Here is a 115,343-nt window from a genome sequence, read left to right as displayed (position 1 = left end):
AGAGAAACGAGGACAATATTTCGTTATCGAACTTGTGAAAAATGTACCAGCTGTTTCTTTTTGGAAGAAAGTATATAGGGAGCTAAACATCGAATTTGATGAGAAGACACAGTTAATTGATGATGAAGAATGTCTCGTTCAAACGTTTAAAATATAATGAAATCGATGCTCCTAGTATATTACTTTGAAATTTAACTTTATCCCGCATTAACGGGCAGTAAGACCCCCACCTCAAAATTCAGCGAAAGCAAAGAAGTTAGGTGGGGGGCGGGCTGCCCGTAAAAGCCCGATTGGTTCAACTAATAATCAGTGGGGGATGAAGAAAACCCCCACTAATTAAAGTTTCACTTTATTTCGAATATACCGTTCGCCCTTGAAAACATAGTGCTTATCGCTTATATTTTCATATAGTATTTATTTTTTAATAAAGCATTGAACGAACCAGGGGGCACAGTATGGCAATTAATATGAAAACAATCGAAGAATGGATTGCGGAATCAAACGCAAGACAAGAAGAAGACTTTGGACACGTTGTGGAAGAGATGAAAGAAGTATGCGTCGGACTTGATAATGCGACATTAATTTATACGAAAAATGTATTTTGTTTCGGTAAGAAAGTAGAAGTATTGTTCTTCTTCCAAGATCATGTCGTGATTGGGCAAGAAAAAGATGAATATGTTGAAATCGAAAAATTAAAGTATGAAGCAATTACACATAGCAACTTAAAAACAAATGACAAAAATACAACGTTAGAATTAAAGTTTGCTAACGGACAATCTATTAATTTAGATAGTTTAAATGATAACTACGGTACGAAAAATTGGTTATTTGCAAGACAAATTAAGAGTATCTTTAAATTAATCTAATAAAAAGCAGGCCTCAAAGGGTCTGCTTTTTACTTAATTCCTATTACACAAAGGCATCCTCTTTCTTCATAACATTTCACATTTGTAAATCCTGTCTTATAAAATAGGTTTATTAATTCTTCATTCGTTTTACATTTCTTCATATGATATTGAACTTTGAAAGTTTCAGCCACTAATAAAAAAGATCCGTTCGGTTGTAGGACGCGAAATCCTTCTTTTATATCTTGTTCCACATCAGGCCAAAAGTAGTGTGTTTGAAAAGCAGTAATGAGATCGAAGAAGTTTGTATGATAGGGAATAGAAGAAACGCTTGCTTGTTGAACAATGACTTTTTGTTTTTGAACATTTTTTATATTCGTCTGTATAGAATTTTTTACAGCTTGATTGGAGTAATCAATACCATATATTTTCCCAAGTGGAGTTCGTTTTGAAAGAGTGTGTATCGTTTTACCGCCGCCACAACCGATATCTAATATGATTGCATCTGTCTTTATATGTACTTTCTGTAATGCCCAATTTGTTAGTCTTGTATGTGCACTGTTCATAATACAAAGCATGGAAGAACCAATTGTCCCGCGAGGATTTTTTGCTTGCTGAATTAATCGTTGTAAAATGCTCAAGTCAAACTCTCCTTTTATGTAAGAATATATACTCATTTCGCTTTTTATAAATTAAGTCCTTTAAAAAAAGCACGCCGTCTACCGGCGTACTTCTAATTACGCAACTCTCCTTTTAACCAATTCCGCGCCCGATACGCCCCAACAGGAATTTGAATAAGTGATGTTTCATTTCCAGCATCTATCCCGTACAATTGGTCACATGAATTTGTATCAAAACTAAGTAAAGGATGCCCGCCCATCCCCATCGCGGTCGCAGCAAAAACAAGTTTATGAACGAGGATACCTGCTTCCATTTGGTGAATACGGTATCCTCTATAGCCTAATGCACTTGTATAGTAATTTTTCTTTCCGACTACATGTAGGCAAAGCGGTACTTGAAAAAGATTCACGTTATCCATCGTCATACTAGATTGAAGGGGATAACGAAGGTCTCCATATCGAAGTGGTTGTATGGAATGCGTTTTACTGTTATAAGAATAAGCGCCGTTCTCTATATCTTTTACGTTATAAAAACATCCATATAAGGAGACACGCGCATTTTCATTTACATACTGACCGTCAAGGTCGTTGTAATAAGGAAAGGCGAGGCTCGCTTCTTGTAGTAAAGTAGCGAGCTCGGCTGCATCCCATTTCGTTAAAGTAAAGTCAGCATCAGGAGAATACCGTTCTTTACAAAGTTGTAAGAAATCATACGATAACCGTTCTACTTTCGGTAGCTGTACAGCATGCGCATGATGTTGATAGTGCTCTTCATGATGTAGTGTTTGGAAGTGTGCTGTCGATTCAATCATAGAAGATTCATTTATTTTGGTTATCATAGGATGTTTATCTACTTGCTTTGATTGAACGAAATGCTCATGTGCTAATGGCGGAATTTGCTGCAATAACTCATGAGAAGTTACTGTTTTATTTTCACGGTGATCAGTGTGAAACCAATTAGTTTGCGGTTCTGTACTTAAAGGAACAACAGCATACACACTTTCTTCGCTTTCTGATAGTCCGAGTAAATGATTGATTGCACGGTCTAGAAACTGAAAATATACGCCATTTGTGTAACCGAATTGTTTGGCACATTCAAGTAATTGACCGATGAGAACACCACTATCTAATCCTTGAAGACGATACGAAAAGTTATTGTATTTAAAGAAGTTTTTCCAAAACATAGTAGATACGAATGCAGCACCAAAACAAGACTGTATGTTACAACGATTGCCAAGTGCTTCCGAAAGATAAGAATCGAAATTACCGTCGCGAAGTAAAACAAGCCGGTGATGCGCGGCATCGTAATGGTAAATGCCGTCTGGATAATCGTCAATCTTTAAATATATATACAATTCATTTGGATATAAAGCGCCGCCTGAAGGGATAGATCTTCGGAATAAAATTTTCTCGCTATTTAGCCGACATAATTGGGTTAAACCAAATGAGCACCAAAGGTAATGACCAATTTCCTTCAAAGTAAGTTTAGTAGAAGCATTAGGTAAAGATAATGGGATTTCTAAAGAGAGAGGAATGATAGGTACATTTCGATATAATTTATAAGGAAGCGGTGCATCTTCCCAGTCCACTTCATGATTCGGCATAATTTCATCGATAGAAAAATGGAGATGATGTAAAAAAGTATCCAGCTGCATAAAATCCCCTCCTTTACTATGGAAACGGATGCGGATGTGGATTTAATTGTTCATTCGTTAAGGGCTCAGCGCTATATCCAAGCGTCATCGGTACGGTATACACTCTATCCAGCCCTGTAATCCGAGTGAGATGGTGACCGAACGTCATCGGTAGCATACCTGGAATAATGACTTTTACACAATGTAATCCGTTTTTTTCTATAAGAGGTACTGTTTGATCTACAACGATTACGTCAAGTCCAGATTGCTGCAGACGGTTTAAAAGTTGATGAAGATCGGATGTTAAATCAAGGTTAAATGATTGTAACCCGTTCATTTCTTGGAACGATTGCATCGGTGCATCGTCACGTAAAAGAAAATGAAGACGTTCTTCTGCTTCTTTCAATCCGTACAGCATACTATGGTCTTCCATTTTATTAACGAGATAAGGATCGTGTAAGCAGTTTTCGTAATGCTCTCTTTTTTGTTCGAGTTCATCGTCTGCTATTAGTAACATGCCTGCTATTTCATGGATGGCACTCTTTAAAGCGCGGACAGGGTCTAAATGAGAGCCTCCCGCACAAACAACGTTCATTCCATTTTCACGCGTATTTTTCGCAATTACCCATAAGCTTGGGGTACCGTGTTCCATCGTTGCGTTAAAAGCATGTAACTCATACCCAGTAATCGTGTACAGCCGCTGAATCATTAATTGTAATTCTGTATCATTTGCTGAACTAAGATCAAGGCGGGGGAGAGGTAATTCGGCATACCAAGTGAGCAAAAAGGCGTCACGCTCTACAATTTCTAAAATGCCATGAAAAATTGCTTCTTCTAAACTACCACCAATTGCACATCCATTTGATGTTTCATACACGAAAGCATCTCGATGACCGAGGCTATAATAAGCAATTGATTCAGGAACTAAAATCGGCCGGTTTTGTAATAAAGAATATCCCCATACCCAGTTTTGTTCGTAGTCAGGATCAAATGGCTTAAACGGAAAACTATCACGATTATAATGTTCATTTGTATGTACACCGAGAGAGAGGGGATTCAGTGCATGATCCTCTAACTCACGAAAACTGCCGTGTACATTCGTCTTTTTTCCTCGAGGTGACATACCACAATATCGTTCTAAACCTTCTAAAATAGCAGTTGCTTCACTCATTGCAAATGAATGAGTTCGGCCTGCAACACCTTCATTTCCAAACATTAATGGCATGTTTATAATAACGTCAGCAAATGGTAATAAAGAATGCTGCATTTTTCCGTTCAACATACCGACCCGATAATCTAAATAATCTCTCGTTAAAAATGTGTTTAGTTCATGAATGGAACGACAGCGATACGTTGCATCACTTGTTTTTAAGCTCGGTTGTAATGAAATCGTTGCTGCATCTGCCGTATCATCAGGCAAATTGCTACATACAGGGCAGAGCGGATCTGGAAGAAAAGAATGCCGCGTACATTGCAGTGTTTGTAAGTTTAGTAAAATGAGTTCATTTTCTAAAGAGGAATGGTTATGAGTTAATATTTTCTCTGTTTCTGCACGAATAAGATGGCACATTTGTAACATGCCATTTTGGGTGGCACGTACATCACGCCTCGTTACATTATCTGTCTTTAATGCATATTTCCGCTGTAGTTCCCACATTTCTTGTTGATCAAAGCCAGCGATAAACCGGCGCCCATCAGAGCAGTGGGAACAACCAGTTGCAGGGGGATGAATGTAAGGACCGATAACACCTTCACCAAATGAAGTAAACCCGCGTAACCATGGAATATGATTCGACCGATAAATTAGCTCGGCATCATGATGAATAGCAGAAGGAGAGCCATCATGTAATACGAGAGCGAGATGAATATTTTCAGGGAGTTCTTCTGTAAGGCTATGTTGGCGAATGATAGAATATTGATTGCATAGTTGATCATGTACATAGTTTGCCAGAAGGCCATCTCCTATAAGCAATATATTTTGAGTCATAGACTGTCCTCCTTTGCAATTAATACACCGTACACACCATCTAAGTTTTCTTTCAAAAATGATTCAATGGCTAAATCAAACACGAATGGATAAAAATTATGTTCTTCTAAATGTTGCAAGGCAAGCTGCACAGATTGCACACCTGGAACTTCTTCTTCCGCTTGTATTTCCACTCTAAAAGAATCCGTGTCATATAAAATAATAGAGGATTCAGGCAAGATATTAGCTCTGTAAGGAGTCTCTTCATTTTGAATATGAAGAAGTGATAGTTGTAGTGCGTTTCGTAAGGCTAACGTCATATTAATATTAGATGCACCGTACCAGCGATCATTTATACCGACCCAAACGACAGGGAAGCTGAGAATCTCTTCGCTTACTGCTATTTTAGGTGTTTCATGAATTGTAGAGAGAGCATCGTAATAAAATCTACAATGTTTATCATGAATTTCAGTTAAATCAATCGTCGTAATTTCTTCCAGCATATGTGACTGCCGCTCATACAATTTATTATTTAAATGTTGTTGTAGCGCCCGGTATACACCTTCTGTCATCGTTTCTCCAGCGCCAATACCGATATCATTATGTTCAGGAATAAGGCGGTGCATAATTTCCGCTACATATGTTTCAATTCCTGTTAAACCAGCTTCTCGGCGCGCTTCATTATGAGTTAAACCACCACAAGTCATAAGAGGCAGGAGGGAAGCAGGACCATCTGATAGTGGAGTAGCTACTTGAATATGGCATTGTGATAACGGTAATTGATATGAATCTTGTTCATCCCATACATGGAATAAACCAGCTTCTTTAGAAGTTAATGAGTCGAAAAAGCGGAATAAATCAGTTGAGGTATGTTGGTTGGATCGATGCTCAAGTTGTTCAGAAAGATTTTCTATCGTATCAATTGTAAAACTTTCATCAGTTACGAGAGGATGTTTTATAAAAGGATGCCATGCTCCTTCGAGTGTTTCGTAATTTAATAAAAAGAATTGTGGTTCTTTTTCTCGGTAAGAATCATCAGCGACATACTTAAGTAATTCAAATACGATTATATTTGCTAACATTGCAGATGGAAGTGGTGAAAATGATGCTGATGAATGTTCATTTTGTAAAGTTGTTTCATGTAGCCGATGCCATACGGATTCCCAGCATTCTTCACGATTAGCTGTTACGATAGGGCCGGCTATACCAAGTGCTGATAAACAGACGGCAGGTATGAAGTTCTTTCCTACTTCTCTACAAATCGTGTGAACTGCTCTTAGGCCTTCAATATCTCCATTTTGAGAAACATACAAAATCCAGTCGAAAGGCTCGAAAACTTCATGCAGGGGACGATCAATTGTCGTATCTATTTCCTGAACAAGGACATGATCATCCACTTCATGTGCAAGTTCTATTAGCTCATGAATGCGATCGTAATTTGTTTCCTCATAATCTGTAACAAGGTAATGAAAGGTAGGTAATCCTGATTCTAATAAAGAAGAAACTAAGGAAGTAAGCATATCTCCAGAACCAATTATAAGGACGTTTGCCGCGCGATACGTTTCGAATTTTAGAGCGCCTGAATGAGAATCAGCTTCTAAAAATTCAATTTGTGAAGCGTATCTATCAAGTAATGCGCTATTTAATTCATGAGGTGCATCCTGACTTACATCCCGAACGAAACCATTTTCATATAAAATCTCTCCAATTTCAAATACACGATTTTGATAGGGGAGAGGGAGACCATCGGTTATTTCTGCTAAAGAATAATTCCCGTTAAACATTGGCATTAATTTTTCAATCCAGTTGTAAATTCCATCACCGTCCATACGAAATGAACTGGCATTATTTCGAAAATAGACACCCCCGTTTGAGTCGGGGAGGAAAAAAGTATCCTTATTTGCTTTAAGTTTTGCATCAATTGGAAGGTTATTCATTTTAATCCTCCTTACGTTTTAGGCATACATTATTAGCTTATGTTATGAAATTTGTCCCGTATGAATGCAATAAAAAAAGGCTGTAGAATAATTTATTCTACAGCCTTTAATAGATTATTAATCTATCAACCTTCTAATAATAATGATTTTGGATCTTCAAGCATATCTTTAACAGCAACAAGGAAGCTAACTGCTTCTTTACCATCAACAATACGGTGATCGTAAGATAAAGCGATGTACATCATTGGACGGTTTTCCATACGTTCTGCATCAATTGCAACTGGACGTACTTGGATTTTGTGCATTCCTAAAATACCAACTTGTGGGCTGTTTAGGATCGGTGTTGACATTAGAGAACCGAACACACCCCCGTTTGTAATTGTGAATGTACCACCTTGTAGTTCTTTTAATGAAAGTTTGTTGTCACGTGCTTTCATACCTAAATTACGAATTTCACTTTCGATTTCAGCGAAGTTTAATTGGTTAGCATCGCGTACAACTGGAACAACTAATCCATCTGGAGCTGCTACTGCAATACCGATATCATAGAATTTTTTAATGATAAGCTCGTCGCCTTGAATTTCAGCATTTAATAATGGGAATTGTTTTAATGCTGCAACAACTGCTTTTGTGAAGAATGACATGAAACCAAGACGTACATCATGTTTTTTCTCGAAAGCATCTTTACGCTCTTTACGTAATTCCATGATTGCAGTCATATCAACTTCGTTAAATGTTGTTAACATTGCAGATGTTTGTTGAACTTCTACAAGGCGTTTTGCAATTGTTTGACGGCGGCGGGACATTTTCACGCGCTCAACTGGTTTTTCGAATTCCGTTTTTGCAACTGGAGCAGGAGCTGGACTTTTTGGAGCAGCTGGTGCTTCTTTTGGTGCGGCAGCATGAGCTTGTACATCGTGTGGTCTCACACGTCCAAGTGGATCTGTGCTACGTACGTCGTTTAAGTCGATACCTAATTCACGAGCCATTTTTCTAGCAGCTGGTGATGCGATAGGACGGTTCGTATTCGGTAAACCTTGTAAAGTTGTAGTTTGCTCAGCATTTGGTGCCGCAGCTTTCGGTGCTTCAGTTGTTTCTTGTTTTGGCTGTTCAGCAGCCGGTGCAGGTGTACTTACTGCAACTGGTGCTCCGTTTGCATCTAAAATTGCGATAGTTGCACCAACTTCAACTGTATCCCCAGGTTCGCCTAGTAACTTCGATACAATACCTGAATCTTCTGCAATGATTTCTACATTGACTTTATCAGTTTCAAGCTCAACAACGCTGCCACCTTTCTCAACTTTGTCGCCTACGTTGATAAGCCATTGTGAGATAGTTCCTTCAGTAATAGATTCTGCAAGCTCAGGTACTTTAATTTCGATCATTTTAAATGTCCTCCCCTTATTTGCCTAACGGTGTGTTTTTTCTTCTTTTGTCTTCGGTAATCTCCATTTGTTAGCCTGCCCCCGGGCAAAATATCTGTCCGGGGAGCAAGCTAGAAACCTTCATTGTTACTTTCAGTTGCTGAAAACTTCAATTTCTTGTTTATCTTGACGGAAGTTATACTTTACATCTAAAGCGTGTGCAACAATTAGTTCTTGCTCAGCTTTGTGAGCGAATGGATCGCCACCAGATGGGCTAGAGCGATCTGGGCGTCCAATGTAACCTGTTTTCACTTTATCTCCAGCAAGTTCGAACAGAATTGGAGCCATGTAATGCCATGCACCCATATTACGAGGTTCTTCTTGAACCCAAATAATTTCTTCTAAGTTTTTAAAGCGTTTAATAATAGATTGAACTTTCTCAGCAGGGAATGGGTACAGCTGCTCAATACGAACGACATGAACTTCATCTAAGTTATACTCATGTTTACCAGACTCAATTTCTGCTGCTAAGTCAATCGCCATTTTACCTGTGCTTAAAACAAGACGTTTTACTTTAGTTGGTTTTGTACCAAGGTTTTCTTGTTCTAGAGCAGGTTGGAAACGTCCTTCGCTTAACTGACTAGCAGTTGAAAGCGTAAGTGGGTGACGTAATAAACTCTTTGGCGTCATCAATACTAATGGTCGAACAGCTTCTGTTCCTAAGATAGATGCTTGACGACGTAAAATATGGAAGTATTGTGCCGCGCTCGTTAAGTTTGCAACTGTCCAGTTATTCTCAGCAGCTAACTGTAAGAATCGCTCTGGACGTGCACTAGAATGCTCTGGTCCTTGACCTTCATAACCGTGCGGTAATAGAAGAACTAAACCAGATTTTTGACCCCATTTTGCTCTTCCTGCTGAAACATATTGATCAAATAATGCTTGCGCAGTATTTGAGAAGTCACCATATTGCGCTTCCCACATAACAAGAGTTTCTGGAGCGAATACGTTATAACCATACTCGTAACCAACAACAGCAGCTTCTGATAACGGACTGTTATGAACAGAGAAGGATGCATTAATGTTTGGTAAGCGATGTAATGGTGAATATGTTTCATTTGTATCAGTATCGTGTAATACGATATGACGGTGCGCGAATGTACCACGCTGTGAATCTTGACCAGTTAAACGAATTGGCGTACCTTCTTGTAAAATAGAAGCGAATGCTAATGACTCAGCAAGTGCCCATTCAATTTTACCGTTCTCTTCAAGAGCGTCTTTACGGCGTTCAAGAATTTTCTTCACTTTCGGATATACGTTAAAGCCTTCTGGCCAAGATAGTAGACCTTCATTAATTGCACGAAGTGAGTCAATCTCAACACCAGTATCAATTGGCTGAATGCCTTTTGCAACAACATCTGGCACTTTAACGTGAATTGTTGCAGCGCTCGTATCAGCTGGCGGTACTTGTGCATAGTCAGATTTTAATTGCTCTTGTATAAACTGAGTCATTGTTTCAACCTCATCTGCATTTAGAACACCAGCAGCTTGTAATTGATCTGCATAAATCGCTCTTACAGTTGGGTGATTTTTAATCTTTTTGTACACTTGTGGTTGCGTAACTGCTGGGTCATCCATTTCGTTATGACCGTAGCGGCGGTAACCAATTAAATCGATTAAGAAGTCTTTTTTGAACAATGTACGATATTGAATCGCAAGGTTAGCAGCAGCAAGACAAGCTTCTGGATCATCAGCGTTCACGTGAACAATCGGAATATCGAAACCTTTTGCAAGGTCACTTGAATATTTCGTAGAACGAGAATCATAGCTATCAGTCGTAAAACCAACTGCATTGTTTGCGATAACATGAATTGTTCCGCCTGTTTGGTACGCGTTCAATCTGCTTAAGTTCAACGTTTCAGATACAATACCTTGACCAGGGAATGCAGCATCACCATGAACTAAAATTACGAATGATTTTGAAGTATCTTGTTCTGGAAGACCAGATTTTTTACGATTCTCTTGAGCCGCACGTGCAAAACCTTCTACAACAGGGTTAACGAACTCAAGGTGACTTGGGTTATTTGCTAATGTAACGCGAGTGCTAACTTCTTCGTTACTAACGACTTGTTCTCTACCTAAATGGTATTTCACGTCGCCAGTCCAGCCAGAATTTGCCACTGCGCCTTCTATTTTTGCATGTTTGAACTCAGCAAACATGTGACTATATGGTTTTTCTAATACGTGTGCAAGTACGCTTAGACGACCGCGGTGAGCCATACCAATCATGACATCTTCTACGCCGCCCTTTGCACCTTCTAGAACAATTTCATCTAGAACAGGTACAAGCATATCAACGCCCTCGATAGAGAAACGCTTTTGCCCAACGAATGTTTTATGCAAGAATTGCTCGAAACCTTCAACAGCTGTTAAACGTTTTAAAAGAGCAGTTCGTTTTTTATTTGATAGTGGTTGACGCAATGAATTTGATTCCACCATTTGATGCAACCACGCGCGTTCTTCACTATCTTGTATATGAGAAAATTCATAAGCTAAAGATTTTGTATAAACGTCTTTTAATCTATGAATTACATCAAGTGCAGTGTGAATACCTTCTGGTGCATCTTGCCATACTGTTTTTGCTGGAATCGCTTTCAAGTCAGCATCGCTCAGTTCGTTCATTGCTTTCTCAAGAAGAGATTGTCCATTAGCAGCATCTTCCATCGGATTGATGTGAGCCAACGTATGCCCGAATGAACGAATTTGTTCAACAAGCTGAACGACTTTAAGAATTTTTTCAATGTTCCCTGTGTTTTGAGGAGAAAAATGTGTTGCTGTGTTGTCCCCTGTTACGACATCATCTTGAAACGAAGGAGCTCCAAAAATTTCAAAAAGCTCTTGTAATTCCGGATCAACAGAACCTGCTCCAGTTACGTAAAGATCATACTGCTCAATAACATAACCAAGGTTCGGACCATGGAACTTGGTCCAAGGGTTTGTCGTTGTATTCTTCCTCGTCATTTGTTTAAACCTCCCAATGCATATAATCCTTTTCCTTACAAAAGGTGCATTTTGCTCTTTTCAATAATTGATGAATCAATAATCAATGTAAATGTTTTCTTTACTCTTATGTTATTACAATAATTTACATAATACCAAACACTATTACTTATCTGTTTTGTAAAAAAACATTCACAATAACTTATCACCCAAGTTAATCTTTCATGTTATAAAGTAATTTTACAGAAAAATGGGGTGGATATATTTGGTATACCTACACGAATAACTAAAATTGTTGCATGTAAATATAAGTATAATAATTAGAATGTTTTGATAAAAATGAGTTCGAATTATGTATATTGAAATAATAAGCGCTTTCATTGATATTATACAACAATATAACGGAATATAGTATAAAAAATAAAAAATTATGAATTTATCGTAAACTTTATTTAGATAGTGTTAAATATTGAAAGGAAAGTGAAGGATTTCTACAAAAAAAGTTGCTAAACATAAAAAATGCTTCATAAACAGTTAGTTTCTATAAATATGACGAAAAACACCGTAAAACCAATAACGCATTTCGTGGAATAAAGAGATGAATGAAATATTTTAAAAGGATAAAACAAATAGGGAGATATTAAATTTTAAAAATAGAGAGGAGGAGATATAGTAACGGTTCATTACAGTGTTCCATGTTTCATTTCAAAATAGACGTGCTGAAAATGAAAAAGTTTCTTCTATATAAATAGAACGAAAAATAAACAAAATAAATGTAAAGGAAACTTGACGTAAAGTTTGCTTTACATTTATACTCGATATAAGGGAGGAGGGAGAAATTTCCTTGGAAAATAAAATGGTCGAATACCGAAAAAATTTTGGACTATCTCAAGAAAAATTGGCTGAGAAACTTGGAGTTTCCAGACAAACCATCATTTCAATTGAAAAGGGAAAATACGATCCATCACTTCCGTTAGCATTTGAAATAGCAAAAACATTTCAGACAACGATAGAACATGTATTTATTTATGAAGGAAAAGAAGAGGGGGAATAGGGATGAATTATTCACAAAAGTACTTTGTAATCATGGGAATTATTTTTCTATTCATGAGTGGATTTATGATATTAACAGGTATAATGACGCATTCTGCACCACCAGAAATAACTTATCCATTGCTTGGGATGATGATTATGAGTTTCTGCCTAAGTTACTTACATCCGCAATTTAAAGAAAAAGATGAGCGAATGAAACTCATTCGTTATAAAGGAATGTTCTTCAGCTTTTTTGCGCTAACGGCATATTACCTTCTTTTTTCTATCGGTTTAAACTTAAAAATACTTACACTATCTGCTACTGAATTATTGAATATACTAATGGCACTTACGATGAGTACAGTTTTTATCTCATTTGTTGTTTTATCGAAAAGATATTAAGATGGAAGAGAGAAAGGAAGATTAACATATGCAAATGATGTATGCTTTTGGCATTGGACTTGTATTATTTTTAGCCGTATTCTTATTTATTCGGAAAGACGTTCAAGGTGGGACGTTAACGAAAAGAGGCTTTTATAAAATGATCGGCTGTTTAGTCGTTATGTTTATAGCGATCATCGTAATGATCGTTTTAATAAATCAGTCACTATAGAATGAACCTTACTTGAGTAAGGTTTTTCTTTTTGGTATAAAATCAGAAAATTCCCAAGATATCCATTTACTACATATAATGGATATTATATAATTTAATAAAATGATAGATAGGGAGCATACTATATGAACAAAAAAACTATCTTCTTTTTATTAACATGCCTACTACTTATAGCTAGTATTACTTATATAATATGTAACAAACGAGAACCAGTGCCACCTATGTTAGTATGGGAGGGCCAGGAATACTACGTTACGAATGAACCTGCTAAAGCTGAAGAAGTCGGGCAAAGGCTCGGAGAAGTAACGAAGAAAATCGAAATAAGTAAAAAACCTACTAAAAACAGTGAATCCAACACATTACAAGAAAAAACAGAAGTATTCACAATGATAGAAGAAGAAAAAAATCCTCACTCACCTTTAATCATAAAGGAGCATGATAGTGACGAATATAGAGTAGTAAGACCGATGTTACATGTACTATAAAGTGAAAAGGAGACTCATATGCAGACAGTAACTTCATATCCATGGTCGTTAAGAAAAATGTTTGTTTTTTTCCTTTGCTACATCCTTCCGCCAATCGGTGCAATTTATATTTTGATGAATAGAGAGGCGCTACAAAAGAGAGACGTCATTTTATATGTATTATTTGCTGCTATTAATATATCGCTTTGGTTATCGCTTATGATCTTTGATCGGAGTATGTGGATGGTAGCAGGGCATTATGTACTTGGAGCAATTGTTATTGTTTTTTCGAATATGAATAATAGATAAGCCAGCAACCTTAGAGTTGCTGGTTTTTATTTTGCTATTTATAATGAAGAAACAAATTTTTAATAGAGAGTAGTGAGCGTTATGAGATGGAAAGAGGGGACGTTTGAAAAAATAGAAACGAATGACTCATCTGTTGAGCAACTTATAAACACGTTTAAGGAACAAAACGTAATTGGTGGAGCGGTTATAAGCTGTTTTAAAGTACATAACGAAAATTTTTTCAAAGAAATACCACATTCGAAAGAGGGACATGAACACTTCTTTAGAAGAATCGTTAACTCTTTAGATATAATACATAGCTTAGAAGAGTTAAAAATACATACGTCAGAAAAATATAAGTTTTATTTTAAAGAGCAGCTGGCAGTCATGCTTGATGGTAGCATTGCCGCTCAAATTTTGTGGGGCGGCGCATATGAAGGGTTTAAGGAGCGACCAGTTAGCGCAAAGCAATTAGCAGTCAATGTATGTCAATATATGTTCCAAGATCGATACGAAGATATTAAAGTGTTCGAAAGCTATCGCCCTTGGACAGATTGGTTTTACGATGTTGCGTGGGATTTTACTTGGATGGTGTTAGATAGTAAGGAGCAGAAAATGTGGTTAGTTTGTGCTACGGATACGGATTGATAGAAGAGGGCCTTGTAGGAATGCTGCAAGGCTCTTTATCTTTTGGGAATGAATAGAAAATGAATCATATAAATGCTATACTCAAAAATGTTTGTAATGTCAGTTTCATACTATTATATAGTGATGACTTACTAGAAAAGATAAGAGGAGAATGAACGTGAAAAAGATACAAAAATTATTGCTGTTAATGATGGTAATAGGATTAACAGTAGGAGTTTTAGCAGGATGTGCAAATCCGAAAGATACGACAGAAGAATTTTTAACAGCGATACAAAAAGGTGATGTTGAAAAGGCTCGTACATTTGTTGAGAGTGACAAGGAATTTAATAAACTAAATGAAAAAACAGATGATGCTGAGGCAAAAGCAATGCTGAGTGCAATTACGAAAAACTTTAAATTTGAAAAGCCAGAAGAAGTATCGAAAAAAGATGACAAAGCAGAAGTGAAAGTGAAAATTACATCTGCAGATCTATCCGTTGCTGTAACAAAAGCAGTGGGAGAAGTTATGCCAATGGCCTTCGCTAGCGCTTTTAGCGAAGACAAAGAGCAATCTGAAAAAGCAATCGAAAAAACAATGACATCAACTATCGTCAAAAACTTAGCAGATAAAGATGCAGCAATGGTAACTCGCGAAGTTACATTGAACTTAAAGAAAAACAAAGATGGCGACTATAAAATCGTTGCAGATGATAACTTGAAAGAAGTATTGTTTGCTAATGCGAAGTCTTTGGAGAAGATGTTTGGCGGGAAGTGATTAGCTTAGATAAAAAAGAGAAACCATATCACGTAGAAGGTTGATATGGTTTCTCTTTTTGTTATGACCCCGGAGAGGCTCGAACTCACGACCTCCACCCTGTCAAGGTGGCGCTCTCCCTGCTGAGCTACGGGACCTTCAAAAATGCGTATGTAATAGCATCTTTAATCGTTATGCTAAAGCAATTATATATAATTAACTGAAATTTTTCAATATTTTTATATTATATTTTTGAAGGGAAAGTAGTTGGAATGGCGCTAGTCGTGTATTAAGGAATACATAAGAAGATAATGTAATGAAAAGTGAGTTCGAATAAAGTGGTTATATTATTTTTTTCGATACCAATCTAAAGGACCTTCATCACTTAAATCAACAAGAAAAGGGAATAAGAAGTGTAAAGGTAAGCTAATAAGTTCTGGCATAGCGTTCAATGTTTTCTTTGATAGATACTGCTTCCCAAAACAATACGGACAATCTTTTTCAAATGTCACGAGTATCGACCATACATCTTTTATTGTCCACTTCGTTTTACAATATGTACAACGCGCCATAGAGTTCCTCCTCATGTTAAGGTTTCTTCTAGTATATACCATTCTATTGTACGAAAGTCATTTGTATTTGGTGTCATAAAATGTAAGTTGTTTTGTTTTTATGTGGATTTATTTAGTCATTTATGATCAATTACATATCGTTTCATGTTTTTGCAGGATGATAGATTTTCAGCTTCAATATGCAAATTGGCCAATATATCCTTTTTACAATTTACTTAAAATCATGTATAACAGAGATACAAGATTATTTTATAATTATTCAAGAGTAGAGGGAGAATTATTGTAATGGTAAGGAAAACGTTCAAGATGCGTGTATCTAGAAATAGAACGATTTCGATTAATGGCTCAATTCTTGATGTGGATGTTACACATGATGAGTTTTTACAAGAGTTTGTTGAGTGGGTCGATTCTAAAGGCTGGTCGTTTATGGGGATGACAGATGAGATTACACCCGAGGAAGCTAGTCAAAATTTAATAGATTCATTGATTGATGAGAAGGATAAGAAAGAGTAATTCCTTCTTATTTTTTATTGTATATTTATGTTCTTTATCGTAAAAGTATGATATAGTAAAAAACAGTGAATATTCTTCCAATTTAATACAATTTACATATAGATTGGTAGATTCAGTTTTTAAGCTGTGAGAGTATAGTGAAAAGGGAGAGTCATATGGTAAACTTTAAGAAAATTTTGGCTTTTGTTACCGTTATTTGTTTATTTTTTTTGACACCTATGACGTTACGTGCTGAGACGAATGTTGGAGTGAATCCAGAACAAGTGGCACCACCACCTGCGGAAGGACCAAATGTTTTTAGTCAGTTTGCAGCTACGATTGATGGGAAAACTGGAGATGTTTTGTATAACAAAAACGCACATCATCGTGCATTTCCGGCTAGTATGACGAAAGTGTTAACAGCGATTTTACTTATGGAGCATACGAAGCCAGAGGATCAATTTACGTTTTCACAATTAGCATTAGATCAAGAGAAGAGTAATTATCAAATTGAATTTCAACCTGGTGAGACGATTAATAGAAATACTGCGCTTATGATTTTAATGGTGCTGAGTGCAAATGATGTGTCTTACGCGATTGCGGAGCGTATTGGCGGAAATGTTGAGAATTTCGCTCATATGATGAATGAGAAAGCAAAGCAATTAGGGGCTACAGATAGTCACTTTGTAACGCCAAATGGATTGCATGATCCAAACCATTATACGACGCCGTATGATATGGCTATGATTACGAGAGGTGTGCAAAAATATCCTGAAATTTTGCAAGCGATGAATACGAAAAGAACGACAGTTACGACATCTAGACAGACGGTGTCTATTTTTAATAAGTCTACTTATTTTGAAAATCCATATAGCATTGGCGGGAAGACGGGTTTTACAAATGAAGCGCGTAATACACTCGTTCTATTAAATGAGAAGGATGGCAATCGCATTATAAATGTAGTAATGGCTTCCCAAAGACCTGAAATTTATGAAGATTTGAAGCAGATGGCGGACTATTCTTTCGGTCAATTTGTGAAGCAAACTGTATTAGATAAACATAGCTGGCATCAAAAGGCAACGTATTTAAATAAAGATATTGATAGCGAGCTTGAAAAAAGTGCAGAGCTTATGCTTAAGAAAGATGAAGGTAAAAATGTGAGGACGATTTTCCGTGCGGCTTCATTAGATAAAGATTCTTTGTACCATAAAGGAATTCATCGTGGTGAGGTAGTTGGTGCAGTTGACATCACGAAAAATAATCAAACAATTGCGACGATAAATGTTCTTTCAAAAGAAGATGTTACTTTTGCGATGCCTAAAAAAGATACGGATACGCCTGAAGTAAATGAATCAAATGTGAAAATAATAAGCATTGGGATAGGTGCCGCTGTACTATTTGGAGCCATTTTATTTGTAGTGCTACGCCGAAATACAACAGGAATGAAATCAGAAGAAAAATAAATTACTAGTAAAAAGACTGTGAAGAGACTTTGTCACAGTCTTTTTTGTATATATAAAATAACTAATAATTGTAAATTTTCTTATTGCATTTATTTATCGTTCGTTATATTATTTAGTTGTGTTCTTGTTAGAGAACAAGTTGAGTATTATATACTCCAAATAATATAAAACAACGGAGAGGGAGAGAGACGATGAAATTAATTTGGAAAGCGATTAGCAACGTTATCTCATTTGTTTTATTTGCATTAATGGTTTTTTTAGCTTTTGTAGTTATTTCGTCAAAAGCGAGTGGCGGAGATCCAACAGTGATGGGATATCAATTTAAATCAGTGCTATCAGGATCAATGGAACCGACATTTTTAACAGGATCAATCATTGCGATAGAACCGACGAAAGATGGTTCTAAATATCAAAAAGGTGATGTTATTACCTTTAAAGAGAAAGATGAAAAAATTATCACTCACCGTATTATCGGTGTGAAAGATACAAATGGAAAAGTAATGTATGAAACAAAAGGTGATAACAACAACGGTCCTGATTTAGAACCAGTACGTGCGGAGAATGTAATTGGGAAATATGCAGATATTACAGTTCCTTATGCAGGATATGCATTAAATTATGCTAGTTCAAAGGCTGGAGCTGCATTGCTTCTTATTATTCCAGGAGTCTTTTTATTAGGCTATTCCGCGATTTCTATTTTTGGTGCGATTCGTAGCATTGACGGAGAAAAGAAAGAGAAAAAAGTAGAACAATCCGTCTAGTTCGTTTGGTTATACTTTCCGTTTAGGAAGTTAACAAATATATAGATTAAGGGGATATGGACATGACTTTAAAGAAAAAATTAGGAATGGGTATCGCATCAGCTGTATTAGGAGCTGCATTAGTTGGCGGAGGAACATTTGCATTTTTCAGTGATAAAGAAGTGTCAAACAATACATTTGCGGCTGGTACACTGGATTTAGCATTAAATCCATCAACAGTTGTTAATGTATCGAATTTAAAGCCTGGCGATACAATTAAAAGAGATTTTAAACTAGAAAATAAAGGATCTTTAGATATTAAAAAGGTTCTATTGAAAACAGATTATAAGGTAGAAGATACGAAGGGCGACAATAAAGATGATTTTGGTAAACATATTAAAGTAACATTCTTAAAAAATGTAGACAAGCATGAAACAATCGTAAAAGAAACAACGCTAGATAAATTGAAGGGTGACACACTTACAGCGGTAGATAATGATTTAGCTGCTTGGTTCTGGGATGAAAAAGGTATTTCTGCAGGTAAGTCTGATAAATTCACAGTGAAATTCGAGTTTGTTGATAATAAAAAAGACCAAAATGAATTCCAAGGCGATAAACTAAATTTAACTTGGACGTTTGATGCACAACAAACAGAAGGTGAAGCAAAATAATATTAAAAAGGGCTATCAAATGGATAGTCCTTTTTCTATTTTTCTAGTATATAGCTATCATTTTGTATCGTTCTTTATTATAATAAAGTTAATGTTCTGTATAGAGAACATTTTGTTCGATGGGAGAGATTAAGATGCTGAAAAAACCTTGCAAATTAAAAAAGATGCTTATATTGCCTTGTATATGCTCCATTACGTTTTATTTAGGCTCTCAAATAATGACGTATACAGAAGCTGCATTTATTCATGAAACGAAAGTGGAAGCCGCTCTTTCTACAGCAATTATATTTCCAAAAACAGTTGATACGTTAAAAGAGGAAGCTGAGCAACATAAACAGTTTATTGAGCATCAGTATGGAGAAATGAAGGGGAAGTTGGCAGTAACTTCTATAGAAGAAATTGAACAGGCAATTGTAGTGTGGCAACAAGGACGTGAGAAAATTGCTTCTGAGGAGGAAGCGTTGCAAAATGTATATACTGCAATAGAAGCTCCTTATAATCAAATACAAGAAGAATTAAAAGTGAATAAAAGTGAATCGATTCAACAAGTGGCCGTATATGTGAATGAAGGTTTTCATAGTATAAAAGAGAAGCACGATTATATTGCGAAAGAAGTTAGTTTGCAAGCGATTGATGAACAAATTCAGATTCTTCACCAACAATTAAATGATGCGATAGAGGCGGAAGTTCAAATGAAGGCAGAAGAGGAGAAGAAAGTAGAAGAGCAGAAGAAAGTAGAAGAGCAGAAGAAAGTAGAAGAGCAGAAGAAAGTAGAAGAGGAGAAGAAAGTAGAAGAGCAGAAGAAAGTAGAAGAACAGAAGAAGGTAGAAGAGCAGAAGAAAGTAGAAGAGCAGAAACAAGTAGAGACAGCTAAAAAACTTGAGCAAGGAACTCATGAAAAGGCTACTACCACAGATCATAATGAGAAATCATCAGAATAAACTGACGACCGATATAAAAAATGATGTATATGAGTGTGAGGGAGTATTTGCCCTCGCACTTATTGTATTTCTTAAAGTATAAACATAAAAATTCAGAAAAAACAAAATAATATTGAGAAATAAAAATAATTGAAAATACTAATAAATATTTGTTGTATTTATAGAGTGATGTTCGTTATAATGAACATAAGGTTTTTAAAAGAGAACGAACATTAGCTAAGCTAATATAGTTTTCTTTATATCTCTTATTAAAAAATAAGAGACAAAAATATAAAAAACAGCTAGGGGGAATTGATTGTGAGTCTGAAAAAGAAATTAGGTATGGGAGTTGCATCAGCAGCATTGGGGTTATCTTTAATTGGTGGAGGAACGTTTGCATTCTTTAGCGATAAAGAAGTATCAAATAATACATTTGCAGCTGGGACGTTAGATCTTACATTAGACCCTAAAACGCTTGTAGATATTAAAGATTTAAAACCAGGGGATTCTGTTAAGAAAGAATTCTTATTAAAGAATAGCGGTTCATTAACAATTAAAGACGTTAAACTAGCAACAAAGTATACTGTGAAAGATGCAAAAGGCGATAATGCTGGTGAAGACTTTGGTAAGCACGTTAAAGTGAAATTCCTTTGGAACTGGGATAAACAAAGTGAGCCTGTATATGAAACAACTTTAGCAGACTTACAAAAAACTGATCCAGATCTTTTAGCTAAAGACATCTTTGCTCCTGAGTGGGGAGAAAAGGGTGGATTAGAAGCTGGTACAGAGGATTATTTATGGGTACAGTTTGAATTCGTAGATAATGGACAAGACCAAAATATTTTCCAAGGTGATTCATTGAATTTAGAATGGACATTCAATGCTAACCAAGAAGAAGGCACTGAAAGATAATAAAAAAGCGGGGACTCCCCGCTTTTTTTTATAAAGAAAAAAGAAGTGCTGGTTGTAAGCACTTCTTTCTATTTATTATTTTTGATCGTGCTTCCATTTGGTAAATTCAAGAAATTCACGAAATTGTTCTTTGGAGACGCCGGAGCTCATCGCATCTTTAACGAGTTGTGTCCATTCGGAGTCTAAGTGATTTTCCTTTGCTGTTTCATCATGAAGTAGAGTATCAACTGGAATTTGTAGAACTGCTGCGATTTTTTCAAGAAATTGAATGGAAGGGTTTTTTTGTAAATTACGTTCTATAGAACTAATGTAAGATTTAGCAACACCAGCTTTTTCGGCAAGTTCAGTTAATGAAATACCTTTTTGTAAGCGAAGGCGTTTTATACGTTCTCCAATCATATTTGCGCACCTTTCTATCAATATGTAGTCGTCTTATGATGTCATTATTATAACATAAACTTCGTTAAAAAGAACAAGCCTATTGAGCCTGACTGGATGGCTTCATACGTTGGAAAAAATGTTCGATATCTTGCAGGGCGATACCAGCGTCTAGAGCTTCAAGTATTAAATCAATCCATTCTTGGTCCAGTGCGTCAGTCTTATCTTTGTACAAATGTAATTCCTCCCTAATTATCGGTCATAACTGCTGCTACAGAATATATGATAATGCAATCGCATTTTGTGTTTTATATAGTGAATTATCAAATATTTTGTAGATAAAACAAAGATAAAATCCCCATTAAATTCCCTCTATGGCGATTATAAAGTTTCTGACAAATATTTTCAATATTTTCAGAAAACATTGTTGAATTGTGATATATTCGTATGCTAACTATGGAATTTTTACAAATATGTTAAAAAAATTACATAATATAACTAAATATTGAAAAAATATTGAATTTTTAATAAAATTCAATTTGTAATACATATTTTTTATTAGGGGAGGAAATAAGGGATGAACAAGAAACCGTTCAAAGTTTTGTCATCAATCGCTTTGACAGCTGTGTTAGGTCTTTCATTCGGAGCGGGTGGCCAGTCTGCATATGCTGAAACACCTGTGAATAAGACAGCTACGAGCCCAGTCGATGATCATTTAATTCCAGAAGAACGTTTAGCAAATGCGCTAAAAAACCGTGGGGTAATTGATTCGAAGGCTTCAGAGACAGAAACAAAGAAAGCCGTCGAAAAATACGTAGAGAACAAAAAGGGTGAAAATCCTGGGAAAGAAGTATCAAATGGGGACCCACTTACGAAAGAAGCATCTGACTTTTTAAAGAAAGTGAAAGATGCGAAAGCTGATACGAAAGAAAAGTTAGACAAACCAGCAACAGGAACACCTGCAGCGACAGGCCCAGTTAAGGGTGGTCTAAATGGTAAAGTACCAACTTCTCCAGCAAAGGGAAAAGAATATAACGGTGAAGTTCGTAAAGATAAAGTACTCGTTTTACTTGTAGAGTACGCTGACTTTAAACATAACAATATTGATAAAGAACCTGGTTATATGTATACTGACGATTTTAACAAAGAACATTATGAAAAAATGTTATTCGGTAATGAGCCATTCGCATTAGAGGATGGTAGCAAAATCGAAACGTTTAAACAATATTACGAAGAGCAATCTGGCGGTAGTTATACAGTAGACGGAACAGTTACAAAATGGTTAACAGTTCCTGGTAAAGCTGCTGATTACGGTGCAGATGGTGCGACAGGTCATGATAATAAAGGACCAAAAGGACCACGTGATTTAGTAAAAGATGCATTAAAAGCAGCTGTAGATAGCGGTATTGATTTATCAGAGTTTGACCAATTCGATCAATATGATGTAAATGGCGATGGAAATCAAAAACAACCGGACGGTTTAATCGATCACTTAATGATTATCCATGCGGGTGTTGGACAAGAAGCAGGCGGCGGTAAATTAGGTGACGATGCAATTTGGTCACATCGCTGGACTGTTGGACCAAAACCATTCCCAATTGAAGGCACACAAGCGAAAGTTCCATATTGGGGCGGAAAGATCGCAGCATTCGACTACACAATTGAACCAGAAGATGGCGCAGTTGGTGTATTCGCACATGAATATGGTCATGATTTAGGTCTTCCAGATGAGTATGATACAGACTATACTGGTGACGGTGAACCAATTCAAGCTTGGTCTGTTATGAGTGGCGGAAGCTGGGCTGGTAACATTGCAGGAACAACGCCAACGAGTTTCTCACCACAAAATAAAGAGTTTTTCCAAAAAACAATCGGTGGTAACTGGGCAAATATCGTAGAAGTAGATTACGAGAAATTAAATAAAGGTATCGGTCTAGCAACATATTTAGACCAAAGTGTTACGAAATCTAACCGCCCAGGTATGATTCGTGTTAACTTGCCAGATAAAGATATAAAAACAATTGCTCCAGCATTTGGTAAGCAGTATTACTACAGCACAAAAGGTGACAATCTTCACACAAAAATGGAGACGCCACTGTTCGATTTAACAAATGCAACGACTGCGAAATTTGATTTCAAGTCATTGTATGAAATTGAAGCAGAGTATGATTTCCTTGAAGTACATGCTGTAACAGAAGATGGTCAGCAAACATTAATCGAAAAACTTGGTGAGAAAGCAAATAGTGGAAATGCACATTCAACAAATGGAAAATGGATTGACAAATCATACGATTTAAGCCAATTCAAAGGTAAGAAAGTAAAATTAACATTTGAGTACATTACAGATGGTGGTTTAGCATTAAACGGTTTCCTACTTGATAATGCATCACTAAATGTAGACGGTAAAGTAGTATTCTCTGATGATGCAGAAGGTACACCGCAGTTCAAATTAGATGGATTCGCTGTATCTAATGGAACAGAGAAGAAAAAACATAACTATTATGTAGAGTGGAGAAACTATGCTGGTTCAGATAACGCATTGAAATATGCTCGCGGTCCAGAATACAACACAGGTATGGTTGTATGGTATGCAGACTCAGCTTATACAGATAACTGGGTTGGTTTACATCCAGGACATGGTTTCCTTGGCGTAGTTGATTCTCATCCAGAAGCAATTGTTGGAACTTTAAATGGTAAACCAACAGTAGCAAGTAGTACACGATTCCAAATCGCTGATGCGGCGTTCTCATTTGATAAAACGCCAGCTTGGAAAGTTGTATCTCCAACGCGCGGAACGTATACGTATAATGGCTTAGCAGGCGTACCGAAGTTTGATGATTCGAAAACGTATATTAATAAACAGATTCCAGATGCAGGACGTATTTTACCGAATCTTGGCCTGAAGTTTGAAGTAGTAGGACAAGCTGATGATAATTCTGCAGGTGCTGTTCGTTTATATCGTTAATACAGTAAAACTACCGAAAGATTTTCTTTCGGTAGTTTTTTTGTGAGCAATGAATTTTATATGCAAGAAGAAATTATATATAATGTAACTTTACGAATAGAAATTTATTATATATGAAGTCTATATAAATAATGAAAGAATTGGATAAAAATAGTGGGAGAAGGTGAATGAATGAGTGTTTCTTCTATTGTAAATAAACAAAAGGCATATTTTTATAATGGTCATACGAGAAGTATAGAAGTGAGAAAGAATAATTTGAAGAAGCTTTATAAAGGCATTCAGCGCTTTGAAGAAGAGATATTTCAGGCATTGAAATTAGATTTAAATAAGTCAGTTCATGAGTCGTTTACAACGGAAGTTGGATATGTATTAAAAGAAATTTCCTTTCAATTGAAGCATATTTCATCGTGGAGTAAACCGAAGCGGGTTCGAACAGCACTCACTCACTTTGGATCAAAGGGGAAAGTAGTGCCTGAACCGTACGGTGTGACACTTATTATTGCACCGTGGAACTATCCGTTTCAATTAGCAATTGCACCACTAGTAGGAGCGTTGGCGGCTGGAAATACAATTGTTTTAAAGCCGTCAGAGCTAACGCCAAACGTTTCCGAAGTGCTTACGAGGATGTTAGAGGAATTATTCCAAGAAGAGCTTGTAGCGGTAGTAGAAGGCGGTGTAGAAAAGAGTACGGAATTGTTAAAGGAGCCGTTTGATTATATTTTCTTTACAGGTAGTGTCGGTGTTGGAAAAGTTGTGATGGAAGCAGCAGCGAAACGGTTGACGCCACTCACGTTAGAGCTTGGGGGAAAAAGCCCATGTATTGTACATAAAGATGCAAAAATAGATGTAACAGCAAGACGAATTGTTTGGGGTAAGTTTTTAAATGCGGGGCAAACGTGTGTAGCGCCTGATTATATGTATGTGCATACTTCGGTGAAAGAACAGTTAATCGAGGCATTAAGACACGAAATTGCGGAGCAGTATGGAAAAGATCCACTAAACAATGACAATTATGTACGAATTGTGACTGAACGTCATTTTGAACGTTTATGTGCATTTTTGAAAGATGGTAAAACGGTAATCGGTGGGAACTATAAAAAAGAAACTTTACATATAGAACCAACAGTGTTAACGAATGTTACATGGCAAAGTACTGTTATGGAAGATGAAATTTTTGGTCCGATTTTACCAATTGTAGAATACGACAACATAGAAGAGGTAATTGGCACAATTCAGCAACATCCGAAGCCGTTAGCGTTATATGTATTTTCTGAAGATAAAGAAATACAAAAGAAAGTGACAAGTAATATTTCATATGGCGGAGGCTGTATTAATGATGTTGTCTATCATCTTGCAACGCCATATTTACCTTTTGGTGGTGTTGGAAGTAGTGGATTAGGTAGTTATCATGGGGAAGAAAGTTTTCGGACTTTTTCACATTATAAAAGCATTTTAGCCCAATCTACGGCATTCGATATGAAAATTCGTTACTCTTCTACAAAAAGTGCTTTAAAATTCATACGAAAGTTGTTAAAATGATGATGGTGTTTATCAGTAGGCGTAGCCGTATGATAATAGCCCCTTCGCAATGGAAGGGGTTTTTCTGTTCGACATATGTATCATGCAAAAATGAATCAAACATACTACATAAAGAATAGAAGAGAACGCTGCTAAACAACCATTTTTGTTTGGATCGAAACAAAAAATAGTCTATAGAACATAAATATTTATTCATGAATATAAAAATTAAAATTTAAGGTAGATAGGACGGGAAAATGAAAAAGATTATTAAAGTTGAAGCAGTAGAAAAACATTTTGGAAATCAAGTGATTATCCCACCTCTTTCTTTAGACATTAAAGAAGGGGAATTTTTAACGATTTTAGGGCCGAGTGGTTGCGGGAAAACAACGTTACTTCGCATGATCGCAGGTTTTGAAACGCCAACTAAAGGGAATCTTTTATTAGATGATGAAAAGATTAACGACTTGCCACCATATAAGCGTCATATGAACTTAGTGTTCCAACATTATGCGCTATTCCCACATATGAATGTGGAGAAAAATATTTGTTTCGGTATGAAAATGCAGAAAGTACCGGCAGCAGAGCAGAAAGAGCGTGCTGAAGAGGCAATGCGTTTAACGCAGTTACTTGAGTTCCGTAATCGTAAACCTGCAAAGCTTTCTGGTGGACAGCAGCAGCGTGTAGCAATTGCGAGAGCGATTGTAAATAACCCGCGTGTATTATTACTAGATGAGCCACTTGGGGCATTAGACTTTAAGTTAAGAAAAGATTTGCAACGTGAATTGAAAAACTTACAACGTAATTTAGGAATTACATTCATATACGTAACGCACGATCAAGAAGAAGCGATGAGCATGAGTGATCGTATTGTCGTTATGAATAAAGGACATATTGAGCAAATTGGAACGCCGAAAGAAATTTACAATAAGCCGAAAACAATGTTCGTTGCGACATTTATCGGTGAAAATAATATTGTGAAAAATGGGGAAGGCTATGTAGCAATTCGCCCTGAAAACGTAAAGGTACGTTCGGTTGAAGAGCCGATTTTAAAAGAATACCATCTTGGACATATTGAAGACGTTGAGTTTGTTGGAAATATGGAAAAGCTGTATGTACGTGACGAGAAAACATCAGAATTACTAATGGCATATCAAACTGCTGAAGAAGCAGCGCAGTGGAGCATTGGAGATAATGTATACGTAGGCTGGGAGCAAGAGGACGAGGTGACCTTAAATTGAAAAAAGGGAAATTACTCGCACTACCGACAGTCGCGTGGCTGTTAATCTTCTTCCTAATTCCCCTTCTGTTTGTATTGGCATTTGCCTTTATGCAGCGCGGGGCATATGGGACAGTGGAAATGCAATTTACGTTAGAGAATATAGCTCGTGTGTTTGATCCACTATACATGGGAACGTTATGGGAAACTGTTAAGATTGCAGTTATTACAACAGTAATCTGTTTAGTAATTGGTTATCCATTTGCTTATACAATTACAATTGTTGATCGCAAATACCGTTCAATTCTTTTATTATTGGCAACGATCCCGTTTTGGATTAACTTCCTTGTTCGTTCATACGCATGGATTGTTATTTTACGTTCACAAGGTCTTGTAAACACATTGCTATTGAAACTAGGTATTATAAGTGAACCTTTAAATTTACTATATAACACACCTTCTGTAATACTCGGAATGGTCTATTCTTTATTACCATTTATGATTTTACCGGTGTATGCAGCGATTGAGCAGCTTGATAAGCGTAAGCTAGAAGCAGCTTATGATTTAGGAGCAACACCAGCAAAGGCATTTTGGAATGTAACAGTACCAATGACGATGTCAGGGATTGCTACTGGTTCTATTTTAGTGTTTGTTTCTTCTATCGGAATGTTTGTTGTATCAGACGTTATGGGTGGATCGAAAGTAGCATTAATCGGAAACGTAATTCAAAATCAATTCTTAGGAGCGCGTGACTGGCCGTTTGGATCTGCGTTATCTATGATTGTTGTTCTATTCTCTGTTCTGTTAATTTACTTATATTATCGTGCAACGAAAGTATATAAATATGATGGAAACGGAGGGGAATAGGCAAAGATGAAGAAGTTTTTAGTTTCTTATTCTTGGTTAATTTTATTGTTCTTGTATTTTCCAATGATGGTTTTAATGGTATATTCCTTCAATGATTCTCGCATTAATGCGGAATGGGAAGGTTTTACATTCCATTGGTATACAGATTTATTTCAAAAGCAAGATGTTATTGATGCGTTTGTAAATAGTATGACGATTGCGATCGTAACGACGGTTGTAACGACAGTTCTTGGTGTGATTTTCGCGATTGCATTACATCGTTATAAATATCGTTATGAAGGGGCTATTAACGGTCTTGTGTATTTACCAATTTTAATTCCTGATATTTTAATGGGATTATCTTTACTTATCTTATTTAGTCAATTAGGTATGGAACTTGGCAAAACAACAATTATTATTGCGCACATTACATTTAGTATTTCATTTGTTGTCGTTATTTTAGCAGCACGTCTTTCTGGTATGGGACGTGATTTAGAAGAGGCTGCGAATGATTTAGGAGCAACGCCGTGGCAAACGTTTCGTTATGTAACGTTCCCAGCAATTGCACCAGGAGTTATTTCAGCCGCATTATTAACATTCACATTATCAATTGATGATTTTGTAATTAGTTTCTTCGTATCAGGACCAGGATCAACAACATTGCCATTATACATTTACAGTATGGTTAAGCGCGGAGTATCACCAGAAATTAATGCACTTTCTACAATTTTAATTGTGGCTATCGTAGGATTAATGGTTCTATCTGAAATCTTCCGTAACAAAGGTGCAGATGGTGAAGAAAACTCTGGAGGACACCTTCCTTTATAATACGAACGATATAGAAAGTACGAGGAGGTAATAAACCGATGAAATTAATGAAAAGATTAGCCGGCGCAGCAATTAGCTTTAGCCTTGTTGCTGGTGTACTTGCTGGTTGTGGTGAAAAGAAAGAAGAGTTAAACATTTATAGCTGGGCTGACAATTTTGATGAGCAAGTGCTAAGAGATTTTGAAAAGAAATATAACGTGAAAATTAACTATGATAAGTATGCAAGTAATGAAGAAATGCTTGCGAAATTACAAGCAGGTGGCGCGAAGTATGATTTAATTCAGCCGTCTGATTACATGGTTAAAACAATGGCGAAAATGGATTTATTAGCGCCGTTAGACAAAAAGAATATCCCGAATATCGAAAATATGGTTTCTAACTTCAAAACACCGGCGTTTGATCCAGAGAATAAATATTCTTTAGTATATACTTGGGGCGTAACAGGTATTGCATACAATAAAAAGTATGTGAAAGAAGCTCCTACAAGCTGGGCTGACCTATGGAATGAAAAATATAAAGGGCATGTAACTTTATTAAATGATTCTCGTGAAGTGTTAGGAATGGGTCTTAAAAAGCATGGATTCTCAAACAGCACGAAAGACGATACACAGTTAAAGACAGCAGCAGATGATTTAAAGAAGCTGCTTCCAAACTTATTAGCATTTGATACAGATAATATTAAACAAAAATTCATTACAGAAGATGCTTGGATCGGAACAGTTTGGTCTGGAGATGCAGCGTTTATCGCAAAAGATAATAAAGATGTAGAGTACGTTGTACCAAAAGAAGGCGGCACAATTTGGGCTGATACGTTAGCAATTCCAAAAGGTGCGAAAAACAAAGAGCTTGCAGAGAAGTTTATGAACTACTTATTAGATGAAAAAGTAAGTGTGAAAAACTACGAGTCAATTGGATACAGTAATCCTAATGAAAAAGCTCATCCTCTTCATAGTAAAGAATATCGTGATAATCATATGATCTTCTTAACGAAAGAAGAATTAGATCGTACAGAATGGCTTGTTGATGTAGACGATAAGCTAAAAGACTATGATCGTTACTGGACAGAGTTAAAAACAAAAGGTAAATAAGTAAGGAAATGCGGTTTCTAAAGTAGAAATCGCATTTTTTCATAGTAGGAGGAAATCGTTTGAACAAGAAGTTACATCAATATGAGGTAGTATGTATCGTTTTATTACTTGCTGTATTTGGCATTGTTGCTTGGCGCGTACATGCGGGTGGCGTTACAGTGATGGATACATATGTCCGAGCATTAGTAAAAGGATTACAAACAGAAGGTTCGCTTACATTTTTTTCACACTATACAAAATTAGGTTCTGCTATCGGGATCGTAACTACGCTGGCTATAAGTTTACTTGTTTTTTGGAGAAAACGTTATTATGCTGCGATGATCGTGTATCCAATGGGCATTTTAATAACACATCTTGTTAATAAAGGGATAAAAGAAATTGTGAAAAGGGAGCGCCCATCGTTAAATGAAGCGTTGGATGCGCTTGGGTATAGCTTCCCTAGTGGACATGCAATGTTATCTATTATGACATTCGGATTTCTTGCTTATATCATTGGGGCAAATTTGAAGAGTGTAACGGGGAAATATGTTATAACGATTTTAATGGGAATAGTAATTGTATTGATTGGATTAAGTAGAGTTATTTTAAATGTACATTATCCAACTGATATTTTAGCTGGTTATTGCGTAGGTGGTATTTTGTTAATTATGGCGATTTACTGCCATCGTTTACTTACGGAGAGATTGGGACTTAATAAAGAGAGATAAAAAAACGTCTGGAAAAACTATTAATATAGTGTTTCCAGACGTTTTTTGTTTGTACGAAGATGTGATACAGTATAAATGACAATTGAATTATTTAAAGTAGGTGAAAATGTGTGAAAACAAATGTAAATAAAGTAGATAAGTGGGGGAAATTAGGAGCTTTTTTGTATCAGTTTCGTTATACAGTAATTGTAGCATTACTATTGGTTGCGATCGCACTCGGTATTTTCGCTCCAAAGCTGCCGGGAGTATTAGGTGGTGATGGTTTCCAAACGGAAGGGGACTATCAAAAAACGAAAGAAATTTTAGATAAAGATTTTAAGAGGTCTCAAGACACACTTTTACTCGTTTTTGAAAAAAACAAGGGGGCTTCACATGAGGAATTTCAAAAGCAAGTAGAGGGAATTGTAAAGAATGTACAAGAGAAAGAGACATATGAATCTTTCCATCCCCCAGTGCAAAATAAAGAAATGTTACAAGATGATATCGGCTATGCGACAATTTTATTTTCCGGGAAAACAAATAAAGAACGAATGGAAAAGACATTGCAATTTGCTGATAAAATCGAAAAGGAAAGTAATGCAGCATTAAAAGTAACGCCTACAGGGTTTCCAAAAATTAATCAAGAGATTAATGAAAGAACGCAAAATGATTTAAAAGTAGCAGAGATGATTGGATTACCAATTGCATTTCTCGTATTACTATTTTCATTTGGTAGTCTTTTGGCATCTATTTTACCAATTGTAAATGGGGCACTTAGTGTTATTAGTACGATGGGCATATTATACTTTATAGGTAGCGATAAGGAACTATCTATCTTTGTGTTAAATGTTGCACCCATGATTGGACTTGCGCTATCTATTGATTTTGCACTATTATTTGTAAATCGCTTTCGAGAGGAAGTTGCAAAGCGAACGGTAAAAGAAGCGATCGCAATTACATATCAAACAGCAGGGCGCGCTATCGTATTTTCAGGATTATGTGTATTTGTTGGATTATCCGGCTTATTTTTCTTTAAAATCGATTATATTCAGTCTGTCGCAATTAGCGGAATGATTGTTGTGATTATGAGTATTTTATTCTCACTCACACTTCTTCCAGCGCTATTATCATTAATTGGGAAACGAATATTAAAAAAGAATCAAGTAGCGCATACGCCGGCAAAGGCGTGGCGTAAGTTTGCACAATTTGTAATGAAACATCCAATCGCAATGATTATTGTTGTTACAACATTTATTGTGATTTGCTTATTACCGTTACGTACAGCTAATTTGCAGTTCCCTGACGTAGAAGCTCTACCTAAACAAAGTGATACAAGAATTGCATATGAGAAGTACGAAGAGGCATTTAATAAAACTGCAAAAAAACATGCTGATGTTACGTTAGTAGTAGAGACGAAAAAAGATATGAAAGAAAAAGAAAGTTTACAAAAGATAGAAGAAGTCCTTCAAAAGTTAAAAGATGATAAGAAAGTATATGAAGTGAGAAGCTTATACGACGAGTTAACTGGTATGAAAGCAGATCAAGTTGCTGGAATGTTAGAGTCGCCAGAAGCAGCGAAACTAGCTCCTATATTTGAAGCATATACGAAAGGAAATAAGACGACGATAGAAATCTTTTTGAAAACAAAACCACGTACTGAAACTGCTAAACAGTGGGTTCGTGATTTTAAACAAAATTATAAAGAAACAGATGTTACGTATTATTTAGGCGGGATGACGACGTTCCAACAAGAGTTAGAAGATGAAATTAAAGATAAAGTTGCAATTGGTATGTCTGTTATATTTGGATCGACCTTTGTTATATTATTATTTGCATTCCGATCTATACTCATTCCGATTAAGGCGATTATTATGAATATACTTAGTTTAAGTGCAACAATCGGAATTGTTGTTTGGTTATTTGAAGGTGGGCATTTTGGTTTAGAAGCGAGTCCTGTTCTATTTGTCTTACCCATCTTCATTTTCGGTCTCGTATTTGGGCTTAGCATGGATTATGAAGTCTTTCTTATTTCACGTATTCATGAACTGTATGAAGAAACAGGAGATAACGATCAAGCGACGTTAGAAGGACTTGTGTCAACAAGTAGAATCATTACATCGGCTGCGTTAATTATGATTGTTGTAACTGGTGCGTTCGCCTTTACTGATATTTTACCAGTACGGCAAATGGGGCTTGGTGTTGCATTAGCGATATTCCTTGATGCAACAATTATTCGTCTTATGCTTGTACCAAGTTTAATGAAACTGTTTGGAGATTGGAACTGGTGGTTACCATTTCGAAAGAAAAGAGAAAAATCATCGTAAAAAATACTCATCTTATAGATGAGTATTTTTTTATGAATAGCAAGACCTACATTTTGCAAATAGTATGTGATAAGAACATTACATATAAGTAGGTGAAGGCAATGTTTCGTTATTTTAAGTTTAAGCTAAATGATACAGTACAGTTTGCAGAAAACGATGGGCATATGTATCGCATTGTCGGTTATCGGTTAGAAAAAGGATATTATCCAAAAGATGAATGGACTCATATCATTTATGAATTGCTTAGAGATTTTGATGGGTATACGATGGATGCGGAAGAGGAGGAACTTGTAAAGGTCATTCAAGTAGAGAATGAGTATTACAAAATACAAGAAGTATCAGGCTATCGTTATCCAGTAAAAATGAAGCAAAAACAACAAGTGATGAAAGTAGAAAAAATTGATGACTTATTAGATACGTATAATGATTATAAAAGATTGGCGGATTTCTTTAAAGATTTATCGTATGAGCAAAAAGCGGAAGAAGTATTGCAGGAAATGAAACGGCGTAGAGCGTGAGGGGGACAGTCTACTATAAGACTGTCCTCTATTTTTGACGGTGCATCAAATTGTGTTTTCCGTTACAATGAGAGAATCAATAGAAATAAGGTGATACAGTATGGAAACGAAGAAGAAGGGCGAATGGTGCGAAATTACTGTTCCAGCGAAATGGAATGGCATAAGTATTGATTCGTTATTAAAAATAGAATGGGAAATACCGAAAAAGTTGTTACATCAGCTTCGTATGGAAAAAGGTATTACCGTTAACGGAGAACAGAGAAGATGGAATGAGCTTTTAAAAGAAGGCGATAAGTTACAAGTGCATATGTTTATGGAAGAAGAATACGATGTAGAGCCTGAATATGGTGAATTAGATGTAGTATATGAAGACGATCACGTACTCATCGTAAATAAGCCTGAGAAGATGGATACGCATCCTGCGGAAAAAGGTGGAACGGGAACACTTGCAAACCTTGTTGCTTTTCATTTTCAAATGCAAGGTTTAGAGACGAAGGTTCGTCATATTCATCGGTTAGATAAAGATACGACAGGTGGTGTCGTGTTTGCTAAGCATAGAATTGCTGGTGCAATTATGGATCATTTATTAATGGAACGAAAAATTAAAAGAACATATGCGGCGCTTGTGGAAGGGAAAGTAAAAGGTAAGCAAGGAACAATTGACGCAGCTATTGGAAGAGATCGCCATCATGCGACGAGACGACGTGTTTCTCCAAAGGGGGACCAAGCAATCACATATTATAAAGTAGAGAAGTATTTTAAAAAACAAAATGCTACGTTCGTAACGTTACAATTAGAAACAGGTAGAACACATCAAATTCGTGTTCATATGAGCTATCATGGTAATCCATTAGTTGGAGATGTATTATACGGTGGACAAACGAAATATATGTCCAGGCAAGCATTACATGCGATGAAGATTCATTTCTTGCATCCAATTACGAAAGAAGAGATCGAAGTGGATGTACCATTTCCAATAAAATTAAATAATACAATGAAAGAATTTCAAAGAATGAATGCATAAAGTGTAAGTTTAAATCTGAGAAAAGTAGATTCTTGCAGGAATTTCTCTAAAAGAAGCGAAGCCGTTAAGAGAAAAGAGAGGTGAGAATTACTTGGTCAAATATAAATATATACTAGGAATATTTTTCGCTTGTCTTTTAGTTACTCTATGCCTCTATCCATACTTACCAAACCTTATGGCAGTACATTGGAATGAAAAGGGTGAGCCAAACGAGTTTATGAGTAAACAAGTTGTTATAGCATTTATTCCTTGTCTTATTATTTTTTTACATGGATTCGTGTATATTATTTCACATTATGTATATAAGCTTAATGAAGGCGAGCATGTCATTATAAGTGGATTTCTAAAGACGATTACTTTATTTATGTTGTTTATCCATATGCTCATTCTCTTTATTAATTTTGGAAGCATGATATCCTTTCAGACAGGACTAACAATTGGAATTAGTATGTTTCTTTTTATGCTTAGTAAAGGATTTAAAAAAGTTAAGAGTACGGAAAAGGACCCAGTCAAATTACAAAAAATTCGTTTAGTGAGTAGGCGGATTTTTCAAGTGATGGCATGTAGTATATTGTTTTCCTTGTTTTTGAACTTGAAATGGGGATTTTATGTGTTACTTAGTGTAATAAGTTGTGGCTCTATTTTGTTTATGTTCTACATATTGTACTCATACATAATAGAAAGTTATGAAACGTAAAAAAGAGTCTTCTCATTATGAGAAGACTCTTTTAATCTATTTACTTCGTAATAAATTGTTGTGTCCAGTAGTTGCCGCTTTCTACATAGCCAACACCGATGTGAGTGAAGCCGTTATTTAAGATGTTTGCACGGTGTCCAGCACTGTTCATCCAAGCTTGTACTACTTCTTCAGGTGTACGTTGGCCTTGAGCGATGTTTTCACCTGCAGATGTATAAGAAATACCAAATTTCTTCATCATGTCAAATGGAGACCCATATGTAGGGCTGTTATGATCAAAGTAGTTATTCTTCTGCATATCTTCAGATTTAACACGTGCTACTTTGCTTAATTCAGTATCGATTTTTAGTGCTGGTAAGCCTTGTTTTGCACGTTCAGCGTTTGTTAATTCAACAACACGTTGTTCGAATTCGCTTAAAGATTTTGCTTCTTCAGCAGGCTTTTGCTCAGCAGGTTTTTGTTCAGCAGGTTTTTGAGTATTGTTGTTTTCAGCTGGTTTTTGAGCTTCTGGTTTTTGAACTTCTTCAGCAGGCTTTTGCTCAACTGGTTTTTGCTCAGCAGGCTTTTGAGTTTCTGGCTTAGCTGTTGGTTGCTCAGTTACAACATTTTCAGTTGGTTGTTGACCAGGAATGAAGCAGTTTGGTTGGAAATTTCCTTGTTGCCATTGTGCTAATGACTCAACGCCCATAGATTGTAAGAATGCTTGTAATTCTTGTTGGCTCATTTGCTTCATCATCACTTTTGAATGCTGAATATTTTGAACATTTATGTTAGATGGTTGTACAGTTGCAGCTTGTGCATCTAAAGATGATACTCCTAAAGTAAGAGCTGTTGCAGCAGCTACAGATAATAAAACACGCTTTTTCATGATGTGTGTCCCCCTATATAAAGTTTTAATTTGTTTTCACACGATTTGTTTTGACAGCCTGTCTGACTGACAAATTCATCGTAGCATACAATTTGCGAGAAAAAAGATGGAAAAAAATTCATAGACTTTAAAATTACCTAATTTATCCTAAGTGAAGAAAAGGGAAAAAATAAGAGAAACATAGAGTATAAAAGGAATTTTTAGCATTTTTATACTTCGTTTTAAGAGGGGGTTTTTGGATAAATGTACCTATATTGAAAATGAAGAATCCTATTGTATCAATGATTTGAGCGTTTTTTTGAGGAATATACTGGATTGATTTTTACAAAACTGTAATGTTTCTGTTGTTCTTTTTTATAATAAAGTAACATATTCTTAATCTTGTAGCGGACAAAAAAGCGGCTATCTCTTTACATAGACGAAGGAGATAGCCGTTTTCCTATTATTACGTATGTTACGAGTTATTACGAGTTGGTTTCAATTGCTTCTAATAATAAATCTACAATGTGAATTCCTCTCATTTTATGAGAAAGTCCTTCTCGTTCGATGCCTAATTTCATTTGTAGTAGACAACCTGGATTTGCAGTAACAATAGTTGCTGCTTCTGTTTCATGTACACGGTCCATTTTATAATCTAGAAATTCCATGGATAGTTCTGAATGAACAATATTGTAAATACCAGCAGAACCACAGCAGCGATCCGCATCTTTCATTTCACGGTATGTTGCGCCTTGAATTGCTTCTAGTAACATACGAGGTTCTGAAGATGTTCGCATAACATTGCGTAAATGACAAGAGTCTTGATACGTAATAATTTGCGGTGTGAGTCGTAAGTCATTTCGTTTATGGAAATCTAGTTCTACTAGAATAGCGGTAATATCTTTAATTTTAGAAACAAACTGCTTTGCACGTTCTGCCCACTGTGGATCATCTTTTAAAAGATAATCGTAGTCTACGAGGTAAGCTCCGCAACCACCTGCATTCGTAATAATATAGTCGAGGTTTAAATCTTCGAATGCTTTTATATTTCGTTTCGCTAATTCCTTCGCTCCGCTCTTTTCACCAGCATGCCCATGTAATGCACCGCAGCAACTTTGTGTTTTCGGAATAACGATATCACAACCAGCTAACTGAAGAAGTTTCATCGTTGCGTTATTTGTTTCTAAAAACATCGTATCCATTAAACAGCCTGTGAAGAATGCAACTTGTTTCTTTTTTGTACTTTCAGCAGGTAAAAATTCAGGACGATCTTTCATTGCTTTCATTTTAGGGACTTTTGGTAAAACGAGATCCATCGTTGCAAGTGTTTCAGGTAATAACTTCATAATCCCTGTTTTATGTGTTAGCGTTTGTAATCCAGAACGCTGATAAAATCCGATTAGTCCTGTTAATGTTCTCATTCGATTTTGATGGGGGAATAGTCCTTCAAAAACGACTTTACGAACGGCTCTCACTGGCACCGAGAACTTTTTGTTTTGATTGATAATATCACGAGCTTCTTCTAATAAATGTCCGTAATTTACACCTGATGGACAAACAGGTTCACAAGCACGGCAGCCAAGGCAAACATTCAATGTATTTTCAACATCTTCATCTGGTTCAATTAAACCGTCAACGACCGCTTTCATTAATGCAATACGTCCTCGTGGTGAATGTGATTCTTTATATCCAGATTGAATGTAAGTAGGACAAGTAGGTAAACAGAAACCGCATCGCATACAGTTTAGTAGTTCATCTTCACTTAATCTTTCTTTAAATTCTTTTTGAATGTTTTCTTTATTTAATGTTGTCATCGTTCAACCACCACTCTTTTGCGAGTGTCTTTCGCGAACATCTTGCCAGGGTTCATAATGTTATTTGGATCGAAGGCTTGTTTAATTCCTTGCATGGCAGCAATACCTTCTTTACCTAATTTCATTTCTAAATAAGGAGCTTTCATCGCACCAACACCATGTTCACCAGTAATTGTGCCACCAAGTTCAATTGCTTTCGCAAATATTTCAGCAAAAGCTTGTTCAGCTCGGTGCATTTCTTCTTCATTACGAGCATCTGTCATACAAGTTGGGTGTAGGTTGCCGTCGCCAGCATGCCCAAATGTACAAATAGGAATATTATATTTTTTTGCAATGGCATTAATAGCTTCAACCATCGGAGCTATTTGTGAGCGTGGTACCGTTGCATCTTCTAATATTGTAGTAGGTTTTAATCTTGCAAGTGCTGATAGTGCACTACGGCGAGCTGTCCGAAGCGCATCTGCTTCCGCTTCATCTTTTGCAATGCGAACATCGACTGCATTCATAGAGCGGCAAACGTTAGCCATTTTTTCAATATCTCGATTGACAACTTCAGGCGGACCGTCTTGTTCGATTAATAAAATTGCTTTTACATCAGTTGGTAAACCGATTTGTGCAAACTCTTCTACTACTTCAATTGTCGGCTGGTCTAAAAACTCAAGTGTCGCTGGAATGATTTTATTTGCAATAATAGAAGAAACAGCACGTGCAGCTTCATTAATATCTTCATATAGTGCAAGCATCGTTTTCTTCGTTTCAGGCATAGGAACAAGTTTTAATATAGCTTCTGTTACGACGCCAAGTGTGCCTTCAGAACCGATAAATAACCGAGTTAAATCGTAACCAGCTACATCTTTTGCTAATTTACCGCCAGTACGAATAATATCGCCATTTGGTAAGACAAGTTCAAGACCCATCACATAATCACGTGTTACGCCATATTTTAATCCGCGTAATCCACCTGAGTTTTCATTAATGTTACCGCCGATTGTAGAAATTTTCATCGAGCTTGGATCTGGTGGATAAAATAAACCTTTTTCTTCTACCGCTTTAATAATATCAAGCGTAATTACACCAGCTTGTACAGTAATTGTTAAATTCTCTTCATCAATTTCTAAAATGTTATTCATATGGCGGAAGATAAGGACGATACCGCCTTCAAGTGGACATGTCCCCGCGCAAAGGTTTGTTCCAGAACCACGGACATATACAGGGATTTTGTGAGTGTTACATATTTTTAACACTTCAGCTACTTCATTTGTATTACGAGGAGCAATGACTGCATCAGGCATTGCTTGGAAGTTTGGAGTGGCATCATAACTATACGTTAAACGCCCCATATTGGATGTATCTACATTATCTTCGCCAACAATGGATACGAATGAATGAATAATTTGCTTTTCTAACATTGGAAATCCCCCTCAAACTGTTAACGTATTTAGTCATCATAAAAAACGTTGTAACAGTGCTTTCATTATAATGATAAAAAAGTTGGGGGATTCTTTCTATGTATAATCATCTAAAGATTAATCTTTTTTATCATTCTTTTTTGTATGATTATCTAATAAGAGGAGCGAGAAGTATAAAATGTTTAAGTCTTTGAATTGTTTCGGGTCAAGCCCTGTATGCTCCTCAATCTTTTTAAGTCTGTAATGCAATGTGTTAATGTGTATATGTAATTGTTCAGCTGTTTGTTTATAGGATTGGTTATAATCAATAAATAAGCGTAAAGTGTGCATAAGCTCAGGAGATGATAGTAAGTTTTCGATGGTGCGCCTTAGAAACTGTTCCCGCGTTTCAGCAGAAATATCTTGTAAGCACATTTCTAAACGTAAATCTTCATTAAATACAATTTTTTTCGTTTCAAGTGATACGGAAAGAGCTTGTAATGCTTGTTCGTACGATAAGTTCATATTGCTTGGTGTAACGGATTGTCCAATCCCAATATATAAAGCAATAGAAAACAAAGTTTCACAGTCTTGTTTTAATCTTTTTAAAAATTGATACGTTTGCTCTTTGGAGTTTGTGGCTGTAAATAAAATGAATCGATCATTTCCCCAACGAACAAATAGATGCTCCTTTGTTAATAGATTGCGTACGTGTTGCCAAATCTTACGCTGAAGCATCGTGTCATTTTGATCGATAGAGAACAAAATAAGTTGTTTCTTCTTATATAAATCAATACCAAGTGTTTTTGCGCGATCGAGAAAGCTTGGAGACCAGTCTGTATTTTGAAGCCAATCAAAGACAAATGCTTCATAAGAACGGTGTTCAAGTTCTAGTTGTTCTAAAAAGTAGTTTTCGTGAATGAGTAGTTCGGTCATTTTACGTAATATTTCTCCGTATTGTGAAATGTTTTCAGGTTCGCCTGTAATTCCAATGACACCAATTACTTCGTCATGAAATAGTAAGGGGAGGTTCATACCCGCCTTTACGCCTTGCAAACGTCGTTCATCTTCTTTTGTAATAATGACAGTTTTCTTTTGTTTTGCACAACGGAGTGCGCCTTCATGAAATTGACCGATTCTTTCTACATCTGTACTTGCGATAATAACGCCTTGTATATTAATGATAATAATATTTTCTTTAATTAATCTGCGTACTTCTCGTACAATTTTATTCGCTAAATCAGGAAAAAGCATAATTTGCACACCTCAAATTCTATTTGTTGTACATTATATATGTAAATGAAGTAAGAAAGGGAGATTTCACACTTTCCACACATTTATTTGTTATTTTACAATTATAACGAAATCATCCGAAGATGGAGGGAATCTTTTGAGAAAGTATGTTTTTCTTCTCTGTTTTTTATTTCTATTAGTAGGGTGTCAAGGAAGTTCATATACACCGATTGCTAAAGATAAAAGTGTTATTATAACAACGAATATAAAAGAAGGTAGTATCAGTTTTGTTGATGAAAAAACTAAAAAGTTAATTACGACATGGGAACTTAATGAACCAGTGGCAGGAGTTGCACTACTTCCAAACGGTGAGGACATACTTGTATATGGCAAGCAGTTAGAGTACATGTATGTATATTCACTAGCAGAAGGAAGGCAAGTGGACAAATATAAAACTGGAAAAGGCATTGTAAATGTGATTGTATCCGAGGATAAAAAACAATTATTTGCTGCCGATCAAACTGCTCAAAAGGTAAGGTTCTTTACGATAAAAGGGAGAGAGACAGGGAGTGTGTCAACCGGAAAAGGACCAATAACGATGGTAGAGCACGATAACCAGTTATCGGTATTAAATTTTTATGATACGAAGCTAACGACCATTGATACAAAGAAAAAAGAAGTGATACAATCCTTTATGATTCCCCCAGCATCAACGGGAGCGACAATTAGCCCAGATGGGAAAGAAATATGGATTGGCGGACATGGTGATGGAAATCAAGTCAATGAGAAAGTATTAGTGTATTCATTGCAGAGCGGAGAAATGGTACGTTCTTTACATGCTCCTTTTATGCCTGTGAATATAACGAAGGATAATAAGTATGTATATGCATTAAGTCACGGTTCGAATACGCTTAGAAAGTTTGATGTTAGCACGTATAAAGAGGTGGCTTCTGTAGAAGTAGGATCGAATCCATTTGCATTTTTGAAGAGCGGAGCAGAAGGATACGTAGCAAGCTATGATAGTGATGAATTGTGCATCATGGATATGAAGAGTTTGAAAATAAAACAAACAATTAAAGTCGGAAAAGGGCCGTTTCAACTCATAGAGAGGGAAGGGAAGGACAATGAGTAAATATAGGGTGCTAGTTGTAGATGATGAAAGTGATATGAGGCAGCTTGTTGGAATGTACTTAGATAATTTCGGATACGAGTGGGGAGAAGCTGAAAATGGAAAAGAGGCACTAAAAAAATTAGAGACGGATCATTATGATTTCGTTGTATTAGATATTATGATGCCAGAGATGGATGGACTTTCAGTTTGTAAAGAAATTAGAAAAACGTCGGATGTACCAATTATATTTTTAACAGCAAAAGGTGAAGAGTGGAATAGGGTGAACGGCTTACGTATGGGAGCAGATGATTATATTGTAAAGCCATTTAGTCCTGGAGAATTAATTGCTCGTATGGAAGCTGTGTTAAGACGTTATACAAAGCAAGAGCAACAAGAGGAGATTCAGTTTGGACCGATCCTTATTAATGAAAAAAGTAGGAAGATTGAGGCTGATGGTGAGCCAATTTCTCTTACAGTAAAAGAGTTTGATTTACTCTATTTTCTTTGCCAACATACGGGACAAGTATTTAGCCGGGAACAATTGCTGGAAAAGGTATGGGGATATGATTATGCCGGAAGTACAAGAACAGTGGATACGCACGTGAAAACGATGCGTTTGAAGCTTGGAGAAAGTGGAAACTACATTCAAACGGTTTGGGGTGTAGGCTATAAATTTGAGGTGTAACGTATGTTTACGATGGTACAGAAGCTTTGGCTTACAGTAGTATGTGCAGTATGTGTAACAGTTTCCTTTCTTTATTTTGTATCTTTATACTCGTATGAAAAACTATACGTTGATAATTTAAAAGATTCATTAGTAATGGAAGGGAAGCGTCTTGCTGCGCAATATGATAAGCGTGAAGGAATAGCAACTTTTGAAGAGAAAGTAAGAGCATTTGATCAAATATCTAGTTCAGATGTTCTTTTCGTATCTAATCCGCGTGATTTAAGCGCGTGTTTACCTTTTGATGTGCATCATCATTCTTTTATAAGTGAAGGGGACAGACAAGCATTATTAGATGGAAAAACTGTGACAAAGATAGGGTATGAGGAACATTTTGACCGAAATATTATGGGGGTTGTCATCCCTGTTTTAGAAAATAAAAAGTTAGTTGGCATTGTATATTCTTATATTCCTTTAAAAAGTATAAAAGACTTAATATATGATATGGGCCTTATTTTAGCACCGTTAGCACTTGCTATGACTTTACTGACAATATGGATTGGTAGAAAGATTATTATTGCTATTACGAGACCGCTTTCGCAAATGGAACGAGTTGCCAATCATTTGGCTACGGGAGATTTCTCAGAACGGATTACAATTTCTTCCGAAGATGAAATTGGACGATTAGGAAAAGCATTCAATAAAATGGCAAATTCTTTAGAGACAGAAGACGTAAAGCGTAAGGAATTTTTAGCTAACGTTTCGCATGAACTAAGAACACCGCTTAGTTATATAAAAGGATATAGTGAAGCTATTTTAGATGGTGTAGCGAAGGGACCACAGCAGGAAAAAGTAACACAGCTCATTCATAAAGAAGCGGGTCGTATGCAGCGTCTCGTTCATGATTTATTAGATTTAGCACAATTAGAAGGTGAACATTTTCCGTTAAAGAAACAACCTATTGTTTTTTCACAACTGATTGAAGATGTGTTAGATACGTATGAGATTAAGTTTATAGAAAAGAAAATTCGTATTTCAACAAATTTAAATCCAGAAATCATTGTAATGATTGATGAGGATCGTATGCAACAAGTGCTTCATAACGTGTTAGATAATGCGATACGGTATACAAATCAAAATGGGGATATTGTGATAACACTCAGGCAGATAGATGATTACTGTGAATTAAACATAAAAGATACAGGAATCGGTATTGAAACAGAGCATTTAGAAAATCTTGGTGAACGTTTTTACCGCGTTGATAAAGCGAGAAGTCGTCAACATGGTGGAACAGGTTTAGGCCTTGCCATTGTTAGACAAATTGTTCATATACATGATGGACAGTGGCGAATTGAAAGTGAAAAAGGGCATGGAACGACGGTTAGTATTAAATTGAAAATACAAGTTGAAGAAAGCATGTTCTAACGTGAAGGACATGCTTTTCTTCATGAGTGCAAACGAATAGAGGAATACATATAAATTAATATCGAATAAATATTAAAAATTTGACGATTTTATGAACAAAACATTTGTACTTCTTACCAATTCGTTCTAAAATAGTTATGATGCAAAGTTCTTATAAATCGTTTCAATTGTTGTTTGGAAGATACTGAGGTGATTTAACTGGAGTACAAATCTATTAAACCGAAAAAGATTTACGAAGAAGTATCTGAAGCTATTTTAACAATGATTAAAAATGGTACGTTAAAACCTGGTGACAAACTACTTCCTGTACATCAATTAGCTGAGCAGTTTCAAGTTGGTAGATCTGCTGTTCGTGAAGCGCTAAGTGCGCTAAGAGCAATGGGCTTAATTGAGATGAAACAAGGAGAAGGTACATATGTGAAGAATTTCGATTCTTCTTCATTAACAAAATCATTAAACAATAAATTATTAATGAAGAAAGAAGATATTTTGAACTTATTAGAAGTACGAAAGGTGCTTGAAGTGGGGGCAGTTCGAGCAGCTGCGGCAAAACGTACGGAAGATAATTTGCAAAATATGAAGCATTGGTTAGATGAAATGGCAAAGAGCATTGGAGATGAAAAGGCTGGCGAAAAAGCAGATTTTCAGTTCCATATGGGAATTGCAGAGTCTTCGCATAACAACATTTTGCTTGAACTCATGAATCACGTTTCAGAGATGATTGCTGAAACGATTGGTGAATCAAGACGCATTATTTTATATGGTGAACAAACAACATCAGAACGACTTATAGAAGAGCATCAAGTTATATATGATGCAGTGTTAAAGCAAGATGTAGAATTAGCGCAGCAAGCAATGCTAGATCATTTAACAAATGTAGAACATATTGTCACAGGTAAAAACGATATAAATTCGTAATTTAATCTTTTAAAAATCAAATTTTTTGATAAAATAGAGAAAGATTAAGTAAGCGTTTTCTTTAGAAGAGGGAGAGGATAGGCCATGGTTGAGCCTACTTCTTCTTTTCTTAGTCATCTGATGACCATATGTTTGTTGGTGGAGTTGTAAAAAGGGGGAGTAATAATTATGAAAGTTACTTTATTTGTTACTTGTTTAGTCGATATGTTTGAAACAAACGTCGGCAAAGCAACAGTTGAAGTGTTGGAGCGTTTAGGTTGTGAAATTGAATTTCCAGAAGCACAAGTTTGTTGTGGTCAGCCTGCTTATAATAGCGGCCATGTAGAAGCAGCAAAAGAAGCGATGAAACATATGATTGAAACTTTTGAAGATGCAGAATATATCGTTACACCATCTGGTTCTTGTGCGACAATGTTTCATGAGTATCCGCATGTTTTTAAAGATGATCCGAAGTGGGCTAAACGTGCACAAAAGGTTGCTGATAAAACATATGAATTTACACAATTTATTGTAGATGTTTTAAAAGTGACAGATGTTGGTGCAAGCTTACCAGGAATAGCTACTATTCATAAATCTTGTCATATGACACGGCTGCTTGGAGTAAAAGAGGCACCAGGAATTTTATTATCAAACGTAAAAGGATTAACTGTGAGAGAACTGCCAAACGAACAAAATTGTTGTGGGTTTGGGGGAACGTTTTCAGTGAAGATGACTCCAATTTCTGAGCAAATGGTAGATGAAAAGGTAGATAGTGCAATGGAAACAGGTGCTGATTATTTAATCGGTGCAGATTGTGGGTGTTTGTTAAACATTGGCGGACGTATTGAGCGTTTAGGAAAAGAAATAAAAGTAATGCATATTGCTGAGGTACTAAATAGTCGCTCATGAAGGGGGAACATAAGCTATGTCTATGAAAATCAGTGAGAAAAAATTTAATGATCGCGTTGGCGATGGAATTCAAGACTCTTTTATGCGCGGAGCAGTATCTTCTGCGCAAACGCGCTTATATACGAATCGCTTAAAAGCAGCGGACGAATTAGGAAACTGGGAAGAGTGGCGTGAACTAGGTGAACAAATTCGCCAACATACGTTAGAAAATCTTGATTATTACTTAATGCAGTTAAGTGAAAATGTATCAAAAAGAGGCGGACATGTGTACTTTGCGAAAACGAAAGAGGAAGCAGCAAAGTATATTCAAGACGTTGCAAAAAAGAAACAAGCGAAGAAAGTTGTAAAATCAAAATCAATGGTAACTGAAGAAATTAGTATGAATCATGCCCTTCAAGAGATTGGTTGTGAAGTGTTAGAAAGTGACTTAGGAGAGTATATCTTGCAAGTAGATAATGATCCACCTTCACATATTATTGCGCCCGCACTTCATAAAAACAGAACGCAAATTCGTGATGTATTTAAAGAAAAGCTTGGCTATGAAAATTCTGATGATCCATATGAAATGACAAAGTTTGTTCGTAAACAACTTCGTGAGAAATTTATGGATGCAGAAATTGGTGTGACAGGTTGTAACTTTGCAGTTGCAAATACTGGCTCTCTTTGTTTAGTAACGAACGAAGGTAATGCCGATCTTGTTATGTCGATTCCGAAAACTCAAATTGCAGTAATGGGTATGGAACGTATGGTTCCGACAATGGAAGAATTAGATGTTTTAGTTGGTTTACTATGTCGTAGTGCAGTAGGGCAAAAATTAACAAGTTATGTAACTGTAGCGGGACCAATTCAAGAAGAGGAAGTAGATGGACCAGAAGAATTTCACTTAGTTGTTGTTGATAATGGCCGCTCTCAAATTCTTGGATCTGAATTCCGCTCAGTATTGCAATGTATTCGTTGTGCTGCTTGTGTTAACGTATGTCCTGTATATCGTCACGTTGGTGGACATTCGTATGGTTCTATATACTCAGGACCAATCGGTGCGGTATTAACACCACTTTTAGGCGGATATGATGATTACAAAGAGCTTCCATATGCCTCTAGTTTATGCGGAGCGTGTACAGAAGCTTGTCCAGTAAAAATACCATTGCATGATTTATTATTAAAACATCGTCAAGTAATTGTTGAGCAAGAAGGACGTGCACCACTTGCAGAAAAATTAGCAATGAAAATGTTTAGTATGGGTGCATCTTCAGCAGCTTTATATAAAATGGGATCAAAAATGGCGCCAGCAGCAATGAGTCCATTTACATCTGGCAACCGTGTATCAAAAGGTGTTGGGCCACTTAAAAACTGGACAGATATTCGTGAATTCCCGGCTCCAAGTAAAGAACGATTCCGTGATTGGTATAAAGATCATAAGAAAGGCGGGGACAAATAATGACAGGATTAATTCAAAACCGTGAGTCCTTTCTAGATAATATTGCAAAAGAACTTGGACGTGAGCGGAAAACGGAAGGCGTAAAGCGCCCAGCATGGAAAAGTAATGTGAATGTAGAAACGCTAAAAGATTATTCACAAGAAGAATTGTTAGAAGTATTTAAAAATCAATGTACAAACATTCATACAACTGTAGTGGAAACGACAAACGACCGTTTACGTGAAGATATTCAAAAAGTAATCGTGGAAAACGGCGGGGGACCTATTATGTTATCGGCAGATGAACGTTTTGATTCTTATGGATTGACTTCTTTATTTAAAGAAGAGCTTCCAAAGCAAAATGTTGAAGTGAATGTATGGGATCCTGAGAAAAAAGAAGAGAATATGCGTATCGCAGAAAGAGCGAATATTGGAATCGCATTTAGTGATTATACTTTAGCTGAATCTGGTACGATTGTTGTACAAAGTCATAAAGGTCAAGGTCGTTCTTTACACTTTTTACCAACTGTTTACTTTGCTATTATTCCACGTGAAACACTTGTGCCTCGTATTACACAAGCAGTTCAGGATATGAACACACGTGTAGAAAATGGCGAGGCAGTAGCATCTTGTATTAACTTTATTACAGGACCTAGTAACTCGGCAGATATTGAAATGAATCTTGTTGTCGGAGTACACGGACCATTAAAAGCAGTATATTTCATCGTATAAAAGAGGGGAAAGCAGGCCAGAAAATGGCCTGCTTTTTTAATAGAATAGAAATAATATGAAGTAGAATTTCTCTCCTTTTTTTGCTATGTTCTTCTGGAAAGGAGAGGAAGGGATGTTCACTTATTTATATGCATTGTTAGTGGGGATGGTGTTTGGTTCTTTTTTTATGTTAATTGCGATGAGAGTGCCGCTAGGTGAGTCTATCATTACCCCTCGTTCACATTGTCATTATTGTAAGTATGTGCTAAAGCCAAAAGAATTGATCCCAATCATTTCATTTTGTATACAACGGGGACGTTGTACGAATTGTAAGAGGAAAATTTCAATTTTGTACGTAGTATTTGAACTTGTAACCGGAATGATATTTTTTCTTACTGTATATATGATTGGGGTGGAACGAGAGCTTATCATCATTTTATCGCTATTTTCGCTACTTCTTATTATTTCAGTTACAGATTACATATATATGTTAATCCCAAATCGTATTTTAGCTTGGTTTGCCTGTTTACTCATTTTAGAATGTATTTTTGTACCGTTAGTGACTTGGACAGATAGTATAGTTGGTAGTGGCGTTATATTCATTTTGTTATATTGCATGCAAAAGATATATCCAGAAGGGCTTGGTGGAGGGGATATAAAATTACTTTCGTTACTTGGATTTATAGTGGGACTGAAAGGGATTTTTATGATTTTATTTTTAGCATCTTGCTTTAGTCTTTGTTTCTTTGGAGTTGGTATAGTATTAAAACGTATGAAAATGAGGAGCCAAATTCCGTTCGGTCCTTTTATTAGTCTTGGAGCAATATGTTACATGTTGGTCACGTATATAAAATAGAGAGGGGATAGAAAATGAATGTATATATGGATGATCAAAGAAGTTGTCCGTACGGGTATGTGCCCGCCACTACAGTAGAATGTGCTTTGCACATGGTTCGGGATTATGATGTGAATATTCTTTCCCTTAATTTTAATATGGGATGGGGGGAAAGAAATGGATTAGATTTTCTAGAGGCTTTTTGTAAAGAGGGTTTATATGTAAATGAAAATCACCTTCATACGAATGATGTCATCGGTATGCACAAGATGAAACAGAGAATTAATAAGGGAAAGGAAGAAGGAGAAATTAATCCGCACCTTGTTGTTAAATATGTGGGGAGCTAAAAACTCCAAAGTAAAACTTTGGAGTTTTTAATGTTTCATATGTGCTTGTAACGGAATGATTTCTTCTTGTTGAGCTGCTACTAATTCAGTTTCTTCTTGTTTCACGTCAGGTACTTTCTTTGTTAAGTAATGGTATACCATACCGACAAAGACGGACCCGCCAATAATGTTACCGATTGTAACTGGAATTAAGTTATGAATAGCACCTGCAAAAGAAATTGTCTCCGGATGCGGTGAAACTAAAGATAGAGCAAACAGTGATAAGTTTGCAATGCTATGCTCGTAACCAGATAAGAAGAATGTGAAAACGAGTAGCATCATCATCATAATTTTTGCTGTATCACCTTTAACTTGAGAAGGTAAGAAACACGCAAGACATACAAGCCAGTTACATAAAATTGCTTTAAAGAATAATTGCATTGTAGGTGTATTCATTTTTCCTTCTACTACTTTATTCATGAAATGGCCGTGATCAATTGCTTCGAAAATTCCAGTTGCATAAAATAGTAAGGCAAAGAATAAAGCTCCAGCTAAATTCCCTGCATAACAAGCGAACCAGTTACGAAGTGTATCAGAAATCGTTGTTTCTTTTCTTAAAGTTGCTACAGTGAAGTACATTGTGTTTCCAGTAAACAATTCAGCACCGCCATATATAATAAGAACGAGAGCAATTCCGAAAAACATAGAAGCAGCTAAATAAGTTGCTGGTGAATCTGCAATGTGAAAAAAGTTGCCTAATTTAAAACATAGTACAATAATAAAACCGATATAAATACCCGCAAGTGCGGCACGAATGAAATATTGCATCGGGTTTGTATCTAGCATTTGTTTTTTGCTCTTAGCCAGTTTGACAACATAATCTAATCCTTGTTCTAGCATGAGTAATACGCTCCTTTAGTACATCATCTATAAATACTCCTTATATGAATAAAGTACATGGAATTATTCTTAGTTTCAATAAGTTTGTGCAATGTTTCACAAAAAGGACATACATACATTAAGAAAACGTTTACAAAAGATAGTATAATGGAAATTTTTCTGGACATTGAGAGGGGGAAGGAAAAAAGAAAAAGCGCTGTAATTACAGCGCTTTTTCGTCTAAATTCTTTTCTACTTTTACTTCTACTTCTTTCGAGAAGAACCAGCCACCAACTGCGATTCCAACTAATACAATCCAGAATGTAAGTTTCCATGGTGTAGATTCTGGGAATGAATGCGGAATTACATTTAATGCAGGGTGTGCTAATGTATAAACTGCTAACTTCACACCAACCCAACCTACAATTAAAAATGCTGCAGTTTCAAGTCCTGGTTTACGTTTTAATATTTGTACGAAAGCAGTTGCTGCAAATCGCATAATGATTAATCCGATAAGTCCACCTACAAAGATAACAACGAATTGTCCAGTATCAAGACTACCAATTGTACCTAAGCCTGTTTTTGGTAAAGTCATTGCTAATGCAACAGCAGCTAAAATTGAATCAACTGCAAAGGCGATATCAGCAACCTCAACTTTAAATACAGTCCACCAAAAGTTCTCTTGTTTTTTCTTTGCTTCTTTTTCTTCTGTGTCTTCATCCGAATTCTTTTTAACATACGTTTTAAATAAGTGATTACCAGCGATAAACATAAGATAAATTGCACCGATTGCTTGCACTTGCCATACGTCGACTAGGAACGAAATCATAAATAACGATCCGAAACGGAAAACAAATGCCCCCGCTAATCCGTAAAATAGTGCTTTCTTTCGTTTTTCTTCTGGTAAATGTTTTACCATAATTGCAAGAACGAGAGCGTTATCAGCCGCTAAAATCCCCTCTAGTGCAATTAGGATGAGTAATACCCAACCATACTCCAATAATAATGATACATCCATGTACATTCTCCTCTCATTTCTATAAGTACTAAATAAGTGAAGAATTTCCCCACTATTTAGTTTCCCCATACTCCTGCCTATTAACTTTGGAAGAATTTGGAAATTAATACAAAAAAGACCTCTGCCGTTAATAGGCAAAGGTCTTGCTAGACATATGTAATGAAAATGCCAACAAAGCCGGAAGAACTAAGTTCTACGTAATGACGACTTTGTTTCCAAGAAATATTCTTGGACGCTACTCCCCTTTGGAGATATGCTATTGTACTCTCATTATATGGATAATTTATACGGTTGTCAACCTGTTAAAATATCTTCATTCGGATATTTTATTTTTCGGTTCTTTTTACGTGCAAATGAAAAAGCCAATGTTAAAGGTCCCATTTTCCCAAAAAACATCATAAAGATGATAATAGCTTTTCCGATCATAGTTAAGTGTGGTGTGAAATTCATACTGAGACCCACAGTCCCAAATGCTGAAAATACTTCGAAAGCACTCATCAATAGAGGAACTCGCTCAGTAATACTTAAAATTAAAATAGCAAAAAAGATAAATGAAATGGAAATAATAGTGATGGTCAATGCTTTGACAATGAGAGTATCTTTAATAGATTTTTTAAAAACGACAATATCATCTTGTTCTTGTAAAAATTTAAATACCCCAAAAAACATGATTAAAAATGTTGTTAACTTAATTCCACCACCGGTTGAAGCACTACCAGCGCCAATAAACATAAGGAGCATCATTAATAGTAGGGAAGGCTTTGATAATGCAGAAATATCAACTGTATTAAACCCGGCAGTACGAGTTGAAACTGCCTGGAAATAAGCGGCCATTCCTTCTTCAAATGGGGTAAATCCTCTCATAGAAAGGGAATTGTGGAACTCGAATATAAAAATAAAAACAGTCGCAATAATATTGACGATTAGAGTAGAAGAGAGCATAAGTTTTGAGTGTAATGTAAGGTTTTTAAAATTTTTCTTTCTTTTTATATCTACGATTACTGTAAAACCAATTCCACCTAAAATAATGAGGGAGGAAATAACGAGATTGACAAGAATACTATGAGAATGGGACATTAAATTATCGCTCCACACAGAAAAACCAGCATTGTTAAAAGCAGAGATCGAATGAAAAAAGCTATAATAGATCCCTTTAGCAATCCCGTATTTTGGTACCCATTCAAAAGAAAGAATTAAAGTAGCGATACATTCGACTGTAAAAGAGAATAAAAATAATGCTTTGGCAAGATGAATGACGCCACCAATGTTCGTTTGATTTAACGCTTGTTGTAACAAAATTCGGTTTTGAAGACCAATTTTTCTGCCGAGCATAATCGCAATTAAAACGGCAAAGCTCATAATGCCAAGTCCGCCCACTTGTATAAGCGTTAAAATGACACATTGGCCAAATAAGGTAAATACTTTTCCTGTGTCTACAACACCAAGCCCTGTAACCGTACAAGCAGAAACGGTTGTAAATAAAGCATCGAGCCATGAAATAGACGTTGTTGTAGCAATTGGTAGCTTTAATAAGCATGTACCGATAATTGATAACATAATAAAAGACAAAGTAAGAACACGGGGAGGACTCATGCTAATATTAATCCGTTTCATGTTACATATCGTTCCTTTCAGTTTGCTCTTACTAGTATGTGAAAAAGCACGATTATGTATGTTAAAAATAGAAAGAGGCAGAGAAATCTGCCTCTAAGCCATATGGTATAGTATTATCCACGTAATTGTTGTTGAGCTAAAGCAACAAGTCGTTTCGTTACTTCACCGCCAACTGAACCGTTAGAACGAGATGCTGTATTAGAACCTAAGCTAACACCGAATTCTTGTGCGATTTCATATTTAAATTGTTCAAGCGCTTGTTCTGCACCTGGAACTAGTAATTTGTTTGTTTTTACCATGTTGATACACATCCTTATAAGTAGTCCAGTTCAGCTAAGTACCTATCTAAACTGGTAACGTTATTTTATGTGGAAACGACGTACTCATACGCGGAAGTAATCGGTGTGATTAGAAGTTATTGGATAGAAAAAAGAGTAGCAAATTTGCTACTCTTTTTTCAGTATTGTCGCTGTACCTTCCACGACAATATCACCGGATTGATTATATATGTTTGTTTGCAACGTAATGATTTTTTTATCGTCTCGTTTTTTAATGACTTCTGCCACAACGCGAAGTGTATCACCAATTTTGACAGGAGCACGGAATGAAACGTTTTGAGATAAATAAATCGTGTTTTTGCCAGGGAGTTTCGTTCCAAGAATCGTCGAAATGAAACTGGAAACGAGCATGCCATGAGCAATACGTTCTTTAAACATTGTCGTTTTTGCAAAAGAATCTAAAATATGAATAGGATTCACATCTCCAGTCAATTTTGCAAAATTAATAACGTCCTCATCCGTAATAGTTTTTGTAAGGGATGCTTGATCACCGACTTGAATCTCATCATAACGAAGCTCCGGAACAGTTTGTGCTTCTTGAAATGGATTCATTTTGGCCTCCTTCTTTTCCATATCGAAAAATGCCAGCCATCTTGATGTAGTAGGAGGAAGAAAGAGTTTTGTTTGTGCTGCAGTTAGCTCCCACATCTTTCTTACTTGATGGAAGTAAATAAATTTTTTGAGTTTTCCTCGAACTGCTTTGCGAGTTCTAGTTGTTTGGACTTGAACTCTCCCAAAAAAACATCTAACTGTTTTTGAACCTCGTCACGTTGTAATTGTTGTTGTTCGATAAATTGTTTTGTTGTTTCTTCAAATTGACCGCTAGTTTGAGTAAGAATAGACAAAGATGTTTTCGTAGGAGAAACAGTAAGTTGGTGCATTTGAGTAGAAAGTTCATTCCATTTTCCTTGCCACTCGTTAATTTGATCATTTAAGGAGTTTCCAGTTAATTGCTTGACGTAATCTGTATATTGGTTATTGAACTGAGCAGTGAATTGTTGTAGTTCTTTTTCTAGTTCATCTACTCCTGATGTTAATTTATGCAAAGCGTCTTGTTGTTGTTTTAAAGTTTCTAAAGTAAGTTGCTCTAATTGTTTCCCAGCTGAAGAGAAGAGGGAAAGAGATTGAGACCAGTTTTTCCAAAATGCATCGACTAATTCGTATGGCTTAGTTTCCATTGTTTGACCTCCAAATGTTTTTTTGCATATTGTGAACGCAGATTACTCTGCTGTACCACCAGGTGAAGATGAAGAATCCTTTTCATCCTTTTCTGGAGAAGTAGAAAATGGAAAGAATGCATTGGTGTATAACGTAAAAAACGTCCGCAACATATTTTGATAATGTTCAAAAGAAGTCGCACATGTTGTTAAATATTGCTCTCCATATTCTGTTAAAGAATAAATTCGTTTCGCTGGCCCGCCTTCGCTTGTATCCCAAGTAGAAGAAATAAGGTTTTCTTTTTCTAATTTGCGTAGTGTTCTATACACATTACCTTGGTCAACAGAAGAAAAGCCGATGTCCATTAGCATTTGAATGAGTTTGTAACCATGAAGACTCCAGTCTTTTAGACAGAGAAGTAAGAAAGGAACTAAGAAGTTTTTTGGCATGGAGTTTGGTTGTTTCGCTTGGTTTTTTTCCAAACTTTCTGGGTGTTCTGGTTCATTATGTAGCATGATTGTGCATCACCTCATGAATCAGTTAGATGGAATTTTTTGCTTATAAGTGCAATTTACACCTATCTGTTTTTAATGTCAACATATTTATTGGAAAATAAAGAAAAATAAAATATAGACTTGAAGTTTTATTCAGAATATTAGAAAATAGTGAATAGGTTGAATTGTTTCAAAAACGAAAAAGGGAGTGTAGGCGAAGTGATTGATCAAAAATTCGATCCATTGCAAGCATGGAAAAATGCTTATGAACAAACCGAAACATTTTGGGGGAAAGCGCTCAATGAAACAATTAAAACAGAAGAATATTCTGCTTGGATGGGCAGCGTTCTAGATTTGAATTTGTTTTATCAAAAAGCATTAAATGATACGACAAAAAATTATTTAGAACAGGTGAATGTGCCGACGAGAGAGGATATCGCTAGAGTAGCTACGCTTGTTATCAATTTAGAAAATAAAGTTGATAACATTGAGGAAATTCTAGAAGAGAAAGTGGATTCATTAGGACAAGCTCCTACATTAAAGCGTGATGTTACGAAAGTAAAACAAGATATTCGCACGCTAGAAACGAAAGTTGATCAAATTTTAGAGTTACTAGAAAAGCAAAATGCAGTACTAGAGAAACTACAAGTACCTGCAAAAGAAGAAGTAAAACCTGCGAATAAGCCGGAAAATAAAAAATGATAATAGCGTTTGTTTATAACGTGCAAAAGGGAAAGGGAGAATCTCTTTTTCATATATAAACAACGAAACATAATTAATATATGGACTCTATTCATATGAGTACCAAAATGATTCATAACAATCGTTCACAAATTCATTTAAGGGGGAAAAGAAATGGTTCAATTAAATGGCAAAGTAGCAATCGTAACAGGTGGGGCAAAAGGAATTGGAAAAGCAATTACAGTAGCATTAGCACAAGAGGGAGCAAAAGTAGTTATTAACTATAACAGCAGTAAAGAAGCAGCTGAAAACTTAGTAAATGAATTAGGAAAAGAAGGACATGACGTTTATGCAGTTCAAGCGGATGTTTCTAAAGTAGAAGATGCAAACAGACTTGTAGAAGAAGCTGTGAATCATTTTGGTAAAGTTGATATTCTTGTTAATAATGCTGGTATTACAAGAGATCGTACATTCAAAAAATTAAATCGTGAAGATTGGGAGCGCGTAATTGACGTGAACTTGAGCAGTGTATTTAATACAACAAGCGCGGTACTTCCATACATATCGGAAGCAGAAGAAGGAAGAATCATTAGTATTTCTTCTATTATTGGCCAAGCTGGTGGATTTGGACAAACAAACTACTCTGCAGCAAAAGCAGGTATGTTAGGATTTACAAAATCATTAGCATTAGAGCTTGCAAAAACAAATGTAACTGTAAACGCAATTTGCCCAGGATTTATTGATACTGAAATGGTAGCAGAAGTACCAGAAGAAGTGCGTCAAAAAATCGTTGCGAAAATCCCGAAAAAACGTTTTGGTCAAGCTGATGAAATTGCAAAAGGTGTAGTATATCTATGCCGTGACGGTGCATATATCACAGGTCAGCAATTAAACATTAACGGCGGATTATACATGTAATGAAGTAAGAAAAAAGTGCATATCCATAGCAGGAATGCACTTCTTTTTTTAGAAATAAATCGACCGAAAAGGAGATAGAAAAATGACTACATTCGTAACGGAATGGGAAAAGCAATTGGAGTTGTACCCAGAAGAATATCGTAAAGCATATCGCCGTGTGAAAAGAGCGAGCGAAGTTTTATTACGCGAACCAGAACCACAAGTTGGTTTAACACCGAAAGAAGTTATTTGGACGAAGAATAAAACGAAGCTGTATCGTTACATTCCAAAACAAGAAAAAACACAGAGAGTTCCAATCCTATTAATATACGCGCTTATTAATAAACCGTATATTATGGATTTAACTCCAGGAAATAGTTTAGTGGAATATTTAGTAGATCGTGGTTTTGATGTGTATATGCTTGATTGGGGCACATTTGGTTTAGAAGATAGTCATTTGAAATTTGATGATTTCGTGTTTGATTATATTGCAAAAGCAGTGAAGAAAGTAATGAGAACTGCGAAATCGGACGAGATTTCTTTACTTGGTTATTGCATGGGTGGAACGCTAACTTCTATTTATGCAGCACTTCATCCGCACATGCCAATTCGCAACTTAATCTTTATGACAAGTCCTTTTGATTTCTCTGAAACAGGATTATACGGTCCTTTATTAGATGAGAAATACTTCAATTTAGATAAAGCGGTTGATACATTCGGAAATATTCCGCCAGAAATGATTGATTTCGGAAATAAGATGTTAAAACCAATTACAAACTTTGTAGGTCCATATGTTGCTTTACTCGATCGTTCAGAAAATGAGCGCTTCGTCGAAAGCTGGAAATTAGTTCAAAAGTGGGTTGGTGACGGTATTCCATTCCCAGGTGAATCGTATAGACAATGGATTCGTGATTTTTATCAAAATAATAAATTAGTGAAAGGTGAACTCGTTATTCGCGGACAAAAGGTAGACCTTGCAAATATTAAGGCGAATGTCTTAAATATTTCTGCGAAACGTGATCATATCGCCCTGCCCTGCCAAGTAGAAGCTTTGCTAGATCATATTTCTAGCACAGATAAACAATATGTATGTTTACCAACGGGACATATGTCGATCGTTTACGGTGGAACAGCGGTAAAACAAACATATCCGACGGTTGGAAATTGGCTGGAGGAGCGTTCTAATTAAAAATAAAAAATCCAACTAGCGTATGTTAGTTGGATTTTTTTATGGGAAATAACAAAAGATAGAAAGGAGAAATTTATATTTTAGGAGTATAATTATGAAACTTATGACTGGTAAGTTGTTTTGGAATACAGGAGTTTCTATACCTTGTTATCCATCATTAGAAAATGATATGATATGTGATGTGCTTGTAGTCGGAAGCGGAGAAGCAGGTGCTCATATAGCTTATTCGTTAGCGAAAATTGGAATGCGTGTTACGCTCATTGAAAAACGAGCAATCGCATGTGGTAGCACAGCTGCTAATACAGGTTTACTACAATTTCTTCATGATAAACCGCTAACCTCACTTATCCATACATTTGGTGAAAAAAAAGGGGTACGAGCATATAAGCTATGTTACGAAGCGTTACGAACAATGGAGCAAGTTGTACCGACTCTCGATATTGATCCCCAGTTTATTCCGCGAAGTAGTTTGTATTATGCAAGTAGAAATGAGGATGTATCGTTTTTACAAGAAGAATATAATACGTTACGCCATTATGGATTCCCGGTTGAATATTTTACCGATTCACATATGAAGAAGAAGTATTCATTTATAAAACAAGCAGCGTTATATACGCATGGTGATGCCGAAGTGAATCCGTATTTATTAGCGCATAGCCTTTTGCATAAAGCAAATCAAATGGGAGCTACTATACTTGAGCATACAGAGGCCATACATATAAAAAAACGCCAAAATGATTTAATTTGTTACACGAAAACAGGAAATCAAATTGTAGCAAAGAATATTATTATGGCGACAGGATATGAAGCACTTTTCGGAAAGAAAGAAAAAAATACAACAGTGGAAACATCATATGCAGTGGTGACAAATAAGGTAGATTCATTTGAAGGCTGGCATGAACAATCATTAATTTGGGAAACAGCACGGCCTTACTTATATTTTCGAACGTATCAAAACCGTATTATTGTAGGCGGATTAGATGAAGCGATGAAAATTCAAACAATCGGTGATACGAAATTATTGCATAAGCGTGATATCCTTATTAACATTGTAAAAGAGATGTTCCCGCAGTATAAGAATATACAGGCAGAGTACTATTGGGCGGCAGCATTTGGCGGTAGTCATGATGGTCTCCCTATTTTAAAAGAAGACAAAGAGATACATAATTTATTTTACGCATTGCCGTATGGAGGTAATGGAACTGTGTATGGAATGGTATTTGCCAAATTATTTGAGCAGTTATTTACAAATAAAGAAAGTGAAGATTTTTCTTTATTTAATCGATAGAAAAAAAGGTAGCGAAGTGATGGAATGAGAGATATAAAAAAGTTTTTACAAAAATTACGTCCTGTACAACTTATTGTTTTGTTTTATTTATTAGCAGTAGTTGTATCGGTGATATTGCTTAGTTTCCCGTTTGTTACGAAGGCTGGTGTGAAATGGACATTTATCGATGCCCTCTTTACATCTGTTAGTGCGGTAAGTGTTACGGGACTGTCTGTTGTTACAATTTCAGATACATTTACTACGGCAGGAATTATTATGTTAGCCCTTATTTTACAATTAGGCGGCTTAGGAATTATGGCACTTGGTACATTTGTTTGGATTATAACGGGGAAAAAAATCGGTTTGCAGAGAAGAAGACTCATTATGGCAGACCATAATCAAGGGAATTTATCAGGCCTTGTAGAATTGATGCGTTCTATTTTAATTGTAATTATTTCGATAGAACTTATTGGAGCAATACTATTAGGTACAAGATTTCTACTTTATTTTCCAACTTGGCAAGAAGCTTATTTCCACGGTTTCTTTGCCGCTGTTAGTGCAACTACGAACGGAGGATTTGATTTAACTGGACAATCACTAATTCCGTACAAAAAAGATTATATTGTGCAAATGATTCATATGTTACTTATTATTTTAGGAGCGATTGGCTTCCCGGTGTTAATGGAAGTAAAGCAATTCTTTAGTAAAAGGAGACAGCAACTATTCCGCTTTTCGTTGTTTACAAAATTGACGACAACGACATTTTTTGCACTCGTTATCGTTGGAACAATTATGATTTTTCTACTAGAGCGAAATCAGTTTTTAGCAGGAAAGTCATGGCATGAAACAGTTTTTTATACATTATTCCAATCTGTGACGACGCGAAGTGGTGGACTGGCTACAATGGATATACGTGAATTGTCACAACCGACGCTTTTATTTATGAGTATATTAATGTTTATAGGGGCATCTCCAAGTTCGGTTGGGGGCGGAATACGTACAACAACATTTGCTGTTAGTATATTATCGTTATACACTTTTGCAAGAGGCGGGAGAACAGTTAGAGTCTTCAAACGTCAGCTACATGAAGAGGACGTGCTGAAAGCATCTGTCGTTATGACGATGGGGATTTTATTATGTGCCACAGCACTCTTTATTTTATCTATTACGGAAAATGTACCGCTTATGAGTTTAATTGTTGAAGTGTGTTCTGCTTTCGGGACGACAGGGCTATCGACAGGTATTACGCCAGATTTAACAACTGTTGGTAAACTTGTACTCATTGTACTTATGTTTATTGGGCGTGTCGGTATTTTAACATTTATACTGGCTAGTGGGGGAAGAGAACAGCCACCTCGCTATAAATACCCGAAAGAGAGAATTATTATTGGATAGTATGAAACCATTCTACCTATGTTAGGTAGAATGGTTTTTTAGTCGTTAATGCCAAATTGCGGATGCATAAAAGCGTCATTCTTATTATCCACTTCTTTTTTTAGCAACTCTTGATTTTCTTCTGAAATCCACCCAATATCATTTGTAGGATGAATCCATTCTTCTCCAGCCATAATGGCAGGGTCTACTTCATCACTCCAATTGTGAAGTGGACTATTCTCGGAATCATATTTACTGTCTCCGATTACGACGTCATATTGATTTATGAAAGGTTGTTGCATCTTCTTTCCTGTTCCTTTAAAAGATGGGAAATTCATTTGATGCGGGAGCGTTTCATCTAAAATTGGTGACTGAACTTTATCTTTCTTCTTCAAAATAATCGCTCCTTTTATAATACTTTCTTCATAGGTAGTATTTCCATCTAGTGGCTCTTATGTACTTGTTAACACTTGCCAGTAATAATTATTTAATGTTGCTTCAAACTAGAGTAGAAAGTGAATTCTTGAAAGCAGGTGAATGTATTGGTAAAAAGAAAAGTGAAACAAAATGCGGCAATCAACAATAATAAAACTCCGAAAGAAAGCTTACCAGATGCAGAATTTGCATTAGAGTATGAAGGAGAAAATAGCGCGAAGTATGCAAATCGTAATTCAAAAAAAGGTAAACAAAAATGAGGCGTTTTTTACAAACGCCTCATTTTTTTGTGGGATTATAAAGGTTTTTTTAATTATTTGTAAATTTAGTGTTCATTATTGGCAGAAAAATGCGAAAAAACATAGAAGTAGCAACGTATTACACAAAAACAAACAACAAACAAAAGATTAATGTTGGTTTAATACTGCTTTTACACTAGTTGTTTATATTGGAGTTGTACATAAGATTTATAAAAGGAGAGAGAGACAGTGAAAAAAACAATCTTTAAAGCTGTAGCAACTGGAATGGTATTTTCGTTATTAATGGGTTGTGGTGCAAAGAAAGAAGAAAGTGCTGGGGCAAAAGTAAAGGATGATAAATTATCTGGATCATTAACTGTTTACACAGCGATTGAAGAAGAACTTGTACCAATTTATCTTGATTCTTTTAAACAGAAGTATCCAGATGTGAAACTGAACATTGTTCGTGATTCAACTGGAGTTATTACAGCGAAATTGCTAGCTGAAGGAAAAAATACACAAGCAGATGTTGTATGGGGAACAGCAGCGTCTAGTCTATTAGCTTTAGATAAAAAAGATATGTTAAAAGGTTACTCTCCAAAAGGAGCAGATCGTGTTCTTACGCAATTTAAAGATGATAAGCAACCAGAAAAATGGGTAGGTAATACGGCATTTATGACGGGGATTGCTATAAATAAAGAAGAATTAAAGAAGAAAAATTTACCGATGCCAGAATCATACGAAGACTTAACGAAACCAGAATATAAAGGAACGCTTATTATGCCACATCCAGCTTCTTCTGGAACAGGATTTTTAACAGTTTCTGCATGGTTACAAATTATGGGTGAAGATAAAGGCTGGGATTACATGAAAAAACTTCATGATAATATGGCAACTTATACTCATTCAGGTTCAAAACCGGCGAAATTAGCAGGCGCAGGTGAATATCCAGTTGGCGTATCAATGGTTTATAGTGCTTTGAAAGAGAAACAAAAAGGTGCACCAGTTGAAGTTGTATTGCCGAAAGAAGGATTAGGTTGGGAAGTAGAAGCGAACGCACTTATTAAAAAAGATAATGCAAAAAATGAAAAATTAGCGCAAGCATTTTTAGATTGGGCAATTACTGATGATGTAATGAAGTTATACTTTGAGAAAAATGGATTCGCGACAATAAAAAATGATTATAAACTTCCAGATGGATTCCCTAAAGATGTGACAGAAAAGTTATACAAAAAGAATGACTTTAAATGGGCAGCAGAAAATCGCGACAAAATTTTAGAAAAATGGGAAAAAGAGTTTGGCCAAAAAGCAGAACCGAAAAAGTAAGTGAGTGGGAGAGAGAAAAAATGAGCGAATATTTATCAATTCAACACATTCAAAAACAGTTTGATGCATTTACAGCGTTAAAAGATATTTCTTTTACTGTGAAAAAAAATGAGTTTGTATGTTTATTAGGCCCAAGTGGTTGTGGGAAAACAACATTGCTTCGAATTTTAGCAGGGCTAGAAGAGGCAACAACAGGTAGTATAGCTGTGGATGGAAAAGATATTACAGCATTACCTCCTGGAAAGAGGAATTTCGGAATGGTGTTTCAATCGTATGCGTTATTTCCGAATTTAACAGCACTTGAAAACATTGAATACGGCTTAAAGACAAAAAAATATGGAAAAGCAGAAGTAAAAGAGAAAGCGCTAGAGGCGTTAGAACTTGTAGATTTGCTGAATGTAAAAGATAAATATCCTGCTCAAATGTCTGGTGGACAACAGCAGCGAGTAGCACTTGCACGTGCGCTCGCTCTGTCTCCGGATATTTTGTTACTCGATGAGCCATTATCTGCTTTAGATGCAAAAGTGCGTGAAAAGTTACGTAGAGAAATGCGTGATTTGCAAGAAAAAGTAGGAGTAACAACTATTATGGTTACGCATGATCAAGAAGAGGCATTAACGATGGCCGATAAAATTGTTGTAATGAATCATGCGGAAATTATGCAGATTGGCACACCAGAGGAGATTTATCAAAGACCAGCCAATCCATTTGTGGCAGATTTTATTGGTTCTATTAATTTCTTTTCGAAAAACAATGAAGAACATGCAATTCGTCCTGAGCATGTAACAGTTGTACAAAAGGATGGTATTAAAACGGTTGTGGAAAGCATGGAATTTCGCGGATCTGTATATCGGACGGAAGTGCGGGTCGTAGAAGAAAAAACACATCTTTATAACGAGAAAATTGTAGTGGATATATTGGCATCAGAAGTAGAAGCAACCGCAATTAGAAAAGGAAAGCCGATTCAAATCTCTTTCTCAGAAAATCATATGTTGTCATATGGAAAGAAGGTCATTGTATAGATGGAGATGTTAGAAGATTTCAAGGTAGAAAGTACGAAAAAAAAGATTAAGAGACGTATCGGTAAAGAAGAGTGGATACAAAGACTATTAATTATTGGTATGCTTCTCGCGTTTTTGATCATGCTTGTATTACCTTTATTACAATTGTTTACACAAGCTTTTTATGATAAAGATGGAGCTTTCATTGGTGTTGCGAATTTCAGTAAATATTTCACAACACCAACGCTAGTTCAATCATTACAAAATACGATATGGATTTCGGGCGCGACAACAATTATTGCAGTGACACTCGCTTTCGCTTACGCCTATGCGATCGCTCGTACGAATGTGTTTGGAAAGCGTGTATTCCAATATATTGCGTTGTTACCATTATTCGCACCAACGATGATGCATGGTATCGCACTTACATATTTATTTGGTAATCAAGGGTTAGTAACGAAAGGAATGTTTGGTTTGTTTGAAGGGATACAAATCCCTTTATATGGACCAGTAGGAATTGTAATGGCTGAAGTCATGTATACATTTCCGCAAGCATTTCTTATATTATTAATTGCTTTTCAAGGCTCTGATTATCGTTTATATGAAGCTTCTAATATGTTAGGAGCGAGTAAAACAAAGCAATTTTTCACTGTTACTTTACCTAGTGTAAAGTACGGATTAATTAGTGCGATGTTCGTTGTGTTTACACTTAGTTTCACTGATTTTGGGGCACCAAAAATTGTTGGTGGGCAATATAATGTACTTGCTACGGACGTATATAAGCAAGTAATTGGGCAGCAAAATATGCCGATGGGTGCAACTGTCGGAATGATTTTATTAATCCCAGCTATATTTGCCTTTGCAGTTGATCGCATTACGCAAAGAAAGCAGGCGAATCTCTTATCTTCCAAATCAGTACCTTACAGAATAATAAATAATAAGAAACGAGATGTTATTTCATTCGTATATTGTAGCGTAGTAACGCTTATGATCATTCTATTATTTGTGGCAGTTGGTATTGCTGCAAGTGTGAAAGTATGGCCATATAATATGGGCTTTACATTTGAGCATTTTAATTTTTCCAGTTTAACAGGAGATGGACTGGAAGCATTTAAAAATAGCGTAATTGTTTCAGCAATTACTGCGGTTATTGGAGCGGTTTTAACATTTATGTTCGCTTATGCGATTGAGAAAATAGATCAGCTACAATTTTTCCGAAAAGCAGGTTACTTTTTCTCTATCGTCCCTTTAGCGATACCAGGTTTAGTACTTGGGTTAGGCTACGTCTTCTTCTTTAGTCAACCAACAATACAAATCTTTGGACTTTCCGTAACGAACCCGTTCCATTCTCTATACGGAACAATTGCTGTGCTAGTACTAGTCAATATCATTCATTTTTATTCGGTAACATTTGTTACGGCAACGACAGCTTTAAAGAAATTAGATCGAGAGTTTGAACTTGTTTCACAGTCGATGGGGATACCGTTTTATAAAACATTCTTTCGAGTTACGGTACCGATGTGTTTACCAGCCATTTTAGAAATGGTAATGTACTACTTCGTAAATTCAATGGTAACCGTCTCAGCAGTTGTATTCCTGTATGCAGCTGATTTTAAACTAGCTGCCGTATCAATTGTAAATATGGATGATGCAGGAAATGTAGCACCAGCAGCTGCAATGAGTGTACTTATTGTTGTTACAAATATTGTAGTGAGAGTTGTATATGAATGGGGAACGAAAGCACTTCGTAACCGAACGTCACAATGGCAAAAAAGATAAATAAGAAGGGTGATGGATTGAATGAAAGTAGAAGCAGTTATTTTTGATTGGGCAGGTACAACAGTTGATTACGGATGTTTTGCACCACTGGAAGTATTTATGGAGATTTTCCATAAACGCGGTGTTGCAATTACTGCAGAAGAAGCCCGTAAGCCAATGGGATTATTGAAAATTGATCATGTTAGGGCATTAACAGAGATGCCTCGTATTGCGAGTGAGTGGAATCGTATTTTCGGACAATTACCAACAGAAGCAGACATTCAGGAGATGTATGAAGAATTCGAAAAGATTCTCTTCGCTATTTTACCGCGCTATGCGTCGCCGATTAATGGAGTAAAAGAAGTGATTGCTTCTTTACGTGAAAGAGGAATTAAAATTGGTTCAACGACTGGTTATACGAGAGAAATGATGGACATTGTAGCAAAAGAAGCAGCACTACAAGGGTATAAACCTGATTTTCTTGTAACACCAGATGATGTTCCAGCAGGTCGTCCGTATCCGTGGATGTGCTATAAAAATGCGATGGAGCTTGGTGTATATCCAATGAATCATATGATAAAAGTTGGAGACACGGTATCAGATATGAAAGAGGGAAGAAATGCTGGTATGTGGACAGTAGGTGTAATTCTCGGCAGTAGCGAACTCGGCTTAACTGAAGAGGAAGTGGAGAATATGGATCCGGTAGAACTTCGTGAAAAAATAGAAGTAGTTCGCAATCGTTTCGTTGAAAATGGGGCGCACTTTACGATAGAAACGATGCAGGAACTCGAAACCGTAATGGAACATATCGAGAAACAAGAACTTATTATTTCATAAAAGGGGAATAGGATCATGACTGAAAATCACTATTTATTATTAACGCCTGGACCATTAACAACAACCAAAACAGTAAAAGAAGTTATGTTATACGATTGGTGTACGTGGGATGATGAATATAACACAATGGTACAAGAGGTAAGAGCTAAGCTTGTATCGTTAGCAACGAAGGAAGAAGAGACATATACAACTGTTCTCATGCAAGGAAGCGGTACGTTTTCAGTTGAAGCAGTGATTGGATCTGTCGTTCCTAAAGATGGAAAGCTGCTCGTATGTACAAATGGTGCGTATGGTAAGCGAATTGTACAAATGGCAGAGATGTTACATATAGATGTGGTGGTCAGTCAAACAGAAGAGTGGGAGCCTACTAATATTGCAGAAGTAGAAAAGATATTGCAACGAGATAAAGAGATTACACATATTGCAGTTGTTCATTGTGAAACAACAACAGGTATTATCAATCCAATTGTAGATGTATGTAAATTAGGGAAGCAATACGGAAAAGTAACACTGGTTGATGCAATGAGTAGTTTTGGTGGTATTGAAATAGATATCGCTGAGTTGCAAATTGACTTTCTAATTAGTAGTGCGAATAAATGTATTCAAGGGGTTCCTGGATTCGGCTTTGTTATTGCAAAGCGCGATGAATTGGTGAAATGTAAAGGGCAGGCACGTTCATTATCATTAGACTTATTTGATCAGTGGGAAACGATGGAAAATCAAAATGGGAAATGGCGTTTTACGTCACCTACACATGTTGTACACGCTTTTTATCAAGCACTACTTGAATTAGAAAAAGAGGGCGGAGTAGAAGCGCGTTACAATCGATATTATAACAATCAAAAAATATTAGTGAATAGAATGAGAGAAATCGGATTTAAGCCACTAGTAGATGAAAAATATCAATCGCCTATTATTACATCCTTCATTTATCCAGAAGAGGGGTTCGATTTTGGGCAGTTATATAATGAATTAAAGTGTGATGGGTTTGTTATTTATCCAGGTAAAATTTCAAAAGTAGATACATTCCGCATTGGAAATATCGGTGATGTACATGAGGCAGATATCAATCGCTTAGTTTATAGTATCGCTAAAGGAGTTGTTATAGGTTGAAAGTATTTTGTTTAGGTGGAGCAGGTAAAATTTGTCGTGAAGCAATTTTAGATTTAGTGCAATTTTCATCTTTTGAGGTGATTACAGTAGCTGATTTTAATGAAGAAGAGGGCCTGAAAGTAGTAGAATGGCTCAACGATCCTCGTGTTGATTTTGTGAAAGTAGATGTAACGAATCACGAGGATACGGTTGCAAAAATGAAAGGTTATGACATTGTAATGGATGGTACGACAATTAAGTTAAATGGATTGTCTACTCGATGTATTGCAGAAGCAGGTTGTCACGGTGTGAATTTGAATGGGTTTGGTGAAGAAAATGAATCTCATTCTATATTTGCTCAAAATGAAAAAACATGTTTACCTGGTTTTGGTATGACGCCAGGTGTAACGCAAATGATGGCAATGCATGCAGCAAATCAGCTAGATACTGTAGAGTTAGTACGTGTAAGTCATGGCTCGTACCGTCCAATTGCTTTTTCTGCATCCATTACAGAAACAACGACATATGAATATGATCCACATTTACCATCGCGTACAGTATATGAAGATGGTGAATTTAAGCAAGTACCTCCTTTTGCGCGTCCAAGAGAAATTGAATTACCGGCGCCTTATGGTAAGGCAACGCAGTATATAATACCGCATTCTGAAACGATTACGTTAGCAAAAGCACTAGAACATAAAGGCGTCAAACTGATAGAGACGAGAGGAACTTGGCCAAAGAAAAATATGCAGCTCGTACGTGCTTTATATGATTATGGTATATTGCGTAATGATCGGGTTGACATAAATGGGAAAGAAATTGGCATTATGGATTGTATTTCGAAGTATTTATTGCAATCAAAAGAAGGACAAGAAACAGAAATTTACGGTTATGCACTTCATGTAGAAGTAATAGGTATGAAAAATAATGAGAAACAAAGGCACGTATTATATCATACACACCCGTTATCTGATGGTTCTGTTGTAGGATGGGAAAAATTAAGAGCTTATACGAGAAACGTCGGTATTCCATTTGGGATTGCTACAGAGTTAATCGCAAAAGGGAATGTAAATAAAGTTGGTGTTGTGACACCTGAGGAAGCTTTTGTAAATCCACAAATTATTTTTGATGAACTAAAAAAGCGTGGTATTCATATTCATGAAAAAGTTTTCACTGAAAAAGAAAGTTATAACTTTGTATAAGTAAGGCAGTTTATGAGGTAGAAATCAATGGGGTGAAGCTATGTCTGTAGTAGGTGAAGAAAGAAAGCGAACCATTCTTGAGAAGGTAGAGTTTAAAGGGAAAGTAAAAGTTTCAGAGTTAGCAAGAGAGTTTGCTGTATCAACAGAGACGATTCGTCGTTATTTAGAAGAATTGGATCGTGAAAAGAAGTTGAAGAAAGTGTATGGTGGAGCAGTCCAACTTCCGGGAGCTGGAATAGAGGCACCAATGTTAGAACGAGAGATGCTGCATATAGAAGAGAAGAAGAGAATTGGGTATAAAGCAGCAACGTTTGTGGAAGATGGAGATGTGATTGCGATTGATGATGGAAGTACACCACTTCAAATGGTGCCATATCTTGTTCATCGTAAAAATTTAACGATTGTAACAAGTTCATTTCCAGTAGCTACACAATTAATTTCTTCTATTAATAAAAAGATGTTTCACGGTGAAGTTTTATTTATTGGTGGAAAAGTATCTCCAAAGCATTCACGTGTGTCAGGTTCTATTTCGCAGCAAGTAATCCAGCAATTTCATTTTCATAAAGCATTCGTTTCGATTGATGGATTGTTACCTGGTTTTGGGGTTTCTAGTTTTGAATTAGAAAAGGCGAAACTGTCAGAAGCGATGCTGAAATTAGCGGAGAAAACATATATTTTATGTGATCATACAAAAGTAGGGGTAAAAGGAAATTACCGAATAGCAGCATTTTCCCGTATTCAACATGTAATTTGTGATAAGAAAATGCCCTATAGTTTTGAAGAGGAAGTTAAAAATCATAATATTCAATGGACAATTTGCTAAATAAATTGAACTCCCACCTATTTTTGAGGTGGGAGTTTTACTGTCCGCAAATAGCGGGATAAAAGATTTGTATGTATGCAAAAAGTGGACACATTTTCTCATCTCTTTCATATAATTTACCAATACAAAAAAAGTTGGTCGAAGGAAAGAAGGGAGAAGCATGTCAGAACGGATATATAATAAACTTGTATTGTATGCAAATATTTTGCAAAAAATTGGTTTTATTAATGAAAAAGAAAAAAGTGAAATTCTTCATACGCTAGGTAAAAAGGCCCTTTGATTAAAGGGTTTTTTATTTTTTATCTTTGGAAATATAAACTTAATGTAATATTACCATTGACAATGATAATGATATTCATTATCATTTTTGTAGACAATTGATAACGTTTATCAATTGTGAAAATTATATATGATAGGGGATATTATTTTGAAAAAAAGTTATATTAAGGCGCTAGTAGTAGCCACAACATTAGCAATTCCATTTGCTACATACTCTACTCCAGCATTAGCAGCACTAAAAGCTGAAGCAAACCAGTCGGTGGCAGCAGCTAGTGAACGTACATACGATACTGAGATTAAAATATATAAGGATCAAAAAGATGAGCCATCTATGGTTTCTCAGTACATAAAAAATCCTAAAGTAGCAATTGAAGATGGGAAAAAAATCGTTACTGTAACAATACAAGATAGCGATTATTTTCAATATCTTAGAATAGAGGATAAAAACCAACCTGGTGTATTTCAAGATGTGAAAGTTTTATCAGAAGATAAGAGGAAAAATGGAACGAAAGTAGTCCAATTTGAAATTGGCGAATTTGAGAAGAAGCATAATATGCAAATGCATATACTTATTCCGGCCATCGGATATGATCACAAATATCAAGTTCAATTTGAAATTAAAGATCCAACTGTAGGTGACAAAGAAACAGAGAGACCAGATGATAACTCTAATTCAGGCAATACGGAAACGGATCATCCAGTTGATAGTCAAAATATGATAACAGATAACAAATTAAGAGAACTTGTTAATAAAAAAGTATTTAATAGAAAAGATTTAAATACACCAATTACGAAAGAGGAGTTATTACAAGTAAAGGACTTGTTTTTAAACACGAATGAGATTCTTGATTATAGTGCATTAAAATATATGCCAAATTTAAAATCTTTAACAGTTGCGAATGCGAAGATAACAGATCCATCGTTCTTTGCGAATTTAAAGCAATTAAATCATTTAGCTTTGCGTGGTAATGAATTTTCAGATGTAACACCACTTGTTAAGATGGATAATTTAGCATCTCTTGATCTGAGTAATAATAAAATTACAAACGTTGCACCACTCATTGAAATGAAAAATGTAAAAAGTTTATATCTATCAGGCAACCAAATAGAAGACGTAACAGCATTAGCGAAAATGGAACAACTAGATTACTTGAATTTAGCAAATAATAAAATTACGAATGTTGCTCCATTAAGCGCGTTGAAAAATGTAACATACTTAACTTTAGCAGGTAATCAAATTGAAGATATTAAACCGTTATATTCATTACCTTTAAAAGATTTAGTACTAACACGTAATAAAGTTAAAAATTTATCGGGTATTGATCAAATGAATCAATTAAATAAATTATTTATCGGTAAAAATCAAATTGAAGATGTGACACCACTTGCTAAAATGACTCAGCTTACAGAATTAGATTTACCTAATAATGAGTTAAAGGATATTACTCCATTATCAAATCTAGTAAACTTACAAAAACTTGATTTAGAAGCAAATTATATTTCAGACTTATCGCCAGTTAGTAAGTTGAATAAGTTAGTATATTTAAGTTTTGTTGCAAATGAAATCCGCGATGTTAGACCAGTAATAGAACTAAGTAAGAAGGCTTATATCAATGTTCAAAATCAAAAAGTCTTTTTAGAGGATACAGAAGTAAATAAAGAAGTGAAAGTACCTATATACGAAAAAGACGGTGAAGTATCTACAAAAATCCGTCTGAAGAGTGAAGGTGGTACGTATAGTAATGGTGTAGTGAAATGGAGTACACCAGGTGAGAAAGTATATGAATTTGGAGTGAAAGATCCATTTGCAGATACAGGTATTTTCTTCACTGGTTCTGTGATTCAAAAGGTTGTAAATGAAAAAGTAGCTGAAGAAGTAATAGAGTTTAAAGATGTACCAAAGGGCCATTGGTCAGAGAAAGCAATTAATCATTTAGCGAAAGAAAAATTATTTGTAGGTTATGGAAATGGGGAATTTGGATTTGGTGACAATATTACGCGTGGTCAAGTAGCAGTTTTAATACAAAAGTACTTGAAGTTGGAGCGTAATCTGGAAGAAAAAATTAAGTTTATAGATACGAAAGGAAATGCGTATGAAGGGGCTATTGAGTCAGTTGCACAAGCCGGTATTATGACTGGATACGATAATGGTCAGTTCCGTCCAGATGGAGTATTAACTCGATATGAAATGTCAGTAGTATTACAAAAAGTATTTCAGTTAAAGGGAAATGAAAAGAGTGTAGAGAGCTTTACTGATGTGCCAAAAGGTCATTGGGCAGAAGGATATGTGAAAGCTTTAGCGGATAATAATATATCAAAAGGTGATGGAAAAGGAAACTTTTTAGGTGATGATTTCGTAACACGTGAACAATATGCACAGTTTTTATATAATGCAATAAAGAAATAAAAGATGAGAAAATACGTTATTCTTTGATTTAAAAAGAATAACGTATTTTTTATGTACAAAATGAAATAGGGAATAGACAGAATTATAGATATATGAAGGGCCCATTTTAAAGAAGAGCTGTGAAACTATATTGACAAAAAGGCGTTCTCATGTGATAATTCAATTAAATTTTTAGAATAATCAAAAAATACTCCTTTTACATAGAAAGGATTCGAACATTATATAAATATTATGCCGGGGGTGACGAAATGTTATTTTTTCTAAAGAAATGGAATGAATTAAAAGATGTGAAATCTGAATTGGCACTTCGTGATTGGTTTTATGGTACAAAAATTAGTTTATCACTCTGTACGTCAAAAGAGCCGTTAACTTTTTTAGTAAACGTTGAGGGAAGAGATAAAGGGTTATTTTCAGAAGAAGACTTTATTGTTGTTAATTGTATGTGTGAGCCAGTATTTGAAAATGAAGAAAAACCAGCTGTAGAATCGTTTATGCATGCGGATATTTATAAAAAAAGTAGTGCAGAATGTATTTTACAAGTGCAGACTGTAGATAGCCATTTAATATCAGAGTTATATGGAGAAGAAGGGGACGTAACATTCGATAAACGTAGCGTGGAACGTGTTTTTGGAAAAGAAGGTATAACAGAAATGACAATTCCCATTGTAGAAGATGAGAAAAAATTCGCTGATTTATTAGAAAATAATGTACCGAATTTTATTGAAGGTGGAGGAGTAGTTCTTGTTCATAATTATGGCATGATTGTGTGGGGGAAAACTCCAGAAGAAGCGAAAAAATGGCTAGAGGGTATAGAATATTTAATGAATTACCATGTAAAGTTGTTAATGATAAAAGGTGCAAAGAGCTCTGTTATATAAAATGTTTGTGACGTCGTTACAAGTCAATAAAAAAATGAAAGCGTTTTAAAAATAATTTCACTCATAAAATATAGGTCTCCTTATTATATATAGATTACATGTTGACATGTAAGGAGGAACATATTTTGCGAGTTAAATATCATTTTCTGCCAAAACAGCAAGTAACATTTTGCAAAATGAACGATTCAGGTGAAGAGGCTTTGCGCATTATGAATGAAACGGGATTTCGAGCAATCCCTGTATTAGCAGAAGATGAAAAGAAATTTATAGGGATTATTTATAAAGTAGATCTTTTAGAAAAGAAGTGTAATAGCGGATTAGAGAAATTAAGTACGGAACATATGCTGGGAGATTCCTCTGCATTTATTTTTGAAAAGGATTCTTTTTTTAGAGCATTTTATGTTATTCGTCGACTTCCATTTTTAGCTGTGCTAAATGACTATAATGAATTTGTCGGTATCTTAACGCATTCCAATATATTTGATGTTATTGAAGATTCATTCGGTATGCGGACGGGTGGTTATATATTAACAATTGCAACACAAGATTGTAAGGGAACGATTAAAGAACTTGGGACATTGTTGAAAGCATTTAATATCGGTGGATTATTTACGCTAGATAACGGTGATCAATATATTCGCCGCGTTATCGTAAATATAGCAGATGAGTTAAATGAAAAAAGATTAAAGCAATTAATCGAAAAAATAGAGAAAAAAGGATTCAGGGTGAGTCATGTAGATTATATTTAAGGTGAAAAGGAAAGGGACCAATTTGCTATATGCAGATTGGTCCCTTTTTTAGTGTGAGTAATGAATCTTATTTTGAAACAGGAGGCGGAGATAACGCTAAATCAGATAAAAAAATAAAATCTGCATGTTCGCGAATTTTAGGAATAGAAGTTTCTATAACACGTGATGTAATTTCACCTGGAGGTCCAACGTGTCCAATAGCAACCATAATCGGTTTTTCTTGAAGTTTTTTAATGAGTAATTGGGCTTGTTTTGAAATATGGGCCGCTGTATACACATCATCAAAAAATAATTGATTTTCAATAATGGGCACTCCTAATTCTTTCCCGATTTTTGGGACAACACTCTTAGGATTTGTTTTGCTATCTAAATAAAATAAACCGTGTTTTTTACAAGCTGCAAGTATAAGTCGTACAATTCTTTCGTCCGCGGTCACTTTTGATCCCATATGATTGTTCATGCCAATTGCATGTGGCACTTCTTGAATCGCTTGTTCGAGTCGGTTAGTTATTTCTTCGTCGCTTAAATCAGTTGTAATTGCTTTTGGTCCAAGCCATTCTTTTTTACCTTTAATAGGTTCCATTGGCATATGTATAATAACTTCGTGCCCTTTCTTATGAGCAGCTATCGCATCTTCCTTTGTGGAAGGGAGAAAAGGCATAACGGCAACAGTCAGTGGAATAGGAAGTGATAACATTTTATCAGTCCCCTTCATATTATTGCCGAAGTCATCAATGACAATAGCGACTTTGTTTGTATGTGCCTTTGCTTGAACAGGAAACAAGAAGGATGGTAAGAACATAGTAAATATAAGCAATGCAATCGTATATTTGCGCATATAAATATTTCCTTTCTATTTTATCCCGCTATTTGCGAGCAGTGAGGAAATAGCGGGATAAAATCCCCAATGATTAAATTTCACTTTATCAATCATCATTATGTTTTGCGTTTTTATATAAATTAAACAAAAAATGTCGAAGAAAAGTATATGGAAAATAGAAAATCCGCTATTTAATTGGTATTTGTAAAAAAAGAAGATGAAAAAAATGTCTATTATTGCGAATGTATTTACAAAGATAGAATAATTTGTAATAATTCTCAAAGTGAGGGTAAAGATTTGTAAATTACAGGGAGAAAATGTTAAATTTTCTGATTCTTCAAATTCAAATATGATTAAGTAGTTAAAAGGCCAATGGAGAAGTAAAGTTGAGAGCATGGAAGTATAATAAGGGGGATATGAATGTTTACTGTAAAAAGGAAGTACACATTAGAAAAGCTTTCACGTGATATTCATATGAAACGTGAAGAAATGATTCAATTAGGTTTAACAAGTGGGTTAAATAGTATGGAGACAATTCAAGTGAGTCAAGAATTGGACAAGCTTATTTTACAGTACCAGCGTTATAAAGAAAAACAAACACCAAAATGGTTATCAATTATAAAGGTACCTATTTTTCAAATTGGATATGAAGGGAAATCAAGTAATTTTTGGCGAATGCTTGTGGCTGGTTTTATGAAATAAGTATAATTACCCTTTTGGGATAAGGATAATTATACTAGGTGTAACGGAATTTCGATATGAACTGTCGTTCCTTCGTTTTCTATACTATCAATAAAAATATGCCCATTGTACATCTCTACAATTCGTTTACATATGACAAGTCCAAGACCGGTTCCAGTATCTTTATTAGTAAAGAACGGATGAAAGAGGTGTTTTTGAATATGTTTTGGAATCCCTTTTCCAGTATCTGTAATTTTCAATTGTGCGTGTGTTTCATTGTTTGTTACGGAAATGGTCAGTGTGTCACCAGAATTCATGGCTTCAATTGCATTTTTTGTAATGTTTAAAACCACTTGTTTCATATGGTCTTTTGAGCAACGGATATGAACAGGATGGTCTGGCAAATGTAAATGGAACACAATGTTATGTAGATTCGCCTCAGATTGAATAATTAATGCTACCTCATTTAGAATGGTTCTCACATCATATGTTTGTTCAATGATAGCAGTTGGCTTTCCAAGAATAAGAAATTCGCTTACAATTTCATTAATCCGTTCTATTTCTTGTTCGATGACGGAAAAATAAAACTGATCTTGTTCATCTTTATATTTCTCTTTTAATAGAGCGACGAGCCCTTTAATTCCGGTAAGAGGATTACGGATTTCGTGGGCTGTACTAGCTGCAAAAGTTCCAACCAATTCAATTTTTTGTAGTTCATTTTGTTGTCTTTCCAGTTTTGTTTGACGTTTTAACAACATATATTGAGCAAGTAAAAATAAAATAGACATTAAAAATAAAGTAGCTATACACTCTATTGCAACCCACTGATATAAAGTTTTTTGATGGATAGGCAATGGAGAAACAGAGACCTTCCAATTTAATCTTTTGAGTGGGGTAGTAAGCATATTAGAATGCGCATCACTTGTTTCGTTATTATCATCGGTGAGAAAAACTACATCATGTTTATCAGTTACTTCAAAATGGTATTGTGGCTTAATGGCATTTAAAGATGATGAAATGTAGTCAAAGCGTAAACTTGCTAACAATAAGCCTGAGATTTCCTTCTGTTTATTGAAAATGGGAGAAGCAATCATAATAGCTTGATGTCCAAGAACACGATCTGTAATGACTGATGATACAGTTGTTTTCTTCGTTTGCAATACGTCTTGAATATATTTACGATCTGAGACATCAACAGGTGGTCGGTCGCCTTCGGATGCGATTGTAATGATGCCTTCTGGTGTAGCGTAATATAAACCAGAAAAACGTGCATCGTTTCCATCTGTATCATGTACAATTTGTTTAACTCCATTTATATTTCCAGTCTCGGTTCCTATGACCTTTGAGAGCATTTCTAATGCGGAAATTGCTTCACCAAGGTGATGATCTAAATAGTCTCTATATAAAAAGAGAACCGTGTGAGCAGATAGTTTGTTTTCCTGTTTCATTTTATACGAATGATATGAATAAAATGTAGCACCAATTCCTATTGTTGGTAGGATAACAAGTAATATATATAAAACTATGCTGTGGAATTTGACTTTCAAATTTGGTACTCCTTCTTTTTTATTATCATTATATATAAACTATGTTAAAATTGTCATGTTTTTATTCAAGAATCATTCATAATATATTTGGGGAGAGGAAATGAATGAGTGAATACTCATTCGGAATTTACATGAAGTACTAAGTTGTTTTTTCTTTTTATTACTGAGAATTTAAGTGAAGGGTTGAAAGTTGTATGACATCAAATAATGAACGAGAAGATATTTCTCAATCTTTAAAAGTATTTATTGCATTATCTCGTGTACATCGATCTGTTATGGATACTACAAATAAATCTATACAAAGTAACGGGTTAAATCCAACTGAATTTGCTGTATTAGAACTGCTATATCATAAAGGCGGTCAACCACTTCAGCAAATTGGTGAGCGTATTTTAATAGCTAGTGGCAGCATTACATATGTTGTAGATAAGCTAGAGAAAAAGGGACTAGTAAAGAGAATTCCGTGCCCGAATGACAGACGTGTTATTTATGCACAACTAACTGAATCTGGAGAGAGCTTTATTGCTTCTATTTTTCCAGGGCATGAGCAAGTTATACATCAGTCTTTTGAAATGTTAACGAAAGAGGAAAAGGATGAATTACTTGATCTATTAAAAAAGATTGGAAAATATGAAAAATAATAGTATGTTCCAAAAGAGCTTTGGATAAAGAAATCCAAGGCTCTTTTGTTTACATGTAATTATGACAGCATCTGCCGTATTTTGTTGAAGAATAAGAGGAGATTTGTACGTAAGCATTGAATTATATAAGGATGCACATAATGGAGAGGAGGCTCGTTCATGTCATTTAAAGACTATGAATATAAACGGCCAAATATTGAAGAATTAAAAGAAAAGTTTACTGTTGCTTTAGAGAAGTTTGATAACGTAAAAACGGTAGAAGAACAAAAACAAGTCATCAATTCAATTAATGAAATTCGCAACGACTTCGGTACAATGGGGAATCTTTGTTACATTCGTCATTCTGTTGATACGACAGATGCTTTTTATAAGGAAGAGCAAGATTTCTTTGATGAATTCTCTCCAGTTGTACAAGGATATGGTACAAAGTATTATAATGCGTTAATTAATTCTCCATTCCGTGAAGAATTAGAAGCGTATTATGGAAAGCAATTATTTGCTTTAGCGGAGTGTGATTTAAAAACATACTCTGATGAAGTTGTGAAAGATTTACAATTAGAGAATAAATTGTCTTCACAATATACGCAGTTATTGGCATCTGCAAAAATTGACTTTGCAGGAGAAGAAAGAACGTTATCACAGCTTATTCCATTTATGCAAGGGAAAGAAAGAAGTGAACGTAAAGTAGCAAGTGAAGCATATTACGGATTTTTAGCTGAGAATGAGAAAGAGTTAGATCGTATTTATGATGAGCTTGTTAAAGTGAGAACGAAAATCGCCAAATCTTTAGGTTTCAAAAACTTTGTTGAACTTGGATATGCAAGAATGTACCGTACAGATTATAATGCGGAAATGGTCGCGAATTATCGTCAGCAAGTACTTGATTATATCGTTCCCGTTACAACGGAATTAAGAAAACGACAACAAGCACGTATCGGTGTAGAGAAGTTAGCATATTACGACGAAAACTTTGAGTTTGCTACTGGTAATCCAACTCCAAAAGGAGATGCGGATTGGATTGTTAATCATGGGAAAACGATGTATAAAGAGTTATCGGCTGAAACGGATGAATTTTTCAATTTCATGCTAGATAATGATTTATTAGATTTAGTTGCGAAAAAAGGAAAAGCTGGTGGCGGATATTGTACATATATTGAGAATTATAAAGCGCCATTTATTTTCTCAAACTTCAACGGAACATCTGGCGACATTGATGTCTTAACACATGAAGCTGGTCATGCTTTCCAAGTATATGAAAGTCGTAAGTTTGAAATTCCAGAATACAATTGGCCAACGTATGAAGCATGTGAAATTCATTCTATGAGTATGGAATTCTTTACATGGCCATGGATGAAGTCATTCTTTGAAGAAGATGCAGATAAATATTATTTCTCTCACTTAAGTTCAGCACTTCTGTTTTTACCGTATGGTGTATCTGTTGACGAATATCAACATTATGTATATGAAAATCCAGAAGCATCACCAGAAGAGCGTAAGACAGCATGGCGTAATATAGAGAAAAAGTATTTGCCGCATCGTGATTATGAAGATAATGATTATTTAGAGCGCGGTGGATTCTGGCAACGTCAAGGTCATATTTATAGCTCGCCGTTCTATTATATCGACTACACATTAGCACAAATTTGCGCACTGCAATTTTGGAAACGTGCAAGAGATAATAGACAAGAGGCATGGGAAGATTATGTGAATCTGTGTCAACAAGGTGGAAGTAAATCATTCTTGGAATTAGTAGAAGTTGCAAATTTAACATCACCATTTGCTGAAGGTTGTGTGAAAAGTGTCATTACAGAAATTGAAGCGTGGCTACATGCGATTGACGACACAAAATTGTAAAAAACATGCGCTTTTTTTCACATGTTTAACATCGACATAACGAGAAAATGATGAGATAATAAAAGAAAATTCAGAATAATAAAGAGGTGTTTCTAATAAGGAGCACCTCTTTTCACCAACAAAAAGGGGGGAAAGAAGTATGCTTCAATCTAATATGGATGTGAGTTTAGAAAGTTTGGTGAACTCATTACAGTCTACTCGAAGCACGCTATTATCAGAAATTGAAATGTTAAATGATACAGAAGTGAATGTAAAGCCACGCCGTGATAAATGGAGTATTATTCAAATTTTGCATCACTTGCATTTAGTTGAACAATCAGTTACATCTGCCCTTGTATATGCTTTACAAAAAAATGAAAGAAACACGACTCCATTTAAAGACCTCCAACTTACGCTTGATCGCACACATAAACGAGAAGCTCCTCAGCAAATGGAACCAACAGAAACTTTAATGAAAAAACAGCAAGGAATTCAATTACTAGAGCATTCACGACAAGAACTATTACACGCGCTTCATAGTGTGATAGATGAAAAAGATTTATTTGAAAATGGATTAAAGCATCCTATTTTTAATGATTTGAATTTGTATCAGTGGGTTCAATTTCTTGATTTGCATGAACAAAGACATCTTACGCAGTTAAAAGAGGCGAAACACGCAATTTTGCAACGATAATCAGAAGGAAGTGGGAGACCACTTCTTTTTTGATGCGTGCATAGTTTTCTTTCTTATTTTGGAATACTACATGGAGAAAGAACAGAAGGAGTTGAAAAGTATGTCCAAGAAAAAGAAAGAAGAAGAGCGCGCGTGGAAAGCACGTAAAGAAAATCAAAAACCACATGGTAAAGTGAAAGCCTTTGCTGAATTAGTTGAAGGAACAGAAAAAACGTGATGAGTATTTCATCACGTTTTTTGTATGAGTGGAAAAGTTAATAAGAAGGTTGTACCTGTACCTTTTTCGCTTATAATATCAATTTTTCCGTTCATAGCTTGAATAACACTGAATACGACCATCATTCCAAGACCAGTTCCTTTTTCTTTCGTTGAGTAGAAAGGGGATCCAAGGCGTTTTACTTGTTCTTGATCCATACCAACTCCTGTATCCTTTATATATAACTGAATATGCTTATGATCAGGAACTAATGAGAAATAAAGATCACCGCCTTTTGGCATGGCCTCAATGCAGTTTTTTAAAATATTTAACAAGCATTGATTTAGTTTTTGTTTTTCTCCCGCGATAAAAAAAGAAGTGCTTTGCTTTATATAATGAGTACGCACATTTGCTAAATTAGCAAGAGGTGTAATTAACGCTAATGCGTGTAGTAGTTCTTCTTCTAACTGTAATGTTTGTTCTTTTTCAATACTTGGTTTTGCAAAGGTTAAATAATCTGTAAGAACGTGATTTGCTTGTTCGATTCCGTTAATGGCTATGTCGATATATAATTTTCGCTCTTGCTCAGTGCATGTATCTGACTGCAAAAGTTGTAAAAATCCTTTTGTTGAAGTTAATGGATTACGAATCTCATGAGAAATGGACGCTGCCATTTCTCCAATTAAATGAAACTTTTCAGCATTCATAAGTTCGTTTTGAAGACGAACTTGAGTTTGTAATATGTGTAGTAAATATAAAATAAGTATCGTACCAAGTATCGTACATAACTCATACACAATAATATGTGGTATATAATCAGTCTTATTTGTAACCTTTGAAAGGAAGAAAGGTATCCAACTAAATCCGTATGTGAGACTGTAGATAATGGCAAGTGCTACTTTTATACGATTAGAAGTTCGATTGAAAACTTTATATGTAAATAGTAGGACAATAAATAGAAGGATAGAACCGATAAGCGATGGGAAAACACCTATTCCCCCTAATAAGAAGCGGTATATGTTTAATACAGTTAAGATGGAAGCACCAGCAATAGGGCCTCCTGTTAATGTACCGACAATTAATACGATATGGCGCATATCAAATTGAAATCCATAATTTGTTTTTGCTCCGAAAGTAATACATAGTATGGTAGCGAGGCAACATAATGCAATAAATATAGCTGAATTTAATTTAGGAGAACGTTTCCCTTTTTGATTCCAAAATAGATGGTATACGAGCATTGTAACAAGGATGAATAATATATTTAGAAAGAGATAAATAATAAAGGGTTTCAGTGGTGTGCCTCCTCTCTTCTCGCATTAAATTAATCATACTATAAAATGAGAGAAATGAAATGAAAAATAGCGGAAAAATCAGAAATTTTTATGGTAGTATACAATATGTTACAATAAGCTTTGTCAATGAAAGAAGGAATTCCGTGCATTGCACGGGAGAGGTTCGCGAACTCCCTCTATAAAAAACTATGGAAACAACAATATCTTTAGGTATTGTTTTGTTTTTTTATTGTGACAGTTCAAGAACGTTCTTTCTTCTTATTCGTAGTAGAGAAGGAGAATGAGTGAAATGAAAAAAGAAAAGGCAGTTGTTGTTTTTAGTGGAGGACAAGATAGTACGACATGTTTATTTTGGGCAATAGAGCAGTTTGCAGAAGTAGAAGCTGTAACGTTTAATTACAATCAACGTCATAAGCTAGAAATTGATTGTGCAGCGGAAATTGCAAAAGAGCTAGGAATTAAACATACGGTACTAGATATGAGTCTATTAAATCAACTTGCTCCAAATGCGTTAACTAGAACGGATATGGAGATTACACATGAAGAAGGTGAATTGCCATCGACGTTTGTAGATGGACGAAATTTACTATTCCTATCATTTGCTGCTGTATTAGCAAAACAAGTTGGGGCACGTCATATTGTAACCGGTGTATGTGAAACTGATTTTAGTGGTTATCCAGATTGCCGTGACGTGTTTGTGAAATCGTTAAACGTTACTTTAAATTTATCCATGGATTATCCGTTCGTAATTCATACACCACTTATGTGGATTGATAAAGCGGAAACATGGAAATTATCAGATGAACTTGGAGCATTCGAATTTGTTCGAGAAAAAACATTAACATGTTATAACGGAATCATTGGTGATGGTTGCGGTGAATGTCCAGCATGTCAGCTTCGTAAAGCAGGATTAGATACGTACCTACAAGAACGCGAAGGAGCAAATAACTAATGGATAATTTCTTTGGATTTCGCATCGTAGAAAATTTGCAAAAAATGGACAAGGATATTCAGCGTAAACAGCTCAAATATCATAATAAAAGAGTAATGGTCAGCAAGGAATTTACATTTGATGCAGCACACCATTTACACTGTTATGAGGGGAAATGTAAAAACTTACATGGTCACACATATAAAGTTGTATTTGGGATTAGTGGATATGTAAATGAAATAGGTCTTGCGATTGACTTTGGAGATATAAAAGAAATTTGGAAGAATGAAATAGAAATTTATTTAGACCATCGTTATTTAAACGAAACGTTACCAGCAATGAATACGACTGCTGAAAACATGGTCGTTTGGATTTATGAAAAGATGGCAGAAGCATTACTAAAAGATAATCGTGCGAACGAATATAAAGGAGCTCGTGTTGAATTTGTTCGTCTTTTCGAGACGCCAACTAGTTATGCGGAAGTAAGACGGGAGTGGATGCTCGATGAGTAAAATTCCTGTCTTAGAAATATTTGGTCCGACTATTCAAGGCGAAGGAATGGTTGTGGGACAAAAGACGATGTTTATCCGTACAGCTGGCTGTGATTATAGTTGCGCATGGTGTGATTCTGCTTTTACGTGGGATGGATCGGCTAAGGAACAAATTAGACAGATGACAGCAGAGGACGTTTGGAACGAGCTTGTAGAAATTGGTGGCGAAAATTTTTCTCATGTTACGATTTCAGGTGGAAATCCAGCATTGTTGAAAAATATTGAGTTTCTTCTTTCTATATTAAAAGAGAATGGAATGCGGACGGCAATCGAAACGCAAGGGAGTAAATGGCAAGATTGGTTACTTCAAATTGATGAGATAACGATTTCTCCAAAACCACCAAGTTCGACGATGAATACTGATTTTCAGAAGTTAGATGCTGTTATTCAGAAACTAGCAGGAAAAGATATTAGTTTAAAGGTAGTAGTATTTGACGATTATGACTTTGAGTATGCAGTTAAGATGCACGAACGTTATCCAGATGTTCCATTCTTCTTACAAGTAGGGAATGATGATACAAAAACTGTGGATGATGCGATGTTGATTAAAAAATTATTAGATAAATATGAGTGGCTTATTGAAAAAGCGGTTAACTGTAAAGAAATGAATAATGCAAAAGTATTGCCACAGCTTCATGCGTTAGTATGGGGAAATAAACGCGGAGTATAATGAGAAGGGATGTTTAAAATGGCAGGAAGATTAGATGAAGATTTAAAAGATGTAACATTATTAGGAAATCAAAATACAAAATATTTATTTGAATATAGCCCAGAAATTTTAGAGGTATTTGATAACAATCATCCAAACCGTGATTATTTTGTGAAATTTAATTGCCCTGAATTTACAAGCTTATGTCCGAAAACAGGTCAACCAGATTTTGCAACAATTTATATTAGCTACATTCCAGAACAAAGAATGGTAGAGAGTAAATCTTTAAAGCTATATTTATTTAGTTTCCGCAATCATGGTGACTTCCACGAAGATTGCATGAACGTTATTATGAATGATTTAATTAAATTAATGGATCCGCGTTACATTGAGGTATGGGGGAAATTCACACCACGTGGAGGGATTTCAATTGATCCTTACTGCAACTACGGTCGCCCAGGCACGAAGTATGAACAAATGGCAGACTACCGCATGATGAACCATGATCTATATCCAGAAACAATTGATAATCGTTAATATATAATAGAAAGAAAGGATCTGTATGTTATACAGATCCTTTCTTTCTATTATATTATGCATTTTGATTAATGACAGTATAGTTTTTATGACTTACAACTGTAAGAGGTTCCATATCTAGTTCTCTAAAATTTTCCATAATTGTTATATCTACAATAACGGAGTTTTGATTTACTTTTTGAACACGGCCTTGCATTCCACCTTTAAATTCAATGATATCTCCAGTTTCTGCGATCTGCATAAGCAACTCTCCTTGTTACAGTTTTCCAAAAAAAGAATAATTTTGGTTTTTTTTTATTTCCTCTTATTTTGAACCATATTGTCTAGTTTGTAAATGTTTCCAAAGTAAAAATTCGAAAAATATTCACATTTTGTAAGAAAATATGCAAGAACTCCAAGTTATTAGAAAAAAAGAACGGTTTAAATGCGTGCATCTTTATATAGGGGTATAATGAAAAATATACAATAACCTACTAAAGTGGGAGAAATTAGAGGCGGTAAAATGATGTTTGAATTTGTGGGGAGTGTTATAGCATTAACTTTATTTGTATTTTCTTATATAAATTTAAAAAAGATTCGTCATCATGAAACGACTACATATTTTGATGGGATGGATGGTATATATGCTTCAATCACACATGAGAGTGGCGGGGATATGTAAAGGTGTATAACTTTCTTTTTTTGCGTGGTATGATATTTAAAAATAGTACATAATAGAGTTCGTAAGTGATGAATGGAGAGTGGAAAGAATGAAGATTTCTTTTATTCGTCATGGCCGCTTAGATCGTACTATAGAACCAATGACGGTTACATCCTTTCATGAATGGATGAAAGGATATGACTTACATACTATAACAGAAAAAGCACCTATACCAATGGAAACAATGGAAGCGGTTGAAGAAGCAAAGTTGATTGTAACGAGTGATCAAAGGTGTGCTATACAGTCAGCAGCTGAATTAATGAATTCTTTATCTTTTATGCAAAATTTTCTTTTTAGGGAAGCTGAAATTCCGACGAGTTTTTATGCTCCAACATGGTTGAAATGTAAACCTAACGTATGGATGTTTATCGGGCGAACATTATGGATACTTGGTTACCATAAAGGTGTTGAGTCTTATAAGGAAGTAAGAGAGAGGGCAAGGCAAGCAGCTTACTTATTACACCGTTATGCTCTCGTACATGGAAGTATTGCTCTTGTAGGTCATAATTACATTAATGCAATGGTTGGTGCGGAGCTGAGAGCGATGGGATGGTCTGGTTCTCCTATTTTACATAGGAAGCCATGGGGATGTACAACCTATACATTCCACGAAGCGATGGATGGAAATGTATTAAATACAAAATTAACATAAAAGCACACGATTTATATATAAATCGTGTGCTTTCTTTTTAAGATATAGAAATTTTGATGTTTAATGTTTTTACGAGATGTGCATAAGGTTCGCCTACAAGCATAACGATTTGATCTTTTTTATAACCTAGTTTTTCATATAGTGAATAGGCACGTTTGTTTTCTAAATTAACAAGTAATGCGATTTTTTCATACTCCTTTTCAGTTGCATGGATTTCAGCAGCTTCAATTAATTTAGAACCAATTCCTTTTCCGCCATATGCACTTGAAACTGATAATGTATCAATGTAATATTCATCAAGCTCAGCTTCTTTTTCTAACGTAATCGACTCATTTTTATGTAATTCTCTTAAGTGACGAACAATTGGCGCATCAAGCATTGTTGCTTCACTACCGTGATAAGCGACAATAATTCCGACCGCAATTCCGTCTTGTTCATATACAAAACAGTTTTCGTAGCTCAGTCGATTTCTCTCTTTTGAGAACCATGTTTCAAGTCCTAGTAATACTTCTGTTTCAACAGTGCTACCTGTGATTTTTTCAGCAATTTCGTGCAGAGCGTTATACAATAAAGGCGCAATTGCCTTCGCATCTGTCTTTTTTGCTTTCCGAATCATAGTATCCCTCCTAGTTCTATTTATATATTGTAGCATAGTGGTATGGAACTTTGCATAATTGAATGTCGAAATGTTTGATATAGAGAAGTAGCTATGTTAGTATATGATATTTAGCGGACATATAGTAAAGTAATATCGTTTGTGAATAATGAAAATGAAATGAAGGTATAGCACCTGGATAATTTTACAGTTGTTGACCTATAGAATATACGATAAAATAAAATATTGCATAGAGGTGAAATACATGGATGAACAATTAGCAAATACAATTTTGGATCAGCTGAAAAATGGCGAAATAAAGGAGTATGTTGCAACGAAAGATGTATTTTATACGTTTAGGAAAGTTGTAGTAGGGCGTGAAGATTTTAAACATATTATTGGAAACGCGCAGCGCGGCGGACAAGTAATTTATACATATTCAGAAACGCCACGTTCGTAACTAGAAGAATATAGGGGAGGAGAATTATGGGCGATTTTAAACAAGGCATATTACCGCATTGGGATTATATGTGGAAAGATAGAGCCGGCAATAGGTTTATGGGGATGGTCATGTACCCAGAGAAACGAAAGTGTTCGGCAAAAATGCTTCAGAAAATAAAAAGAGCATATGAAGAGGCTGTAGAAATTAAAGTAACTGTACAAGTTCAACATACATTTCAGTACGTAGAAGGAATGATTGTGTACTTTGATGAAGAAGCTCCTGTATGTACAATGATTGATAAAGATGAAAATCCACATCATATATTTGTAAAAGATATTTTGCGTATTGAGCACTCTGAATAATCTTTTCATAAATAAATTGAATTTCCATAATAATAATCTTTTTCTATAATAGTTATCTTTTAGTATGTAACGCGAACCGAAAGTATATGTATAATATTTAATAAAGTAAAATTGATAAATGTAATCGTTTTTTAGAACAGATTATCGTTTCATGTCTGTTCTTTTTTTCGTGATGCTGGAGAAATATATTCCTCCAGCATTTGCCGTTTTATGACAAAATATATTGGTAACTTTTTTAAAAATAAGGTTAAATTCGTTGACAACTTTTTTGAAAAGCACTTTATTGACATGAGTTTTAGAATGTTGTTTCATAGTCATTGTATTGAAAAAAATCGACTGTCTTGTCGAAAAGTAAAATTTAAAAAAAGAAAGAATTTATACATATATCTTGTGTCTTATTTTGAAACGTAATACAATATATAGAGAAATCAAGAAACAACATACAGAGAGTATAGATTGGAGAGGGAGGGTCGGAAATGATAGTTGCATATGATTCTATGACAGGAAACGTGAAGCGTTTCATTCACAAATTAAATATGCCGGCCGTTCAAATTGGTGAAGATCTAGTAATAGATGAAGACTTTGTTTTAATTACGTATACAACAGGTTTTGGCAATGTACCAGAACGTGTTTTAGAATTTTTAGAGCGCAATAATGAAAAATTAAAAGGCGTATCTGCAAGCGGCAATCGTAACTGGGGAGACATGTTCGGTGCAAGTGCTGACAAAATTTCTGCTAAATATGAAGTGCCTATTGTATCAAAATTTGAGTTATCAGGAACAAATAACGATGTAGAATATTTTAAGGAAAGGGTGCGGGAGATTGCGACACATTGAACTGAATAATGAAATCACGCAAATGCAGGACGGTTTTTATCAGCTTCATAAAGATAAAGAGGCATTAGAAGTCTTTATGGAAGAAGCTAGAGAGAATACCGTTCATTTTAATAGCGTGGCAGAGCGAATGGAGTATATGAAAGAACATGATTACTATTACAACGTTCTGGACGAGTATAGCTTGGAGGAAGTAGAAGAGGTATATAACATCGCTTATGGTGAAAACTTCGAGTTCCAATCTTATATGGCAGCATCTAAGTTCTACAAAGATTATGCGTTAAAAACAAATGATCAAAAACAATACTTAGAAAGCTATGAAGATCGTGTAGCAATTGTTTCATTATACTTAGGACGCGGTGATGTTGCGAAGGCAAAACACTTCGCAAGCATGATTGTAAAACAAAACTACCAACCAGCGACACCAACCTTTTTAAATGCGGGACGAAGCAGAAGAGGAGAAATGGTGTCTTGTTTCTTGTTAGAGATGGATGATAGCTTAAATTCAATCGGCTTTAACATTAATACTGCAATGCAATTATCAAAAATCGGCGGTGGAGTAGCTTTAAACTTATCTAAGCTACGTGCACGCGGTGAGCAAATTAAAGGTATCGATAATGCTGCAAGTGGTGTAGTACCTGTTATGAAATTACTTGAAGATTCGTTTTCATATGCGAATCAGCTTGGGCAACGAAAAGGAGCCGGCGCAGTATACTTAAACATTTTCCATTGGGATATTATTGAATTCCTTGATACAAAAAAAATAAATGCCGATGAGAAGAGCCGTATTCAGTCTCTATCAATCGGAATTATCGTTCCAAGTAAGTTCTTCGAGCTTGCTGAGAAAAACGAACCTTTCCATGTTTTCGCGCCTTATACGGTGTATAAAGAATACGGAAAGCATTTAGATGATATTGATATTGATGAAATGTACGATGAATTAATGAGCAATCCGAAAGTGAAGAAGAAGCCGCTAGATATTAGTGCACGTGATATGCTTATTAAAATTGCTATGATTCAGCTTGAGTCTGGTTACCCATACTTAATGTTTAAATCAAATGCAAATAACCAACATCCACTGAAGGATATTGGAACTGTGAAGATGTCGAACTTGTGTTAAATATGTAGCACCTTCTAGTAGAAATGCTAGTCGAAAACTCCGTTAAACGGGGAAAGCCTCAAATTTGAGGTAACCTACCGTGCTAAATCTTATCTTAGAATGAACATATAAAAGTTCAGAATGTATCTTATTATTTTGTATAGCAGAGTTATGGGACAACATAAAGTAATAGGAGACTTTCTGAAAGATTAAGATAAGTAAAAGCCTAACGACTATCCCTTATGGGAGTAGAGCGCAAGCGATTGGCGTTCGAAAAGCGGAGCACCTAATCAGGTAATGCTGTAGGTGATGATATAGTCTGTCCTGTATGGTGACATACAGCAGTTGCATGAGCAACGGACTGAGGAGTAGCGGACTCGGTTGAACATTCGAGACAGAAATCTTCCAGCTTCAAGAAACTTCTGAAATAAATGATTACGGTACAGAGGATATTATCCGTCGTGATATTAACTGTAACTTAGGATCGTTAAATATCGTAAATGTAATGGAAAATAAAGAAATTCGTGAAGCCGTTCATGCGGGAATGGAAGCTTTAACAGCTGTTTCTGATATGACGATCATTCCGAATGCACCAACTGTGAAAAAAGCAAATGATGAGCTTCATTCAGTTGGACTTGGCGCAATGAACTTACACGGATATTTATCAAAAAACAAAATTGCATATGAAAGTGCTGAAGCGAAAGAGTTCGCTCGTACATTCTTTATGATGTTAAATTACTACTCTATTGAGAAAAGTATGGAAATCGCTAAAGAAAAAGGCGAAACATTTAAAGACTTCGATAAGTCTGATTATGCAAATGGCACATACTTTGAAAAATATGAAACGACAGATTACAGCCCAGTAACTGAAAAGGTTCAGCAACTATTTGAAGGAATTCATATTCCAACAAAAGAAGATTGGACAAGTTTAAAAGAGCAAGTGAAGAAGAATGGATTATATAATTCATACCGTCTTGCTATCGCTCCAACACAATCTATCAGTTACGTTCAAAATGCAACTTCAAGCGTAATGCCGATCGTAAGTCAAATCGAATCAAGAACATATGCGAATGCGACAACATATTATCCAATGCCGTATTTATCAAAAGATACGTTCTGGTACTATAAATCTTCTTACGATATGAATCAGTTTAAATTAATTGATTTAATCGCAGAAATCCAAGAACATATTGACCAAGGAATTAGTACAATTCTTTACGTTAACAGTGATATTTCAACACGTGAGTTAGCACGTTACTACATCTATGCACATAAAAAAGGCTTAAAGAGTCTGTATTATACGAGAACACGTAAGTTAAGCGTGGAAGAGTGCGTAGCTTGTACCGTTTAATATAAAAAGTGAGACATCATGAGCAGGGTTTTCTGAACCCTGCTCATGCTTAGTTATCAATTTTTCATGTTTATTTAGAGAAGGGGCGATTGAATGCGTGCGGTAAACTGGAACAAAAAAGAAGATGATTTTAGTTTAATGTTTTGGAAGCAAAACATCGCTCAGTTTTGGACAGAAGAAGAAATCGCGGTATCTTCTGACAAAAATACTTGGGCACAATTATCAAAAGAAGAGCAGGTTGCTTATAAGCGTGTATTAGGTGGTTTAACACTGTTAGATACGAAACAAGGTGGCGAAGGGATGCCACTTGTACTTGTTCATCTTGAAAATTTACAAGCGAAAAGTGTATTAGCTTTCATGGGAGCTATGGAAGAAGTACATGCGAAGAGTTACAGTCATATTTTCACAACGTTAGCTACAGAAGAAGAAATTGATGATATTTTTGAATGGGTAGACAATCATCCATTACTTGAGAAAAAAGCTGGTATTGTTACTAGTTACTATCGTCGTTTATTAAAGCCTGAAGTAACGAAAAAAGAGTTATACATGGCAATGGTAGCAAGTGTATTTTTAGAAAGTTACTTATTCTATAGTGGATTCTTCTACCCACTTTACTTAGCAGGTCAAGGTAAATTGACGGCAAGTGGTGAGATTATTAACCTAATAATTCGTGATGAGTCAATTCACGGCGTATTCGTCGGTATTTTAGCACAACAACTCTTCGCAGAACTTTCTGCAGAAGATCAACAAGAAGTGCAAAAAGAAACACAAGAGTTATTAATGGAACTATATGAAATTGAAATGGCATACACAGAAGAAATTTACACTTCTATCGGTCTTGTAGAGGATGTAAATCGTTTCGTTCGTTACAATGCGAATAAAGGACTTATGAACTTAGGACTTGAGCCGAAGTTTGAAGAAGAAGAAATTAACCCAATCGTTTTAAATGGTTTACGTACAGATACGAAAAACCATGATTTCTTCTCTGTAAAAGGGAATGGTTACGTAAAAGCAACGAACGTTGAAAAGTTATCTGACGATGACTTCGTGTTTGATTTTTAATATACGATCATAAAGAAAAGCTGTCTTATTCATTGATAAGACAGCTTTTCTTTATGGATTTGTTTACATAACACTATTATTTTCGTATAACGATTTTCGTTAAAAAAGTTCTATCCATTAGCTGGATAGAACTTTTTTGTAATTAAATGGGTATTTACAATCCTTTTGTATCGGTGTATTATTTAACTAGTACACCAATACAAAAGGAGGGAAGAAATGAAAATAGAGTTTTCTCCAAATACACCAATTTACATTCAGGTAATGGAATACATAAAAAAAGAAATCGTAACAGGACATTTATTGCCTGGTGATAAAATTCCCTCTGTACGTGAATTAGCGAGTGAATTACAAGTAAATCCAAATACGATTCAGCGTACATTTCAAGAGCTAGAACGGGATGGGGTTGTTGTAACACGTAGAGGAATGGGTCGATATGTAACGAATGAAGGGGAGAAAATTATGGAGCTGCGAAAAGAGATGGCGAAAGAATTACTTCATTCTTTTATAGATGGAATGGACAATTTAGGTTTTTCAGAAGAAGAAATTCTTACAATCCTTCGTTCTTCATTACATGAGAAGAGGGAGGAGAGCGAATGACAGAGTTATTAAAAATAGAAAACTTATGGAAGAGATACGGATTAAAAGCAGTGATCCGTGAATTAAACATAGAGATTACGGAAGGGAAAATTATAGGACTCGTCGGAGATAACGGAAGCGGGAAAACGACGTTATTGAAAATGATTGCCGGTCTGCAGCATCCTTCTGAAGGCAGTATTACAATCGCTGGTAAAAAAGTAGGATTAGAAACGAAAGAAATTGTTTCTTTTATGTCGGATAAACCAGTATTTGATGATTGGATGACGGTAAAAGATTCTTTATTCTTCTATCGAGATTTTTATAAAGACTTCGACATTCAAAAAGCGGTAGATACGATTGCGGAATTTAAAATACCGTTAGAAGAAAAAATTACAGCTTTATCAAAAGGTATGGTTGAAAAGCTACAAATTATTTTAACATTTTCGAGGAAAGCAAAGTTATACGTACTAGATGAACCGCTTGGCGGAATTGATCTTGTTTCTAGAGAACACGTATTAGAACTTATTTTACAGTTTTATCGCGAAGATTGTACGATTTTAATTGCAACACATTTAATTGGAGAAGTGGAAAATATTTTTGACGAAGTAATCTTTTTAAAAGATGGTGAAAGTGTACTGCATGAAAATGTAGAGGAATTACGTTTCCAACGAGGAAAAGCTGTTACGGATTTGTTTAAGGAGGTGTTTAGTAGATGAAGGCCAGTTTAATATATATGTACAATGCGAATAAAAAACAAATTTTCATTTCGTTATTGTCATTCATATTTATTGCAGCTGTCGCTTTTGTAAGTATGGGGAATTATATTAAACAAGAATCAGGAGAAGTAAGGCAAATGATTACAATTGCTTTAGTATTCTTAGTTTATTTAATTTTTGCGGTATTAGTATTTCTGCAGGCGATGTCTGCGTTTGGGAAAATGACTGAAAGTAAATTATTTCGGTTAACACCGATATCTGGTAAAAAAATTGTTTTAGCAATATTGTCATATGCAGCAATTAGCTTAATGTGTTTTGAATTAATAGGTGCTATGTTTTTCTATAGTATCTCGATGAAAGTAATAAAAGGTACAGAACTCCATGAATTGTTATTTACCGAAAGTACACTTACGCTAGATATGGTAAAGCAGTTATTTAGTAGCGTGTTATATGTATTTAATTTATCAAGTATATTGTTAGTCTTACTTTTTATAGTAGCTGGTGTGAAAGTATTTTCTTTGAAAAAGAAAAAAATGGAGTACGTAATTATTTTCTTCCTATTTTTACTAGTAACGAAAGTAATCAATCTGATATATGAAATGCTGGGCCGACTTGCGCCTATACCTACTTTTATTAAAAAATTAGTTTATATAGATGAATCGGCGGATATGAATCTCATATTATATCCAGAAAGACTTATGAATTTATATAGTCTTACTTTTTCAATCGGTATATTTGTTCTACTTGTTTATATAACAGGTCGCATAATCGATAAAAAACTAGAAGTCTAAAGGAGGAATCGACATTGGGAAACGTAGTAGTAAAGTTAGAGAATGTTCGAAAAAAGATTGGTGGAACGGAAATTATCCGCGGTTTATCATTTGAAGTTCGCGAAGGGGAAGTGTACGGGTTTCTTGGACCGAACGGTAGTGGTAAAACGACGACAATTCGTATGATGACAGGTCTTATATCAATGACAGAGGGCGATATTACAATTTGTGGTCATAGTATTCGCACGGAGCGTGAAAAGGCGCTAGAGCAAATTGGAGCGATTGTAGAAAATCCTGAACTATATGATTATATGACTGGAATGCAAAACTTAAAGCATTTTGCGAATATGGCAATTACACCAATTAGTAAAGAGCGCATTGCTGAGATTGTAAAGCTTGTTGAATTAGAGCATGCGATTCATAAAAAGGTGAAAACATATTCACTTGGTATGAAACAACGTTTAGGAATTGCACAGGCATTACTTCATCAGCCAAAAATCTTAATTTTAGATGAGCCGACAAATGGATTAGATCCAGCTGGTATTCGCCAAATTCGTGATTATTTACAACGTTTAGCGAAAGAAGAGAATATTGCTGTAATCGTATCAAGTCACTTATTAAGTGAAATTGAACTCATGTGTGATCGCGTCGTTATTATTAAGCAAGGTGAGTTTGTGCAAGAGTACAACTTACATGAACAAGCGAAACACGATGAGACAGTAGTTGTAGCGTTTGAAGTAGATCAAGTACAGAAAGCAAATGAAATTATTAAAGGTAAGACGCAAGGAAATGTAATTGCAGTATCTGTAATGAAAGAAGAAATCCCACAACTTGTAAAAAAACTTGTAAATGACGATGTGCTTGTATACGGAGTTACTGTTCAAAATAAAACGTTAGAGGATGAGTTCTTAGCGATTACAGGGGGAGTGAAAGCGTAATGTTTAAATTAATTCAAAATGAATTTTTAAAGTTACATGCGAAAAAAGGTATGTATATTTTAATTGGTGTCATTGCAGTATTGGAGATTTTGGGAGTTTTAGCGATGCTGAAATGGGGAGACGGAAGTGAATTTAAAGGATCATATTTAGATTTTGCAAGTTCAGAGATTGGTTTAATTACTTTGTTTGCAACAATTTTTGGGATTACAATTGCTTCTCGTATGATTACTGATGAGTTCCAAAAAGGTACAATTAAGCAGTTATTAATCCGTCCAAGAAAACGAATTACAGTTTTATTCTCTAAATATATTACAGTGCTACTTACTATAGTATTTATCATATTTGCTAGCACTTTAATTGCAATGATTATTGGCGGAATTGTAATGGATGGTAGTAAAACAGAATTAACGTTAGGAATCGTAATGAAATCTACTTTATATCAAGTACTTTCACCGTTCTTCTTTGCGACGCTTGCATTTTTCTTAGCAAACGTATTTAGAAAGTCTGTATTACCATTGATTATTACGATGTTCCTCTTCTTTTTACAAGGACCAATTAATATGATACTAATGATGTTTGCAAAAGGTGTAGCGAAATTTGTAGTGTTTTTCCATTTAAATTTAAGTGTGTACGATAGTAATAAACTAGTAAGTGGCGGAATGGAACCAACATTTACAGAGTTTACATTTACAACTTCATTATTACTTGTAGCTGCATACTTTGTTGTATTACTTGTAGCATCAAGTGCATTATTCCAAAAACGTGACGTATTATAATAAAAGAAATCCCCGCTTGTAAAAACGGGGATTTTTATTACATAACTTTCTCGTAGATTTCAATTGAAAGAAAAGAATGATTACTATATATGTTGTTCAAAAGTGTTTGAGACAAACAGGAAGAATTTCAACTATATTCATATTATAATTTAGTTATCACACCATTTATTTTACTATCTTTGGGGGTGTTCTATATGCACTATGCATTTTCACGTATAAGACTACGTAGCTTTTTTGGATGGATGATTATAGGGGTGTTCCTTACGATGATCCCATTAGGTCTATCAAATGTTTCTGAGAATACGATGGAGGTTATTTCACAAATAACATTATTTTTTGTATTTCCGTTATTTTGGTTATACGTAAAAACAAATAAAAATAACGTTGTATTTAACAGTTTTTTTGATAAGCCAGGACGTTTACCGTGGGGATTAATTGTATTAGCAACGATAATGGGAATGATTTTTTCAGTTGGTATATCTCATATTCAATTTTACATATTAGCACATACGTTACCGAATTTCTTAGTTACTATGTTAGAAGACGGAAATGTTATTAACACGAGTAACGTATATATGACGATATTTACTTTCATTTCAGCATGTGTATTAGCACCTATTATGGAAGAGGTTATTTTTAGGGGATTCTTTTTACAACGAATGGCTTATAAATGGGGAATTAAAAAAGCTGTAATCATATCTTCACTTATTTTTGGTTTAGGACATTTTGATGTTATTGGTGCGTTCATGTTTGGTGTTGTAATGTGTCTTTTATACATAAAGACGAAAAATATATGGACGAATATCGCTGTACACGCTCTAAATAATTTAATTGCAACAAGTATGCAATTTGTCGGTGGAGAAGAGAGTAGCGCAATCTCAATTACTGAATTACAAGCACAAAGTAATTTATGGATCGGTATCGGTCTTACAGTTGTTGGGTTACTTTGGTTAATTCCTTACGTTTGGAAGCAATGGCGTACAGTAAAAGAAGTAGGTGTGCCACCAGTACGCTTTATAAATGAGGAAAAAGTAGTGAGTGCATCACAAGAAAATGAAGTGTATAGTCAAGTAATTGTAACAGATAGACTGATGGCTGTAGAGCTACCAGATGAGGCTGTAAATAAGCTTCGATTAGAAGAAAATGATTATGTAACAGTATCTGTAGAAGAAGATAAAATTGTTATAAAGAAAGCACAGGATAGATAATTAAAAAGTAGCTCCTAAAGAGCTACTTTTTAATTTGTAATAATTTCTACACGAAAATTATTACCGTTCTTTACATATTTAATATCTGTAACGATACGGACTGTTTTTAAAATCTCCACTTTTTCACCAATTCGAGGGATAGTGGGAACATTATCCCAAATGCCAAGCAAGTCGTCTAATTGTGCCGTTTTTTCATAAAACCAGATTTTCAATGTAAAGCCCCTTTCTCGAACTTTATGTATTTTAATACATAATATATTATTTTTATTCTTATTGTAAGGGGTTTTTTTGTGTTTTATGAATAAAAATAAATTAAGCTTCTGGGAAGATATGTTCAATATCAGGAGTAAGAGATACTTCTGATAATACGATATGAGAAACTGTCGTTGCATATGAAGAAACATCATTGATAAAATCTTCAAGTTCAACGAGTGAAGGAACAGAAATTTTTACAATGTAGCATAAGCTTCCTGTTACTCGGTAACAAAAACTTGCAGATGGATAAGACTGAATAAACTGTTGCATACGTGTTGTATCACCGTTTTTTAAAGTGATTTCTAAAATACAATCTAAAACAAGTCCTGCTTTTTTATAATCGATATCGATTGTGTACTTTTGAATCACGCCTTCACTTTCAAGTTTGCGAACACGTTCTGCAGTAGACGGAGCAGATAAGTTTACTCGTTTCGCCAATTCACGCATGGAAAGGCGACTATCATTATATAATTCATTTAAAATCTTTCGATCGACACGGTCTAGTTGCATTTGTAAATATACCTCCAGTAAAATAATAATTTTTGTAAAGAAAAAATATGAATTAAGATTCATATGAAATGTAAAGTGAACTTCATTTATTTTACAATAAAACAGAAGGAAATAGGAGGGAAAATGATGGAGAGAATTTCATTATCAAATGTAGGAGATACAAAGTTTCAAAATTTATTAGGCCATAATCTGGATATATTACATTCGTGGAGTACGTTAGAGGATACACTGTACAATAAAGGAACACTTTCAGCAGAGTTGAAGGAGCAAGTGAGAAGAACATTAGCGTATGGGAATGAATGTCCGTACTGCATGGCAAAGGGAAGACCTGATGATGTGCAAAAGGCAGAGGAGATTAGTGTAGCCGTTACTTTTGCGCATACATTTGTTCATGATCGAAAGGCGATAGATGATAATATGTTTCATGTATTAAAACAATATTGGACGGAAAAAGAAATTGTAGAACTTTGCGCTTATATTTGTTTTATTACTGCGTCGCAGCAACTTGGTTTTGTATTTCAACTACAACCAAATTAAGGAGAAAATGATGACTAATCAAATAGCACTTATCATAATTGATGTACAAAAGGCGTTTCAATTACCATACTGGGGTGAGAGAAATAATCTTTTTGCTGAAGAAAATATGAAAAATTTATTAGAAGAATGGAGAAGAAGGAAGCGACCAGTTTTTCATATTCAACATGTAAATAAAGAAGATGTTCAGTCGATGTTTTATCAACAAGCAGAAACAGTAAACTTTAAAGAAGAAGTGAAACCACTGCCAGATGAAATAATTATCCGGAAATCCGTTAATAGCGCGTTCATTGGGACAAATTTAGAAGAACAATTAAGAGAGCAAAAATGTAATACGGTAGTGATTGTAGGATTAACGACAAATCATTGTGTGGAGACTACAACACGAATGGCAGGTAATTTAGGATTTACAACGTATTTAGTGAGCGATGCGACGGCTACATTCAATCGTAAAGGTCTGGACGGGGCAGAGTATAGTGCAGAGGACATTCACAATATGACACTTGTAAACTTACATGATGAATTTGCTACGATTGTAACGACAAAAGAAGTATTAAAATTATTTTAAGAAAATAATTGCGAATTATGTAGAAAAAAATAAGAATATTTCGTATAATCTAAGTACAATCATTTTGAAATAGGGGTGGCATCATATGGAGCAAATTCCGGTAAAGAGAATAGAAGAAGTACTTGTTGTAGCAGGGGACGATAAACAGAAGCAAAAGGAATTTTATGAATTGCTCTTATCTACTGAGTTTTATGTTGCTGGTTCACTAGAAGCAGAGGACGGGGCAACAGAAGGAATACTTCGCTTGCGTCATTTCCAAGGAGAGGGTAGATGGATCGTTCCGTTCTTTACACAAATGGAATTTGTAAAAGACGTGTTGCCAGAAGGAACGCCCCTTATTACGATACGTGGAAAAGAATTATTTGGTAGCATTGAGAAAGATGCTACAGCAGTATTAAATGTTGGCACTGATATAAGTAAAACATTTATTCCAGAAGAAGTTGCAGATATCGCATCTGGACGAATTTTTAATTATTATAAATAAAAGGAAAAGCGGAATCGCTTTTCCTTTTTAATTTGAATACGGATTGGCTACGCCAGAAGAAATAGAGAGTGTTTTATTATTTGTATTTATTGTCGCTGTAGCTCCAAGAGGAATCCCGATGTTTGGGTTTATATGTCCAATCGGTAAACCGAATAGGACAGGTATATGATATGGTGCGAAATATTCATATAGTATTGTTTGCAATGATTGAGATGGTTTAGAAGGAGTGCAGTCGTGACAACTTGTAAAAATAACACCGCTACATTCATTAAACTTGCCAGATAAAAGTAGCTGATTTAACATGCGGTCAATGCGATACGGTTCTTCCCCAATGTCTTCAAGCAACAAAAGTTTATTAGCCGTATTTATCTCATAGGGTGAGCCAATTATACTCGTTAATACAGTTAAATTCCCTCCCGCCAATGTGCCTGTAACTGTACATGGAGAGGTAGGTACGATACATTCTGAAGCAGATAAGATGTTTGAATACGGATGGAATAGTTGATTGAAAGAAGATAAAGAAAGAGAATCTACACCTTTACCTAATTCTTCAACCATTGGACCATGAAAAGTAACAAGCTTTGCATAACGTGAAAAGGCAGTATGTAAAGCTGTAATATCGCTATATCCCCAAAAGATTTTTGGATTCTGCTGAATGATTTCATATTGAATGTGAGGGAGGAGACGGGCACTTCCATAACCACCTCGTGCACAGAAAATGGCCTTTACTTCATTATTTGTAAATGCTCCATGTATATCATCGAGCCGAACTTGATCACTTCCAGCTAAATATCCATATTTCTCATAAACACTCTTCCCGATTACTACAGATAAACCCATTTCTTGTAATAGGGTTACCCCTTTTAATACATTTTCAATTGTTGGTGGGCCGGACGGTGCAATAATCATTACTGTATCACCTTGTTGTAACGCATTTGGATATATCATTGTTTTCAGCCTCCTTCCCTTTCAATATATTCGCTTCCTATGAAGTTCAACCCTTGTAAAAGAAGGGGAAAGTTTGTCAAATAAAGAAGATATAAGGGGAATAGGAGGAGAAATGATGTTTACAAGTCGCGTAATAGATCTATTACAAATTAAGTATCCCATCATTCAAGCAGGTATGGCAGGTGCGATTACGACGCCTGATCTTGTTGCAGCTGTAAGTAATAGCGGAGGACTAGGAACGCTTGGAGCAGGCTATATGAGCCCTGAGCAAATTCGTGAAGCAATTTATAAAATAAGGGAACGAACTGATAAGCCTTTCGGTGTTAATTTACTGTTAACGAAAGAGATACAGATAGAAGAAGAGAAAGTAAACTTGGCAAAGGTATTACTTAGCGGGATGAATAGAGAATTCGGTATAGGGGAAGAAGAGGCGATAAAGCTCCCCAAAAGCTATAAAGAACAATTACAAGTGTTAATAGAAGAAAACGTACCAGTCGTTAGCTTTGCATTTCAAACGTTAGAAAAAGAAGAAATAGGTGACTTAAAAAGAAGAGGAATAAAAGTTATCGGAACAGCTACTCATGTGACAGAGGCGAGGGTGCTTGCTGAATTAGGAGTAGACATTATTGTCGGTCAAGGTAGTGAGGCAGGAGGGCATAGAGGAACGTTTATTGGGAAAGAACAGGACGCTATGATTGGTACGTTTGCATTAATTCCACAGTTAGTAGCAGCAGTCCCGCATATCCCGATTGTTGCAGCAGGTGGTGTAATGAACGGACAAGGGCTTGTTGCAGCATTTACACTGGGGGCAGAAGCTGTTCAAATGGGATCAGCCTTTTTAACGAGTGAAGAAAGTATTACGCATGATGTGTATAAAGAAGCAGTGTTACATAGTACAGATACGAGTACAACTGTGACCCGTGCGTTTTCCGGGAAATATGCGCGGGGTATTCGTAATGAATTTATAGAGAGACATGAAGGGAAAGAAGAAGGGCTTCCGATGTATCCAGTGCAAAATGTATTAACCTCTAAAATACGCCAAGAAGCAGCAAAACAAAATAAAGGAGAATACATGTCGCTTTGGGCAGGGCAAGCGTCATCATTAGCACGAATAGAATCAGCTCAGCATGTAGTGGAGCGAGTTATGAAAGAAGCAGAGAACGTAATCGAACAATTACAAAATATATATAGAAAAAGACCACTTGAATAATTCAAGTGGTCTTTTCATTAGTTTGCTTTATAAAATTGTTGGATGGCCTCATCGATATAAACCCAGCCTTTCCAACCTAAATGCATATGATCTTTTAAGAAATATTTATCATACTCATGATTCGAGAAGTCGGCAATTGGATAGCCAGCTTTCTCAATTTGCTCATGAACTTTCTTATAGTACAATTCGCGACGTTCTTTCGGGAAGCCAGCGTAATCGTACCAAGGACCTTTTACAGGAACAGAAATGAAGAGTGGTTTTGCACCAGATTGTTTTAATAAATCAAGTACAATTTGTAAATCTTCATATTCTGGCGATTGATCATAAGCATCATTTTTTAAGTAGCCTTCACGTTGCTTTAATTTCTTCTTAATTTTGCTATTGAAGTAATCATCTTCGATACCATATTCGTTAGATCCTGATTCTACAGCACCAGTTTGATCTGCATGTTTACGAGCCTCGTCCCAATTCATTTGTTTTAATGAAGGGTCAAGTTTTTCTTTATGCGGTTTAATATCAAACATTGCTGTAAATAAATCTTTACGATCTAAAATGTTACGATAAATATAAGCGAAAGGTTTAGCAGCAAGTGCTTTTACTTTATGCTTTGTATCATCATAAACGATACCTTCAAGCGAAATTTTTAGTAAAGTTTCTTTCTTAACAATCTCAAAGTTTAATAAACGTTTTGCGATTTGCTTTTTCATTTCAGGCTTTAAGTCATCATTGAAAAGCAAGTGATAGCCTTGTTGTTTTGAGAAGTTAGGTGCAAAGTGTGTTTCATCAATACCTTGTGGTACAAACCATTGCGGAGAAAGAACGAATACCATTTTCTTATCTTTCAATTGATCCATTGTAGATGCAAAGTTTAACACATGTACAAGGTCTTGTGTTCCCCCGCGTCCAAGCAGGAATGGTGTGAACCCTTCAGGCTTTACTTTGAAATAATTTGATGGATGGAAAGCATCCATACGTGCGAATTCCGATGAACCGTACATCGGAAGGTATTTCGGGTCTGCTAACATCTTTTGCTGTAAAATCATACTTTGAATCTTTTCTTCTTTTAAAGAAGTGGCAGCTTGTTCTACTTTTTCATCACTTAAAAGTGGAAGTAGGAAGCGCGTTGGAATAAGTAAGAATACAGCAAAAAGGGCCAATGCTAAAAGCATCGGACCGAATTTTGCTTTGTTCATCGGATTTCTTCCAACTTCTTAATAACCATGTTTGGTGTAGCCCACTCGTCACGGTCAAAATCAGAAATAGAAACTTCAATATCTAAACGCTCTTGGAATTCAACTAATAAAGATACTACAGCGAAAGAATCAAGAATACCTTCTTCAAATAATTGAACATCTAAGTTTTCTTTCACAATATCGTTTTCACATACTTCTTCTAAAATATCTAATACTTGCTCTTTGAATTCTGCCATTTTTAAAATCTCCTTTATATCCGAAATATATTATATGTGCAACTTCTTAGTAGTATAAGAAGGGTGCATTAAAAGTATCTGTTAAGGTGTCCAGAGAAAATTAGGAAACCGAAACATACAACGTGGAACGTAATTACAATCGCAAGGACATGTGTAAATTTATTGTTTGGCCAAAACTTATGCTTCTTGTTTTTTCGTTCGAAAATATCGAATAAAATAAACAGTGCGGCATGATATAGACCATAAATAACATACTGCGCAACAGCGCTTCCTTGGATGTGCCAAATTCCCATGATGAAGAAGTTTAAAAATGCACCGATATACGAAATTGTGTAGCGGTTTTTAATTAACTTTTTCTTCGTTGCAAAAAAGACGAAACGCATGTAAATAAAATCACGGAACCAGAATGATAAACTCATGTGCCAGCGGTTCCAGAAGTCTTTAATGTTACGACTAAGGAATGGCTTATTAAAGTTTTCAGGAGTTTTAATTCCCATCATGTAACTGATACCAATTACGAACGCACTATAACCTGCAAAGTCAAAGAATAATTGCATGCTAGTAGCATACATAAAAATCGTATTAGATAAAAGTGTATCTTGATTGGCGAATACTGCCTTTACAAGATATGTTGTTATCAAGTGCGCGATTATAAATTTATACAGAAAACCTTGAAAAATACGGTTAAGCCCTGTATATAGTAACTTTTGATATTCTTCAGCGCTAGGTGGCTTTTGGATATCTTTTTGGAATCTACGGTAACGATCGATAGGTCCACTTGAAATCGCAGGGAAGAATAAAACAAACTCCCAGAAATTAAAGAAGGAAAGTTCTTTAATTAAATTATCACGAACTTCAAAGACCATTTGTACAGCTCTAAATGTTACGTAAGACATACCTGCGAAAACAATAAAATGTAATTCAGGTACAAATGGTGCGATTTTTGCCAAAATAAGTGGCAAAATCGATAAAATAACAGCTATACAAAACATGAATGTACTATTATTTTGTTTTCTTAAAATTAAATAGCCTTTAATTAGGGCATATTGCCAAATAATAAATGCGGCTAACATAATCGCTTGCTTCGGTTTATCCGAGAAGATAATAGCAATCATGACTAATGTTAAAACGGCATTATATTTACGCAACATTTTACCTTTTAATCCAGCTATGATAGTAGGTATTAATAAAATGCCCACTATAGCGAAAAAATAAAATGATCCATATGCGGTCATGCTGTAACCTCACTCAATAATTTTTTGCGATCTACCTTTCCATTTGGTGTCATTGGAATAGAAGATTGATACATGAATTTACGTGGAATCATGTAGTTTGGTAACCGCTCATTGAGTTCTTTTTTAATTGCAGATGTTAATTTGAATTCTTTTTCAAATGAATGTTCGCCAGGAACAACAACCGCTAATAAATAATCGTATTTCTCACCTTTTTTAATTGGAACGATAACTGCTCCTTCTACGTAAGAACACGCACGAAGGTGATGCTCAATTTCTTCTAATTCCATTCGATAACCATGCAGCTTAATTTGGAAATCAAGACGACCATTATAGAATAGAAGACCATTTTCAACATAGCCAGCATCGCCTGTTTTATAGGCACGCTCACCGTCAATCATAGTAAATGCTTTTTCTGTTAATTCAGGGCTTCCTAAATATCCAACGCTTACGCTTGGACCGACAATTACGATTTCACCTTTTTCACCATCAGGTGCCATGGTGCCATCTTCTTTCATAATAAGAAGGCGGCAGTCTGATTTACAGTAGCCAACTGGAAGTGATTTGTATTGATCAAGCACTTCTTCTGTAACGTGAATACCTGTTACAGCGACAGTAGCTTCTGTTGGACCGTACGTATTCATAATTGTCGCTTTCGGGAAACGCTCAATTAATTTTCTAGCTACTTCATTTGGTAACACTTCACCGCAGAATAAGAATGTTTTCATGTTCGGTAGCATACTCTCAGAGAAAGATGCTTCCATTAAACACATCTCTGCGAAAGATGGTGTTGAAGTCCATACTTGTATATCCGATTGCTCTAAAGAAGCAAACAAGTCTTTTGGACGTGCAATCATATCTTTATCGATTGCCCAAAGTGTACCACCTGTTACTAATGATGGGTAAATATCCATGACAGATAAATCGAATGAGAAAGGTGCTTGGTTTAAGAATACTTGTCCTGTTTGTAAGTTGAAATCTTCTACAGCCCATTTTGTAAAGCTTACAAGGCAGTTATAAGTAATCTGAACCCCTTTCGGATTACCTGTGCTTCCTGATGTGTAAATAATGTAGAAGTTCTCATCACCTTTTACCGCATGTTCAGGATTTGGAGTGTTCCCTTTATGAGTAAAGAAAATATCTTTTAAGTTGTCTTCACTTACAATGCGAACTGGTAAATCAGTTACAGTTACTTCAGTTCCTGATAAAAGTAGTTTCGCACCAGAATTTTCAGCGATACGTTGTACACGATCAGCTGGGATAGATAAATCTACAGGAATATAAGCGTGTCCAGCTTTTACACATCCTAAAAAGTTAATAATCATTTCAGGTTGCATATGGCCATACACCATAATTGGTGAACGATCATCTGGATACTCAGAAGAAATCCAATGTGCTAACGCATCAGAATCTTCCTTTAATTGTTTGTACGTAATTTTCGCATCTCGCCAAACAAAAGCAGTTTGATCAGGCGTTTCAATAGCCCACTTTTCAATTTGTTCTAATAACTTCATAACGTTCCCACCCTAAAATTCGTTGTAAATAAATGTACTTGTGTTTGTATCATGGAATCCATACAACCAAAGTAATGCAAATAAAATTGCAAGGTAATAAACCGTCTTTGCAACCCATTGTGTGAGTGGTCGAGACCATATCTCTTTTAATCTTTCCATGTCTTTCCCTCTCTTAATGAAATGATAGCTCTTTGTAGGTATCATGTCCTACATTATTGTGAAAAAAACAAAATTCCACATTTTAGGTAAAAATAAGTCAAAAGGCTCTTTTCTGATATTAGCACTAAATACTAAAAAAGAAAATCCCTAACTTAGCAATTATATTACATTCAGTATGAATTTGTAATGGGTTTGACATGTAAATAGGAAGTGGATTGTGTGAATGTATAAAAGTGGTCTGGGAGAATGTATAGAAATGTAATATTTGTTTGAGTTTTTCATAGTTAATGTATGAATTGTTAAAGTTTCATAAGAGGAGGAATTTCTGATGAAGAGGATGTGGAAGGATCTTATTTCAGAAGAAAACATTATAAAATGGAGACAGCATTTTCATAAATATCCGGAATTATCATTTCATGAAAAAGAAACTTCACAATTTATATATGAAACATTATGTTCATTTTCTTCTTTTGAAGTAACGAGACCGACGAAGTATAGTGTACTAGCAATTAAAAGAGGGACGGGACAAGGGAAAGTAGTTGCGATTCGAGCTGATATAGATGCTTTACCAATTCAAGAGGAGACAAGGAAATCTTATACGTCTGTGAATAAAGGAATGATGCATGCATGTGGGCATGATGCTCACGCAGCTATTTTGTTAAGTACAGCAGAGGTGCTATCAAATATAAAGGAAGATTTTGTAGGTGAGATTCGTCTCTTCTTTCAGCACGCAGAAGAGGTGTATCCTGGCGGGGGACAAGAAATGGTTGAGGCAGGCGTGATGGATGGTGTTGATTATGTAATAGGTTTACATGTTATGTCTGGATTGGAGAGCGGGAAAATCGGAATTGCGTATGGGCCGATGATGGCGGCACCGGACGTATTTACAGTTGAAATTCAAGGGAAAGGAGGGCATGCGGCGAGGCCAGAAGAAACGATAGATCCTATTGCTATCGGAGCACAGATTATTACAAATTTACAACATATCGTATCAAGAAATACAAGTGCTTTCATGCAAAGGGTCGTTTCAGTTACACAGTTTCATGGGGGAATAGCTGATAATATTATTCCTAGTGCAGCAACTTTAATGGGAACTGTTCGCTCATTTAATCAAGCATTAAGGGTGGAAGCAGAAGAGAAAATTGAGAAAATCGTGAAAGGAATTACAAAAGCACATGGAGGGAAGTATACATATACGTATCGATATGGATATGATCCGGTTATTAATGATGAATATATTACGAAAGTAGTAGAAGAAAGTGCACTATATTTGTTTGGGAATGAGCGTGTTGTGAAGCTTGAACCTTCTATGGGAGGAGAAGATTTTTCAGCATATTTAAGAAAAGCACCGGGTTGCTTCATTAAATTGGGGACGGGAAATGAAAAGGTAGATACTTGTTATCCACATCATCATCCAAAATTTGATGTAGATGAAGCAGCTTTAATTTATGGAGTGGAATTATTTCTAGAGACAGCGATAAGATTACTAAAATCGTAGAAAAGTATAAAAAAAGGCAACTGCGCTCTATCGCAGTTGCTTTTATTTCTTTCCGTCAGAGAGGGCTGAGAAAGAACTATGCTCATTTATAGTATATGAATAGCTAACGGACAAGCTTGTACATTTTAATCATTTTTTAAAAAATAGTTGTTGACAGTGATAATCAATGTCAATTAATCTAAAGGTAGTTGAAATTGATAATTATTATCAATAGGATGGATGCGACATGTTAATGAGAAAAAAATTTCACCTTCTGCGGAGGGGATTAAAAAATAAAAATAAAGATGTTGATCAGCATATGGAATGGCAACGAAATGTAATTCGATCTGAATATGTAGATGAGAAGAGTACACTTCTAACAGAAAAAGAGATACAAGGTAAAAGGAGAGATTTAGTTGAGTAAGTTAGTAATGATTTTTGCAAGTATGAGTGGAAATACAGAGGAAATGGCTGATCATATTGCGGGTGCAATTCGTGAAACAGAAAATGAAATTGAAGTTGTCGATATTATGGATTCACCAGAAGCTTCTATGTTAGAACAGTATGATGGAATTATTTTAGGTGCTTACACTTGGGGAGACGGTGACCTTCCTGATGATTTCTTAGATTTTTATGACGCAATGGATTCTATTGATTTAACTGGGAAAAAAGCGGCAGTATTCGGGTCATGTGATTCAGCTTATCCGAAGTACGGCGTGGCGGTTGACATTTTAATAGAAAAGCTACAAGAGCGCGGAGCTGCAGTTGTGTTAGAAGGACTAAAAGTAGAATTAACGCCAGAAGATGAAGATGTAGAAAAATGTTTACAGTTTGGAGCTGAATTTGTAAAACACCTTTCTTAATGGCAGAAGGGAGATGAAGAGCAAGTGCACGAGAAAATCGCAATCAAAACGATGACAGATTATCATTTGTATGATTTTATGCGTTGCCCGCATAAATTTTATTTTCGTCATATAAAAAGAAGAGAACCTTCTTCGTTTGAATGGCAACAAATCGCACAAATGATTGTGAATCGAATTATTAACGAATATTACACACTACCTGCGGGCCAACAAACGAGAATCGTACTTTTAATATTAATAGAAAAGTATTGGAAAAAAGTAAGGATTAATATGTTTGCTTCGAAGACGGAGTATTATATTGTGTTAGCGAAGCTAACAGATCACTTATTACAATTTGTTGAAAGAGATGATAGTCAGACACCGCCGTTATTTTTATATGAAAAATTTCAAACATATATGGAAGAGCTAGGTGTCCACATGTCATTGACATTAGAAGTTGGTGAGTGGAGTACTGAGTCGTTTGTAATTAAAAAGTATGTTGTCGATGCGGATGAGGAAATGCTTGCTCTTTGTCAAAAGTTAATGACAGTATTCAATTATAAAGCTTTTGGCATTCTTCCCGGAAAAATTGAAGTTATTAATTTAATAGAAGGAACTAAGTATGAGTACATTCCGAAACAGGAAGATATTATAACTGGAATGGCTGATTTATCTAGAATGAAAGAAATGTTGCAGCAACCTGAGCATTATACAGAGCGTCATTTTCGTTCTGAGTGTATGAGTTGTGCGTTTCGTAGTGAATGCCAAAGGGAAGAAGCAAAGAAAGAAGCGAAACAGAAGAAAAATATCGTACATTAAAGGATGCAATTTTGCATCCTTTTTTGTTATTGACATGAAAAGCTTTTCATCATTTACCGTATATTTGTAGCAGATTTTAATAAAGGGAGGAATAATCAATGGAAGATGAAACGAAAGTATTTCAATGGTTAAAAGAACAGAATGCTCCTTTTGGAATTCAACTGAAAATTTTACAAGCATTTCAACTGTATCAAGTTATTGTTGAAATGGATAAAAAATTAATGATGTATGAGGAGAGAGATTATAGGGAGAGAATGTAATCTCATCCCTGTAGTATTACTTTCAGTTGTTCTATACCTGCTAGAAATTCAAGTTCATTCTTTGTTTCAAAGTTATAAATCATATTATGTAGTAAAGGACTGTATTGATAAAAACTCGTGATGCGGTGAATGAGTAATGGATCATGGTGTGAAATAAGCGTACTGTAATGTTCATATACTGATGTAGTAAATTCATGTCCGAAATCATAATATAGCCCAGCAAAATCAAAGGCGGGATCTCCAATTTGAGCATCACCAAAATCGATAATACCTGAAATGGTTTTATTTTGGTGATCAAATAAAATGTGATGATGTGTAAAGTCAGCGTGAATAATTGTATTTTGAAAAGTGGATGTATCGATACATGTAAAGAAATTTTCAAATAACCGATTTAAAGATGATTTCTGTAACGAAGTAAGACTGTTAGTAACATACTGATTTAACTTAGTTTGTAGCTCTTTCCAGTAGGTCAGTGTTTTTTCTATAGGGAATTTTAATGCCTTCACACGCTTTAAAGGAATACTATGTAGAGCCGCAAGGAAAGTCGCTAATTGTGTAATAATTACTTCAAGTTCTTTTTTTTCTAGCTTGGTAACTATTTCTTTTTTAAACGGTTCACCATGAATGAGAGTATAGTAACTACAAAGTGGAAAAGTATCAGCATCATTTTTATATAATAGGTGATACTTTGGAACCTCGATTTCTTGTAGCAAATGAGAGAGAATTATGCACAGTTCTTTTTCTAAAGGAATTCGCATTGCATATTCTTGTTTTCGCGGGAAACGAAACAGTAGCTCCTCATTTACTATAACCGCTACATTATCCCATCCTTCTTCATTTTGTTTATCCGACATTAACGGGCAGTAAAACTCCCACCTCAAAATTCGGCTGGAGCAAAGAAGTTAGGTGGGAGATCAACTGCCCGTAAATGTCTGATTGGTTTAACTAATAATCAGTGGGGGATGAACAAAAACCCCGCTGATTATAGTTTCACTTTATATGAATGTATAGAAAGATTAGGCAAAGCTTCTTTTATATATTGTTTGTAAGAGTCCATAATTGTTCCTCATTTCTATGTTAACTTATTCCACTTCATGATATCAGAATTTTCTTTCTATATGTTAAAATATACCTATCATTATGAAGAAGGGCGGGAGTATTATGAAGAAAAGACTATTAATCACTTCTTTATGTATCGCTTTTGGATTGTTTTGGTCATATAAAGAGGAGGTTTTTGCTAGCTTTAAACCGATTGATCAGTACGGATTAAATAATGAATTAAAGAACAAAAGTATAGAAACTTTAACTCATAATGAAATGAAAAAGGTAGGAGAACATTTTGTGACAGAGCAATTATCAGTGTTTGAGCTTAATAATAAAGAAGATGTGAAACGAAAAGGTGAAGAACTATTTGTAAATAGAGGATATGAACAATTAATAGGAAATTATTATCCAAATCGGTTTCGGGATTTAGAGTATAAATTTATAAACGAGGACATACGTGAAGTGACGGATGAAAGTTTTCGTTATCAAACTGCAGCGTACGTTGCGGGTACTGAAAATGGTAAGAGAAGCGAAATGAAATTGAATTATGAAATGAAAATTGTAAAGGTTAATAATATATTTAAGGTGTTAGAACAAAAGCAGTATGTACAATAAAGTGAAACATGAATCAGTGCTACAAATAGCGGATAAAAAAATCCCCCAGTTCTTTGAGGGATTCTAAAGGTTTTCATTTTGTTGACCAAGTTCTTTTTGAGCAATATATAAATTTCCTTGCTCGACTTGTTTTTGAGTAAGAACAGAATCACCTGCATATCCTTTTTCTGTTTTTACAGTTCTTTTCGAACGATTGGAATTTTGTTTCTTCATATTAATGACCACCTTCCATCAAAAGTAAACGAAAATGATAAGCACAAGTAGTACTGCAGCGAAAATGGTAATACCCATTAAAAAAGAAGTGTTTTTATTTTTAGGTGGCTTATGTACATCTTGTCGATATCCAGGTGAAATTTCAGGGGCGAATTCTTCATCGAATGATTGCTTTTTTTCTTTTTCGTCCATATGTATCCACCTTTCTTTTTCATTATGTTATACGTTCAAAGAAAAAATATGCATAAAGAAAACCGCCCTCTATCGTGAGCGGCGGTTTTCTGTTGTATATTTTCTTTGAACTTGAAAGAGACGGACAAGAAGGAAAGTGGCACCAAATGCTAGACCGATAATAAGACCGATCCAATATCCTTTTGCTGCCCAGTCAGTATACGTTGCTAATATGTAACCGAGAGGGAGACCTATTACCCAATAAGCGATTAATGTCATAATTAAGGAAACATTTACGTCTTTATAACCACGTAGTGCCCCTTGTACAGGAGTTGCAATTGCATCTGAAATTTGAAATAAAATCGCAAATATAAGAAATTCTTTTGCTAAATGATGAACTTGTATATCTGTCGTATAAATAGAAGCAATTGCATCATCAAAGAAATAGAGAAGAATTGAATATAATAGGGCGAATGCAAGTGCTAAGCCAATCCCGATAAATCCATATTGTTTTGCGTTATTGTATCGCTTTGCTCCAACTTCGAATCCAACAGCGATGGTCATTGCCATTGCTAAACTTAAAGGAGTCATATATAACAAGGAAGCGAAGTTCATAGCTGCTTGATGAGCTGCGATTGTTGTCGTACTAAAATTACTCATCATAAGTGTCACCGCAGCGAAAATACTTGTTTCAAAAAAGATAGCAAATCCGATAGGGACGCCAAGTTTTAAGAATTCAGTCCAACTTGAAAGAGAAGGACGATATAATTGTTTAAAGATATTGAAAGATGCGAAAGGTTCTTTCGTACGAATAATAATAACGGTAATAATTAAAATGCACCAATAGGTTGCTGCAGAAGCAATTGCCGCTCCAACACCACCGAGTTTTGGAAAACCGAAATGACCAAAAATTAATACATAATTTAATACTACGTTAATTGGTAATGATAGTAATGTAATGATCATCGTTGTGCGAGTTTTTCCTAATGCATCAATAAACCCGCGTAAAACAGTGTAAGTAAATAAAGGGATAATTCCAATTGCAATAATACTTAAAAATTGTGCCGCAATACGTTCTACAGGTTCTTCCAGGCGCATGCCGTTTAAAATAGGTGAAACAGCGAAGAAACCGATAAGGATGACCACGAAACTAGCACAAATTGCTAAATATACTGCTTGTATGACAACTTGGGGAACATCCTCTTTTTTCTTTGATCCAACGAGCTGCGCAACAATTGGAGTAGTAGCCATTAAAATTCCTGTTAATCCGGTACTAACGGGAAGCCATATACTTGTTCCGATAGCAACACCCGCTAAATCAATAGGACTTGCGTGCCCTGACATTGTCGTATCGAAAAAACTCATTGAAAATAATGACATTTGCGTTACGAAAATCGGGAAAAATAGTAATACAAATTGCTTTAATTTTTGTGAGAATGAATTAGTTTCTTTCATAAAATCCCCTTTCCGCTAAAAAAACAAACTCTTACTATCATACAATTTAATCAAAAAATAGAAAAGAAATACGCGCATACAACATGTACAATCAATAAAAAAAGGATGCACTTTAAAAGGGGATAAGGTATTATGATAAGGTGTGAAAAATTACATATTCGTTATTAAGGAGGCACTACTCGTGGCTGATTGGTTAATTGGAATAATCATGGGTGCTGTTGAAGGTTTAACAGAGTTTTTACCAGTTTCATCAACAGGACATATGATTTTAACAGGTCATTTACTTGGATTTGACGACGAGAGAGCGAAAGTTTTCGAAGTTGTTATTCAATTGGGATCGATTTTAGCAGTTGTTGTTATATTTTGGAAGCGTCTATGGTCTTTAGTAGGTATAGGGAAAGTAACAGAGGGACCATCGTTAAATTTATTACATATTATTATCGGGATGATTCCTGCCGGCGTACTTGGCGTATTGTTCCATAGTGCGATTAAAGAAGTTTTATTTGGGCCAGGCCCAGTTGTCATCAGTTTAGTGGCTGGTGGTATTTTAATGATTGTTGCTGAGAAGTTTTCGAAACCAAGTACAGCAAGAACATTAGATGAAATCACATATAAGCAAGCTTTTACAATTGGAATGTTCCAATGTTTAGCGCTTTGGCCAGGATTTTCTCGTTCTGGTTCTACAATAAGTGGTGGTTTATTAGCTCGCGTGTCACATACGGCGGCGGCTGAATATACATTTATTTTAGCAGTACCAATGATGGTAGCTGCAAGTGGTTTAGATTTAATTAAAAGCTGGGATATATTAAGTACGGCTGATATCCCATTATTTGCAACAGGATTTATTACAGCATTCGTTGTTGCGATGCTTGCAATTGTTTCATTCTTAAAATTATTAGGTCGTGTAAAACTAACACCGTTCGCTTACTACCGTTTCATTTTAGCTGCGGTATTCTATTTCTTCATTATGTAATAAAAAAACTGCCGAGTTCGGCAGTTTTTTTATTTTACTACTTTTTCCATCATGCTTTCCATTACATGTTCCCAAAGAGAAGTATCATCCGCTAATGTAGCACGGAAATTAGCGTACATTTCTTTTTGTTTTTCTTCGAATGTTGGATCTTCTTTTGCAGGTAATGTAGCGCGCATTGAAGTTACTAACTCTTGTACTTTTGGAGCGCGTGGTCCCCAAACGGATTGTTCATTTCCATCTTTATCAATGAAAATAAAAATTGGAATGGCACGTGCTGTTCCATTTGTTAAATATTGATCCATTAATTCTAAGTTTTCATCGCGAATTAATAATCTCATATCAATATTTGCAACTTCAGAAATTCGTTTCATAACAGGTACGCATAAAAGAGCGTCACCACACCAATCAGCTGTTAATACGATAACACGCCAGCCATCATTTTGGCGTTCTTCTAATACAGGAAGTAATTCATTTGGAATTAAAAAGTTATTGTAAATGTGCAGTAGCTCGTATTGATTTACTTTCATTTCATTCACATATGTATCAAAGGACATACCTTTATCAGCCCATTGTTGTAAGTTCATAAGTAACACCTCTTTAGTATGATTTGTTTTCATTGTACCAATTTTTATATAGAAAAGCTTGTATTCTTACTCCTTCTTGTCACTTAATAATTTATTTAATAGGAAAAGGAATAGTACGACACATAATTCAGCAATGTTGGACAGTTGAACACTCTCTATCCAATCGTCGGCAGTATGAATGACGAACCAATCTAGCGTAATTTCAATGATTGTAAAAAGAGTAATAGCCAGCCAATTTGGCATGTTTTTTGTCATTGGATATAGCAACGCCTTGAGGAAACCGAAGATAAAGAATGTAATACCGTCTAAGAAAGTGATTAATAAAAAAAATAGAAGTAAAGCAGTGCGTGATCTATACTCTATACCTGTAATATGAAAGATTCCTACATATACAAAGAATATAAATGCAAAAATTATAATGAGAAACAGAATAACAAAACCAATAATCAAAGTCTTATCTTTTAGATTGAGATTAGAAAATTTGTCTTCTTCACTCACTATTCCATATCCTTTTTCTGGAAATTTAATTTTGTTGTATCATGAAATGTATATTAAAAAACTACGGATTATGGGGAAATAAGGTGACAAAAAGTAAGATTTCATGTAAAATTATTAATAAGGTTTTTATTTAACTAAATGAAATAAAAGGGGCTGTCAAAATTGTCTCAAAATCGAGAGCAATTAATGGAAGAACTATCGACAAATGTTTTTGCTATGTTTCGCACGTTGCGTAATGATATTGGAAAAATATTTGGTGGTTACATACCGTGGAATGAGTTCATCGTCCTTAGAATATTGAACCGTACGAATAAAGAAATGGTATCACGTGTAGCTAATGAGTTAAATGTGTCGAATAGTCATATTACAGCTGTTACAGAAAAATTAATTAATAAAGGCTTTGTGACCCGTTCACGTTCTACATCAGATCGCAGAGTTGTATATTTAGAGATTACAGAGCAAGGAAAAGATTTAGTTGCAAAAATGGAAGGGGAGAAAAAGAAATATTTACAAGAAAGATTCTCCGCACTTTCAGAAGAAGAAATGAATATAATGATAGCTATTTCTAAAAAACTTATTTAAGTCATTACAAGTAAGAAAACGCTTACGCATTAAAGGAGAAGACCTTCCCTATGTGAGGAAGGTCTTCTTTCGTATGTAAAAGATTATAAAAAAGAAAATATGTAACATACTACTAGTAAAGGAAGGGGGCAAAAATATGACAAATCGAAATGGTAGTAAAGGGAGCGGAAATCAAGGCTCACCAAAATCAGGACAATTTCAGCAGGAGTTTAGTGCGGAATTTGATACTGGTAATGATAACAAAGGAAAAGAATATCGTTCGAAAAAAGGAAGTAAATCAAAAAAGGAGTGAATCATTTCACTCCTTTTTTTTATTTAAGATGCTGCAGATTGATCTGTATTATATTTTTCTTCTGATTTTGCGACGATCATTGCACAAATTGCATCACCGGAAATATTTACAGCTGTTCGTGACATATCTAGAATGCGGTCAATACCGATAATTAAGGCAATACCTTCTACCGGTAGATTTACTTGATTTAAAACCATCGTAAGCATTACAAGTCCAACACCTGGTACACCAGCAGTACCGATACTAGCTAGTACAGCAGTTAATACGACGACAGCTAATTGGGACATAGTAAGCTCAACTCCGTATACTTGAGCGATAAACACAGTTGCTACACCTTGCATAATGGCAGTACCATCCATATTAATCGTTGCACCCAGTGGTTGTACAAAAGAACTTATCGCTTTTGGAACACCAAGTTTTTCTTGTGCTGTTTTCATTGCAAATGGAAGAGATGCATTAGAGCTAGATGTACTAAACCCAATTGCCATTACCGGTCCGAAATGTTTAAAGAAACGGACAATGCTTTCTTTTGCTAATACCTTTAATAATCCGCCATACACGAAGACGCCGTGAATAATAAGTACTAGCATAACGACAATCATATACTTGAACATCGCAGCGACGCCTGCAAGACCCATTTTACCAACGGATGAAGCGAGCAATCCAAATGTTCCGATTGGAGCTAATTTCATAACGAGATTAACAAGATACATCATTAATTCGTTGCCCTGTTCAAGTAATGAATGGATACCTTGGACCCGTTTTCCTAAAATAGCTATACCGAGTCCGATTAATACGGCAAAGGCAATAATTTGTAACATGTTTCCATCAGCCATCGCTTTGCTGGGTTATCTGGTACGATATTTAGCAATGTATCGACGAAAGATGTTTCGGTTTTTGCCCCTTCATATTTAAGCCCTTCTGTTTTAAAGTTACCGCCAGATCCTGGTTGAATAATCAGTGCAAATGTAACTGCAATAGAGATAGCAACGGCTGTAGTTACAAGAAAGAATGAAATTGATTTTAAGCCGATTCTTCCAAGTTGTTTCGGGTCTCCAAGCCCAGCAGCCCCAAGCACGATAGAAATGAATACAACAGGAACAACTAGCATTTTAATGAGGCGAATAAACAATTGACCAAGTGGATTGAACACAAATTGATTTAATGGTTCAAAAATGGATGGTGCAGCTAAATTTAAAGTGAGTCCAACAACTAAACCGAGAAATAATGCAATTAAGATTACTTTTGTTTGTTTCAATAAAACCCCCCTTATTTTTGTGAAATTGCTTTCTACATTAATTGTACCGAAAAACTACCTATTTTGACAGTATTTTCTGAATATTCCGTGTAAAATTTGTATTTAAATATAGATTGCTTTTGCTAAAGTAAGCAAAAAAGTTGAGGAATCTAGTTAGAAAACAAAGTAGACCATCACATAGGATGGTCAAGGAAGGGGACAATTTATGTCAATTTAATTAGGGATGGAAGCCATTCAAAGACACTGGGGAATGTCTTATAAATTAGGGAGGAACAGCTTCGGTACATATACTATAAAAGTTGGATGTGACCAGGGTGTGAATATAGAGTGAAAGAGAGAGGGAGTTTTAAATAAGAGGTAGAGTAAACAAAAAATAAGACCATCACAAAAGAGATGGTCAAGGAAGGGGACAATTTATGTCAATTTAATTAGGGATGGAAGCTATT

126 protein-coding genes, 1 tRNA gene, 2 pseudogenes and 2 riboswitches (1 of these 131 only partly in view) are annotated in these 115,343 nt (G+C 35.4%); of the genes and pseudogenes, 87 read left to right on the top strand and 42 right to left on the bottom strand.

Translation table 11 applies throughout. The annotated features are described in order from the left end of the window. On the top strand, positions 1-157 hold the end of the coding sequence (locus FS802_RS07595) for a GNAT family N-acetyltransferase (RefSeq protein ID WP_098653943.1). Its footprint begins 332 nt before the window's first position; the window shows 157 of its 489 coding nt (coding positions 333-489); its start codon lies beyond the left edge, outside the window; the stop codon is at positions 155-157. 298 nt (positions 158-455) lie between these two features. Further along, the gene (locus FS802_RS07590) at positions 456-866 is read left to right on the top strand and encodes a DUF3908 family protein (RefSeq protein ID WP_098095516.1); all 411 of its coding nucleotides are present in this window, start codon (positions 456-458) and stop codon (positions 864-866) included. Positions 867-895: 29 nt separating this feature from the next. On the opposite strand, the gene FS802_RS07585 is transcribed toward FS802_RS07590, so the two are convergent. The 6 genes from FS802_RS07585 to odhA all read right to left on the bottom strand — a co-directional run bounded on the left by FS802_RS07585 (position 896) and on the right by odhA (position 11,387). Continuing rightward, entirely contained in the window at positions 896-1,486 is a 591-nt protein-coding gene (locus FS802_RS07585) for a class I SAM-dependent methyltransferase (RefSeq protein ID WP_098720242.1), read from the bottom strand. 92 nt (positions 1,487-1,578) lie between these two features. Continuing rightward, positions 1,579-3,120, bottom strand: coding sequence for a SagB family peptide dehydrogenase (locus tag FS802_RS07580; RefSeq protein WP_098720241.1), 1,542 nt, complete (start codon positions 3,118-3,120; stop codon positions 1,579-1,581). 16 nt (positions 3,121-3,136) lie between these two features. Continuing rightward, a complete protein-coding gene (locus FS802_RS07575) occupies positions 3,137-5,086 on the bottom strand; it encodes a TOMM precursor leader peptide-binding protein (protein WP_144524951.1) in 1,950 nt (649 codons plus the stop codon). Continuing rightward, positions 5,083-7,002 (bottom strand): putative thiazole-containing bacteriocin maturation protein, encoded by a 1,920-nt coding sequence (locus FS802_RS07570; RefSeq protein WP_144524949.1) that lies wholly within the window; start codon positions 7,000-7,002, stop codon positions 5,083-5,085. Before FS802_RS07570 ends, FS802_RS07575 begins: the two co-directional genes overlap by 4 nt. A 125-nt stretch (positions 7,003-7,127) precedes the next feature. Continuing rightward, entirely contained in the window at positions 7,128-8,387 is a 1,260-nt protein-coding gene (odhB, locus tag FS802_RS07565; protein WP_000569906.1) for a 2-oxoglutarate dehydrogenase complex dihydrolipoyllysine-residue succinyltransferase, read from the bottom strand. A gap of 132 nt (positions 8,388-8,519) precedes the next feature. Continuing rightward, entirely contained in the window at positions 8,520-11,387 is a 2,868-nt protein-coding gene (gene odhA / locus FS802_RS07560; RefSeq protein WP_000197177.1) for a 2-oxoglutarate dehydrogenase E1 component, read from the bottom strand. Positions 11,388-12,210: 823 nt separating this feature from the next. Here odhA and FS802_RS07555 point away from each other — a divergent pair. The 7 genes from FS802_RS07555 (at position 12,211) to FS802_RS07525 (ending at position 15,165) form a co-directional block, all read left to right on the top strand. Further along, a complete protein-coding gene (locus FS802_RS07555) occupies positions 12,211-12,420 on the top strand; it encodes a helix-turn-helix transcriptional regulator (protein WP_000428520.1) in 210 nt (69 codons plus the stop codon). Between the two features lie 2 nt (positions 12,421-12,422). After that, positions 12,423-12,800 carry a permease gene (locus FS802_RS07550; protein ID WP_070168556.1) on the top strand — a complete coding sequence of 126 codons (378 nt, stop codon included), beginning with the start codon at positions 12,423-12,425 and terminating at the stop codon, positions 12,798-12,800. Between the two features lie 28 nt (positions 12,801-12,828). Next, a complete protein-coding gene (locus tag FS802_RS07545) occupies positions 12,829-13,011 on the top strand; it encodes a DUF3976 domain-containing protein (protein WP_001178300.1) in 183 nt (60 codons plus the stop codon). 125 nt (positions 13,012-13,136) lie between these two features. After that, on the top strand, positions 13,137-13,496 hold the full coding sequence (locus FS802_RS07540) for a hypothetical protein (protein ID WP_001036553.1): 360 nt from the start codon (positions 13,137-13,139) through the stop codon (positions 13,494-13,496). Positions 13,497-13,514: 18 nt separating this feature from the next. Beyond that, entirely contained in the window at positions 13,515-13,784 is a 270-nt protein-coding gene (locus FS802_RS07535) for a hypothetical protein (protein WP_098653938.1), read from the top strand. Positions 13,785-13,865: 81 nt separating this feature from the next. Further along, complete coding sequence (locus tag FS802_RS07530) at positions 13,866-14,411, top strand: hypothetical protein (protein ID WP_141546008.1); 546 nt, start codon at positions 13,866-13,868, stop codon at positions 14,409-14,411. A gap of 157 nt (positions 14,412-14,568) precedes the next feature. After that, the gene (locus tag FS802_RS07525) at positions 14,569-15,165 is read left to right on the top strand and encodes a hypothetical protein (protein WP_000723767.1); all 597 of its coding nucleotides are present in this window, start codon (positions 14,569-14,571) and stop codon (positions 15,163-15,165) included. A gap of 64 nt (positions 15,166-15,229) precedes the next feature. Here the strand turns inward: FS802_RS07525 and FS802_RS07520 are convergent. Continuing rightward, positions 15,230-15,302, bottom strand: a tRNA-Val gene (locus FS802_RS07520). Between the two features lie 189 nt (positions 15,303-15,491). Beyond that, complete coding sequence (locus tag FS802_RS07515; RefSeq protein ID WP_000090228.1) at positions 15,492-15,716, bottom strand: hypothetical protein; 225 nt, start codon at positions 15,714-15,716, stop codon at positions 15,492-15,494. 285 nt (positions 15,717-16,001) lie between these two features. On the opposite strand from FS802_RS07515, the gene FS802_RS07510 reads away from it, so the two are divergent. The 6 genes from FS802_RS07510 to calY all read left to right on the top strand — a co-directional run bounded on the left by FS802_RS07510 (position 16,002) and on the right by calY (position 20,914). Further along, the gene (locus tag FS802_RS07510; protein ID WP_000251865.1) at positions 16,002-16,229 is read left to right on the top strand and encodes a hypothetical protein; all 228 of its coding nucleotides are present in this window, start codon (positions 16,002-16,004) and stop codon (positions 16,227-16,229) included. Between the two features lie 155 nt (positions 16,230-16,384). Continuing rightward, entirely contained in the window at positions 16,385-17,671 is a 1,287-nt protein-coding gene (locus tag FS802_RS07505; protein ID WP_098653936.1) for a D-alanyl-D-alanine carboxypeptidase family protein, read from the top strand. 191 nt (positions 17,672-17,862) lie between these two features. After that, positions 17,863-18,432 (top strand): signal peptidase I SipW, encoded by a 570-nt coding sequence (gene sipW, locus FS802_RS07500; protein ID WP_000767786.1) that lies wholly within the window; start codon positions 17,863-17,865, stop codon positions 18,430-18,432. Between the two features lie 62 nt (positions 18,433-18,494). Next, positions 18,495-19,082: a CalY family protein gene (locus FS802_RS07495; protein ID WP_000172832.1), complete on the top strand. Its 588-nt coding sequence runs from the start codon at positions 18,495-18,497 to the stop codon at positions 19,080-19,082. 134 nt (positions 19,083-19,216) lie between these two features. Then, positions 19,217-20,023 (top strand): DUF4047 domain-containing protein, encoded by an 807-nt coding sequence (locus FS802_RS07490; RefSeq protein ID WP_144524947.1) that lies wholly within the window; start codon positions 19,217-19,219, stop codon positions 20,021-20,023. Positions 20,024-20,320: 297 nt separating this feature from the next. Beyond that, positions 20,321-20,914, top strand: a complete 594-nt coding sequence (gene calY / locus FS802_RS07485) for a biofilm matrix protein CalY (RefSeq protein WP_000053717.1) — start codon at positions 20,321-20,323, stop codon at positions 20,912-20,914. 75 nt (positions 20,915-20,989) lie between these two features. On the opposite strand, the gene FS802_RS07480 is transcribed toward calY, so the two are convergent. Beyond that, complete coding sequence (locus FS802_RS07480) at positions 20,990-21,313, bottom strand: helix-turn-helix domain-containing protein (RefSeq protein WP_000578867.1); 324 nt, start codon at positions 21,311-21,313, stop codon at positions 20,990-20,992. A 79-nt stretch (positions 21,314-21,392) separates the two neighbouring features. After that, positions 21,393-21,527: an anti-repressor SinI family protein gene (locus tag FS802_RS07475; RefSeq protein ID WP_000276217.1), complete on the bottom strand. Its 135-nt coding sequence runs from the start codon at positions 21,525-21,527 to the stop codon at positions 21,393-21,395. Positions 21,528-21,869: 342 nt separating this feature from the next. Between FS802_RS07475 and inhA1 the strand changes: the two genes are divergently transcribed. The 11 genes from inhA1 (at position 21,870) to FS802_RS07420 (ending at position 35,005) form a co-directional block, all read left to right on the top strand. After that, positions 21,870-24,257: a M6 family metalloprotease immune inhibitor InhA1 gene (gene inhA1, locus FS802_RS07470; RefSeq protein ID WP_001035922.1), complete on the top strand. Its 2,388-nt coding sequence runs from the start codon at positions 21,870-21,872 to the stop codon at positions 24,255-24,257. A gap of 171 nt (positions 24,258-24,428) precedes the next feature. Continuing rightward, positions 24,429-25,796, top strand: a complete 1,368-nt coding sequence (locus tag FS802_RS07465; RefSeq protein WP_000116791.1) for an aldehyde dehydrogenase — start codon at positions 24,429-24,431, stop codon at positions 25,794-25,796. A 236-nt stretch (positions 25,797-26,032) separates the two neighbouring features. Continuing rightward, entirely contained in the window at positions 26,033-27,016 is a 984-nt protein-coding gene (gene potA, locus FS802_RS07460; protein ID WP_000720323.1) for a spermidine/putrescine ABC transporter ATP-binding protein PotA, read from the top strand. Next, positions 27,013-27,861, top strand: a complete 849-nt coding sequence (gene potB / locus FS802_RS07455; protein ID WP_000715495.1) for a spermidine/putrescine ABC transporter permease PotB — start codon at positions 27,013-27,015, stop codon at positions 27,859-27,861. The genes potA and potB overlap by 4 nt, the downstream gene beginning before the upstream one ends. Before the next feature lie 6 nt (positions 27,862-27,867). Then, positions 27,868-28,668, top strand: a complete 801-nt coding sequence (potC, locus tag FS802_RS07450; protein WP_000714201.1) for a spermidine/putrescine ABC transporter permease PotC — start codon at positions 27,868-27,870, stop codon at positions 28,666-28,668. A gap of 38 nt (positions 28,669-28,706) precedes the next feature. Continuing rightward, complete coding sequence (potD, locus tag FS802_RS07445; RefSeq protein WP_000772499.1) at positions 28,707-29,756, top strand: spermidine/putrescine ABC transporter substrate-binding protein PotD; 1,050 nt, start codon at positions 28,707-28,709, stop codon at positions 29,754-29,756. Between the two features lie 59 nt (positions 29,757-29,815). Beyond that, positions 29,816-30,463 carry a phosphatase PAP2 family protein gene (locus FS802_RS07440; RefSeq protein ID WP_098653933.1) on the top strand — a complete coding sequence of 216 codons (648 nt, stop codon included), beginning with the start codon at positions 29,816-29,818 and terminating at the stop codon, positions 30,461-30,463. Between the two features lie 110 nt (positions 30,464-30,573). Next, positions 30,574-32,766: an MMPL family transporter gene (locus tag FS802_RS07435; protein WP_098720236.1), complete on the top strand. Its 2,193-nt coding sequence runs from the start codon at positions 30,574-30,576 to the stop codon at positions 32,764-32,766. A 101-nt stretch (positions 32,767-32,867) separates the two neighbouring features. Beyond that, positions 32,868-33,284: a hypothetical protein gene (locus tag FS802_RS07430; RefSeq protein ID WP_000490304.1), complete on the top strand. Its 417-nt coding sequence runs from the start codon at positions 32,868-32,870 to the stop codon at positions 33,282-33,284. Positions 33,285-33,384: 100 nt separating this feature from the next. After that, positions 33,385-34,308, top strand: a complete 924-nt coding sequence (locus FS802_RS07425; RefSeq protein WP_098653931.1) for an RluA family pseudouridine synthase — start codon at positions 33,385-33,387, stop codon at positions 34,306-34,308. A 91-nt stretch (positions 34,309-34,399) separates the two neighbouring features. Further along, entirely contained in the window at positions 34,400-35,005 is a 606-nt protein-coding gene (locus FS802_RS07420; RefSeq protein WP_144524945.1) for a DUF1648 domain-containing protein, read from the top strand. 40 nt (positions 35,006-35,045) lie between these two features. On the opposite strand, the gene FS802_RS07415 is transcribed toward FS802_RS07420, so the two are convergent. From FS802_RS07415 to FS802_RS07400, 4 genes are all read right to left on the bottom strand, one after another. Then, positions 35,046-35,873 (bottom strand): CAP domain-containing protein, encoded by an 828-nt coding sequence (locus FS802_RS07415; RefSeq protein WP_098653929.1) that lies wholly within the window; start codon positions 35,871-35,873, stop codon positions 35,046-35,048. 464 nt (positions 35,874-36,337) lie between these two features. After that, entirely contained in the window at positions 36,338-37,666 is a 1,329-nt protein-coding gene (locus tag FS802_RS07410) for a (Fe-S)-binding protein (RefSeq protein WP_144524943.1), read from the bottom strand. Next, entirely contained in the window at positions 37,663-39,075 is a 1,413-nt protein-coding gene (gene glcD, locus FS802_RS07405; RefSeq protein ID WP_046957068.1) for a glycolate oxidase subunit GlcD, read from the bottom strand. Before glcD ends, FS802_RS07410 begins: the two co-directional genes overlap by 4 nt. 117 nt (positions 39,076-39,192) lie before the next feature. Beyond that, positions 39,193-40,308: a CdaR family transcriptional regulator gene (locus tag FS802_RS07400; RefSeq protein ID WP_098720233.1), complete on the bottom strand. Its 1,116-nt coding sequence runs from the start codon at positions 40,306-40,308 to the stop codon at positions 39,193-39,195. A gap of 136 nt (positions 40,309-40,444) precedes the next feature. On the opposite strand from FS802_RS07400, the gene FS802_RS07395 reads away from it, so the two are divergent. From FS802_RS07395 to FS802_RS07355, 9 genes are all read left to right on the top strand, one after another. After that, the gene (locus FS802_RS07395; RefSeq protein WP_098720232.1) at positions 40,445-41,419 is read left to right on the top strand and encodes a YncE family protein; all 975 of its coding nucleotides are present in this window, start codon (positions 40,445-40,447) and stop codon (positions 41,417-41,419) included. Next, positions 41,412-42,083, top strand: a complete 672-nt coding sequence (locus tag FS802_RS07390) for a response regulator transcription factor (RefSeq protein ID WP_000049878.1) — start codon at positions 41,412-41,414, stop codon at positions 42,081-42,083. The genes FS802_RS07395 and FS802_RS07390 overlap by 8 nt, the downstream gene beginning before the upstream one ends. A 3-nt stretch (positions 42,084-42,086) precedes the next feature. Continuing rightward, entirely contained in the window at positions 42,087-43,487 is a 1,401-nt protein-coding gene (locus tag FS802_RS07385; RefSeq protein ID WP_098720231.1) for a sensor histidine kinase, read from the top strand. 228 nt (positions 43,488-43,715) lie between these two features. Beyond that, a complete protein-coding gene (locus FS802_RS07380; protein WP_254913065.1) occupies positions 43,716-44,405 on the top strand; it encodes a FadR/GntR family transcriptional regulator in 690 nt (229 codons plus the stop codon). A gap of 168 nt (positions 44,406-44,573) precedes the next feature. Further along, positions 44,574-45,293, top strand: a complete 720-nt coding sequence (locus FS802_RS07375) for a (Fe-S)-binding protein (RefSeq protein WP_000869144.1) — start codon at positions 44,574-44,576, stop codon at positions 45,291-45,293. Positions 45,294-45,309: 16 nt separating this feature from the next. Further along, complete coding sequence (locus FS802_RS07370; protein WP_098653926.1) at positions 45,310-46,731, top strand: LutB/LldF family L-lactate oxidation iron-sulfur protein; 1,422 nt, start codon at positions 45,310-45,312, stop codon at positions 46,729-46,731. Beyond that, positions 46,731-47,441, top strand: coding sequence for a LutC/YkgG family protein (locus tag FS802_RS07365; protein WP_000147205.1), 711 nt, complete (start codon positions 46,731-46,733; stop codon positions 47,439-47,441). Before FS802_RS07370 ends, FS802_RS07365 begins: the two co-directional genes overlap by 1 nt. Before the next feature lie 112 nt (positions 47,442-47,553). Next, positions 47,554-48,276 (top strand): prepilin peptidase, encoded by a 723-nt coding sequence (locus FS802_RS07360; RefSeq protein ID WP_000495729.1) that lies wholly within the window; start codon positions 47,554-47,556, stop codon positions 48,274-48,276. Between the two features lie 14 nt (positions 48,277-48,290). Then, entirely contained in the window at positions 48,291-48,602 is a 312-nt protein-coding gene (locus tag FS802_RS07355; RefSeq protein ID WP_098653925.1) for a cyclic-phosphate processing receiver domain-containing protein, read from the top strand. Between the two features lie 27 nt (positions 48,603-48,629). Here FS802_RS07355 and FS802_RS07350 read toward each other — a convergent pair whose 3' ends face one another. The 7 genes from FS802_RS07350 to phaQ form a co-directional block, all read right to left on the bottom strand. Further along, positions 48,630-49,481: a formate/nitrite transporter family protein gene (locus tag FS802_RS07350; RefSeq protein ID WP_000893044.1), complete on the bottom strand. Its 852-nt coding sequence runs from the start codon at positions 49,479-49,481 to the stop codon at positions 48,630-48,632. A gap of 202 nt (positions 49,482-49,683) precedes the next feature. Next, positions 49,684-50,478: a TerC family protein gene (locus FS802_RS07345; protein ID WP_137053624.1), complete on the bottom strand. Its 795-nt coding sequence runs from the start codon at positions 50,476-50,478 to the stop codon at positions 49,684-49,686. 90 nt (positions 50,479-50,568) lie between these two features. Then, a riboswitch (yybP-ykoY riboswitch) is annotated at positions 50,569-50,734 on the bottom strand. A gap of 38 nt (positions 50,735-50,772) precedes the next feature. After that, positions 50,773-52,092 (bottom strand): TrkH family potassium uptake protein, encoded by a 1,320-nt coding sequence (locus FS802_RS07340; protein WP_144524941.1) that lies wholly within the window; start codon positions 52,090-52,092, stop codon positions 50,773-50,775. Between the two features lie 113 nt (positions 52,093-52,205). Continuing rightward, positions 52,206-52,391, bottom strand: a complete 186-nt coding sequence (locus tag FS802_RS07335; protein WP_000241212.1) for an alpha/beta-type small acid-soluble spore protein — start codon at positions 52,389-52,391, stop codon at positions 52,206-52,208. A 147-nt stretch (positions 52,392-52,538) separates the two neighbouring features. Then, entirely contained in the window at positions 52,539-52,982 is a 444-nt protein-coding gene (locus tag FS802_RS07330) for a MaoC family dehydratase (protein ID WP_001067917.1), read from the bottom strand. A gap of 101 nt (positions 52,983-53,083) precedes the next feature. After that, positions 53,084-53,608 carry a polyhydroxyalkanoic acid inclusion protein PhaP gene (phaP, locus tag FS802_RS07325; RefSeq protein ID WP_000448584.1) on the bottom strand — a complete coding sequence of 175 codons (525 nt, stop codon included), beginning with the start codon at positions 53,606-53,608 and terminating at the stop codon, positions 53,084-53,086. A 42-nt stretch (positions 53,609-53,650) separates the two neighbouring features. Beyond that, on the bottom strand, positions 53,651-54,103 hold the full coding sequence (gene phaQ, locus FS802_RS07320; RefSeq protein ID WP_000903018.1) for a poly-beta-hydroxybutyrate-responsive repressor: 453 nt from the start codon (positions 54,101-54,103) through the stop codon (positions 53,651-53,653). Positions 54,104-54,301: 198 nt separating this feature from the next. On the opposite strand from phaQ, the gene phaR reads away from it, so the two are divergent. The 5 genes from phaR to FS802_RS07295 all read left to right on the top strand — a co-directional run bounded on the left by phaR (position 54,302) and on the right by FS802_RS07295 (position 59,511). Next, the gene (gene phaR / locus FS802_RS07315) at positions 54,302-54,784 is read left to right on the top strand and encodes a polyhydroxyalkanoic acid synthase subunit PhaR (protein WP_000566955.1); all 483 of its coding nucleotides are present in this window, start codon (positions 54,302-54,304) and stop codon (positions 54,782-54,784) included. A gap of 153 nt (positions 54,785-54,937) precedes the next feature. Continuing rightward, complete coding sequence (locus tag FS802_RS07310) at positions 54,938-55,681, top strand: acetoacetyl-CoA reductase (RefSeq protein ID WP_000250411.1); 744 nt, start codon at positions 54,938-54,940, stop codon at positions 55,679-55,681. 82 nt (positions 55,682-55,763) lie between these two features. Then, the gene (phaC, locus tag FS802_RS07305) at positions 55,764-56,849 is read left to right on the top strand and encodes a class III poly(R)-hydroxyalkanoic acid synthase subunit PhaC (protein ID WP_000206842.1); all 1,086 of its coding nucleotides are present in this window, start codon (positions 55,764-55,766) and stop codon (positions 56,847-56,849) included. Positions 56,850-56,943: 94 nt separating this feature from the next. After that, entirely contained in the window at positions 56,944-58,137 is a 1,194-nt protein-coding gene (locus FS802_RS07300; protein WP_064476734.1) for an NAD(P)/FAD-dependent oxidoreductase, read from the top strand. A 24-nt stretch (positions 58,138-58,161) separates the two neighbouring features. Beyond that, complete coding sequence (locus FS802_RS07295; protein ID WP_001204688.1) at positions 58,162-59,511, top strand: TrkH family potassium uptake protein; 1,350 nt, start codon at positions 58,162-58,164, stop codon at positions 59,509-59,511. 38 nt (positions 59,512-59,549) lie between these two features. On the opposite strand, the gene FS802_RS07290 is transcribed toward FS802_RS07295, so the two are convergent. Next, positions 59,550-59,885: a DUF3905 domain-containing protein gene (locus FS802_RS07290; RefSeq protein WP_002096783.1), complete on the bottom strand. Its 336-nt coding sequence runs from the start codon at positions 59,883-59,885 to the stop codon at positions 59,550-59,552. Between the two features lie 147 nt (positions 59,886-60,032). Between FS802_RS07290 and FS802_RS30995 the strand changes: the two genes are divergently transcribed. The 11 genes from FS802_RS30995 to cbpA all read left to right on the top strand — a co-directional run bounded on the left by FS802_RS30995 (position 60,033) and on the right by cbpA (position 72,516). Then, the gene (locus FS802_RS30995) at positions 60,033-60,185 is read left to right on the top strand and encodes a hypothetical protein (protein WP_000240799.1); all 153 of its coding nucleotides are present in this window, start codon (positions 60,033-60,035) and stop codon (positions 60,183-60,185) included. A gap of 228 nt (positions 60,186-60,413) precedes the next feature. Beyond that, the gene (locus tag FS802_RS07280) at positions 60,414-61,490 is read left to right on the top strand and encodes a putative 2-aminoethylphosphonate ABC transporter substrate-binding protein (RefSeq protein WP_000750911.1); all 1,077 of its coding nucleotides are present in this window, start codon (positions 60,414-60,416) and stop codon (positions 61,488-61,490) included. A gap of 20 nt (positions 61,491-61,510) precedes the next feature. After that, positions 61,511-62,512 (top strand): putative 2-aminoethylphosphonate ABC transporter ATP-binding protein, encoded by a 1,002-nt coding sequence (locus FS802_RS07275; protein ID WP_060489477.1) that lies wholly within the window; start codon positions 61,511-61,513, stop codon positions 62,510-62,512. After that, on the top strand, positions 62,513-64,270 hold the full coding sequence (locus FS802_RS07270) for a putative 2-aminoethylphosphonate ABC transporter permease subunit (RefSeq protein WP_000425408.1): 1,758 nt from the start codon (positions 62,513-62,515) through the stop codon (positions 64,268-64,270). It begins immediately after the preceding gene. Positions 64,271-64,291: 21 nt separating this feature from the next. Further along, positions 64,292-65,086, top strand: a complete 795-nt coding sequence (gene phnX / locus FS802_RS07265) for a phosphonoacetaldehyde hydrolase (RefSeq protein WP_098653924.1) — start codon at positions 64,292-64,294, stop codon at positions 65,084-65,086. 15 nt (positions 65,087-65,101) lie between these two features. After that, positions 65,102-66,199 (top strand): 2-aminoethylphosphonate--pyruvate transaminase, encoded by a 1,098-nt coding sequence (phnW, locus tag FS802_RS07260; protein WP_098720230.1) that lies wholly within the window; start codon positions 65,102-65,104, stop codon positions 66,197-66,199. Next, positions 66,196-67,380, top strand: coding sequence for a saccharopine dehydrogenase family protein (locus FS802_RS07255; RefSeq protein WP_098653922.1), 1,185 nt, complete (start codon positions 66,196-66,198; stop codon positions 67,378-67,380). Before phnW ends, FS802_RS07255 begins: the two co-directional genes overlap by 4 nt. Positions 67,381-67,420: 40 nt before the next feature. Further along, positions 67,421-68,203 (top strand): DeoR/GlpR family DNA-binding transcription regulator, encoded by a 783-nt coding sequence (locus tag FS802_RS07250; RefSeq protein ID WP_000117659.1) that lies wholly within the window; start codon positions 67,421-67,423, stop codon positions 68,201-68,203. Positions 68,204-68,630: 427 nt separating this feature from the next. Continuing rightward, positions 68,631-70,889 carry an NEAT domain-containing leucine-rich repeat protein gene (locus FS802_RS07245; protein WP_098720229.1) on the top strand — a complete coding sequence of 753 codons (2,259 nt, stop codon included), beginning with the start codon at positions 68,631-68,633 and terminating at the stop codon, positions 70,887-70,889. A gap of 248 nt (positions 70,890-71,137) precedes the next feature. Next, positions 71,138-71,767 carry a class II aldolase/adducin family protein gene (locus FS802_RS07240; protein ID WP_098653920.1) on the top strand — a complete coding sequence of 210 codons (630 nt, stop codon included), beginning with the start codon at positions 71,138-71,140 and terminating at the stop codon, positions 71,765-71,767. Between the two features lie 125 nt (positions 71,768-71,892). Next, positions 71,893-72,516 (top strand): cyclic di-AMP binding protein CbpA, encoded by a 624-nt coding sequence (gene cbpA / locus FS802_RS07235; protein WP_048561434.1) that lies wholly within the window; start codon positions 71,893-71,895, stop codon positions 72,514-72,516. Positions 72,517-72,583: 67 nt separating this feature from the next. On the opposite strand, the gene FS802_RS07230 is transcribed toward cbpA, so the two are convergent. After that, entirely contained in the window at positions 72,584-73,354 is a 771-nt protein-coding gene (locus FS802_RS07230) for a divergent polysaccharide deacetylase family protein (RefSeq protein WP_001234117.1), read from the bottom strand. A 402-nt stretch (positions 73,355-73,756) separates the two neighbouring features. On the opposite strand from FS802_RS07230, the gene FS802_RS07225 reads away from it, so the two are divergent. After that, a complete protein-coding gene (locus FS802_RS07225; RefSeq protein ID WP_000495533.1) occupies positions 73,757-74,038 on the top strand; it encodes an aspartyl-phosphate phosphatase Spo0E family protein in 282 nt (93 codons plus the stop codon). A 29-nt stretch (positions 74,039-74,067) separates the two neighbouring features. Here FS802_RS07225 and FS802_RS07220 read toward each other — a convergent pair whose 3' ends face one another. After that, a complete protein-coding gene (locus FS802_RS07220; RefSeq protein ID WP_098653919.1) occupies positions 74,068-75,564 on the bottom strand; it encodes a DUF3149 domain-containing protein in 1,497 nt (498 codons plus the stop codon). A gap of 194 nt (positions 75,565-75,758) precedes the next feature. Between FS802_RS07220 and FS802_RS07215 the strand changes: the two genes are divergently transcribed. The 4 genes from FS802_RS07215 to FS802_RS31320 all read left to right on the top strand — a co-directional run bounded on the left by FS802_RS07215 (position 75,759) and on the right by FS802_RS31320 (position 78,949). Next, entirely contained in the window at positions 75,759-76,205 is a 447-nt protein-coding gene (locus tag FS802_RS07215) for a MarR family winged helix-turn-helix transcriptional regulator (protein WP_000203345.1), read from the top strand. A gap of 159 nt (positions 76,206-76,364) precedes the next feature. Then, complete coding sequence (locus FS802_RS07210) at positions 76,365-78,059, top strand: M3 family oligoendopeptidase (protein WP_098653918.1); 1,695 nt, start codon at positions 76,365-76,367, stop codon at positions 78,057-78,059. Between the two features lie 139 nt (positions 78,060-78,198). Next, positions 78,199-78,732, top strand: a complete 534-nt coding sequence (locus FS802_RS07205; RefSeq protein ID WP_087984814.1) for a DinB family protein — start codon at positions 78,199-78,201, stop codon at positions 78,730-78,732. A 100-nt stretch (positions 78,733-78,832) separates the two neighbouring features. After that, positions 78,833-78,949 carry a DUF6254 family protein gene (locus FS802_RS31320; RefSeq protein ID WP_000038254.1) on the top strand — a complete coding sequence of 39 codons (117 nt, stop codon included), beginning with the start codon at positions 78,833-78,835 and terminating at the stop codon, positions 78,947-78,949. A gap of 11 nt (positions 78,950-78,960) precedes the next feature. On the opposite strand, the gene kinB is transcribed toward FS802_RS31320, so the two are convergent. Beyond that, positions 78,961-80,169, bottom strand: a complete 1,209-nt coding sequence (gene kinB / locus FS802_RS07195) for a sporulation sensor histidine kinase KinB (RefSeq protein ID WP_002096779.1) — start codon at positions 80,167-80,169, stop codon at positions 78,961-78,963. A gap of 206 nt (positions 80,170-80,375) precedes the next feature. Further along, positions 80,376-80,419, top strand: a riboswitch (PreQ1 riboswitch). Between the two features lie 93 nt (positions 80,420-80,512). Between kinB and queC the strand changes: the two genes are divergently transcribed. The 4 genes from queC to queF are packed head-to-tail and all read left to right on the top strand — an operon-like array spanning position 80,513 to position 82,891. Next, on the top strand, positions 80,513-81,175 hold the full coding sequence (gene queC / locus FS802_RS07190) for a 7-cyano-7-deazaguanine synthase QueC (RefSeq protein WP_000711595.1): 663 nt from the start codon (positions 80,513-80,515) through the stop codon (positions 81,173-81,175). Next, positions 81,175-81,666 (top strand): 6-carboxytetrahydropterin synthase QueD, encoded by a 492-nt coding sequence (queD, locus tag FS802_RS07185; protein ID WP_000368411.1) that lies wholly within the window; start codon positions 81,175-81,177, stop codon positions 81,664-81,666. The genes queC and queD overlap by 1 nt, the downstream gene beginning before the upstream one ends. Then, positions 81,659-82,375 (top strand): 7-carboxy-7-deazaguanine synthase QueE, encoded by a 717-nt coding sequence (queE, locus tag FS802_RS07180; protein ID WP_000036302.1) that lies wholly within the window; start codon positions 81,659-81,661, stop codon positions 82,373-82,375. Before queD ends, queE begins: the two co-directional genes overlap by 8 nt. Before the next feature lie 18 nt (positions 82,376-82,393). After that, on the top strand, positions 82,394-82,891 hold the full coding sequence (queF, locus tag FS802_RS07175) for a preQ(1) synthase (protein ID WP_000918895.1): 498 nt from the start codon (positions 82,394-82,396) through the stop codon (positions 82,889-82,891). 55 nt (positions 82,892-82,946) lie between these two features. Here the strand turns inward: queF and FS802_RS07170 are convergent, their stop codons facing one another. Then, positions 82,947-83,132, bottom strand: a complete 186-nt coding sequence (locus FS802_RS07170) for a YkvS family protein (protein ID WP_001165081.1) — start codon at positions 83,130-83,132, stop codon at positions 82,947-82,949. 264 nt (positions 83,133-83,396) lie between these two features. Between FS802_RS07170 and FS802_RS30990 the strand changes: the two genes are divergently transcribed. Both FS802_RS30990 and FS802_RS07165 read left to right on the top strand, forming a co-directional pair. Further along, on the top strand, positions 83,397-83,552 hold the full coding sequence (locus FS802_RS30990) for a hypothetical protein (protein WP_176545829.1): 156 nt from the start codon (positions 83,397-83,399) through the stop codon (positions 83,550-83,552). Between the two features lie 88 nt (positions 83,553-83,640). Beyond that, complete coding sequence (locus FS802_RS07165) at positions 83,641-84,243, top strand: histidine phosphatase family protein (RefSeq protein WP_098653916.1); 603 nt, start codon at positions 83,641-83,643, stop codon at positions 84,241-84,243. Between the two features lie 37 nt (positions 84,244-84,280). Here FS802_RS07165 and FS802_RS07160 read toward each other — a convergent pair whose 3' ends face one another. Next, positions 84,281-84,859 carry a GNAT family N-acetyltransferase gene (locus tag FS802_RS07160; RefSeq protein ID WP_000619522.1) on the bottom strand — a complete coding sequence of 193 codons (579 nt, stop codon included), beginning with the start codon at positions 84,857-84,859 and terminating at the stop codon, positions 84,281-84,283. A gap of 244 nt (positions 84,860-85,103) precedes the next feature. On the opposite strand from FS802_RS07160, the gene FS802_RS07155 reads away from it, so the two are divergent. The 12 genes and pseudogenes from FS802_RS07155 to FS802_RS07095 all read left to right on the top strand — a co-directional run bounded on the left by FS802_RS07155 (position 85,104) and on the right by FS802_RS07095 (position 94,971). Further along, positions 85,104-85,298, top strand: a complete 195-nt coding sequence (locus FS802_RS07155) for a hypothetical protein (RefSeq protein ID WP_000344283.1) — start codon at positions 85,104-85,106, stop codon at positions 85,296-85,298. A 26-nt stretch (positions 85,299-85,324) separates the two neighbouring features. After that, a complete protein-coding gene (locus FS802_RS07150) occupies positions 85,325-85,642 on the top strand; it encodes a hypothetical protein (protein ID WP_000502200.1) in 318 nt (105 codons plus the stop codon). Between the two features lie 476 nt (positions 85,643-86,118). Next, positions 86,119-86,478: a class Ib ribonucleoside-diphosphate reductase assembly flavoprotein NrdI gene (nrdI, locus tag FS802_RS07140; protein WP_000634376.1), complete on the top strand. Its 360-nt coding sequence runs from the start codon at positions 86,119-86,121 to the stop codon at positions 86,476-86,478. Next, positions 86,465-87,592, top strand: a pseudogene (locus FS802_RS07135) (ribonucleotide reductase N-terminal alpha domain-containing protein); the annotation flags it as partial. The gene nrdI and the pseudogene FS802_RS07135, both read left to right, overlap by 14 nt. Positions 87,593-87,974: 382 nt before the next feature. Then, positions 87,975-88,925 (top strand): ribonucleotide reductase large subunit, encoded by a 951-nt coding sequence (locus FS802_RS07130; RefSeq protein ID WP_306461252.1) that lies wholly within the window; start codon positions 87,975-87,977, stop codon positions 88,923-88,925. A 93-nt stretch (positions 88,926-89,018) separates the two neighbouring features. Then, on the top strand, positions 89,019-89,987 hold the full coding sequence (nrdF, locus tag FS802_RS07125) for a class 1b ribonucleoside-diphosphate reductase subunit beta (protein ID WP_098653914.1): 969 nt from the start codon (positions 89,019-89,021) through the stop codon (positions 89,985-89,987). Positions 89,988-90,203: 216 nt separating this feature from the next. Beyond that, entirely contained in the window at positions 90,204-90,584 is a 381-nt protein-coding gene (locus FS802_RS07120) for a GntR family transcriptional regulator (protein ID WP_000687513.1), read from the top strand. Next, positions 90,581-91,279 (top strand): ABC transporter ATP-binding protein, encoded by a 699-nt coding sequence (locus FS802_RS07115; protein ID WP_046958220.1) that lies wholly within the window; start codon positions 90,581-90,583, stop codon positions 91,277-91,279. The genes FS802_RS07120 and FS802_RS07115 overlap by 4 nt, the downstream gene beginning before the upstream one ends. Next, positions 91,276-92,070: a hypothetical protein gene (locus FS802_RS07110; RefSeq protein ID WP_000647930.1), complete on the top strand. Its 795-nt coding sequence runs from the start codon at positions 91,276-91,278 to the stop codon at positions 92,068-92,070. The genes FS802_RS07115 and FS802_RS07110 overlap by 4 nt, the downstream gene beginning before the upstream one ends. A 14-nt stretch (positions 92,071-92,084) precedes the next feature. Continuing rightward, the gene (locus tag FS802_RS07105; protein ID WP_000528799.1) at positions 92,085-92,987 is read left to right on the top strand and encodes an ABC transporter ATP-binding protein; all 903 of its coding nucleotides are present in this window, start codon (positions 92,085-92,087) and stop codon (positions 92,985-92,987) included. Then, positions 92,987-93,763, top strand: coding sequence for an ABC transporter permease (locus FS802_RS07100; RefSeq protein ID WP_098653913.1), 777 nt, complete (start codon positions 92,987-92,989; stop codon positions 93,761-93,763). The genes FS802_RS07105 and FS802_RS07100 overlap by 1 nt, the downstream gene beginning before the upstream one ends. A gap of 194 nt (positions 93,764-93,957) precedes the next feature. Then, a complete protein-coding gene (locus FS802_RS07095) occupies positions 93,958-94,971 on the top strand; it encodes a CPBP family intramembrane glutamic endopeptidase (RefSeq protein ID WP_098116145.1) in 1,014 nt (337 codons plus the stop codon). 29 nt (positions 94,972-95,000) lie between these two features. Here FS802_RS07095 and FS802_RS07090 read toward each other — a convergent pair whose 3' ends face one another. Then, positions 95,001-95,183, bottom strand: a complete 183-nt coding sequence (locus FS802_RS07090; protein ID WP_000707104.1) for a DUF3913 family protein — start codon at positions 95,181-95,183, stop codon at positions 95,001-95,003. A 100-nt stretch (positions 95,184-95,283) separates the two neighbouring features. Continuing rightward, on the bottom strand, positions 95,284-95,736 hold the full coding sequence (locus FS802_RS07085; RefSeq protein WP_001175491.1) for an Lrp/AsnC family transcriptional regulator: 453 nt from the start codon (positions 95,734-95,736) through the stop codon (positions 95,284-95,286). Positions 95,737-95,859: 123 nt separating this feature from the next. Here FS802_RS07085 and FS802_RS07080 point away from each other — a divergent pair, with 123 nt between their 5' ends. The 3 genes from FS802_RS07080 to FS802_RS07070 all read left to right on the top strand — a co-directional run bounded on the left by FS802_RS07080 (position 95,860) and on the right by FS802_RS07070 (position 97,322). Then, entirely contained in the window at positions 95,860-96,273 is a 414-nt protein-coding gene (locus tag FS802_RS07080) for a carboxymuconolactone decarboxylase family protein (protein WP_098653912.1), read from the top strand. A gap of 10 nt (positions 96,274-96,283) precedes the next feature. Next, positions 96,284-96,838 carry a cysteine hydrolase family protein gene (locus FS802_RS07075; protein ID WP_141546010.1) on the top strand — a complete coding sequence of 185 codons (555 nt, stop codon included), beginning with the start codon at positions 96,284-96,286 and terminating at the stop codon, positions 96,836-96,838. Positions 96,839-96,923: 85 nt separating this feature from the next. Further along, positions 96,924-97,322 carry an SseB family protein gene (locus FS802_RS07070; protein WP_000435201.1) on the top strand — a complete coding sequence of 133 codons (399 nt, stop codon included), beginning with the start codon at positions 96,924-96,926 and terminating at the stop codon, positions 97,320-97,322. Positions 97,323-97,349: 27 nt separating this feature from the next. Here the strand turns inward: FS802_RS07070 and FS802_RS07065 are convergent, their stop codons facing one another. Next, positions 97,350-98,270: a S66 peptidase family protein gene (locus FS802_RS07065; protein WP_098653910.1), complete on the bottom strand. Its 921-nt coding sequence runs from the start codon at positions 98,268-98,270 to the stop codon at positions 97,350-97,352. Positions 98,271-98,385: 115 nt separating this feature from the next. Here FS802_RS07065 and FS802_RS07060 point away from each other — a divergent pair, with 115 nt between their 5' ends. Continuing rightward, on the top strand, positions 98,386-99,480 hold the full coding sequence (locus FS802_RS07060) for an NAD(P)H-dependent flavin oxidoreductase (RefSeq protein WP_098653909.1): 1,095 nt from the start codon (positions 98,386-98,388) through the stop codon (positions 99,478-99,480). A 17-nt stretch (positions 99,481-99,497) separates the two neighbouring features. Here the strand turns inward: FS802_RS07060 and dltD are convergent, their stop codons facing one another. The 5 genes from dltD to FS802_RS07035 all read right to left on the bottom strand — a co-directional run bounded on the left by dltD (position 99,498) and on the right by FS802_RS07035 (position 103,814). Next, complete coding sequence (gene dltD / locus FS802_RS07055) at positions 99,498-100,673, bottom strand: D-alanyl-lipoteichoic acid biosynthesis protein DltD (RefSeq protein ID WP_001030275.1); 1,176 nt, start codon at positions 100,671-100,673, stop codon at positions 99,498-99,500. Beyond that, a complete protein-coding gene (gene dltC, locus FS802_RS07050; protein WP_000807310.1) occupies positions 100,670-100,909 on the bottom strand; it encodes a D-alanine--poly(phosphoribitol) ligase subunit DltC in 240 nt (79 codons plus the stop codon). The genes dltD and dltC overlap by 4 nt, the downstream gene beginning before the upstream one ends. A gap of 68 nt (positions 100,910-100,977) precedes the next feature. Further along, on the bottom strand, positions 100,978-102,144 hold the full coding sequence (gene dltB / locus FS802_RS07045; protein ID WP_087979907.1) for a D-alanyl-lipoteichoic acid biosynthesis protein DltB: 1,167 nt from the start codon (positions 102,142-102,144) through the stop codon (positions 100,978-100,980). Beyond that, entirely contained in the window at positions 102,141-103,655 is a 1,515-nt protein-coding gene (dltA, locus tag FS802_RS07040) for a D-alanine--poly(phosphoribitol) ligase subunit DltA (RefSeq protein ID WP_098653908.1), read from the bottom strand. The genes dltB and dltA overlap by 4 nt, the downstream gene beginning before the upstream one ends. Positions 103,656-103,667: 12 nt before the next feature. Continuing rightward, complete coding sequence (locus FS802_RS07035) at positions 103,668-103,814, bottom strand: teichoic acid D-Ala incorporation-associated protein DltX (protein WP_000440293.1); 147 nt, start codon at positions 103,812-103,814, stop codon at positions 103,668-103,670. 328 nt (positions 103,815-104,142) lie between these two features. On the opposite strand from FS802_RS07035, the gene amaA reads away from it, so the two are divergent. The 5 genes from amaA (at position 104,143) to FS802_RS30980 (ending at position 107,212) form a co-directional block, all read left to right on the top strand. Further along, positions 104,143-105,312, top strand: a complete 1,170-nt coding sequence (gene amaA, locus FS802_RS07030) for an N-acyl-aliphatic-L-amino acid amidohydrolase (protein WP_098653907.1) — start codon at positions 104,143-104,145, stop codon at positions 105,310-105,312. Positions 105,313-105,538: 226 nt separating this feature from the next. Next, the gene (locus tag FS802_RS30985) at positions 105,539-105,715 is read left to right on the top strand and encodes a hypothetical protein (RefSeq protein WP_098653906.1); all 177 of its coding nucleotides are present in this window, start codon (positions 105,539-105,541) and stop codon (positions 105,713-105,715) included. Next, a complete protein-coding gene (locus tag FS802_RS07025; RefSeq protein ID WP_098653905.1) occupies positions 105,708-106,154 on the top strand; it encodes a flavodoxin in 447 nt (148 codons plus the stop codon). Before FS802_RS30985 ends, FS802_RS07025 begins: the two co-directional genes overlap by 8 nt. A gap of 24 nt (positions 106,155-106,178) precedes the next feature. After that, a complete protein-coding gene (locus FS802_RS07020) occupies positions 106,179-106,952 on the top strand; it encodes a hypothetical protein (protein ID WP_098653904.1) in 774 nt (257 codons plus the stop codon). A gap of 98 nt (positions 106,953-107,050) precedes the next feature. Further along, positions 107,051-107,212: a hypothetical protein gene (locus FS802_RS30980; protein WP_098653903.1), complete on the top strand. Its 162-nt coding sequence runs from the start codon at positions 107,051-107,053 to the stop codon at positions 107,210-107,212. 2 nt (positions 107,213-107,214) lie between these two features. Here FS802_RS30980 and FS802_RS07015 read toward each other — a convergent pair whose 3' ends face one another. Continuing rightward, on the bottom strand, positions 107,215-108,066 hold the full coding sequence (locus FS802_RS07015; protein ID WP_098653902.1) for an aminoglycoside phosphotransferase family protein: 852 nt from the start codon (positions 108,064-108,066) through the stop codon (positions 107,215-107,217). Positions 108,067-108,352: 286 nt separating this feature from the next. On the opposite strand from FS802_RS07015, the gene FS802_RS07010 reads away from it, so the two are divergent. Beyond that, positions 108,353-108,871: a biotin transporter BioY gene (locus FS802_RS07010; protein ID WP_098653901.1), complete on the top strand. Its 519-nt coding sequence runs from the start codon at positions 108,353-108,355 to the stop codon at positions 108,869-108,871. Positions 108,872-108,934: 63 nt separating this feature from the next. Here FS802_RS07010 and FS802_RS30975 read toward each other — a convergent pair whose 3' ends face one another. The 3 genes from FS802_RS30975 to FS802_RS07000 form a co-directional block, all read right to left on the bottom strand. Next, a complete protein-coding gene (locus FS802_RS30975; protein WP_000744621.1) occupies positions 108,935-109,084 on the bottom strand; it encodes a hypothetical protein in 150 nt (49 codons plus the stop codon). 18 nt (positions 109,085-109,102) lie between these two features. After that, entirely contained in the window at positions 109,103-109,276 is a 174-nt protein-coding gene (locus FS802_RS07005) for a hypothetical protein (protein ID WP_000343557.1), read from the bottom strand. A gap of 69 nt (positions 109,277-109,345) precedes the next feature. Continuing rightward, on the bottom strand, positions 109,346-110,710 hold the full coding sequence (locus tag FS802_RS07000; protein WP_098653900.1) for an MATE family efflux transporter: 1,365 nt from the start codon (positions 110,708-110,710) through the stop codon (positions 109,346-109,348). Positions 110,711-110,891: 181 nt separating this feature from the next. On the opposite strand from FS802_RS07000, the gene uppP reads away from it, so the two are divergent. Beyond that, positions 110,892-111,683 carry a bacitracin resistance undecaprenyl-diphosphatase gene (gene uppP / locus FS802_RS06995; RefSeq protein ID WP_098653899.1) on the top strand — a complete coding sequence of 264 codons (792 nt, stop codon included), beginning with the start codon at positions 110,892-110,894 and terminating at the stop codon, positions 111,681-111,683. Positions 111,684-111,712: 29 nt separating this feature from the next. Here the strand turns inward: uppP and FS802_RS06990 are convergent, their stop codons facing one another. Beyond that, positions 111,713-112,300, bottom strand: coding sequence for a thioredoxin family protein (locus FS802_RS06990; protein WP_098653898.1), 588 nt, complete (start codon positions 112,298-112,300; stop codon positions 111,713-111,715). A gap of 33 nt (positions 112,301-112,333) precedes the next feature. Further along, on the bottom strand, positions 112,334-112,765 hold the full coding sequence (locus tag FS802_RS06985) for a YrvL family regulatory protein (protein WP_098653897.1): 432 nt from the start codon (positions 112,763-112,765) through the stop codon (positions 112,334-112,336). 162 nt (positions 112,766-112,927) lie between these two features. On the opposite strand from FS802_RS06985, the gene FS802_RS06980 reads away from it, so the two are divergent. Both FS802_RS06980 and FS802_RS06975 read left to right on the top strand, forming a co-directional pair. Beyond that, positions 112,928-113,347, top strand: coding sequence for a MarR family winged helix-turn-helix transcriptional regulator (locus FS802_RS06980; RefSeq protein ID WP_000081441.1), 420 nt, complete (start codon positions 112,928-112,930; stop codon positions 113,345-113,347). Positions 113,348-113,483: 136 nt separating this feature from the next. Next, complete coding sequence (locus FS802_RS06975; protein ID WP_000184929.1) at positions 113,484-113,639, top strand: hypothetical protein; 156 nt, start codon at positions 113,484-113,486, stop codon at positions 113,637-113,639. Positions 113,640-113,662: 23 nt separating this feature from the next. Here FS802_RS06975 and FS802_RS06970 read toward each other — a convergent pair. After that, positions 113,663-114,897 (bottom strand): annotated as a pseudogene (locus FS802_RS06970) (dicarboxylate/amino acid:cation symporter). Positions 114,898-115,343 lie beyond the last annotated feature (446 nt).

The sequence above is a fragment of the Bacillus sp. DE0042 genome (assembly GCF_007680225.1).
Lineage (GTDB): Bacteria > Bacillota > Bacilli > Bacillales > Bacillaceae_G > Bacillus_A > Bacillus_A wiedmannii.
This window is presented reverse-complemented; position numbering and strand designations above follow the sequence as displayed.

Coding starts and splice junctions, on each gene's coding strand:
- FS802_RS07590 (WP_098095516.1), top strand. CDS start 456: ATGGCAATTAATATGAAAACAATCGAAGAATGGATTGCGGAATCAAAC.
- FS802_RS07580 (WP_098720241.1), bottom strand. CDS start 3,120: ATGCAGCTGGATACTTTTTTACATCATCTCCATTTTTCTATCGATGAA.
- FS802_RS07575 (WP_144524951.1), bottom strand. CDS start 5,086: ATGACTCAAAATATATTGCTTATAGGAGATGGCCTTCTGGCAAACTAT.
- FS802_RS07570 (WP_144524949.1), bottom strand. CDS start 7,002: ATGAATAACCTTCCAATTGATGCAAAACTTAAAGCAAATAAGGATACT.
- odhB (WP_000569906.1), bottom strand. CDS start 8,387: ATGATCGAAATTAAAGTACCTGAGCTTGCAGAATCTATTACTGAAGGA.
- odhA (WP_000197177.1), bottom strand. CDS start 11,387: ATGACGAGGAAGAATACAACGACAAACCCTTGGACCAAGTTCCATGGT.
- FS802_RS07550 (WP_070168556.1), top strand. CDS start 12,423: ATGAATTATTCACAAAAGTACTTTGTAATCATGGGAATTATTTTTCTA.
- FS802_RS07545 (WP_001178300.1), top strand. CDS start 12,829: ATGCAAATGATGTATGCTTTTGGCATTGGACTTGTATTATTTTTAGCC.
- FS802_RS07540 (WP_001036553.1), top strand. CDS start 13,137: ATGAACAAAAAAACTATCTTCTTTTTATTAACATGCCTACTACTTATA.
- FS802_RS07535 (WP_098653938.1), top strand. CDS start 13,515: ATGCAGACAGTAACTTCATATCCATGGTCGTTAAGAAAAATGTTTGTT.
- FS802_RS07530 (WP_141546008.1), top strand. CDS start 13,866: ATGAGATGGAAAGAGGGGACGTTTGAAAAAATAGAAACGAATGACTCA.
- FS802_RS07515 (WP_000090228.1), bottom strand. CDS start 15,716: ATGGCGCGTTGTACATATTGTAAAACGAAGTGGACAATAAAAGATGTA.
- FS802_RS07510 (WP_000251865.1), top strand. CDS start 16,002: ATGGTAAGGAAAACGTTCAAGATGCGTGTATCTAGAAATAGAACGATT.
- FS802_RS07505 (WP_098653936.1), top strand. CDS start 16,385: ATGGTAAACTTTAAGAAAATTTTGGCTTTTGTTACCGTTATTTGTTTA.
- sipW (WP_000767786.1), top strand. CDS start 17,863: ATGAAATTAATTTGGAAAGCGATTAGCAACGTTATCTCATTTGTTTTA.
- FS802_RS07495 (WP_000172832.1), top strand. CDS start 18,495: ATGACTTTAAAGAAAAAATTAGGAATGGGTATCGCATCAGCTGTATTA.
- FS802_RS07490 (WP_144524947.1), top strand. CDS start 19,217: ATGCTGAAAAAACCTTGCAAATTAAAAAAGATGCTTATATTGCCTTGT.
- FS802_RS07480 (WP_000578867.1), bottom strand. CDS start 21,313: ATGATTGGAGAACGTATAAAACGCCTTCGCTTACAAAAAGGTATTTCA.
- inhA1 (WP_001035922.1), top strand. CDS start 21,870: ATGAACAAGAAACCGTTCAAAGTTTTGTCATCAATCGCTTTGACAGCT.
- FS802_RS07465 (WP_000116791.1), top strand. CDS start 24,429: ATGAGTGTTTCTTCTATTGTAAATAAACAAAAGGCATATTTTTATAAT.
- potA (WP_000720323.1), top strand. CDS start 26,033: ATGAAAAAGATTATTAAAGTTGAAGCAGTAGAAAAACATTTTGGAAAT.
- potC (WP_000714201.1), top strand. CDS start 27,868: ATGAAGAAGTTTTTAGTTTCTTATTCTTGGTTAATTTTATTGTTCTTG.
- potD (WP_000772499.1), top strand. CDS start 28,707: ATGAAATTAATGAAAAGATTAGCCGGCGCAGCAATTAGCTTTAGCCTT.
- FS802_RS07430 (WP_000490304.1), top strand. CDS start 32,868: ATGTTTCGTTATTTTAAGTTTAAGCTAAATGATACAGTACAGTTTGCA.
- FS802_RS07425 (WP_098653931.1), top strand. CDS start 33,385: ATGGAAACGAAGAAGAAGGGCGAATGGTGCGAAATTACTGTTCCAGCG.
- FS802_RS07415 (WP_098653929.1), bottom strand. CDS start 35,873: ATGAAAAAGCGTGTTTTATTATCTGTAGCTGCTGCAACAGCTCTTACT.
- FS802_RS07410 (WP_144524943.1), bottom strand. CDS start 37,666: ATGACAACATTAAATAAAGAAAACATTCAAAAAGAATTTAAAGAAAGA.
- glcD (WP_046957068.1), bottom strand. CDS start 39,075: ATGTTAGAAAAGCAAATTATTCATTCATTCGTATCCATTGTTGGCGAA.
- FS802_RS07400 (WP_098720233.1), bottom strand. CDS start 40,308: ATGCTTTTTCCTGATTTAGCGAATAAAATTGTACGAGAAGTACGCAGA.
- FS802_RS07390 (WP_000049878.1), top strand. CDS start 41,412: ATGAGTAAATATAGGGTGCTAGTTGTAGATGATGAAAGTGATATGAGG.
- FS802_RS07385 (WP_098720231.1), top strand. CDS start 42,087: ATGTTTACGATGGTACAGAAGCTTTGGCTTACAGTAGTATGTGCAGTA.
- FS802_RS07375 (WP_000869144.1), top strand. CDS start 44,574: ATGAAAGTTACTTTATTTGTTACTTGTTTAGTCGATATGTTTGAAACA.
- FS802_RS07370 (WP_098653926.1), top strand. CDS start 45,310: ATGTCTATGAAAATCAGTGAGAAAAAATTTAATGATCGCGTTGGCGAT.
- FS802_RS07365 (WP_000147205.1), top strand. CDS start 46,731: ATGACAGGATTAATTCAAAACCGTGAGTCCTTTCTAGATAATATTGCA.
- FS802_RS07360 (WP_000495729.1), top strand. CDS start 47,554: ATGTTCACTTATTTATATGCATTGTTAGTGGGGATGGTGTTTGGTTCT.
- FS802_RS07355 (WP_098653925.1), top strand. CDS start 48,291: ATGAATGTATATATGGATGATCAAAGAAGTTGTCCGTACGGGTATGTG.
- FS802_RS07350 (WP_000893044.1), bottom strand. CDS start 49,481: ATGCTAGAACAAGGATTAGATTATGTTGTCAAACTGGCTAAGAGCAAA.
- FS802_RS07345 (WP_137053624.1), bottom strand. CDS start 50,478: ATGGATGTATCATTATTATTGGAGTATGGTTGGGTATTACTCATCCTA.
- FS802_RS07340 (WP_144524941.1), bottom strand. CDS start 52,092: ATGAAACGGATTAATATTAGCATGAGTCCTCCCCGTGTTCTTACTTTG.
- FS802_RS07335 (WP_000241212.1), bottom strand. CDS start 52,391: ATGGTAAAAACAAACAAATTACTAGTTCCAGGTGCAGAACAAGCGCTT.
- FS802_RS07330 (WP_001067917.1), bottom strand. CDS start 52,982: ATGAATCCATTTCAAGAAGCACAAACTGTTCCGGAGCTTCGTTATGAT.
- phaP (WP_000448584.1), bottom strand. CDS start 53,608: ATGGAAACTAAGCCATACGAATTAGTCGATGCATTTTGGAAAAACTGG.
- phaQ (WP_000903018.1), bottom strand. CDS start 54,103: ATGCTACATAATGAACCAGAACACCCAGAAAGTTTGGAAAAAAACCAA.
- FS802_RS07310 (WP_000250411.1), top strand. CDS start 54,938: ATGGTTCAATTAAATGGCAAAGTAGCAATCGTAACAGGTGGGGCAAAA.
- phaC (WP_000206842.1), top strand. CDS start 55,764: ATGACTACATTCGTAACGGAATGGGAAAAGCAATTGGAGTTGTACCCA.
- FS802_RS07300 (WP_064476734.1), top strand. CDS start 56,944: ATGAAACTTATGACTGGTAAGTTGTTTTGGAATACAGGAGTTTCTATA.
- FS802_RS07295 (WP_001204688.1), top strand. CDS start 58,162: ATGAGAGATATAAAAAAGTTTTTACAAAAATTACGTCCTGTACAACTT.
- FS802_RS07275 (WP_060489477.1), top strand. CDS start 61,511: ATGAGCGAATATTTATCAATTCAACACATTCAAAAACAGTTTGATGCA.
- FS802_RS07270 (WP_000425408.1), top strand. CDS start 62,513: ATGGAGATGTTAGAAGATTTCAAGGTAGAAAGTACGAAAAAAAAGATT.
- phnX (WP_098653924.1), top strand. CDS start 64,292: ATGAAAGTAGAAGCAGTTATTTTTGATTGGGCAGGTACAACAGTTGAT.
- phnW (WP_098720230.1), top strand. CDS start 65,102: ATGACTGAAAATCACTATTTATTATTAACGCCTGGACCATTAACAACA.
- FS802_RS07250 (WP_000117659.1), top strand. CDS start 67,421: ATGTCTGTAGTAGGTGAAGAAAGAAAGCGAACCATTCTTGAGAAGGTA.
- FS802_RS07240 (WP_098653920.1), top strand. CDS start 71,138: ATGTTATTTTTTCTAAAGAAATGGAATGAATTAAAAGATGTGAAATCT.
- FS802_RS07230 (WP_001234117.1), bottom strand. CDS start 73,354: ATGCGCAAATATACGATTGCATTGCTTATATTTACTATGTTCTTACCA.
- FS802_RS07225 (WP_000495533.1), top strand. CDS start 73,757: ATGTTTACTGTAAAAAGGAAGTACACATTAGAAAAGCTTTCACGTGAT.
- FS802_RS07215 (WP_000203345.1), top strand. CDS start 75,759: ATGACATCAAATAATGAACGAGAAGATATTTCTCAATCTTTAAAAGTA.
- FS802_RS07210 (WP_098653918.1), top strand. CDS start 76,365: ATGTCATTTAAAGACTATGAATATAAACGGCCAAATATTGAAGAATTA.
- FS802_RS07205 (WP_087984814.1), top strand. CDS start 78,199: ATGCTTCAATCTAATATGGATGTGAGTTTAGAAAGTTTGGTGAACTCA.
- FS802_RS31320 (WP_000038254.1), top strand. CDS start 78,833: ATGTCCAAGAAAAAGAAAGAAGAAGAGCGCGCGTGGAAAGCACGTAAA.
- kinB (WP_002096779.1), bottom strand. CDS start 80,169: ATGCTCGTATACCATCTATTTTGGAATCAAAAAGGGAAACGTTCTCCT.
- queC (WP_000711595.1), top strand. CDS start 80,513: ATGAAAAAAGAAAAGGCAGTTGTTGTTTTTAGTGGAGGACAAGATAGT.
- queD (WP_000368411.1), top strand. CDS start 81,175: ATGGATAATTTCTTTGGATTTCGCATCGTAGAAAATTTGCAAAAAATG.
- queE (WP_000036302.1), top strand. CDS start 81,659: ATGAGTAAAATTCCTGTCTTAGAAATATTTGGTCCGACTATTCAAGGC.
- queF (WP_000918895.1), top strand. CDS start 82,394: ATGGCAGGAAGATTAGATGAAGATTTAAAAGATGTAACATTATTAGGA.
- FS802_RS07170 (WP_001165081.1), bottom strand. CDS start 83,132: ATGCAGATCGCAGAAACTGGAGATATCATTGAATTTAAAGGTGGAATG.
- FS802_RS30990 (WP_176545829.1), top strand. CDS start 83,397: ATGTTTGAATTTGTGGGGAGTGTTATAGCATTAACTTTATTTGTATTT.
- FS802_RS07165 (WP_098653916.1), top strand. CDS start 83,641: ATGAAGATTTCTTTTATTCGTCATGGCCGCTTAGATCGTACTATAGAA.
- FS802_RS07160 (WP_000619522.1), bottom strand. CDS start 84,859: ATGATTCGGAAAGCAAAAAAGACAGATGCGAAGGCAATTGCGCCTTTA.
- FS802_RS07155 (WP_000344283.1), top strand. CDS start 85,104: ATGGATGAACAATTAGCAAATACAATTTTGGATCAGCTGAAAAATGGC.
- FS802_RS07150 (WP_000502200.1), top strand. CDS start 85,325: ATGGGCGATTTTAAACAAGGCATATTACCGCATTGGGATTATATGTGG.
- nrdI (WP_000634376.1), top strand. CDS start 86,119: ATGATAGTTGCATATGATTCTATGACAGGAAACGTGAAGCGTTTCATT.
- nrdF (WP_098653914.1), top strand. CDS start 89,019: ATGCGTGCGGTAAACTGGAACAAAAAAGAAGATGATTTTAGTTTAATG.
- FS802_RS07120 (WP_000687513.1), top strand. CDS start 90,204: ATGAAAATAGAGTTTTCTCCAAATACACCAATTTACATTCAGGTAATG.
- FS802_RS07115 (WP_046958220.1), top strand. CDS start 90,581: ATGACAGAGTTATTAAAAATAGAAAACTTATGGAAGAGATACGGATTA.
- FS802_RS07110 (WP_000647930.1), top strand. CDS start 91,276: ATGAAGGCCAGTTTAATATATATGTACAATGCGAATAAAAAACAAATT.
- FS802_RS07100 (WP_098653913.1), top strand. CDS start 92,987: ATGTTTAAATTAATTCAAAATGAATTTTTAAAGTTACATGCGAAAAAA.
- FS802_RS07095 (WP_098116145.1), top strand. CDS start 93,958: ATGCACTATGCATTTTCACGTATAAGACTACGTAGCTTTTTTGGATGG.
- FS802_RS07085 (WP_001175491.1), bottom strand. CDS start 95,736: ATGCAACTAGACCGTGTCGATCGAAAGATTTTAAATGAATTATATAAT.
- FS802_RS07080 (WP_098653912.1), top strand. CDS start 95,860: ATGATGGAGAGAATTTCATTATCAAATGTAGGAGATACAAAGTTTCAA.
- FS802_RS07075 (WP_141546010.1), top strand. CDS start 96,284: ATGACTAATCAAATAGCACTTATCATAATTGATGTACAAAAGGCGTTT.
- FS802_RS07070 (WP_000435201.1), top strand. CDS start 96,924: ATGGAGCAAATTCCGGTAAAGAGAATAGAAGAAGTACTTGTTGTAGCA.
- FS802_RS07065 (WP_098653910.1), bottom strand. CDS start 98,270: ATGATATATCCAAATGCGTTACAACAAGGTGATACAGTAATGATTATT.
- FS802_RS07060 (WP_098653909.1), top strand. CDS start 98,386: ATGTTTACAAGTCGCGTAATAGATCTATTACAAATTAAGTATCCCATC.
- dltD (WP_001030275.1), bottom strand. CDS start 100,673: ATGAACAAAGCAAAATTCGGTCCGATGCTTTTAGCATTGGCCCTTTTT.
- dltC (WP_000807310.1), bottom strand. CDS start 100,909: ATGGCAGAATTCAAAGAGCAAGTATTAGATATTTTAGAAGAAGTATGT.
- dltB (WP_087979907.1), bottom strand. CDS start 102,144: ATGACCGCATATGGATCATTTTATTTTTTCGCTATAGTGGGCATTTTA.
- dltA (WP_098653908.1), bottom strand. CDS start 103,655: ATGAAGTTATTAGAACAAATTGAAAAGTGGGCTATTGAAACGCCTGAT.
- FS802_RS07035 (WP_000440293.1), bottom strand. CDS start 103,814: ATGGAAAGATTAAAAGAGATATGGTCTCGACCACTCACACAATGGGTT.
- amaA (WP_098653907.1), top strand. CDS start 104,143: ATGAAGAGGATGTGGAAGGATCTTATTTCAGAAGAAAACATTATAAAA.
- FS802_RS30985 (WP_098653906.1), top strand. CDS start 105,539: ATGTTAATGAGAAAAAAATTTCACCTTCTGCGGAGGGGATTAAAAAAT.
- FS802_RS30980 (WP_098653903.1), top strand. CDS start 107,051: ATGGAAGATGAAACGAAAGTATTTCAATGGTTAAAAGAACAGAATGCT.
- FS802_RS07015 (WP_098653902.1), bottom strand. CDS start 108,066: ATGTCGGATAAACAAAATGAAGAAGGATGGGATAATGTAGCGGTTATA.
- FS802_RS07010 (WP_098653901.1), top strand. CDS start 108,353: ATGAAGAAGGGCGGGAGTATTATGAAGAAAAGACTATTAATCACTTCT.
- FS802_RS30975 (WP_000744621.1), bottom strand. CDS start 109,084: ATGAAGAAACAAAATTCCAATCGTTCGAAAAGAACTGTAAAAACAGAA.
- FS802_RS07005 (WP_000343557.1), bottom strand. CDS start 109,276: ATGGACGAAAAAGAAAAAAAGCAATCATTCGATGAAGAATTCGCCCCT.
- FS802_RS07000 (WP_098653900.1), bottom strand. CDS start 110,710: ATGAAAGAAACTAATTCATTCTCACAAAAATTAAAGCAATTTGTATTA.
- FS802_RS06990 (WP_098653898.1), bottom strand. CDS start 112,300: ATGAAAACAAATCATACTAAAGAGGTGTTACTTATGAACTTACAACAA.
- FS802_RS06975 (WP_000184929.1), top strand. CDS start 113,484: ATGACAAATCGAAATGGTAGTAAAGGGAGCGGAAATCAAGGCTCACCA.